At 53.2% G+C, this 87,819-nt stretch carries 92 protein-coding genes and 1 tRNA gene; 50 read left to right on the top strand and 43 right to left on the bottom strand.

Annotation, left to right across the window (positions count from 1 at the left end):
- Positions 1-169: 169 nt before the first annotated feature.
- Positions 170-508 carry a P-II family nitrogen regulator gene (locus ACRBCU_RS08480; RefSeq protein WP_431364937.1) on the bottom strand — a complete coding sequence of 113 codons (339 nt, stop codon included), beginning with the start codon at positions 506-508 and terminating at the stop codon, positions 170-172.
- Between the two features lie 170 nt (positions 509-678).
- Here ACRBCU_RS08480 and ACRBCU_RS08475 point away from each other — a divergent pair, with 170 nt between their 5' ends.
- Positions 679-2,277 carry an NAD(P)H-hydrate dehydratase gene (locus ACRBCU_RS08475; protein ID WP_431364936.1) on the top strand — a complete coding sequence of 533 codons (1,599 nt, stop codon included), beginning with the start codon at positions 679-681 and terminating at the stop codon, positions 2,275-2,277.
- Here the strand turns inward: ACRBCU_RS08475 and ACRBCU_RS08470 are convergent.
- Complete coding sequence (locus ACRBCU_RS08470) at positions 2,274-2,753, bottom strand: Hint domain-containing protein (RefSeq protein ID WP_431364935.1); 480 nt, start codon at positions 2,751-2,753, stop codon at positions 2,274-2,276. The two genes, ACRBCU_RS08475 and ACRBCU_RS08470, sit on opposite strands and share 4 nt — an antisense overlap.
- A 197-nt stretch (positions 2,754-2,950) precedes the next feature.
- On the opposite strand from ACRBCU_RS08470, the gene ACRBCU_RS08465 reads away from it, so the two are divergent.
- Positions 2,951-3,004: transfer RNA gene (locus ACRBCU_RS08465), tRNA-OTHER, on the top strand.
- Between the two features lie 39 nt (positions 3,005-3,043).
- Here the strand turns inward: ACRBCU_RS08465 and ACRBCU_RS08460 are convergent.
- From ACRBCU_RS08460 to ACRBCU_RS08445, 4 genes are read right to left on the bottom strand one after another with little or no spacing between them, the layout of a single operon-like run.
- Positions 3,044-3,868 carry an HvfC/BufC family peptide modification chaperone gene (locus ACRBCU_RS08460; protein ID WP_431364934.1) on the bottom strand — a complete coding sequence of 275 codons (825 nt, stop codon included), beginning with the start codon at positions 3,866-3,868 and terminating at the stop codon, positions 3,044-3,046.
- The gene (bufB, locus tag ACRBCU_RS08455; RefSeq protein ID WP_431364933.1) at positions 3,865-4,824 is read right to left on the bottom strand and encodes an MNIO family bufferin maturase; all 960 of its coding nucleotides are present in this window, start codon (positions 4,822-4,824) and stop codon (positions 3,865-3,867) included. The genes ACRBCU_RS08460 and bufB overlap by 4 nt, the downstream gene beginning before the upstream one ends.
- Positions 4,824-7,097, bottom strand: coding sequence for a ferritin-like domain-containing protein (locus tag ACRBCU_RS08450; RefSeq protein WP_431364932.1), 2,274 nt, complete (start codon positions 7,095-7,097; stop codon positions 4,824-4,826). Before ACRBCU_RS08450 ends, bufB begins: the two co-directional genes overlap by 1 nt.
- Before the next feature lie 33 nt (positions 7,098-7,130).
- The gene (locus ACRBCU_RS08445) at positions 7,131-8,177 is read right to left on the bottom strand and encodes a heme-binding protein (protein ID WP_431364931.1); all 1,047 of its coding nucleotides are present in this window, start codon (positions 8,175-8,177) and stop codon (positions 7,131-7,133) included.
- Between the two features lie 698 nt (positions 8,178-8,875).
- Here ACRBCU_RS08445 and ACRBCU_RS08440 point away from each other — a divergent pair.
- Positions 8,876-9,637 (top strand): hypothetical protein, encoded by a 762-nt coding sequence (locus ACRBCU_RS08440; protein WP_431364930.1) that lies wholly within the window; start codon positions 8,876-8,878, stop codon positions 9,635-9,637.
- 315 nt (positions 9,638-9,952) lie between these two features.
- On the top strand, positions 9,953-11,287 hold the full coding sequence (gene tig / locus ACRBCU_RS08435) for a trigger factor (protein WP_431364947.1): 1,335 nt from the start codon (positions 9,953-9,955) through the stop codon (positions 11,285-11,287).
- A gap of 60 nt (positions 11,288-11,347) precedes the next feature.
- Here the strand turns inward: tig and ACRBCU_RS08430 are convergent, their stop codons facing one another.
- Both ACRBCU_RS08430 and ACRBCU_RS08425 read right to left on the bottom strand, forming a co-directional pair.
- A complete protein-coding gene (locus ACRBCU_RS08430; RefSeq protein WP_431364929.1) occupies positions 11,348-11,926 on the bottom strand; it encodes a hypothetical protein in 579 nt (192 codons plus the stop codon).
- 6 nt (positions 11,927-11,932) lie between these two features.
- Positions 11,933-12,541, bottom strand: a complete 609-nt coding sequence (locus tag ACRBCU_RS08425) for a porin family protein (protein ID WP_431364928.1) — start codon at positions 12,539-12,541, stop codon at positions 11,933-11,935.
- Positions 12,542-12,659: 118 nt separating this feature from the next.
- Here ACRBCU_RS08425 and ACRBCU_RS08420 point away from each other — a divergent pair, with 118 nt between their 5' ends.
- Both ACRBCU_RS08420 and ACRBCU_RS08415 read left to right on the top strand, forming a co-directional pair.
- On the top strand, positions 12,660-13,217 hold the full coding sequence (locus tag ACRBCU_RS08420; RefSeq protein ID WP_431364927.1) for a DUF2975 domain-containing protein: 558 nt from the start codon (positions 12,660-12,662) through the stop codon (positions 13,215-13,217).
- Positions 13,218-13,235: 18 nt separating this feature from the next.
- A complete protein-coding gene (locus ACRBCU_RS08415; RefSeq protein ID WP_431364926.1) occupies positions 13,236-13,451 on the top strand; it encodes a helix-turn-helix domain-containing protein in 216 nt (71 codons plus the stop codon).
- A gap of 68 nt (positions 13,452-13,519) precedes the next feature.
- Here ACRBCU_RS08415 and ACRBCU_RS08410 read toward each other — a convergent pair whose 3' ends face one another.
- From ACRBCU_RS08410 to rpsF, 6 genes are all read right to left on the bottom strand, one after another.
- Positions 13,520-14,344 (bottom strand): acyl-homoserine-lactone synthase, encoded by an 825-nt coding sequence (locus ACRBCU_RS08410; RefSeq protein ID WP_431364925.1) that lies wholly within the window; start codon positions 14,342-14,344, stop codon positions 13,520-13,522.
- A 144-nt stretch (positions 14,345-14,488) separates the two neighbouring features.
- Positions 14,489-15,190 (bottom strand): autoinducer binding domain-containing protein, encoded by a 702-nt coding sequence (locus ACRBCU_RS08405; RefSeq protein WP_431364946.1) that lies wholly within the window; start codon positions 15,188-15,190, stop codon positions 14,489-14,491.
- Between the two features lie 102 nt (positions 15,191-15,292).
- Positions 15,293-15,691: a helix-turn-helix domain-containing protein gene (locus tag ACRBCU_RS08400; RefSeq protein ID WP_431364924.1), complete on the bottom strand. Its 399-nt coding sequence runs from the start codon at positions 15,689-15,691 to the stop codon at positions 15,293-15,295.
- A 267-nt stretch (positions 15,692-15,958) separates the two neighbouring features.
- On the bottom strand, positions 15,959-16,573 hold the full coding sequence (gene rplI, locus ACRBCU_RS08395) for a 50S ribosomal protein L9 (RefSeq protein ID WP_431364923.1): 615 nt from the start codon (positions 16,571-16,573) through the stop codon (positions 15,959-15,961).
- 11 nt (positions 16,574-16,584) lie between these two features.
- A complete protein-coding gene (rpsR, locus tag ACRBCU_RS08390) occupies positions 16,585-16,812 on the bottom strand; it encodes a 30S ribosomal protein S18 (protein ID WP_005608650.1) in 228 nt (75 codons plus the stop codon).
- Positions 16,813-16,839: 27 nt separating this feature from the next.
- Positions 16,840-17,193: a 30S ribosomal protein S6 gene (gene rpsF, locus ACRBCU_RS08385; RefSeq protein ID WP_072632257.1), complete on the bottom strand. Its 354-nt coding sequence runs from the start codon at positions 17,191-17,193 to the stop codon at positions 16,840-16,842.
- A gap of 617 nt (positions 17,194-17,810) precedes the next feature.
- On the opposite strand from rpsF, the gene ACRBCU_RS08380 reads away from it, so the two are divergent.
- Positions 17,811-18,383, top strand: a complete 573-nt coding sequence (locus tag ACRBCU_RS08380; RefSeq protein ID WP_431364922.1) for a YceI family protein — start codon at positions 17,811-17,813, stop codon at positions 18,381-18,383.
- 66 nt (positions 18,384-18,449) lie between these two features.
- On the opposite strand, the gene ACRBCU_RS08375 is transcribed toward ACRBCU_RS08380, so the two are convergent.
- A complete protein-coding gene (locus tag ACRBCU_RS08375) occupies positions 18,450-19,649 on the bottom strand; it encodes a cytochrome b/b6 domain-containing protein (RefSeq protein WP_431364921.1) in 1,200 nt (399 codons plus the stop codon).
- 189 nt (positions 19,650-19,838) lie between these two features.
- Here ACRBCU_RS08375 and fabD point away from each other — a divergent pair, with 189 nt between their 5' ends.
- Positions 19,839-20,768, top strand: a complete 930-nt coding sequence (fabD, locus tag ACRBCU_RS08370; RefSeq protein ID WP_431364920.1) for an ACP S-malonyltransferase — start codon at positions 19,839-19,841, stop codon at positions 20,766-20,768.
- A 15-nt stretch (positions 20,769-20,783) separates the two neighbouring features.
- Here fabD and ACRBCU_RS08365 read toward each other — a convergent pair whose 3' ends face one another.
- Positions 20,784-21,773, bottom strand: coding sequence for a DUF2726 domain-containing protein (locus ACRBCU_RS08365; RefSeq protein ID WP_431364919.1), 990 nt, complete (start codon positions 21,771-21,773; stop codon positions 20,784-20,786).
- A 246-nt stretch (positions 21,774-22,019) separates the two neighbouring features.
- Between ACRBCU_RS08365 and ACRBCU_RS08360 the strand changes: the two genes are divergently transcribed.
- The 27 genes from ACRBCU_RS08360 to cysE all read left to right on the top strand — a co-directional run bounded on the left by ACRBCU_RS08360 (position 22,020) and on the right by cysE (position 47,626).
- A complete protein-coding gene (locus ACRBCU_RS08360; protein WP_431364918.1) occupies positions 22,020-22,631 on the top strand; it encodes a hypothetical protein in 612 nt (203 codons plus the stop codon).
- A 44-nt stretch (positions 22,632-22,675) separates the two neighbouring features.
- Complete coding sequence (fabG, locus tag ACRBCU_RS08355; RefSeq protein ID WP_431364917.1) at positions 22,676-23,413, top strand: 3-oxoacyl-[acyl-carrier-protein] reductase; 738 nt, start codon at positions 22,676-22,678, stop codon at positions 23,411-23,413.
- A 193-nt stretch (positions 23,414-23,606) separates the two neighbouring features.
- Positions 23,607-23,840 carry an acyl carrier protein gene (locus ACRBCU_RS08350; RefSeq protein WP_293447849.1) on the top strand — a complete coding sequence of 78 codons (234 nt, stop codon included), beginning with the start codon at positions 23,607-23,609 and terminating at the stop codon, positions 23,838-23,840.
- Between the two features lie 362 nt (positions 23,841-24,202).
- Positions 24,203-25,789 (top strand): calcium-binding protein, encoded by a 1,587-nt coding sequence (locus tag ACRBCU_RS08345; protein WP_431364916.1) that lies wholly within the window; start codon positions 24,203-24,205, stop codon positions 25,787-25,789.
- 403 nt (positions 25,790-26,192) lie between these two features.
- Positions 26,193-27,161 (top strand): ABC transporter substrate-binding protein, encoded by a 969-nt coding sequence (locus tag ACRBCU_RS08340; protein ID WP_431364915.1) that lies wholly within the window; start codon positions 26,193-26,195, stop codon positions 27,159-27,161.
- 95 nt (positions 27,162-27,256) lie between these two features.
- Entirely contained in the window at positions 27,257-28,285 is a 1,029-nt protein-coding gene (locus ACRBCU_RS08335) for an ABC transporter permease (RefSeq protein ID WP_431364914.1), read from the top strand.
- An 11-nt stretch (positions 28,286-28,296) separates the two neighbouring features.
- Positions 28,297-29,337 carry a quaternary amine ABC transporter ATP-binding protein gene (locus ACRBCU_RS08330; RefSeq protein WP_431364913.1) on the top strand — a complete coding sequence of 347 codons (1,041 nt, stop codon included), beginning with the start codon at positions 28,297-28,299 and terminating at the stop codon, positions 29,335-29,337.
- Between the two features lie 249 nt (positions 29,338-29,586).
- Positions 29,587-30,846, top strand: coding sequence for a beta-ketoacyl-ACP synthase II (gene fabF, locus ACRBCU_RS08325; protein WP_431364912.1), 1,260 nt, complete (start codon positions 29,587-29,589; stop codon positions 30,844-30,846).
- A gap of 1 nt (position 30,847) precedes the next feature.
- Positions 30,848-32,002, top strand: coding sequence for an endolytic transglycosylase MltG (gene mltG, locus ACRBCU_RS08320; RefSeq protein WP_431364911.1), 1,155 nt, complete (start codon positions 30,848-30,850; stop codon positions 32,000-32,002).
- A gap of 279 nt (positions 32,003-32,281) precedes the next feature.
- On the top strand, positions 32,282-32,623 hold the full coding sequence (locus tag ACRBCU_RS08315) for a hypothetical protein (protein ID WP_431364910.1): 342 nt from the start codon (positions 32,282-32,284) through the stop codon (positions 32,621-32,623).
- Positions 32,526-33,902 (top strand): DNA-packaging protein, encoded by a 1,377-nt coding sequence (locus ACRBCU_RS08310; RefSeq protein ID WP_431364909.1) that lies wholly within the window; start codon positions 32,526-32,528, stop codon positions 33,900-33,902. Before ACRBCU_RS08315 ends, ACRBCU_RS08310 begins: the two co-directional genes overlap by 98 nt.
- A gap of 78 nt (positions 33,903-33,980) precedes the next feature.
- Positions 33,981-35,171: a phage portal protein gene (locus ACRBCU_RS08305; protein WP_431364908.1), complete on the top strand. Its 1,191-nt coding sequence runs from the start codon at positions 33,981-33,983 to the stop codon at positions 35,169-35,171.
- A complete protein-coding gene (locus ACRBCU_RS08300) occupies positions 35,113-35,385 on the top strand; it encodes a GTA head formation protein, RCAP_rcc01685 family (RefSeq protein ID WP_431364907.1) in 273 nt (90 codons plus the stop codon). The genes ACRBCU_RS08305 and ACRBCU_RS08300 overlap by 59 nt, the downstream gene beginning before the upstream one ends.
- 100 nt (positions 35,386-35,485) lie before the next feature.
- The gene (locus ACRBCU_RS08295) at positions 35,486-36,043 is read left to right on the top strand and encodes an HK97 family phage prohead protease (protein ID WP_431364906.1); all 558 of its coding nucleotides are present in this window, start codon (positions 35,486-35,488) and stop codon (positions 36,041-36,043) included.
- A 23-nt stretch (positions 36,044-36,066) separates the two neighbouring features.
- Positions 36,067-37,260 carry a phage major capsid protein gene (locus ACRBCU_RS08290; protein WP_431364905.1) on the top strand — a complete coding sequence of 398 codons (1,194 nt, stop codon included), beginning with the start codon at positions 36,067-36,069 and terminating at the stop codon, positions 37,258-37,260.
- 165 nt (positions 37,261-37,425) lie between these two features.
- On the top strand, positions 37,426-38,025 hold the full coding sequence (locus ACRBCU_RS08285) for a head-tail connector protein (RefSeq protein ID WP_431364904.1): 600 nt from the start codon (positions 37,426-37,428) through the stop codon (positions 38,023-38,025).
- Positions 38,022-38,360, top strand: a complete 339-nt coding sequence (locus ACRBCU_RS08280; RefSeq protein ID WP_431364903.1) for a head-tail adaptor protein — start codon at positions 38,022-38,024, stop codon at positions 38,358-38,360. Before ACRBCU_RS08285 ends, ACRBCU_RS08280 begins: the two co-directional genes overlap by 4 nt.
- Positions 38,357-38,761, top strand: a complete 405-nt coding sequence (locus tag ACRBCU_RS08275; protein ID WP_431364902.1) for a DUF3168 domain-containing protein — start codon at positions 38,357-38,359, stop codon at positions 38,759-38,761. The genes ACRBCU_RS08280 and ACRBCU_RS08275 overlap by 4 nt, the downstream gene beginning before the upstream one ends.
- Before the next feature lie 39 nt (positions 38,762-38,800).
- Positions 38,801-39,217, top strand: a complete 417-nt coding sequence (locus tag ACRBCU_RS08270) for a phage major tail protein, TP901-1 family (RefSeq protein WP_431364901.1) — start codon at positions 38,801-38,803, stop codon at positions 39,215-39,217.
- On the top strand, positions 39,217-39,543 hold the full coding sequence (locus ACRBCU_RS08265) for a gene transfer agent family protein (RefSeq protein ID WP_431364900.1): 327 nt from the start codon (positions 39,217-39,219) through the stop codon (positions 39,541-39,543). The genes ACRBCU_RS08270 and ACRBCU_RS08265 overlap by 1 nt, the downstream gene beginning before the upstream one ends.
- Positions 39,540-39,752, top strand: a complete 213-nt coding sequence (locus ACRBCU_RS08260) for a rcc01693 family protein (protein WP_431364899.1) — start codon at positions 39,540-39,542, stop codon at positions 39,750-39,752. The genes ACRBCU_RS08265 and ACRBCU_RS08260 overlap by 4 nt, the downstream gene beginning before the upstream one ends.
- Complete coding sequence (locus ACRBCU_RS08255; RefSeq protein ID WP_431364898.1) at positions 39,745-40,410, top strand: phage tail tape measure protein; 666 nt, start codon at positions 39,745-39,747, stop codon at positions 40,408-40,410. Before ACRBCU_RS08260 ends, ACRBCU_RS08255 begins: the two co-directional genes overlap by 8 nt.
- Positions 40,411-40,440: 30 nt before the next feature.
- The gene (locus tag ACRBCU_RS08250; protein ID WP_431364897.1) at positions 40,441-41,073 is read left to right on the top strand and encodes a phage distal tail protein, Rcc01695 family; all 633 of its coding nucleotides are present in this window, start codon (positions 40,441-40,443) and stop codon (positions 41,071-41,073) included.
- A complete protein-coding gene (locus tag ACRBCU_RS08245) occupies positions 41,070-41,957 on the top strand; it encodes a DUF2163 domain-containing protein (protein WP_431364896.1) in 888 nt (295 codons plus the stop codon). The genes ACRBCU_RS08250 and ACRBCU_RS08245 overlap by 4 nt, the downstream gene beginning before the upstream one ends.
- On the top strand, positions 41,954-42,403 hold the full coding sequence (locus ACRBCU_RS08240) for an NlpC/P60 family protein (RefSeq protein WP_431364895.1): 450 nt from the start codon (positions 41,954-41,956) through the stop codon (positions 42,401-42,403). Before ACRBCU_RS08245 ends, ACRBCU_RS08240 begins: the two co-directional genes overlap by 4 nt.
- Positions 42,404-42,406: 3 nt before the next feature.
- Entirely contained in the window at positions 42,407-46,432 is a 4,026-nt protein-coding gene (locus ACRBCU_RS08235) for a baseplate multidomain protein megatron (protein WP_431364894.1), read from the top strand.
- A 381-nt stretch (positions 46,433-46,813) separates the two neighbouring features.
- Positions 46,814-47,626 (top strand): serine O-acetyltransferase, encoded by an 813-nt coding sequence (gene cysE, locus ACRBCU_RS08230; RefSeq protein WP_431364893.1) that lies wholly within the window; start codon positions 46,814-46,816, stop codon positions 47,624-47,626.
- 101 nt (positions 47,627-47,727) lie between these two features.
- Here the strand turns inward: cysE and ACRBCU_RS08225 are convergent, their stop codons facing one another.
- The 7 genes from ACRBCU_RS08225 to mnmA form a co-directional block, all read right to left on the bottom strand.
- Positions 47,728-48,954 carry a 2-oxo acid dehydrogenase subunit E2 gene (locus ACRBCU_RS08225; RefSeq protein WP_431364892.1) on the bottom strand — a complete coding sequence of 409 codons (1,227 nt, stop codon included), beginning with the start codon at positions 48,952-48,954 and terminating at the stop codon, positions 47,728-47,730.
- A gap of 13 nt (positions 48,955-48,967) precedes the next feature.
- Entirely contained in the window at positions 48,968-50,326 is a 1,359-nt protein-coding gene (locus tag ACRBCU_RS08220) for a pyruvate dehydrogenase complex E1 component subunit beta (RefSeq protein ID WP_431364891.1), read from the bottom strand.
- Between the two features lies 1 nt (position 50,327).
- Positions 50,328-50,714: a VOC family protein gene (locus tag ACRBCU_RS08215; protein ID WP_431364890.1), complete on the bottom strand. Its 387-nt coding sequence runs from the start codon at positions 50,712-50,714 to the stop codon at positions 50,328-50,330.
- Complete coding sequence (gene pdhA, locus ACRBCU_RS08210) at positions 50,714-51,718, bottom strand: pyruvate dehydrogenase (acetyl-transferring) E1 component subunit alpha (protein WP_431364889.1); 1,005 nt, start codon at positions 51,716-51,718, stop codon at positions 50,714-50,716. The genes ACRBCU_RS08215 and pdhA overlap by 1 nt, the downstream gene beginning before the upstream one ends.
- A 119-nt stretch (positions 51,719-51,837) precedes the next feature.
- Positions 51,838-52,140: an FtsB family cell division protein gene (locus tag ACRBCU_RS08205; protein ID WP_431364888.1), complete on the bottom strand. Its 303-nt coding sequence runs from the start codon at positions 52,138-52,140 to the stop codon at positions 51,838-51,840.
- Positions 52,141-52,311: 171 nt separating this feature from the next.
- Positions 52,312-53,304 carry an LLM class flavin-dependent oxidoreductase gene (locus ACRBCU_RS08200; RefSeq protein WP_431364887.1) on the bottom strand — a complete coding sequence of 331 codons (993 nt, stop codon included), beginning with the start codon at positions 53,302-53,304 and terminating at the stop codon, positions 52,312-52,314.
- A 3-nt stretch (positions 53,305-53,307) separates the two neighbouring features.
- The gene (mnmA, locus tag ACRBCU_RS08195) at positions 53,308-54,453 is read right to left on the bottom strand and encodes a tRNA 2-thiouridine(34) synthase MnmA (protein ID WP_431364886.1); all 1,146 of its coding nucleotides are present in this window, start codon (positions 54,451-54,453) and stop codon (positions 53,308-53,310) included.
- Between the two features lie 125 nt (positions 54,454-54,578).
- On the opposite strand from mnmA, the gene ACRBCU_RS08190 reads away from it, so the two are divergent.
- From ACRBCU_RS08190 to ACRBCU_RS08170, 5 genes are all read left to right on the top strand, one after another.
- Positions 54,579-54,857: a DUF1153 domain-containing protein gene (locus ACRBCU_RS08190; protein WP_431364885.1), complete on the top strand. Its 279-nt coding sequence runs from the start codon at positions 54,579-54,581 to the stop codon at positions 54,855-54,857.
- A 92-nt stretch (positions 54,858-54,949) separates the two neighbouring features.
- The gene (gene ctrA / locus ACRBCU_RS08185) at positions 54,950-55,666 is read left to right on the top strand and encodes a response regulator transcription factor CtrA (RefSeq protein ID WP_431364884.1); all 717 of its coding nucleotides are present in this window, start codon (positions 54,950-54,952) and stop codon (positions 55,664-55,666) included.
- An 89-nt stretch (positions 55,667-55,755) separates the two neighbouring features.
- Positions 55,756-57,879, top strand: coding sequence for an NAD-dependent DNA ligase LigA (gene ligA, locus ACRBCU_RS08180; protein WP_431364883.1), 2,124 nt, complete (start codon positions 55,756-55,758; stop codon positions 57,877-57,879).
- Positions 57,876-59,966, top strand: coding sequence for an ATP-dependent DNA helicase RecG (gene recG / locus ACRBCU_RS08175; RefSeq protein ID WP_431364882.1), 2,091 nt, complete (start codon positions 57,876-57,878; stop codon positions 59,964-59,966). The genes ligA and recG overlap by 4 nt, the downstream gene beginning before the upstream one ends.
- Positions 59,967-60,074: 108 nt before the next feature.
- Complete coding sequence (locus ACRBCU_RS08170; protein WP_431364881.1) at positions 60,075-60,197, top strand: hypothetical protein; 123 nt, start codon at positions 60,075-60,077, stop codon at positions 60,195-60,197.
- A gap of 198 nt (positions 60,198-60,395) precedes the next feature.
- Here ACRBCU_RS08170 and ACRBCU_RS08165 read toward each other — a convergent pair whose 3' ends face one another.
- On the bottom strand, positions 60,396-60,839 hold the full coding sequence (locus ACRBCU_RS08165) for an iron-sulfur cluster assembly scaffold protein (protein WP_431364880.1): 444 nt from the start codon (positions 60,837-60,839) through the stop codon (positions 60,396-60,398).
- Between the two features lie 72 nt (positions 60,840-60,911).
- Between ACRBCU_RS08165 and hisI the strand changes: the two genes are divergently transcribed.
- Positions 60,912-61,268 (top strand): phosphoribosyl-AMP cyclohydrolase, encoded by a 357-nt coding sequence (gene hisI / locus ACRBCU_RS08160; RefSeq protein ID WP_431364879.1) that lies wholly within the window; start codon positions 60,912-60,914, stop codon positions 61,266-61,268.
- 2 nt (positions 61,269-61,270) lie between these two features.
- Here the strand turns inward: hisI and gluQRS are convergent, their stop codons facing one another.
- From gluQRS to ACRBCU_RS08135, 5 genes are all read right to left on the bottom strand, one after another.
- On the bottom strand, positions 61,271-62,110 hold the full coding sequence (gene gluQRS / locus ACRBCU_RS08155; protein WP_431364878.1) for a tRNA glutamyl-Q(34) synthetase GluQRS: 840 nt from the start codon (positions 62,108-62,110) through the stop codon (positions 61,271-61,273).
- Positions 62,107-62,721, bottom strand: coding sequence for a class I SAM-dependent DNA methyltransferase (locus ACRBCU_RS08150; protein ID WP_431364877.1), 615 nt, complete (start codon positions 62,719-62,721; stop codon positions 62,107-62,109). The genes gluQRS and ACRBCU_RS08150 overlap by 4 nt, the downstream gene beginning before the upstream one ends.
- A gap of 32 nt (positions 62,722-62,753) precedes the next feature.
- Positions 62,754-64,097, bottom strand: coding sequence for a methylenetetrahydrofolate--tRNA-(uracil(54)-C(5))-methyltransferase (FADH(2)-oxidizing) TrmFO (trmFO, locus tag ACRBCU_RS08145; RefSeq protein WP_431364876.1), 1,344 nt, complete (start codon positions 64,095-64,097; stop codon positions 62,754-62,756).
- A 39-nt stretch (positions 64,098-64,136) separates the two neighbouring features.
- A complete protein-coding gene (locus ACRBCU_RS08140) occupies positions 64,137-65,459 on the bottom strand; it encodes a cytochrome-c peroxidase (protein WP_431364875.1) in 1,323 nt (440 codons plus the stop codon).
- Positions 65,460-65,746: 287 nt separating this feature from the next.
- Positions 65,747-66,535, bottom strand: a complete 789-nt coding sequence (locus ACRBCU_RS08135; protein ID WP_431364874.1) for an enoyl-CoA hydratase — start codon at positions 66,533-66,535, stop codon at positions 65,747-65,749.
- A gap of 58 nt (positions 66,536-66,593) precedes the next feature.
- Between ACRBCU_RS08135 and ACRBCU_RS08130 the strand changes: the two genes are divergently transcribed.
- On the top strand, positions 66,594-67,013 hold the full coding sequence (locus tag ACRBCU_RS08130; protein WP_431364873.1) for a PaaI family thioesterase: 420 nt from the start codon (positions 66,594-66,596) through the stop codon (positions 67,011-67,013).
- 106 nt (positions 67,014-67,119) lie between these two features.
- Here the strand turns inward: ACRBCU_RS08130 and ACRBCU_RS08125 are convergent, their stop codons facing one another.
- Positions 67,120-67,353 carry a DUF1127 domain-containing protein gene (locus ACRBCU_RS08125; protein WP_431364872.1) on the bottom strand — a complete coding sequence of 78 codons (234 nt, stop codon included), beginning with the start codon at positions 67,351-67,353 and terminating at the stop codon, positions 67,120-67,122.
- Between the two features lie 92 nt (positions 67,354-67,445).
- Between ACRBCU_RS08125 and ACRBCU_RS08120 the strand changes: the two genes are divergently transcribed.
- The 3 genes from ACRBCU_RS08120 (at position 67,446) to rpsI (ending at position 69,977) form a co-directional block, all read left to right on the top strand.
- Complete coding sequence (locus ACRBCU_RS08120; RefSeq protein ID WP_431364871.1) at positions 67,446-68,867, top strand: PLP-dependent aminotransferase family protein; 1,422 nt, start codon at positions 67,446-67,448, stop codon at positions 68,865-68,867.
- 157 nt (positions 68,868-69,024) lie between these two features.
- Positions 69,025-69,486 (top strand): 50S ribosomal protein L13, encoded by a 462-nt coding sequence (gene rplM / locus ACRBCU_RS08115; RefSeq protein WP_431364870.1) that lies wholly within the window; start codon positions 69,025-69,027, stop codon positions 69,484-69,486.
- A gap of 2 nt (positions 69,487-69,488) precedes the next feature.
- Entirely contained in the window at positions 69,489-69,977 is a 489-nt protein-coding gene (rpsI, locus tag ACRBCU_RS08110) for a 30S ribosomal protein S9 (protein ID WP_431364869.1), read from the top strand.
- Between the two features lie 313 nt (positions 69,978-70,290).
- On the opposite strand, the gene ACRBCU_RS08105 is transcribed toward rpsI, so the two are convergent.
- From ACRBCU_RS08105 to guaA, 8 genes are read right to left on the bottom strand one after another with little or no spacing between them, the layout of a single operon-like run.
- Positions 70,291-70,914 (bottom strand): TetR/AcrR family transcriptional regulator, encoded by a 624-nt coding sequence (locus tag ACRBCU_RS08105; RefSeq protein ID WP_431364868.1) that lies wholly within the window; start codon positions 70,912-70,914, stop codon positions 70,291-70,293.
- Positions 70,907-71,776, bottom strand: coding sequence for a polyphosphate kinase 2 (gene ppk2 / locus ACRBCU_RS08100; protein WP_431364867.1), 870 nt, complete (start codon positions 71,774-71,776; stop codon positions 70,907-70,909). The genes ACRBCU_RS08105 and ppk2 overlap by 8 nt, the downstream gene beginning before the upstream one ends.
- A gap of 49 nt (positions 71,777-71,825) precedes the next feature.
- Positions 71,826-72,776: an alpha/beta fold hydrolase gene (locus ACRBCU_RS08095; protein ID WP_431364866.1), complete on the bottom strand. Its 951-nt coding sequence runs from the start codon at positions 72,774-72,776 to the stop codon at positions 71,826-71,828.
- Positions 72,769-73,686 carry a homoserine O-acetyltransferase MetA gene (gene metA / locus ACRBCU_RS08090; protein WP_431364865.1) on the bottom strand — a complete coding sequence of 306 codons (918 nt, stop codon included), beginning with the start codon at positions 73,684-73,686 and terminating at the stop codon, positions 72,769-72,771. The genes ACRBCU_RS08095 and metA overlap by 8 nt, the downstream gene beginning before the upstream one ends.
- A gap of 39 nt (positions 73,687-73,725) precedes the next feature.
- Positions 73,726-74,592: an ATPase gene (locus ACRBCU_RS08085; protein ID WP_431364864.1), complete on the bottom strand. Its 867-nt coding sequence runs from the start codon at positions 74,590-74,592 to the stop codon at positions 73,726-73,728.
- Positions 74,593-74,625: 33 nt separating this feature from the next.
- On the bottom strand, positions 74,626-75,537 hold the full coding sequence (locus tag ACRBCU_RS08080) for a DMT family transporter (protein WP_431364863.1): 912 nt from the start codon (positions 75,535-75,537) through the stop codon (positions 74,626-74,628).
- A gap of 31 nt (positions 75,538-75,568) precedes the next feature.
- On the bottom strand, positions 75,569-76,450 hold the full coding sequence (locus ACRBCU_RS08075) for a DMT family transporter (RefSeq protein ID WP_431364862.1): 882 nt from the start codon (positions 76,448-76,450) through the stop codon (positions 75,569-75,571).
- A 49-nt stretch (positions 76,451-76,499) separates the two neighbouring features.
- Positions 76,500-78,074: a glutamine-hydrolyzing GMP synthase gene (gene guaA / locus ACRBCU_RS08070; RefSeq protein WP_431364861.1), complete on the bottom strand. Its 1,575-nt coding sequence runs from the start codon at positions 78,072-78,074 to the stop codon at positions 76,500-76,502.
- 199 nt (positions 78,075-78,273) lie between these two features.
- Here guaA and ACRBCU_RS08065 point away from each other — a divergent pair, with 199 nt between their 5' ends.
- A complete protein-coding gene (locus tag ACRBCU_RS08065; RefSeq protein WP_431364860.1) occupies positions 78,274-79,821 on the top strand; it encodes a trimethylamine methyltransferase family protein in 1,548 nt (515 codons plus the stop codon).
- 7 nt (positions 79,822-79,828) lie between these two features.
- Here ACRBCU_RS08065 and ACRBCU_RS08060 read toward each other — a convergent pair whose 3' ends face one another.
- Positions 79,829-80,116, bottom strand: coding sequence for a DUF6477 family protein (locus ACRBCU_RS08060; RefSeq protein ID WP_431364859.1), 288 nt, complete (start codon positions 80,114-80,116; stop codon positions 79,829-79,831).
- Between the two features lie 507 nt (positions 80,117-80,623).
- Between ACRBCU_RS08060 and ACRBCU_RS08055 the strand changes: the two genes are divergently transcribed.
- The 4 genes from ACRBCU_RS08055 to tsf all read left to right on the top strand — a co-directional run bounded on the left by ACRBCU_RS08055 (position 80,624) and on the right by tsf (position 84,536).
- Complete coding sequence (locus ACRBCU_RS08055) at positions 80,624-81,412, top strand: DUF6456 domain-containing protein (protein ID WP_431364858.1); 789 nt, start codon at positions 80,624-80,626, stop codon at positions 81,410-81,412.
- 189 nt (positions 81,413-81,601) lie between these two features.
- Entirely contained in the window at positions 81,602-82,546 is a 945-nt protein-coding gene (gene lipA, locus ACRBCU_RS08050; RefSeq protein ID WP_431364857.1) for a lipoyl synthase, read from the top strand.
- Between the two features lie 273 nt (positions 82,547-82,819).
- Positions 82,820-83,593, top strand: a complete 774-nt coding sequence (gene rpsB / locus ACRBCU_RS08045) for a 30S ribosomal protein S2 (RefSeq protein ID WP_431364856.1) — start codon at positions 82,820-82,822, stop codon at positions 83,591-83,593.
- Between the two features lie 67 nt (positions 83,594-83,660).
- A complete protein-coding gene (gene tsf, locus ACRBCU_RS08040; protein WP_431364855.1) occupies positions 83,661-84,536 on the top strand; it encodes a translation elongation factor Ts in 876 nt (291 codons plus the stop codon).
- 81 nt (positions 84,537-84,617) lie between these two features.
- On the opposite strand, the gene ACRBCU_RS08035 is transcribed toward tsf, so the two are convergent.
- From ACRBCU_RS08035 to ACRBCU_RS08020, 4 genes are all read right to left on the bottom strand, one after another.
- The gene (locus ACRBCU_RS08035) at positions 84,618-85,571 is read right to left on the bottom strand and encodes a hypothetical protein (RefSeq protein WP_431364854.1); all 954 of its coding nucleotides are present in this window, start codon (positions 85,569-85,571) and stop codon (positions 84,618-84,620) included.
- Positions 85,572-86,038: 467 nt separating this feature from the next.
- A complete protein-coding gene (locus tag ACRBCU_RS08030; RefSeq protein WP_431364853.1) occupies positions 86,039-86,806 on the bottom strand; it encodes a helix-turn-helix transcriptional regulator in 768 nt (255 codons plus the stop codon).
- Entirely contained in the window at positions 86,803-87,240 is a 438-nt protein-coding gene (gene aroQ, locus ACRBCU_RS08025; RefSeq protein ID WP_431364852.1) for a type II 3-dehydroquinate dehydratase, read from the bottom strand. The genes ACRBCU_RS08030 and aroQ overlap by 4 nt, the downstream gene beginning before the upstream one ends.
- Before the next feature lie 430 nt (positions 87,241-87,670).
- On the bottom strand, positions 87,671-87,819 hold a 149-nt coding region (locus ACRBCU_RS08020), incomplete at its 5' end, for an acyl-CoA dehydrogenase family protein (RefSeq protein ID WP_431364945.1).

Below are 87,819 nucleotides of genomic sequence, written 5' to 3'. Positions count from 1 at the left end.
GGAAGTCTTCGTCAACCAGATCGCAATCCACTGTGACGTGCTGAACTTTACCGCGTGTGTCGGTGAAGCGGATGTCGACATATGCGATGTCTTCATCTTTGATTTGTTTTAGAACGGCTTCGATACTCATGCCTTATGTCCTCTTAAGAGTTGATAGAGTTGGAATAGGTTACAGCGCGTCCGAGCCGGCTTCGCCGGTGCGGATACGAATGGCTTGCTCGACTGGGCTCACGAAGATTTTGCCGTCGCCGATTTTGTCTGTCTTGGCAGCGTTTACAATCGCTTCGATTGCGCTGTCGACTTGGTCATCGTCCAGAACGACGTCGATTTTCACTTTTGGAAGGAAATCGACAACATATTCTGCTCCGCGATAAAGTTCGGTGTGACCCTTTTGGCGACCAAAGCCCTTAACTTCGATAACACTAAGACCTTGAACACCGACGTCTTGCAGCGCTTCTTTCACTTCATCAAGCTTGAACGGTTTGATGATTGCTTCGATCTTTTTCATGCTGGGTCCCTCCGCTAATCTGCTTGCTGTCTGAGATCACTTTCCTTTGGCAGCCACAATTAGATAGACTGGCTTGGCGGGGGGAGTCACTGCTTTGAGCAACCTTAATGTTCATTTTTTAGCCCGATTGATTAAAAAATAGGCGATATGAAAACTTGCGAAAGATAACGATGAACGAACTCCTTACGTGTGCGCAGATAAGACAGATAGAACAAGAGTGTATTGCGTCCGGGTCTGCCTCTGGGGTTGAGTTGATGGAGCGCGCGGGGCGCGGTGTTGTTGATGCCATTTTCGAGGCGTGGCCAGAGCTGCGCATGGCTCAGCATCGCGCGCTTGTTTTGTGCGGTCCGGGCAACAATGGCGGCGACGGATTTGTCGTGGCGCGCCTGTTGCATCAATCGGGGTGGGAGGTGGATGTTCGCCTTTTGGGTGATCCAAAGTCCCTGCCACGTGATGCCCGATCTCACTATAAGCGCTGGATTGCGCTCGGCAATGTGGTGCCTTTGAGCGATGATGCGCTGGATAGCTATGTCGAAAAACACCCCGACACGACATTGGTGATTGATGCTCTGTTTGGGGCAGGGCTTAGTCGTCCGTTCACGGACTTAGCTCGGGTGCAGAACGTTTTGAGCAACTGGCACGCTACATCCAAATCTAGCGGCGCACCGCGTATTGTCAGTGTCGATGTTCCCAGCGGGTTATGTGCGGACAGCGGGCGGTATCTTGGTCGATCGCTTGAAACTTCAACTGATTTGGTGATTAAGGCCGATATGACGGTGACTTTTCATCGCCTCAAGATCGGTCATGTGCTTGCGGAGGGCACAATTGGTTGCGGAACGGTTGTGGTAAAGGACATTGGCTGCATACAGCCACGAACTATGGAGGCGCTGGTTCGTCACATCCACTGTGATCAAGATATGAAAGACCAGTTGGATAAGGCCCAAACGGGTCACAAGTATTCTAATGGTGCAGCGCTGGTTCTAAGTGGCGGGTTCGGTAAAACGGGGGCCGCGCGGCTTGCGGCGCGCGCAGCGCTCAGAATTGGCGCTGGTGTTGTTACGCTGGGTGTGCCGCGCGATGGGCAAAGCGAAGTCGCGGCTAATATCACCGCGTTGATGATGACGCAGATAGAAGACAGCAATGCGTTGCGCGCCGCGTTAGAAGATCAACGTCTCAGCGCGCTGTGTCTCGGTCCCGGCCTTGGCGCCGAGCGCGCGCGCGAAATGATGAAAGGCGCGCTATCGCCGCGATCGCATTTGGGCGTGGTTCTCGACGCAGATGCGCTGAGCGCCTTTCGCGCGGCCCCGGAAGACTTGTTCGAGCTGCTGCATGACTCCTGCGTTTTGACTCCGCATCTGGGCGAGTTCAAAGCGCTGTTTCCTGATATTGCAGATAGGCTGACAGCGCGCGCACTTGTTGGCCCAGCATATTCAAAAGTTGATGCGGTGCGCGATGCGGCGATGAGGGCAGGGTGCACCGTGCTTTTGAAGGGCACCGATACAGTGATCGCAAATCAAAACGGTATATGCCGTGTTCATAGCGCCCATGGCGCACGCTCAGCTGCATGGCTGGCCACGGCGGGATCGGGTGATGTGCTGGCCGGGTTCATCACAGGGCTGCGCGCGCGCGGCATAGCCCCCATTGATGCGGCCAGTTTCGCGGCGTATTTGCACGTTGAATGCGCGCGCGACATCGGTGCGGGCTTGATTGCTGAAGATCTGCCTGAGGCGCTTCCAATGGTGCTAAATCGCATCATAAAAGGCGCTTAACCGTTGGTTTGGCACCCAACTTCCAGACCGCCCGCATAAATTATATGCGGTGCATCGAAGACAAATTCGATCACATCCATGTCTTGTTCCTGCACGAGCGTTACATATTCGCCATCTTGCAACTCGTCGGCAGAAACCAGTTTTTGCACCGAAGAATAAAGCGCCTTGGCACGCCAATCTCGGATCAGAATTTCTGTGCCACTGGGCAGGATGACATCATCTGGTGGACGTTTATGCCCAAGCGAGCCCGCTTTTATGCAGATCGCATCACACGTGACACGTTTGCGCCGCACCCCAAGCAAAACCGCCATTCCCGCGTCGCGTGTGATGATCCGATCCCCGGGCGCAATGTCGCGCGCAGGTAATTCACCGTCCATAGTCAGTATGATTGTATCTGCGCAAAGACCTTTTTGTTTCGCGTGTCGCGCAACAAGATGATCTTCCGAGGCCTGCACCTCGTCTTCGCGCCGGGCCATTTTTGGCTCCATCTGCGATATCCTATTTCTGCTCTCATGGTCATTTTGACCTTATTGAAGCGAGCGTAGACGCAATTCATGCGGGAATCTAGTCTCTTCTTCAGATGGCAAATCTCGCAAGAATTTGTTGATTATTCGTAAAGCTGCATTTTTGCTCTCGCCAACCCCGAATTGCTTTGCTAAGAGGCGCATGAGTAGCGGGTGTGGCGGAATTGGTNNGTGTGGGAGTTCGAGTCTCCCCACCCGCACCACTCTTTCAAATAGTCTTGGATATTCAATCGGTTAACCGATCATTTTGCGTCGAGCGCATGTCGGCTTACGAAAAAATGATTGGCCAACCATTGCTCTCTGATCTGATCTTTCCATGAGGCATGAACCACCTTTGGCGATGTGCCCAAAGCCAAGGCAACATGATCCAATGCTGCGGCAACATTTTGGCTATTTTGAAGGGCTTTTAAGAACACATAATGCGGATATGTGATCGGAAAGGACGATGTGAGATAGTCAAACCGCGATATGGCAACGTAACTGTTTTCAAGCGGCGGAAGCTGAACCTCTGAGTTATCCGAGACATTGTGATAGTAATTCGCAACGGGAAAGCGATAGCTGCCAAGTGCAAAACAGGGTTGCAGGACCAAGTCTTCGTCGGGCGTGTCGACGTTAGGCCATTCCTTGCCTTCATGGCCCGGCGCATCAAAAAGCACAAAAAGCGAGCGCTCATAAGTGGCCAGATCAATCATGAAGTTGATCCACGTTTCGCGGTTCTCTTCGGGCTGCGCTGCGTCAGGGCGGGTTTCTTCCAAGAACGCGGGGAAGCGTCGCCCCAGTTCATATAGGGTGTAGCTATCTGACGGATCGCGCGCCAAATAAACTCGGGCAAAATTGTCAAACAGCGCGGGGCCTAAGGCATGGCGAGACGCTGGGAATTGCTCTGCAAGGCACACACATAGTCGGGTTATGTAGCTGCGTTGATAGATTGCCAATCGCTCGGAGGCCGAAAGGCGGTTTGAGGGCACAAGCCGCGCGTTGACCTCTTGGGTTTGCACTTTGTGTGGATGAACCAAAGCATTTTGCATCCATTCCTGCATACCTTGCAGGGAGCTGGAATCGCTCATGAGCCGAGACGCGAATGCTCGCGCACGCCAGGCACAATGAAATCAACAGGATTAGAAACGCTCGGTTGTGGGCTTGGCGCCTGCTCTTGATAAAGCCGCAGAGCATCGACTTCGCCTTGCATGAAGGCGCGTGCCTTTAGCACTTCTTGGTGCAGATCGGCAAAAGCGGGGACGTCGCCATCCCATTCCAGCAAGGTAGATGCGCCATTCGTGCGTTGCCATGCGAGGCGAAACAGCTCCCAAACGCCATGCGTGACAGGCTGATCATGGGTGTCCAGCAGATAAGAGCCGCAATGGGTGTGGCCTGCGAGATGCATTTGCACAACGCGCTCAAACGGAAAGGCGTTGAGGTAGTCTAAAGGATCGCTGCCATCGTTGAAGCAAGAGACATAAACGTTGTTCACATCCAGAAGCAAACCGCAGCCCGTTGCATCGGACATCGCGCGCAGAAAATCGGGTTCTGAAATGTCCGAGTTCTGGAAACTGGCGTAGGTCGAAGGGTTCTCTAGGATCAAGGGGCGCGCAAGGGTTTCTTGGACATGGTGAACGCGCGCGATCACGTGGTTTAGCGTTTCTTGGTTAAGGGGCAGGGGCAGAAGGTCGTGACTGTTCACGCTAAGCACACCTGTCCAACACAAATGATCGCTGACCCATTTCGCTTGCACATCATCTGCGAGCGTTTTTAGCTTTTTCAAATAGTCTTCGTTTAGCGGATCGGTGCTGCCGATGGACATGGAAACTCCGTGCAAAACAACTGGATAGTGCTTTGCGATTTGGCGGATCACCCAGCCCGGGCGCCCGCCAGAATCCATGAAGTTTTCCGAAATCGCTTCGAACCAATCCACATCCGGTCGCTCCGACAGGATGTGGTTGAAGTGTTCATTGCGCAAACCAACGCCCAAACCCAGTTTGGGCAGGGCGCTGACGTGACTCGCAAACGCGGTGGGATCTTGCATCAAGCGCAGCTTCCTGCGCCGCTCATGCCACTCGCGCCGCACGCGGTCATGCCCTGACCGCTGTCTTCAATCCATTCGATCGTTGGACCATGGGCAAAAAGTTCTGGCTTTTCCGGGAAGTTCGAACCCGCTTCGGGAAGGGGACGTTTCCCGCCCTCTGAAGCGTCCAGCGTTTTCCAAACTGTGTTTTCGAAATGGTTGCGCGCTTGTTGCCAAACGCTTTTCCCGCGCTCATCGCCATCAGTGATAAAGCGCTCTGCGTTGATCGGTGTCGCGCATGACCCTTGAGCCTGACAGGAATTGCCGCCCGGTTCATTCAGCTCTTCTTCGGTTCCATAAAGCCCACATCCGCCTTGCCCTGCGCAGTCGTTTTGGACATGACACGTGTGATCTGACAGTTTCGGACTCGTTGGATCGCCAGCGTTATAGCTGAGCGCCGTTGAGCACCAACCTTGACCTGCGCAATTGTTTTCCAGCGTGCGGCCTTGGTTCTTGCAGGAGTTCAGCCCCATGCAGGCATGGCGCACCCAGTTGCCATCGCCTGCCGCCGTGGACAGGGCCGTATCACTTGGCGGCGCGGATGGGAAGGCTTGCGTTCCAACGTAGGGGGACAAGATTTTCTGTGCGGACGCCGCTGCGCCAGCCTTGTCGGGGCTGGGTTTAACCGCTTTTTGCGATGGTGGCTTGAGGTAGCTTGGCAAAATGTCAGGTGTTTGCCCGCGATCGCCATCCCAAAACGGAGTAACGTCAGGAAGGTTTTCAATTGCATCCATGTAGAATGTCGCGTCCGATTTAAACTCTGTCCAATCGGCGCAAAGGATTTTGCAAGAGTCCACAAGGTTTTGCAGCTCACCAAAGGCTTGCTCGCGTGTGGTGCCAACAGGGAAGGGGTTTTCAAACGTTGGCGCAACGATTTTCCCTTCGGAATCCTTGGTATACCGCATCGCTTGATAGAGCTTATCCATGACCCAAATCATCGATTGGTGCATGGTTTTGTTGAAATAGAGCTTTTGATGTTTTTCTGGCACCAAAAGCGTCGTTTCGGTCATGATCAGCATGTATTGGAACAATCCATTGGCGACCTTCGCCAGCGATTGTGAGCGTGCATCGCTATATCCGGCAACCTTTGGGTTGGTCGGAAAGTCATACACAAAGCGCTCGCCCAAATCCAAAATCTGGTTGGCGGTTGGTTTGGGCGCAGGAATGCCTTCCACCTGAGGCGGCGTCGCCATGTTCGCAGGATAGCCGTCAAGCTCTGCGCAGAGGGACCAGAACTTGTAGTAGTGTGAATCCTCGGCTTCATCTTTTTCAACAAATTGCGAGTAATCGGCTCCTTCGCCTTGCTCGCAGATCGTGTTTATCGCGCGTACCGCTTCCTTTGCGCTGCTGATACGGAACAGCGCATCTTCGCCTTCATGATCGTGATGATCGTCGTTTTCATAAACTGCGACGGTTGAGGCTGAAATGGCGCCATCTTCGTTCGTTCCAACAACGGGCGGATCGACAAAGGTAAAGGTCTTGTCACCAGATGACACCGTGTCAATGCTGCTGGCAGAATAGTTCTCGGTGCCGATTTGCACGCCTCTGGCATGTTGGAACACGCTATCAGGCATGTGCTTGCCAGAGCCGCCACCATGTTTGATCAAGGCTTTGGCGAAATCATAAACTTCACCGATTGTTGCCCAATCAGGTGACTTCAGATCGATTGTCTCGGCAACGGAATCTTCCTGACCCGGATATTCAATGCGCATGAAATGCTGAAGTTGATCCAAGCTATATTTGGCCAAAGGAATTTCTAGCGGTCTATCCGAGATATGTTCCACCGGTCGTCCAGCGGTCGTTGCGGCGAGCGGCGAGAGCATGTGAAGCGCGGGCAGAACGATGCCGCCACCAGAGCCAAACATCAAACCATTGAAAATTTGGGGCAGATCTTCGTCTTCGCTTAGCATTGATGTCAGCAGGTTCATAGCCAGCGACATGTGCAACATTTCTTCTACTGCGACGCTCATCACTGTGGCGCCAGCAAGGTTGCCATAAAGCGAAGACTTGGCAGGGAACTCTTCAATTTCGGCCGAGCTGGTCGCGGGTGCATCGCTGCCCGGCTTTCGGCAGATTGAGTAATAGGAATAAAGATAGATCGGAATCGTCGCCATTTCGAGCTTAACAGCAGCACGCAGAACGATCTTTAACTCGGCTACGGCTTCATCCAGAGACATGGCTTTGATTGCTTCGAGCGTTTCGTGAGGAACGGAAGAATGATGTTCGTGGGTCATGTTTTGTCTTTCAAAATGTAGAAGATTAGCAACTTAGACAGCAGGAACTTTGGTCAATGTATTTGCTGTGATGTGGTAGAAGGTTTCTGCCGTGCCATCGTTCCCTTTTCCGCCTGGGGTTGGCGTTTGGGTGATGAAAAAGGTCATGGGGATTTTTTGTAAGTATTGCAGCACGGTGCTGCTCGGCGCGGTATCGCTCGGATCATCAAAGACTTCGATGATCCAGACGTCCATTTCGTAGCCACTTACATCGGCATTTCCGACCTCGAAGGGGATGTTTGTAACGCTGCCGCCAGATGCCGCATCGGTGCTAACGGACAAAAGCGTGGTTTTGAACGTCTTGCCCGCCTGCTGGGCAAGGCCGTCAACAGCGGCCTTCAGAACTGCAGAGGGATTTGGGATCGTTGCATCTAGTGTAAAGGGTTTTTCGGCAATAGCACTGACGTCGTGTTGCGGAAGGCCGTCGATTTGTGTCACGCCTCCGAGCGCCAGAATGGAATTTCCATGCGGCACCGAGACTTGTTTGACGATAGGATTTGCAGGCGGCGTCGGTGTCGCAATCGGGTTGCCCGTGCTTGGATCAACAGGCGGGTAGGGCAGGTTCGCTCCGTAAGCCCCCTCTGGCTGGGCTTCGAACTGCGAATGGAGCCACAGACCGTTTTCATAATGGACCAGCCCATTTTCAGCGCTCGCCGCGACGGGCGGTTGATAGATCAATGCGCCGATCCCCGCCGTGTTGGGCGCGAAATACACCCGCTGCTCGTAGGCCATTCCATAGCAACCCTGCTGGAACAACTGTCCCCGATTTGGCGCTTCGCCCGGCGCGGTGAAGGTCATCTCTTCGTAGTAATAAAAGTTCTTGCTGAGCCAATCATCCGACGTCGTTGGAGATTGCATCTGCTTGTTGCCAGCGGGGACGGGCATAACATTGTACCCAGTCGGTGTATCTGCAGGGCTTTGCCATGTTCCAAGCAGTTTGTTTATCGGCAGATAGGCACCGCTTGTCGCATCCGCCGTGGTCGCGTTTTTTGGAATTTCAGCGATAATTGGCGTGGTTGTTGGACTTATCGGATTTGTCATTGTGTTCCCTATTGGTGGAGCAATTGCCGCTATGATGGCATTTGCTGAGACTGCCTAAAGGCGAGGATCTAAATGCCCTCTCAATTCAAACGATTTTGGGATAAAACGGTTACTCAATAAACGCGGGCGGGCGCACAAGTGATGTTCTGGGCGTGTGACGCACTACCAAAAGATGCCCTCCTGATTCACGTTACGTTAACCGCATCCAAGTCACTTGAATACCCCTTATGGTTGTTTTGATGCGCGTGAGGGAAGATATCATGATAAGGGGATCGAAGAGTGTTTGATCAATCCTGCATTGAACAGTTCCAATTTTGATCGCAGTATCAGAGGGAAATTTGCAGTTTTTCTGTAATAATTACATTAGCTTAATGCAAGATCACCTATCCTATAAGTGCGTTGCCACAGATTGCAGAAAAGCGCCCTGCAACTTTAGGCTTGATGCGCGCGTATTGTCATTTTTTGCTGTTGTTCTCGAGTGTACTCGCCCTAAGCGATACTTGCGTTCGATTGGGATGAGGCGCTTTTGCTTGGCACCTGCAAAGCCTTGTCGCTCGGCTGCTCAACGGGTGTGAAAAGCTTTATACTCAGAAATTAATTTCGAATCTGTGTCGCGAAGATTGCATTTGGCTCTCTATTGAATGAACGACTTTGTTGAGTTAAACTTTCTTAACTTTGGGTAATTATCGAGAAATTTAATGTTAAAGTTTTTGTTAAAATCTGGCGGTTTTATTGCTATCGCACTTACGGTTTCTGCTTGTAACTCTGGTGGCGGCGGCAGTGCTATGTCTTTGGTTGATACCCCTGAGACGTCTGTCGGGACAGTCTATTCGGATGCGAGTAGCACGAGCGGCTTTAGCGAACTAGGCCCAGGGAGTGTTGAATTTCGGTATCCAACAAGAATAGGGGATGAACCACCTAAAGTCCTGAAAATGGTGACCGGAGAGATGGATAGCTACCTTGGCAAGGCTAGCTTCAAAGCAAGGTCTTACTCCAACGGAGATCTTCGAACCTCTGCGAACCTACACGCACAATTGTTTGTTACTCCTTTTGGGACGCGCACGGACAATATTGCTCAGGTGCCAACCTCGGGATCAGCGTCATTGAGCGGGCGTGTGGAGGTCATAAGTGGAGAATGGACCAAAGCTGATAGCGAGGGCATTTCGCAATACAAACTCGCTCGGCATAGAGATGACATCACTCTAAAGGCGGACTTTAAAGAAGGAACGCTAGTTGGCAAATCGAGCATACTAACAGTCGATGGAACGTTTTCTGGTAAGACGCTAAAGGGAACAGTTTCGCACGACAGCATTGAGGGTGAATTGCATGGCCGCATTGGAACGGTAAAACGATCAACTTCGGCCCACCACGAAGCGGCTGGGGTCTTTCATGGTAAGGATGCGGTCCAAGGCAAGGGCTATTCAGGAGCATTTGTCGTAAAAAGCGATAACTTGCCCTAAAATCACTACGGTTTTCGACGCGGCGCAGGCTAAAGCCACGGCAAACTGGATTGCCGTGTTCACGAAACCATTGAGCAAACGCCCGCGCGAAGAAAGTCGAGCGGCAGTGCAACTTTGCGCGGTTATGGACCCGTATTATTGGGACAATTGAGGGAACCTCCCTTGGCATCTGTCGCAACAGATGCTGCCGCAATGGATTTACCTTCGAGCGCACTGATAATGCCTCTTGATCCTCGCCCGAACCACCACTACTAAGTCCCAGATTTTGACCGCCGCGAACGCCTTTGCGGCCCCTATGCTATGGATAAGGACGACATGCAGGTCACCGAAACTCTGAACGAAGGTCTCAAGCGAGGCTACTCCATCACAATCACAGCCGCAGAACTCGATGCGAAAGTGAATGAAAAGCTGGTTGAAGCGCAGCCAGAAGTCGAAATGAAGGGCTTCCGTAAGGGTAAAGTTCCGATGCCATTGCTGAAAAAGCAATTCGGCCAGCGTATTCTTGGCGAAGCCATGCAGGAAGCTGTCGACGGCGCGATGTCCGATCACTTCGAATCCACAGGCGATCGCCCAGCGATGCAGCCTGAGGTCGTTATGGTTGACGGCGAGACGTGGAAAGAGGGCGACGATGTAAACGTCACAATGTCCTACGAAGCGCTTCCAGCGATCCCTGATGTTGATCTTTCCAAGATCGAGCTAGAGCGCCTTGTTGCAAAAGCGGATGATGAGTCCGTTGATGAAGCTTTGGCGAACCTTGCTGAAACAGCGCAGGACTTCAAAGATCGCAAGAAAGGCTCCAAAGCCAAAGACGGCGATCAGGTCACAATGGATTTCCTCGGCAAGGTTGACGACGTTGCATTTGACGGCGGCGCTGGCGAAGATCACCCGCTGGTTCTGGGCTCTAACCAGTTCATCCCGGGTTTCGAAGAGCAGCTTGTTGGCGTGAAAGTTGATGAAGTCAAAGACGTCACAGTGACCTTCCCTGACCCATATCAGGCCGAGCACCTTGCTGGCAAAGAAGCTGTTTTCACCTGCACGATCAAAGCAGTGAAAGAGCCAATCGCGGCGGAAGTGAACGACGAGCTGGCTGTTAAGTTCGGTGCTGAAGACCTGAACGCGCTCAAAGATCAGATCAAAGAGCGCCTTGAAGCGGAATATGTCGGCGCGGCGCGCGCTGTCATGAAGCGTGGTCTGCTCGACAAGCTTGATGACGTTGTGTCCTTCGATCTGCCACCCTCCTTGGTGACAGCAGAAGCGGATCAGATCGCGCATCAGCTATGGCACGAAGAAAACCCTGACGTTCAGGGCCATGACCACGATAAGGTTGAGCCAACAGAAGAGCACACTTCGTTGGCCGAGCGCCGTGTTCGTTTGGGTCTGCTTTTGGCTGAATTGGGTCAAAAGGCAGAGGTTACAGTAACCGACGCCGAAATGACGCAAGCGATGATGAACCAAGCGCGTCAGTACCCTGGTCAAGAGCGTGAGTTCTTTGAATTCGTTCAGCAGAACCAGCAGATGCAGCAGCAGATGCGCGCACCGATCTTCGAAGATAAGGTTGTTGATTACATTGTTGAGTTGGCGCAGGTCACTGACAAAGACATCAGCAAAGACGATCTGCAAAAGGCCGTTGAAGCACTTGAAGACGAATAAGCCGTCTTAACTTTGACTAAGAAGAAGCCCCGCCTTACAGAGCGGGGCTTTTTTTGTTGCTTAGAGACACAGAGGAACGGTTTCTGCGATTTCCTCCTCCGTTGCGTGTTCGGTTAGGTCTTGATCCTCGAAAAGAGGAACAAACTGCTCGGTCTCTACGGTTTTGATGAAAACACTCACCAAAACGCTGTCTGGAATTTCATCGCTCAAGCGACAAACTTCGGTTCCAACCGATATGCTTCCATCGCGATTACTGGCTTTCGCGAGTGCTGCTTTGTGTTGGTATTTACGAAATCGGTCGAGATCGGACTCCGAGATCTTGTAGCTGTAAAGTGGCGCGCCCGGACGTTGCATCCAAGCGGGTAGCGCGCCCCCCTCGGACCGCTGAATCGCAAAGGTCACGGATTCTTCAGGCGCGCTTGCAGTTTCTTTCAGGGTTCCGATCAAAGTGATGCCCTTTGGACTGGGGCGAAAGCCTTGCGGAACCCGTACCGCAAGGCGAATGCCTTCGGGCGCGGTCGTAAGGGGATCAACATTGCGCAGCGCCCAAAGGGTGCGGGCAGAGGTTATATCGCAGGCGGTTAACCCGCCCGCGATACAGAGCGCGATAAGCGCATGTGTGAGTGGTGGTCTAATCATCGTGCTTTAGAAGTTTTTGGTCAGGCCGAAGGTGATCTTGTCGATCTTCACCTTCGTGTCGCGTTTTTGTGCGCCAAAACTCTGATCGGGGATACCCAGATCCGTGCGGGTTATATCGAGACGTGTAGACCAGTTATTGCCAAGCTTCATCTCCGCGCCAAGACCGTAATTTACGCCAATGACCACATCTGTACTTGTGGCGCCTGCTCGACGCACTACAGCATCGCTGATACCGAGGCCGGCAATTCCGTAGAAAAAGACCTTATCGGTGGCAAATCCAGCGCGCAGGCGGGGCGTGATGAGATATTTCCCTTTGAATTCAGAGGTGCCGAGACCACCGCCGCTGGCATTTGCGCCGGACGGGAGGCCAGAAATACCGATTTCACCACCCCAGATCAATCCTCGCTGCGTGGTTCTATTGAAACCACCATAAGCGCCAAGGGTGGCGAAGGTGTCGTTGCGATCATGGGCCGCGGTGCCTGAAATGCCTGCCTTTGAGCGCGTCGCATCAAGGCTTAGTCCGGCATAAAAGCCATCCCATGACCCATCCGCAGACATAGGGGTTGCGAGCGCCGCAACGCTAAGCGTCACGGCGAGAATTTTACTGTGCTGCATGTTTTTCCTCATTGATGTAAGATCGCACAAAATACGCGATCTACTTGCTTTAATTATCGTAAAACGATAATTTTGACAATGTAGATTTTAATCACTGTTGATAAAGGTTGGTAAGACTATGACGCAAAACAACAAAATTCAGCGCTTTGCCTTCTTTGGAATGATTGCCAGTGGTTTTGGCATCGCGGTTTTGCTGAGTTTATTTACTGCGATGGCGATTTATCTTGTCGGAGGGTTGCAGGGATTCGACCTTGCACAAGAAATTGGCGTCAGCGCTGTCACTGGAGAGTTGAGCTTTGCTGCGCGCGCGGTTGGTCTGTTCTTTTGGTTGATGACCGATTTGCTGGGGCTTTGGTTCTGCTGCGTTGCCTTTGCGCTGTTTCGCGGGTTTCGCAGTGGCGGGGTCTTTACCTTAAGCGCGGCGCTACATCTGCGCAAAATCGGCTGGCTGATTTTTGCACTCGCGCCTGTGAGCTTGATTAGTGAAGCACTTGGCACATTGGCCGTGACTTGTCTAAGCAACTGCGGCAATGAAATCGCCAATGACGTGCAAATCTCGGTTTCTTTCGACGATACAGATGTTTACGCCTTGGTCATCGGGGTATTGATCGTTGCGGTTGGCCATATTTTCGTCGAGGCCGTGCGCATATCGGATGAAAACAATGCGTTTGTTTAAGCGGGCAGGGAGGGGATCATGGCAATCATTGTTACGCTTGACGTGATGCTCGCCCGTCGCAAGATGCGCAGCAAAGAACTGGCTGAACGGGTTGGAATCACCGTGCAGAACGTGTCGTTGCTAAAATCCGGGAAAGTGAAAGGTGTGCGCTTTGAAACCCTAGAGGCGATGTGCGAGGCGCTGGAATGCCAGCCCGGCGATATTCTAAGGTATGAGCCAGATACAGAGGCCTAATACAAATGCGCGGACCTCGGGCTGTCAACCGAGGTCCGCGTAACTGACCGTGATGCTCTTAAAGGGGGTTAGTTGTGAGTGGCGGCATCGGTGGTCAGGAAAAGTTGTGTTCCTTTTTCCAATTCATTGAGCATACGCAACGCAGCGCGTAGCTCTTTTGGGTTATTCGCGCTTTCCAGCTGCTCGCTCATATAGGAGCGGATCGCAGCAAGGGCTTTGGGGGTTTTGCTTAGAGTTTTGTCGCCAAATCGCGCTATGGCATCCTCCTCATTCAGAAAAACGTCGCCATTGATATTGGAACGGGTGCGCAGGCGTGAAACACGCTCTTCAGAGCAATCAAGTAAGCCAGCCATTGCTGTAACCTTACCCATCGCGGTTGGCGCACCAAGATAGTCGTAAGGCGCATTGCCAGAGCGTTTCAACACGCGATTCATCAGTGGGTCGATAACGGCAACAGCGTCTGTGACACCTGCATCCATTGCATATTCACACGCCGCAATCATGATTTCGGAGGTGACATAGCTGATAGAGTTTTTGGCGCGTGGGCTACCTGTCGCGCTTAAAAGATCGGTATCTACACAAAGTCGTGTCGCTTCCCAGATCTGAGGGCTGCGAGGGGCAGGCTCGCCTTGCAAAATCGCATAAAAGACATCGGCCAACATATTCGGACCTGTCGTTTGCAAAATACGCATTGAGCCGACAACAGTTCCTGAGTCATCCACGCTCACGAGTGTTGTTGGATTCAAAGTATCAAAATGATCGGTTTCCAAACCATTCGTTACGTCGACCTCCCAGCCTAACCGGTCGCAAAAGACCCGTGCCCGAAGTGCGTATGTTTGCTCGAGTAGTCCTTGGAAATGATGGGCGTTTATCCCATCAATAGAAATAATCATTTCGGTGTGCTCCCCTTCTTCACGATTCATCCTTAACAAAGACCAAAGCGAGCGCTATTGGGGGAATCCCGTAGACACACTTTTAGGTTGATTTGCTGAAAAATGTAAACTTCTTTAGATTGCAACGCTACGACTTGGCGTTGTCTATTTGGGGTGAATGAACCCCATGGCGATGGCGCGACCGATCGCTTGTGGCGTCGTCAACGCGCAGAGTTTTGAACGCGCGGATCTCAAGTGCACCTCGACCGTGCGAAAGGAAATACTCAGGATATCGCCGATATCGACCTGGGTTTTTCCAGCAGCCGTCCATTGCAACACTTCGCATTCACGCGCCGAAAGCTGCGGGCGGCGCAGGGCATAGCCGAGCGTATCCGATTGCATAACTGTATCGTGCAAAGACACAGCAGCTGTTTGGAGCTCTGTAATGACATGCCTGCGCAGTTGCTCCCAAGTTTCGCGTTTGCAATCTCGGGTCACACTGATTAGCCCAACTTCACCGAAGGGGCCATGAATTGGAATGCTAAGACCCTGATCCGCAATCTGGAAGTCGCGGGCATGTTCAAAGACTTTCTGGAAATCCTTGTGGGTTCTAAGGCGTTGCCAATCCACTGGCGCGATTGAGCGCATAGGCATATGCAAGGTCGGATCAACGTTCTGGAAACGCTGGGCTCCGTAGTGTTCTTTCCATTCATCTTTGTAGGTGGAAAATCCGATAACTTGATCAGAAACCGTGTTCACCGCGCAGTACGTCGCATAGTCGAGCTCAAGCTTATCGCAAAGTTCACCCAAAAAAGAAGTGAACCCTGCTTCAGTCTTTTCCAATGCTCCGAGATCGACAATGTCCATCAACAACCCCTTAAGTGTGCCGACACGTGGCACCATTGGCATGATCACACGTCTGCGTCTTTAACGCAATTCTTGTCAGCCGCTACTTTTGGATTGGTTGATTTACGCTTCTTCGGTGACTTTAGTTTTTGAAAGAGTTCTTAGAAAGGCCAGTACAGCCATTTGCTGCTCTGTCGGGAGAGTTTCTACCAGCGCGAGAATTTCTCCAACTCGAGCATCCGTAAGTGCGTTAATCGGGGCTTTCGCACGGGGAGCTGCGACATCGATCTCATCTTCGGAGACTGCGCTGTCCAAGCCTTGGAAAAAGTATGAAATTGGCACACCCAGTGTTTCTGCGATCATAAGCAAGCGAGAAGCGCTTACCCGGTTCGCACCAGATTCATATTTTTGCACCTGTTGGAAGCGCACTCCAATAGATTCCGCCAATGTGGTTTGCGAAACCTTTAGGGCGATACGACGCCCCTTTATACGTGCGCCGATCAAAACATCGATATTCGTCATATTCACTACCCTGTTCTTGAATTGCGCCGATCCCCTGTGTTGACGCAATCTCTAGTAACGTCATTTACTCTGAAACGGACCTCTGTTGCAAGTCATTGTAAACATTACCGTTAAGGTTGACCGTTGTGATTTGCCTTAAATTACGGCGTTTCGGCGGTAAGTCGCTGATAAGGCAATGGGAAACTTCACAAAAAAGGGCCGCATGAAGTCATGCAGCCCTTCTTAAAAACTGAATTAGGTTTGCGTTATAAACGAAAACCCTTCGCCTTATTCAGACTCTGCGTCTGAATCAGATGCGGCAGGTGCCTGATCATCTTCGTCAGTTGCAGCAGAACCGATGTCGTCAAACAATTCTGCGATCTCGAAGTCAGCTGCAGCTTCTTCTTCTGCGGCCAGATCCTGAATGGATTTACCAGACGCTTGAAGCTCTGCTTCTTCCGTTGAGCGTGCGACGTTCAGAACGATTTCGGCATCAACCTCAGGGTGCAGGCGCACTGTGACAGCATGCAGGCCCAACTCTTTGATTGGCGCTTGAAGAACAACTTGTTTGCGATCGACGGAGAAACCACCGTCTGTCGCCGCTTCAGCAGCATCGCGCGTTGTAACAGAGCCATAGAGGTAGCCAGCGTCGGACGCTTGGCGAATCACGATGAACTGCTGTCCGTCCAAACGAGATGCCATTTCTTCGGCTTCTTTTTTGGTTTCCAGATTGTTCGCTTCGAGCTGCGCTTTACGCGCTTCAAAGCTTGCAATGTTAGCAGCAGAGGCTGTGAGACCTTTGTTCTGTGGCAGCAGGAAGTTACGTGCGTAACCAGCTTTCACGTCAACAACATCGCCCATTTGGCCGAGCTTTGCGACGCGCTCAAGAAGGATAACTTTCATGTTCGTTCTCCTTATTTCACAGCGTAAGGCAGAAGCGCGAGGAAGCGGGCGCGTTTGATGGCACGGGCCAGTTCACGCTGCTTTTTCGCAGATACTGCAGTGATACGGGACGGCACGATTTTGCCGCGCTCAGAGATGTAGCGCTGAAGCAAACGTGTGTCTTTATAGTCGATCTTTGGTGCGTTCTCGCCTGAGAATGGGCACACTTTGCGACGGCGGAAAAATGGTTTTGCAGCCATGGTTTAGAGTCCTTTCTTCAGGTAAGATTAGCGACGCTCACGGCGTTCGCCGCGCTCTTCGCGTTTTTGCATTTGAACAGATGGCAGCTCTGCGTGCTCATCCATTTTGATCGTCAGAACGCGCATCACGTCTTCGTGCAGGCGCATCAAACGCTCCATTTCTTGCACGGCTGGCGCAGGTGCGTCAGAGCGCAAAAAGGCGTAGTGACCCTTGCGGTTCTTGTTGATTTTGTAAGCCATCGTTTTGACGCCCCAATACTCGCTATCCACGAGTTTGCCGCCGTTGTCGGCGAGGACGGTGCCAAAATGTTCGATAAGGCCTTCAGCTTGCGTGTTGGACAAGTCCTGACGCGCAATCATAACATGCTCGTATAAAGGCATGTGTGCTCCATTCATGTATCGGCGCATTTCAAAGACCAGTGCATTTACTGCTTTCCGCGCCCCGGTCACGAGAGACTGCGCAGTGAAAACTTCCTGCGGAAAGCTTGGACCGTTTAGCGGGGAAGGGGACGCGGCGCAAGTGCGCAAAACTTGGCTCTCGAAAGTGGCGCCGGGCTGTCTCAATTCTGGCAAACTTTATTGAAATCTTTGCTGTGCGTCGAGCGTGTTTTGCGGCGTAGGTAAAGAGGGATTTTTTAATATGTCAGATCGAATTGCACCGCGGATGCCAATATCATTAAACAGAGGATTGATACCGCCAAATGATGGGCATCTATTTCGTTTATTTCTTGGAATGGTTTTTGGATTGTCGGCAATAGGTTTGTGGCTCGTACCAGACAGCAACGCTGAAGCGTATGTTCTTCTATTAAAGACTGGTTTGACTGGTATTTTGACATTCTGCACCATCGCAACAGTGGTTTCTGCGCGTTAGCGTGGTGCTATAATTTTATTCGAATGTTTTGTGTTCATAGGCGCACACGGTGTGTTGATCGACTTTGGATTGCCTTAGCTGTGGTTTCATTTGCATAGTTAGGCATGTTCAAAATGGAGTCCTCGATATGAAATCTATCCTCTTCGCTGCCGCAGTGGCACTTGCTGGCACGTCTGCATTCGCCGCACCAGAAAAATACATGCTCGATGCGAGCCACAGCCAAATCGTGTTTTCATATAACCACATCGGTTTCTCGACCACCTATGGCATGTTCTCAGGCTTTGAGGGCGAGATCATGTTCGATGAGGCCGATCCGGCGGCGTCAAGCGTGTCCGTTTCAATGCCAGCGTCATCAATGATCACGGGCTGGGAAAAGCGCTTTGGCCACTTTATGTCACCGGACTTTTTTGGCAGCGCCGAGAACGATATGGTGTCCTTCACGTCAACTAGCATTGAGGTCACGGGCGAAAAAACCGCAAAGATCACAGGCGATCTGACACTGAACGATGTGACAAAGTCTGTTGTTCTTGATGCGGTTTTGAACAAATCAGGCCAGCACCCCAGAGCAGGCAAAGCATGGGCCGGCTTTGACGCCACCGCAACCTTGCTTCGTTCGGATTTCGGCCTTGGCGCATTTGCACCTGCGGTAAGCGATGAAGTAGATGTGATGATCTCAATTGAAGCGGCAAAAGCCGACTAAATCTGTTTCATCCTAATTTGAGATAGGCCGCTGAGGGTATCAGCGGCCTGTTTCGTTTGCTTGCACCTATTGTCCAACTCGCTGTGCTGTGAGGGCCACGTCAACGTTGACGGCAAAGGAAAGTGAGCTTTCATCAGGCATGTTATCGCCAATTTTGAACGCTCGGCGATCCAGTAAGAGCCGACCTGTCATATCCGCCACTTCACCCTCTAGCGTAAGTTCAAATGGCATGACGACAGGGACTTCAACACCTCGGATATTGAGCGTACCCTCCGCCGTATATCCATCCGCTTGATACATCAGGTCAGCTTGGAATATGGCCGTAGGGTGCGTGCTTACATCAAAGAAATCAGGCCCCAAGGCTTGCTCTGTGACGGAGCCAAGGGTGAGCGAGCCAATAGACACCACGACGCGCACCGATCCGTGTGAGCCGGGACCGTCTTTGGGCGCAAAGGCAATCTCTGCGGTCCAATCTTCAAAGCTGCCATTCACTTCGCCGCCAAACTGAACGGTTGAAAGGCTCAGAGTGCCGCTTTGAACTTGCCAGTCACTTTGTACCTCCTCAAGGCTGGCGCGCGGGCTTGTAGTGTCATGAGCGTGATAGACACCAAGTGCAGAGCCAATGCCGATGGCGGCAATCCAAACACCAATTGCAGCGCTCATTGGTGCGAATTTATTGGCATTATCAGGTGTGCCAGCGGACACATGACCGGGCAACATGCGGCGCAGGGTGTCGTCTTTGTCGATGACATGGTGCTTGAGCGCGCCAGCGATATGCAAAATGATCGACACGATCAGCACACGTTCAAAAACGATATGCAGCCCCGCTGTAAGGGCTGCCAGTGGCTCACTTTTCGGAACAAGTGGCAAGTTTTGGCCCAATGGCCACCAAATCGGCGCAAACCCTGACGTCGAGGCGTGGTGTATCCATCCAGTGAGCGGCACAAGCACGAGCGAGCCGTAAAGCAGCCAGTGGACAAGCTCAGCCAAAAAGCTTTCAGCGCGGCGCTCGGGGTGTAGCCCTGCTGGTTTAGGCTGTTTCAACGCCCAAGCGATACGCGCAAGGGCTACAAAGAATGCCGTGACGCCGACGGTTTTGTGCATCGAAAACAGGAAGGCCTTCATCGCCAGCGCTTCGCTCGTGTCATAAGCCATTTTGTTGGCGATTATGCCCAGAGGGATCGCGGTAAATATGAGAAGGACGGTCAACCAATGAAATGTCTTTGTGACCGAGCCATAGCTGGTGGCGGTATTTGCGGCTGGCATATGCGGCTCTCCAAGTTAATACATGTAGACGGGTAACGTCTCGGCGTTGAGAATTATTCGAACGCTAACGATTTGCTTGAGGTCGCGCAGCTATTTTCTAAGAACAATGCATGTGCGCATTTGCAGGTGGACTTGCGATAGGGGCGGCGCGCCGCTAGACCATCGCAAAATGAGTTGAGGAGATCTGACATGACCAAAGCCTTTGTTTTCCCTGGTCAGGGTGCGCAATCGATCGGAATGGGCAAAGCCTTGGCAGAGGCCTATCCAGCTGCGCAAGCGGTTTTTGATGAGGTTGATGAGGCTTTGGGCGAAAAGTTGAGCACGCTTATATGGGAAGGCGAGCAAGACGCTTTGACATTGACGCAAAACGCTCAGCCCGCGCTTATGGCGACGTCACTCGCGGCGATGCGCGCATTAGAGGCGGAGGGTGTGTCGATCACCGATGCCAGCTTTGTCGCCGGTCACTCGCTCGGAGAATACTCTGCCTTGGCTGCGGCTGGAGCCTTGTCCATTGCGGATACGGCGCGTTTGCTGCGCACGCGCGGCAAAGCTATGCAGGACGCGGTTCCTGTCGGCGTTGGCGCGATGGCGGCTTTGCTCGGTCTTGATTTTGAGACAGCTAAGGCCGTTGCCGATGAAGCTGCGCAGGGCGAAGTGTGTCAGGCAGCCAATGACAATGATCCATCTCAAGTTGTTGTGTCGGGTCATCTTGGAGCGATTGAGCGCGCATTGGTCATTGCAAAAGAAAAAGGCGCAAAACGTGCGATGCTTTTGCCTGTTAGCGCGCCTTTCCATTGCGCGTTGATGGAACCGGCAGCGCGGGTTATGGCGGATGCCTTGGGCGCGGTTGAAATCAACACACCTGCTGTTCCGGTCGTTGCCAATGTGCGCGCCGAAGCGGTGAGCGATCCTGCTTTGATCCGCTCGCTTTTGGTAGAGCAGGTGACCGGCTCTGTGCGTTGGCGTGAAAGTGTTGCGTATATGGGCGCGCAGGGTGTGGATACAGTTTGGGAAGTCGGCGCAGGAAAAGCATTGTCCGGTATGATCCGCCGCATCGAGAAGACGATTGCGTGCAGCGCGGTTGGTACGCCCGATGATATTGCCAAGTTAGAGCTTTAAGCACTCCAGCTCGGATTACTCTGCGGCGATTGCAGCCGCATGTGCAGGCCGCATTGGTCGCACAGGGCGTCCCGGACGGGGCGCCTTTTTCGTAGGGGCCGTCTGCAATTTGGACTGCGCCAAAGGCTGAACACGGCCCGTCGCTTTCAAATAAGGTGCGATGTGCGCGCGCACTTCTGCCGGGCTTTCCCCGAGTGTGAGTTTGGCCAGCGGCAGGCCCGTTTGGGCGAGCGCCTTTTGAACAATGGACTTGTCCATTGCTTTGCTGGCGATCTGCGGCTCGGAGCTATTTACCTCAAGTGCAAGCACGCAGCGGCCCGCGCGATCGAAAATACCGAAATCAACGTAGCGCGACTGGATTGCCGACAAAGCCTTTGCACGCTCGGCGCCAACGCTTTCGCGGCCCGGCTCGATCAAAGCTGACAAAGCGGTGCGCGCCATAATCATATAACCTGCGCCAAATTCATTCAGGACCGATTGCACAACAACGCGCATACGCGCTTCATCAGGTGTCAAAGCAGGGCGTGCGGTGAAGCCGATTGCGCCGACGTCCTCGAGCTGCTGTGCAGGTGTGCGCGCGCTCGGCTCTGCCACTTTGCGCGGTGCTGGCTCTGGAATTTCGTAGGTTGGGGCGGTCGCTGCCTTGGATTTGTTTTTTGACTTTGGAATGCGAAGTGGCTCAGCGCCATTTTCCTGAACACGCGCATGCAGGTCATCTTTGTCAAAACCGTCCACTTCCATTTCCTCTGCCGCGCCCTTGTAGGGCTTTGGCATCACCATCGCGATATTGTTCACTTTGGCTTTGCGGCGTTTGAAGATGATCTTTTTCAGAACGAACAAGCCGACAATGCCGCCAAGGCCATAGCCAAGGTACTCAGGATTTTGCTGCAACATCGGAAAATCTTTGAGTACAGGCATATGCTGAAGGATAACCGTAGGGTCAGAATACTCTGTCGCTATGTTTTGCAAAGAGTTGGTAAATTGCGCGATCTGTTGCTGAATCATTTTACGTCTCTATCGGTCTAAATCTGTGGAAATGGGGCGTCTTGCAAAACACTCTAAAGTTGAATCGTGCCGAAAGCGGGGCAGGTCTGTGAAAACACTGCGCAGGTTTGCAAGCGCTCGATTTGCGCAAGACTTTGCCGACACGGCCCCCGCGAAACACTCTGTCCATGTATTAATCGTTGAGATTTATGCGCTCTAGGGCCACGCTGACAGCGAGGCAAAAAAATATAGAAAAAGGATTTAGAAATGAAGAGACGAGCATTCATAATTTCAATGGCTGTTGTCGGCGTTGCTGGATGTAGCAAGCTTCGCAAATCCCCAAGCGTTCCTGTCGTGCGAGAGGGATTCATCGTTAAGCCAGCACCGGTCGCACAAAACAATATGACATCCTTCTTACCAGAAGGAGATACGATCTATTTGTCCGGCTCGATCAACGAAGACACTGCAACAGGGTTTGCCGCTGTCCGTGAGGCCAACCCAAAAGCCACGCGTCTGGTTCTGCTCGAAGCAGACGGGCCTGCGGGAAGTGCAGGGGCGATGGCGTTTGGGCGCGCGGTGCGAGAGGCAGGATTTAGCACGCACTTGCGCAACGATTCTGTCATCAGCGGTGCGGCAGTAGATGCCTTCGTTGGCGGAACCCAGCGCACGATGGAAGAAGGGGCTGTCATCGCGGTGTCGCGTAGCGAGGATGCCGACGCGCATAAGGCATTTGCGACGGATATGACGGGCGGTGAAGGCTATGCACGCTTTGCGCAGCAATTTGGTAGACGCAAACGCCCTCGACCCATGACAATCGCAGAAATTGGCGCTATGGGGATTGTGAGTGCCAATGTTGGCAATGTGTTAGCGACAAATTAGATGCCTATCTCTGCAATGAGATCGGCAGGGGAAGGAAGATATAGATGTTCGATTTGACAGGGAAATGCGCGCTTGTGACTGGCGCGTCTGGTGGCATCGGAGCAGATATCGCGCGTGCGTTACATAGTGCCGGCGCGACGGTCGGCCTGTCCGGCACGCGGACCGAGCCTTTGGAAGCTTTGGCGGCAGAACTTGGCGAGCGCGCTCATGTTTTGCCTTGCAACCTGTCTGATTTCGACGCTGTTGCGGCCCTGCCCAAGCAAGCGATTGAAGCGATGGGATCAGTCGATATCTTGGTAAATAATGCAGGTATCACACGTGATAACCTGTTTATGCGCATGTCTGACGAAGAATGGCAGTCGGTTTTGGATGTGAATCTGACCTCCACGATGAAGCTGTGCAAAGGCGTTATGCGCGGCATGATGAAAGCACGTTGGGGCCGCATTGTGAACATTTCCTCAATTGTCGGCGCGACGGGAAATCCGGGCCAAGCAAACTATTCCGCGTCCAAAGCTGGCATGATCGCTATGGGTAAATCGCTGGCTTATGAAGTTGCTTCGCGCGGCATTACTGTGAATGCGATTGCACCGGGCTTTATCGAAACGGCGATGACCGACAAGCTGAACGACGATCAAAAGGCTGGTATTTTGGGGCAAGTGCCTGCGGGCCGCATGGGGACACCAAACGAGATCGCAGCTGCAGTTGTTTATCTTGCCAGTTCCGAAGCGTCATATGTGACAGGTGCAACCTTGCATGTGAATGGCGGCATGGCCATGTTATAGGCCACGAGCGGACGGGATGTGATTCCGTTTGCCTTGCGCGCTGCCTGTGATATAGGCGGCGCATCATTGACCTTGAATGGATTCATTTAGGGGGCTCTTTCGGGGGCAAAACTGCCCAGCTTGGGCAATATCAAGTGCCCCGCTGGGGACAGGCACCAACGGGCCGCTGGCCCAAAGATATAAGGATTTCGAGATGAGCGACGTTTCAGATCGTGTTAAGAAGATCGTAGTTGAGCACCTTGGTGTGGAAGAAGACAAAGTTGTTGAAGGCGCGTCCTTCATTGACGATCTGGGCGCAGACAGCCTCGACACAGTTGAGTTGGTTATGGCGTTCGAAGAAGAGTTCGGCATCGAGATTCCTGATGACGCAGCTGAGAACATCCAGTCCTTCGGCGACGCGGTAAAGTTCATCTCTGAAGCGGCGTAAGCTACTTTAAAGCGACTAGAATTTAGAACGCCCCTTGCGAGTAGATCGCGAGGGGCGTTTTTGTTGGTAGATATATGGTCCGTTTTGTTGGCCAAAGGGCAGGGACGGCTGCGTTGCATCACGGCCAGTGTTGCGCGACACAAATTGGCGCTGCCGCCACTCATTCCTCACAATGTCAAAATCTCTACGTAAGTGCGCTCGCTTTTTGCGCGATTTGTATGGGGTTCCGTCCCACCGTCAGATTTTTTTTCGGGAAGGTGCTGAATAAAACCTAAACGCCAAACGTTACTTTGACACAAACCAGATTCAACAGTCAGAGAACGTGCTGCGCGCCAGCAAAATGTTCGTATTAGGAGAACACTATGCCACTTGATCTAACGGAAAACGATGATTTCTTCACCGATGATAACTTGCCCAACGAAATTAATGGCCTTGCAGGCAATGACACGATAAGCGGCTTGAATGGAGATGACACCATTCTTGGCGGCAAGGGTGAGGATTCTCTGAGCGGCGGCGATGACGAAGACTTTCTTGATGGTGGTAAGGGGAATGATTTTCTAAGCGGCGGAGACAATGACGACCAACTCTTTGGTCGAAACGGTGACGATACGCTGGATGGGGGCGCGCGCCATGACTTTCTCGTTGGTGGCAAAGGAGATGATTCACTCATCGGTGGCATCAACAATGATACTTTGCTCGGTGGAGCAGGAAATGACACGCTGGATGGTGGCTCAAACAATGATGTTTTGATCGGCGGCGCTGGCGCTGATGTTCTGATTGGTGGCGGCAACCAAGATACGGCCGATTATAGCGATTCTGACGCTGGAGTCAGTGTCTCGGTAGATTTTGTAGGCGACGGCACAGGGTCAGGGGGGCATGCAGAGGGCGACCTGTTGGATGGTATCATCAACTTTATTGGATCCGACTTTGATGATGTGATTTCTTCGGGCGGCAACAAAGTTGTTCTCAACGGTGGCGGTGGCAACGATGTGCTTACCGGCTCGTCTGCAAATAGCGACGTGCTTACAGGTGGGACGGGCGACGACATTCTCATTGGCGGCGTGAGAGCCAGATTTGATAGCGCTGTTTATTCAGGGGTTAGCGCGGACTATCTTGTTGGGGTTTCTGAAACAGGTGAAACGCGGATAATCGATCTACGCGGCGGCAACGCGAATGAAGGGATTGATACGCTCATAAATATAGCCAACCTTAGGTTTGCCGACGGCGATATCGTTGTGTCTGAAAAACGGGATACTACGCTGACCATCGGATCGAACGATGCCGACAGCATAAGCGCGAGCGAAGATATCGTTCAAATTTTTGCTGCTGCTGGGGCGGATGTCATCAACGGGAACGATTTAGCCAATACGATTTACGCAGGTAACGGCAGTGACACCGTCTTGGCGGGCCGCGGCAACGATGATATTTTTGGTGGCGCTGGCGATGACACGCTTAGTGGTGGCAAGGGCCGCGATCAGATCGAAGGGGGCAGCGGCGACGATGCAATAGACGGCGGCAACGGGGCTGATGTCTTGAATGGTGGCCGTGGCAGCGATGTATTGAGCGGTGGCGGCGACGGCGATGTTCTAAGCGGCGAAAAGGGTGACGATAGTCTGAGCGGTAACGATGGCAGTGACGAACTGAGCGGTGGCAAAGGTGCGGATACACTGGACGGAGGGCTTGGCGCCGATATTCTGAGAGGCGACGGTGGCGGCGATGTTTTTGTTTTTCGGGATGATTTCGGGACTGACACCATCACCGATTTTGGAGACGGGGCAGACAGCATTGATTTATCGGCGCTTGCTTTAATCTCTGACTTTAACGATCTTACGACAAATCACTTATCCCAGACAGGCGGCGATGCGGTTATCGACGACGGAGCAGGAAATTCCATAACGCTGCTGGGGTACGATTCTGCCGATCTAACGCAATCGGATTTCCTCTTTTAAGCACGTGAACTTGACGCGATTTGTAAACGTTCCTTGCCGAAGCGGAGTAAGTCGTAACTAGAGACATGAAATTGAATGTCTCTCGCAGCAATGCGAGAGGCGTTTTCAGCTGAACTGTGGTAATTTTCCTGTTCCTAAGCCCGGGCCGCATTTGCCCAGAGACACTGACAACACGTGCATTTTGCACACCTATGGCGCGAGCAAAGAACATCACTTTGCTCTTCTAGTGATCTCAATTCATTAAATTTATGCGACTTCAGTCAAAATGCCGCTTTTGAACCGCTTTCGTCGTTTAGATGTCGCAAATGGACGTTTTTCGCTCGCTGCTCTCTTTGATTCATGATTGATTGTCGCACAGTTTCTGTTCGAGCTTCTCTCGAGCGAAAACCATAGGGAGACTACAATGAAGAAAATCGTAACCGGTGCAGCATCTGCTGTCGCCCTCACTTTTGGCGCGAACGCTGCTTTTGCAGATTGCGGTGAAGTATCTATCACTCAAATGGACTGGGCCTCTTCCGCAGTTGTGACTGCTGTTTCCAAGTTCTTGATGGAGCAAGGATATGGCTGCGACGTGCAAGTTGTGCCAAGTTCAACGGTTCCCGCGCTTACATCTTTGGCGGAAACAGGCGAGCCTGACATTTTGACAGAGGTTTGGGCGAACTCAACGCCATCTTATGAGCCACTTCTTGCCGAGGGCAAGTTGGTCGAGCTTGGCAATGTTCTGTCTGACGGCGGCGTCGAAGCATGGTGGATTCCTGCGTATCTCGCGGAGAGCAATCCTGAACTGACAACATGGGAAGGCATCATGGCCAACCCGGCTGCAGTTGGCGGCAAGTTCCACGACTGCCCATCAGGCTGGGCTTGCGACATCATCAATAACAACAACCTGAAAGCAGCGAATATCGAAGGATCGGGCCTCGAGCGCTTCCAGCACGGTTCCGGCGAAACGCTTCAGACCTCTATCGCGGCGGCCTATGACGAAAAGGCGCCTTGGTTTGGTTACTACTGGGCACCGACGGCTGTTTTGGGCAAGTACCCAATGGTTCAGGTTAAGGTTCCTGAGTACAATGCCGAAGCGCACGCATGTAACGGCGACGTTGATTGCGCGACACCAGGATTTTCCGCCTATCCGGCGTCCAAAGTTGTAACCGCTGCATCCAAGTCTTTTGTCGAAGAGAATGCGGAAATCGCTGACTTGATGAGCAAAGTGTCTTTCACAAACGCTCAGATGGGTGAAGTGCTTGCATGGCGCCTCGACAACAATGCGTCCTACGACGAAGCTGCTGTTTACTTCCTGACAAACAACCCAGACGTATGGTCCGGTTGGTTGAATGATGAAGCTAAGGGCAAATTGTCTGCGTTGATCAAGTAAACTCAACCTTTTCAAAAACGAGCCTTCCCGTGGACCTCTGCGGGAAGGCTTGCCTTACAACAAAGGCCTCATAGAAGGCTGAGGGAGACACATAGATGGCCTTTTATGATGGTGTATTCAAAGCACTTGGCCTGTCAGATTGGTGCGATGCCGATGCATCCAGTGCGCCAATGTCGATGGCAGATTTGCTTGCTCAAAGCAGTGGCGAAGAAACGAAGGGCGAGTTTTTCCCGTTTCCGTCATTAGACAATCTCAATGAGAGCTGTTCTGGCGTTATTCAGTCACGCGATGTCACAAAGGGCATTGAAGACGGCTTTCTTGCTGCGAAACCCGTTCTCAAATCCATCCTTGACCCGATCACCCAGCCGCTAAGCTGGTTGTTGGACGGCGCTCTGTGGATGTTTGCGGCGACACCTTGGTTCATTATGGTACCTATTCTGGTCGCGATTTCATGGTATGCCTCTCGCTCGAAGGGCGTGACGCTTTTTGTTCTTTTTTCAATATTGTTGCTAGGGCTCGTTGATCACTACGACGTTGCGATGCAGACGCTTTCGATTATCTTTGTCTGTACTGGCATTTCGGTGTTGCTGGGTGTGCCAATTGGCATCGCCATGTCCAAATCGGACCGATTGCAACGCATGTTAGTGCCCGTATTGGACCTGCTGCAAACGTTGCCGACGTTTGTTTACCTGATCCCGCTGATCTTCTTGTTCTCTGTTACCGAATCCAAGCTCTACGGAATTGCGATCATTCTTTACGCGATTGTGCCTGTGGTGCGTCTAACGGACCTTGGTATTCGCTTGGTCGATCAAGATGTTATCGAAGCAGCGAATGCGTTCGGAATGAATTCGCGTCAAAAGCTGCTCGGCGTTGAGCTTCCCTTGGCGCTTCCCAATATCATGGCTGGTATCAACCAAACGATTATGATGTCGCTCGCCATGGTGGTTATTGCATCGCTCGTATCCGCGCCTGGCCTTGGTGTGAACGTTCTACGCGGCATTCGAAACCTTGAACTTGGCGTCGGTATCGTCGCTGGTATTGGTATCGTTCTTCTCGCAGTGATCTTGGATCGCGTTTCTAAAGCAGCACTGTCTCGGGTTGATATGACCCGCGTGAAACACTGAGGACTTAAGCAATGACAAAAGATCCAAAAGTACGTCTGCGCGGTCTATACAAGATCTTCGGCACTCGCGATCAAGTGGCCTTGCAGCATGTGAAAAACGGTCTGGGCAAGGAAGAATTGCTCGTCCAGCATAAGCATGTTCTTGGTCTGCAAGACATCAATGTTGATATGCAAGCTGGTGAAATAACTGTTGTTATGGGCCTGTCAGGCTCTGGAAAATCGACGCTTATTCGCCATCTCAATCGCTTGATCGAACCCACAGCGGGCGAAATTCTGATTGACGGCATTGACGTGATGAACCTGTCTGAGAGCGAGCTGCGTGAGACGCGTCAGACGAAGTTGTCTATGGTTTTCCAGAAGTTCGCGCTTTTGCCCCATCGTACGGTTTTGCAAAACGCGGCGATGTCGCTTGCGGTGCGCGGCGCAGATGAGGCAACGCAAAAGTCAGAAGCGCTCAAGTGGCTCGAACGCGTTGGCTTGCAAGGGTACGAAAACCACTATCCTGCGCAGCTTTCTGGCGGCATGCAGCAGCGCGTGGGCATTGCGCGTGCGTTAACCGCGAATACCGATATCATGTTGATGGATGAAGCCTTTTCGGCGCTTGATCCTTTGATCCGCACGGATATGCAGAACCTTCTGCTTGAGCTGCAAGACGAGCTGCATAAAACCATCGTCTTCATTACCCATGATCTTGATGAAGCCTTGAAGCTTGCCGACCACTTAGTGATCTTGAAAGATGGCGCGGTGGTGCAACAGGGCGAGCCGCAGGGCATTTTGATGAACCCTTGCGATCCCTACATCGAGGATTTTGTCAGCGATATTAACCGCGCCCGTGTTTTGCGCGTCAAAACTGTGATGGAACCTTTGGTCGGTGATACATTTGCTGGCGATGTCAATGTAGGTGACAATCTGGAGTCGCTGATTGCCTTGTCAGAAGGGGACACCACATTGCACTACCGCGTGATGGATGGCGACAAAGCTGTTGGTGAGTTGCACATGCGTGATCTGGTCAAAGCCTTGGTTCCAAGATTGTCTTCGGACGCCGAGAGTTAAAGCAACGCGCAGCGCTTTGTTCTTGAAACAGTGCGCTGCGAAGGCTGCGCCGCGGCGCAGCGCGGCATTGTATCGTTGCGCCATCGCAAACGCTGGAAATCTTGATGGCAGACCTCGCATATGGCCGCATTCATGACTAAGATATGAGTAATGCGCGCCTTTATGCTAGATGTGCGGCACCTCTTGCCCCCATCTAGTCATCCAAGGTAAGTGTGCAGCAACGAACACACTATATAGAGGGCAGTCTTTATGCGCCGAGTAGTCGTCACAGGTCTTGGATTGGTTACACCGCTTGCCAGCGGTGTCGAGGAAACGTGGAGCCGCATTCTGGATGGTAAATCTGGTGCTGGCCCGATTACGCGGTTTGATGCGTCCCGCGTCACAACGAAATATGCCTGTGAAGTTCCTTTGGGTGATGGCACTGATGGAACATTCAATGCAGATGACTGGATGGCCCCGAAAGAGCGCCGCAAGGTTGATGATTTTATTCTCTATGGCATTGCTGCTGCTGCGCAGGCCGTTGAGGATGCGGGTTGGACACCTGAGGATGAAGAGAGCCGCTTGCGCACGGGCGTTATGATTGGCTCTGGCATCGGTGGTTTGAACTCGATCGCTGAAACCGCGATCCTGATCCATGAGCGTGGCCCACGCCGTGTGTCGCCTTTCTTTATTCCCGGTGCTTTGATCAACTTGATTTCGGGTCAGGTTGGCATCCGTTATGGCTTTAAAGGGCCGAACCACGCGGTTGTGACGGCCTGTTCTACCGGTGCCCATGCGATTGGCGATGCGGCGCGTCTTATCATGACGTCTGATGCTGATGTGATGATCGCAGGCGGCGCTGAGGCGTCGATTTCCGAGATTGGCATTGCGGGTTTCAACGCCTGTAAGGCTTTGAGCACGAAATGCGAAGATGATCCCACCAAGGCGAGCCGTCCTTACGACAATGACCGTGATGGTTTTGTTATGGGTGAGGGTGCGGGCGTTGTTGTTCTGGAAGAATACGAGCACGCCAAAGCACGCGGCGCAAAGATTTATGCCGAAGTGATCGGCTACGGTCTGTCTGGTGATGCCTATCACATCACAGCGCCAAGCGAGAGCGGCGAGGGCGGTGAGCGTTCTATGCGTGCGGCGCTTGGTAAGGCGGGGCTTGAGCCTAAGGACATTGATTACATTAATGCCCACGGCACTTCGACAATGGCGGATACCATCGAGCTTGGCGCTGTTGAGCGGATGATGGGCGAGCATGCGGGCAAGGTCACGATGTCTTCGACGAAATCGATGACAGGTCACTTGCTTGGCGCGGCTGGCGCGATTGAAGCGATCTTCTCGATCCTTGCGATCCGCGATCAGGTGGCGCCGCCGACGATCAACCTTGATAATCCTGCGGTTGAAACGGCTGTTGATCTGGCACCGAATGCGCCTGTGAAGCGTGAAATCAACGTGGCTTTGAGCAACTCTTTCGGATTTGGTGGCACCAACGCGAGCGTGTTGTTCGGAAAGGTCGACTAAGATGTGGCGGCACATTGCGTCGAACGCGGTGACGTTTCTCATCATCGCGCTTTTCTTGATGGGCGGGATGATCCTGTGGGGCCAAGGGCAATACCGCAATGCAGGGCCCTTGGAGCAAGCGATTTGTCTTAAGGTCGAATCCGGCTCGAATATGAGCCGTGTGAGTGATGATCTAGAAGCCCAAGGGGCTATTTCTCATCCATCCATTTTCCGGATCGGTGTGGATTATGAGGAAAAAGCTGGCGCGCTCAAAGCGGGTAGTTTTCTTGTTCCTGAAAACGCTTCAATGGAAGAGATTGTCAGCATCATCACGCGTGGCGGCGCGAGCACTTGCGGGACAGAAGTGGTTTATCGGATCGGCGTGACACGCGCGACAGTTCAGGTGCGCCAGCTTGATCCTGCGACCAACAGATTTGTTGTAAAAGCCAGCTTTAACCCTGCCGAGGACGATACGCCCGCCGAGTTCACTGCGGTTCGCAGCGAAACCGATACGCGGTATCGGATTGCTTTGGCCGAAGGCGTGACCAGTTGGCAGGTAATAGAAGAACTGAAGCGTGTAGACGTTTTGAGCGGTGATGCAGGCGAGGTGCCTGACGAGGGAATGTTGGCCCCCGACAGCTATGAGGTTCGCGAAGGCGATCCACGTGCTGGCGTCGTTGCGCGTATGCAGACTGCTCAGGAACGACGCATAGCCGAGGTTTGGGCAGAGCGACGCAGTGATGTTCCACTGAACTCTCCGGAGGAGATGTTAACGCTCGCTTCGATTATCGAAAAGGAAACCGGGATTGCAGAAGAGCGGCGTCAGGTTGCATCGGTCTTTACCAACCGTTTGAACAAGGGCATTCGTTTGCAAACGGACCCGACGGTGATCTATGGCGTTACGCGCGGCAAGGGCGTGTTGGGTCGCGGTTTGCGTCAAAGTGAGCTTCGCAAAGAAACGCCTTGGAACACTTATGTCATAGACGGATTGCCGCCGACACCTATTGCAAACCCCGGCTTGGCGAGTTTGAGAGCTGCGGTTAATCCTGACAACACTGATTTCATTTTCTTTGTTGCGGATGGAACGGGCGGCCATGCTTTTGCCGAAACACTGGCAGAGCATAACGCCAACGTTGCGAAATGGCGCAAGATCGAAGCCGAACGCGCGAACAACTAAGCGCAGAGCGGGGGCGCTGCCCCCGTCTTAGCTATGCTGAGCCTCTCTCGAGATATATTAGACCAAAGACGTTGGTTTCTCAGGTGGATTATTAGGATTTTGTTAATGATACCGTGCGGTTAGCGGGGTGTCTTTGAGCGGGCTGACTTGACACAGCGAACGGTTTCGCGTATAAGTTGTGACATGCTAGGAAAAGTGACGAAACGGCCTTGGGTATAATCCCGAGGCCGTTTTTCATTTTGCTCGTGCGGAGAAAACACGCATGAGGAGAAGAACTGCATGACACAAATTCAAACAGGTGTGTCTGTTCAGGAGTTATCCGAACTACAACAATCAGCCAAGTCGCAACTGGTGCGCGCTATTGCGGCGCTTAATCAGCTGCGAGAGCAGATTGATGCGGGAAAAGTGGGGCCGAAATCCGAAGCGAACAAGATTCTTGGGGACATTCGGGACTGGTTAAAAATCGCTCATGAAGTGGAGTTGAGACTTGAAAAATACGATCAAGACAGAGGTGGTGGCCAACATGGGAGTGCGTTGGACCTTGATGAGGCCCGATTTACGATCGGGAGCCGATTGGATCGCTTGCGCCGCGCAGGATGTCCAAGACTCGTTTCTAAATGAGTTGGAGGAGGGAGAGCTATTAGCTCTCCCTTTTTTGTTTGAGTTTTGGGCGATGGAGCACCAGTTGCCCCCAGAGGGCGACTGGCGTGCCTGGGTTGTGATGGGCGGGCGCGGCGCGGGTAAGACGCGTGCTGGCGCCGAATGGGTGCGCGCACAAGTGGAGGGGGCTGGGCCAAAGGATGCTGGTAAGTGTTCGCGTCTTGCGTTGATTGGCGAGACTGTGGATCAGACGCGCGATGTGATGATTTTTGGTGAGAGCGGAATTATGGCCTGTTCGCCGCCAGATCGACGGCCCGAATGGCAAGCCACGCGCAAGCGATTGGTTTGGCCCAATGGCGCTGTCGCGCAGGTGTTTTCGGCCCATGACCCAGAAGGCTTGCGCGGGCCGCAGTTTGACGGGGCATGGGTGGATGAATTGGCCAAGTGGAAACGCGCAGGAGAGGCGTGGGACATGTTGCAATTTGCTTTGAGGCTGGGTGAACATCCACAGGTTTGCGTGACGACAACTCCGCGCACGGTGGGTGTCTTGAAAGATTTGATTGCGGCACCAAGCACGGTTGTGACCCATGCGCCAACGGAGGCGAACCGCGCCAATCTGGCGAGCAGTTTTCTGGAAGAGGTTGAGCGGCGTTATGCGGGGACGCGGCTGGGGCGGCAGGAATTAGAGGGGGTGTTGCTTGAAGATAGTGAGGGCGCACTGTGGGGTAGCGCGTTGTTAGAGAGTTTAAGGGTAGAGTGTATCCCAGACGTTGATCGCATTGTTGTTGCGATTGACCCGCCTGCTGGATCAAAGAGCGGCGCGGATGAATGTGGGATTGTGGTTGTTGGTGTGCAGAGCAACGGCGCGCCAAGTGATTGGAAAGCAGTGGTGTTGGAAGATGCCAGTATTCAGGGCGCCACTCCCAATGGGTGGGCAAGTGCGGCGGTGGATGCGGTGGAGCGATGGAAGGCAGAGCGATTGGTGGTTGAAGTTAATCAAGGCGGCGACATGGTGAGCAGCGTTATACGTTCGGTTGATCCTTTGGCTGCGATTACAGCGGTTCATGCCTCACGCGGGAAGGTCGCCCGGGCAGAGCCTGTTGCCGCCTTGTATGAGCAGGGGCGCGTTTCGCATTTGCGCGGCCTTGGGGAGTTGGAAGATCAAATGTGCCGCATGACGGCGCGCGGTTATGACGGCAAAGGATCGCCAGATCGCGTGGATGCGTTGGTTTGGGCACTGCATGAGCTGATGATCGTGCCTGCGCAAAGCTATCGCAAGCCGCAGATACGGGCGCTGTAGAAAGACGACATTTTGGTTGGAATTGGTGCGCACCGACGCGGTGCGCAGGCAGATAAGTTGCGCAAGCAGGAGTGAAAAATGGCATTTGATTTTCTCAAACGACGCGGCGCGCAAGATGTCGCGCCAGAGGCGAAAGCGAGCGCGACAGGGCCGGTGATATCCTATCACGGCGCAGCGCGCGTGGCCTGGTCGGCGCGCGATACAGTGTCTTTGACGCGCACTGGTTTTGCTGGAAATCCCGTGGGGTTTCGCGCGGTAAAACTGATTGCAGAGGCGGCGGCGGCGGTGCCATTGGTCTTGCAAGATGCCTCTCGGCGTTTTGATACGCACCCAATTCTTGCGCTTTTGGCTGCGCCGAACAGCGCGCAAGGTGGTCCCGAGTTTTTGGAGAGCTTGTTTGGGCAATTGTTGTTGTCTGGCGATGCTTATGTAGAGGCGGTGTCGGGCGAAATAGGTGCGCCGCATGAACTGCATGTGCTGCGTTCGGATCGCATGCGTGTTGTTCCGGGAAATGATGGTTGGCCTATCGCATATGAATATGCGGTTGGTGCGCGAAAGGCGCGCTTTGAGGTTGGTGCCTCGATCACGCCAATCTGCCATATCAAATCCTTCCATCCGCAAGATGATCACTATGGTCTATCCCCTATGCAAGCTGCGGCGACTGCGCTGGATGTGCACAATAGCGCATCGCGCTGGTCAAAGGCGCTGCTTGACAATGCAGCACGTCCGTCAGGCGCTATGGTTTATAGGGGCACAGATGGTCAGGGGGCATTGAGCGAAGAGCAATACCGCCGTTTGCAAGATGAGATGGAAGCCTATCATCAAGGTGCCAAGAACGCAGGACGTCCTATGTTGCTTGAGGGCGGCTTGGATTGGAAACCGATGGGGTTTTCCCCCTCTGACATGGAGTTTCAGAAGACCAAGGAGGCGGCTGCGCGAGAGATTGCGATTGCCTTTGGAGTGCCGCCGATGCTTTTGGGAATTCCTGGGGATGCGACTTACGCCAATTACCAAGAAGCCAACCGTGCGTTCTATCGACAGGTGGTGGTGCCCCTTGCAGGTAAAGTTGCAGGAAAACTTGGGGCTTGGCTGGCTGGATACACAGGTGAGTCCGTTGAGGTGAAGCCTGATCTTGATCAGGTGGCCGCATTGGCTGTGGAGCGGGACGCGCAGTGGAGCCGTGTGGCCGGCGCGGACTTCCTGAGCGTAGATGAAAAGCGCGCGCTGCTGGGTTTGCCGCCATTATCAGACGAGGTGCGCGGTGGCTGAGCGGTATGGATTTGAAGCCTTCGATTGCGCGCCAGCTTTGCGGCTAGAGGCACATGAGCGCGTTGCCAGTTTGCAATTTGAGGCATTGGGCAACCGTTTGGATCGCATTGAAGCGTTGATGGAACGGCTGGAGCGGCGTCTTTGGCTCACCGTTTATGGCGTGGTTGCGGTGATCCTCGCGCAAGCTGTGCAGCCATTGTTGCTTGGCGGTTGATGGGATTTGGGGCGCTGCCCCGTCTGCGCGATGCGCAGACTCCCCGGGATATTTTTGGAGAGAGGAACGGGGTTTGGTTTCTCTTTGGGAAAGGATGAACATGCAGTTTGAGAGCGGTTTAGAGCGTAAGTTTTGTCGGTTTGGAGACGAATTGACAGTGAAGGATGGCGTCGAAATCGAGGGCTATGCGTCGCTGTTTGGGCAAGCAGATCAGGGCGGAGATGTTGTAGCCAAGGGGGCCTATGGCGCCTCTCTAAAGACCCTTAATGCGCAGGGGCGGCGTGTCAAAATGCTCTGGCAGCATGATCCAAGTGCGCCAATTGGGGTTTGGGATGACGTGCGCGAAGATGAGCGTGGCCTTTATGTAAAGGGGCGTTTGCTGGAGTCGGTGGCGCGTGGACGCGAAGCAGCTGCGTTGATCCAAGCGGAAGCGCTGGACGGTTTGTCGATCGGGTATCGCACCAAGAAAGCAACGCGCGGCGAAGCTGGAACGCGCTGTTTGCAAGAATTAGAGCTTTGGGAGGTGTCCCTCGTGACGTTCCCAATGCTGCCCAGCGCGCGCGTAGGTGCAAAGCATGACCGTGCCCTGCACGAAAGCCGCGAATTTCGCGCCTTGGCCGATGTGCTGCGCGATGCGGCGTTGGAAATGAAGACCTAAACTTAACCAAGAAGGACAAAGCGATGAGCGATCCTGAGATGAATTCTCGGGCCGGGGAAGATCTGTCTCCTGCCCAAGAACTGAAATCTGCACTGGCGGATTTCGTGGCCGGCTTTCAGAGCCATCGGGCTGCAACAGACCAACGATTTCAACAGCAAGAAGAGCGATTGACTATGTATGAACGTAAATCACTAAGCCGTGCAGCCCGTCCTGCTTTGTCTTCAGCAGTGCTTGAGAGCGCGCCACATGAGAAAGCATTTGGTGCCTATTTGCGCAGCGGCGATGAAGATGCGCTGCGCGGGATCGAGATGGAAGGCAAGGCGATGTCCACTGCGGTGGCGGCCGATGGCGGCTATTTGGTTGATCCGCAAACCTCTGAAGCGGTGCAAAGCGTTTTGCGCGGCGCGGCGTCATTGCGTGCGATTGCTGCGGTGGTGAATGTCGAAGCGACGTCCTATGACGTATTGGTGGATCACTCTGATGCAGGCGCTGGCTGGGCGGATGAAACCGCTGCAAGTGCAGAGACGGGTACGCCGCAGGTGGATCGCATTTCGATTGCGTTGCATGAGCTTAGTGCGCTGCCGAAGGTGTCACAGCGGTTGCTAGATGACAGTGCATTTGACATTGAAAGCTGGCTTGCTGGAAAGATTGCAGACAAATTCGCGCGCGCTGAAAGCGATGCGTTCATCAACGGCGATGGCATTGACAAGCCGACGGGTGTTTTAACCTACACGTCTACGCCTAACGGGAGCGAGACCTGGGGTGAGATTGGCTATATAGCGACCGGTGTTGATGGAGACTTCGCAGCGGCAGATCCCGGTGATGCAATTGTCGATCTGGTTTATGCGCTGCCTGCGCGCTATCGCGCCAATGGGGCATTTGTGATGAACTCCAAAACCGCTGGGCGAGTTCGCAAAATGAAGGACGGCGATGGTCGTTTCTTGTGGTCCGACGGCTTTGCTGCGGGGGAGCCTTCGCTGCTTTTGGGATACAAAGTCGTGATTTGCGAAGACATGCCCGATGTAGCGAGCGATGCGAGTGCGATTGCCTTCGGTGATTTCGGCGCCGGGTATACTGTAGCGGAACGTCCTGATCTGCGTGTTTTACGCGATCCATTCTCTGCCAAGCCGAATGTTTTGTTCTACGCGACCAAACGAGTGGGCGGCGCTGTGACGGATTTCCACGCCATTAAACTGCTGAAGTTCGCAATCAGCTAAGAGCTGAGCTGCGATCGCGAAAGGCTGGCCCTTTGGTTTGGCCTTTCGCCCTATGGACGCGTGCAGAGAGAGACCCTGTGTTGTCTAGCTGCTCCCCTCCGTCCGAGCAATGCAGCTGTGCGCGTCCACCTTTGCCCTGGGGAAGCAAGTCATTTGGAGAGAGAGATGATGTTGATTGAAGAGGCTATTGTGCCCGACGAGGTATTGCCCCTCGCTGCTTTCAAAGCGCATTTACGACTTGGCACGGGGTTTGCTGAGGATGATGTGCAAGAGCCGGTGCTTGTCAGTTTTCTGCGAGCAGCATTGGCCGCAATCGAAGCGCGTATTGGTAAGGCTCTGATTGCGCGCGAGTTTTCCTGGTCGGTGACGCATTGGCGCGACGCGGCTTGCGAAACGCTTCCGTTGGCGCCCGTTTCTCAGGTTTCAGCGGTCGAGCTGGTTGACGCAAGCAAAGCTAGCGCAGCGCTAGATCCAGCGCAGTATGGCTTGGAGCAAGACGGGCAGCGTCCCAAGCTTATTTCATTGGGGGCAGGTTTTGAAAGCATTCCACGCGGGGGCAAAGCGGTCATTCGTTTTGTGGCCGGTTATGGCGAAGCTTGGGATGATGTGCCGAACGATCTTGCGCAGGCGGTCTTTTTACTTGCAGCGCACTACTACGAATATCGTGATGAAACTGCTTTGGCGCGCGGATGTATGCCCTTCGGTGTTCAGTCTTTGCTAGAGCGTTATCGCCCAATGCGGTTGTTTACGGGAGCAACGGTATGAGCGTGCCGAACTTAAACCGCGCATTGGTGCTGGAAGAACGTAGCGAGATTGCTGATGGCGCGGGCGGGTTGCGCAGCACCTGGAGCACGCTTGGAACGCTTTGGGCAGAGGTTCGCAGTTTCTCAGGTCGAGAGAGCGGCGGGCTCGGCGTTTCGCGCTCCAAGCTTTCATTGAAGATTACGCTGCGCGCAGCGCCGCAAGGTTCGAGCATGCGCCCGAGGCCAGATCAGAGGCTTCGCGAAGGGACACGGATCTATCGGATCACCGCTGTTGCGGAAGCGCAGCCTGTTGGTCGGTATCTGACCTGTTTTGCAACAGAAGAGGTCGCAGTATGAGCGTTTTATTATCTGATGTTTTGCAGAGTGCAGTCTACGATCGTCTTGTTGCGAACGTCGAGTTGGGTGCGATCGTTAATGCACATATCTACGATGCAATGCCTGCCGGCCCTGTGCCAGATCTTTATGTGCTGATTGGCGAAGAAGTCGTCAAAGATTCGTCCGACGTCAGTGGTGCGGGCAGCCAGCATGATGTGCTGATTTCATTGATCAGCACGGCAGATAGTTTTCTGACACTGAAACAAGCGGCCAGCGCGGTTTGGACTGCATTGGACAGTTCCGACCTCGTCTTGAGCGAGGGGCGCGTGGTTGGCTTTTGGTTCAGAGCCAGCACTGCAAAGCGCAGTTCATCTGGTCAACGCAAGATTGATCTGAAGTTCCGAGCACGCCTTGAGGCGTGAGGTGGATCTGTAATTTTTCTTAGAAATGGAGTGAGCATCATGGGTGCGCAGAATGGAAAAGACCTGCTGATCAAAGTGGATACCAATGGCAGCGGCACATTTGAAACTTTGGCTGGATTGAGAGCAACGCGCGTGAGTTTTAACGCGGAAACTGTCGACGTCACTAACCTAAGTAGCGCAGGCGGTTGGCGCGAGCTGCTGGCGGGTGCCGGTGTAAAGACAGCTGCATTGTCTGGTTCGGGTGTATTTCGCGACGAAGCGACGGATGAGCGCGCGCGGCAGATCTTTTTTGATGGGGAAATTCCGAACTTTCAGGTGATCATTCCTGATTTCGGCGTTGTGCAAGGGCCATTCCAGATCAGCTCGATTGAATATGCTGGATCGCACAATGGTGAGGCGACATATGAGATGTCGATGGCCTCCGCTGGCGAGCTCGTCTTTACGGCGGATAGCTAATGGAAAACCCGTGGAGCGGTGTCGTCCAGATTGAGATTGATGGCGTAAAACGCCCGATGTCTTTGACGCTTGGGGCTCTTGCTGAGTTAGAGGTTGATTTGGGCGAGGATACACTCGTTGCTTTGGTTGAACGCTTTGAGAGCGGCGGGTTTTCGAGCAGTGACGTGCTGGGCCTAATTGTTGCGGGATTGCGCGGGGGCGGCTGGGAAGTGGAGCGCGCGGATTTGCTTGCGGCCGAAGTTAGCGGCGGCCCCATGGGAGCGGCAAAGGTGGCAGCGCGATTGTTGGCGCGCGCCTTTCTGTTACCGGAGGAGCGCCGCGCATGAAGCTCGTAAATTGGCCTCAATTGATGCGCGCCGGGCTCGTTCAACTGCGGCTGGGCCCAGGGGAGTTCTGGGCGCTTACGCCAGCCGAACTGATGGTGATGCTCGGACATGGCGCAGGAAATGCGCCAATGGGACGAGCCCGTCTAAGCGATTTGCTGCGTGCATATCCAGATGGGCCAATCGAAGAAAGGAAAGTTCAAGATGAGTGAATTTGACAGCTCTGACCCGATGGAAGCGCAGCTTGATGCATTGGAAGACAGTTTTGCCAATGCTGCTGGAATGGCGTCGACGTTTGATGCGGAAATGAAGCGTATTCAAGGCACGTTCGAGACCGCTGGCAAGGGCGTACAAGGCCTTGATGCTTCTTTAAGCCGCTCGCTTCGCGGCGCATTCGAAAGCGTTGTCTTTGACGGTCAAAAGCTAAGCGATGCGTTAAAAGATGTTGGGCAATCCATGGCCAATACTGCGCTTAATGCCGCTGTTAAACCCGTTACGAACCATGTTTCGGGAATGATTACGGGTGGCATGGATGCTTTGTTCAAGGGGCTCTTACCCTTTGCGGATGGCGGCAGCTTTGCGCAGGGGCGCGTAACCGCATTTGCAAATGGCGGCGTTGTAGATGGGCCGACCACCTTTCCGATGCGTGGCGGCATAGGCCTAATGGGCGAAGCTGGTCCTGAGGCAATCATGCCGCTGACACGAGGCGCGGATGGGCGCCTTGGGGTTCGCGCACAAGGGCAGGGCGGTAGCGCGTCGCAAATCGTTGTGAATATCTCAACACCCGATGTTGAAGGTTTTAAGCGCTCGCAAAGTCAGATCGCCGCTCAAATGAGCCGCGCGCTAGGCCGTTCGCAGCGCTCGCGTTGATCAAAATTTCCTAAGTTGGAGGGGTAGCAGATGCAATTTCATGAAGTCAGGTTTCCGGCGGCGCTTAGCTTTGGATCAACAGGTGGGCCCGAGCGGCGCACCGATATTGTAACGCTGAGTAACGGGTTTGAAGAACGCAACACACCTTGGGCGCATTCGCGTCGTCGCTATGATGCAGGTGTTGGGCTGCGCGCGATGGATGATGTGGATGACGTACTCAATTTCTTCGAGGCGCGGCGCGGTCAAATGTATGCGTTCCGCTGGAAAGATTGGTCTGATTTCAAGTCATGTAAGCCCTCACAGTCGGTTGCGCTTGGCGATCAAACGATTGGTTTTGGCGACGGCCAAACGCGAGAATTTCAACTGAGCAAAACCTATTTATCGGGTGAAGCCAGCTATACGCGCATCATCTCAAAACCGGTGAGCGGAACTGTATTCGTGAGCCTTGCGGGGGATGAGCAAAACGAGGGCGTTCATTTTGAGGTGGATCTTGAGCGCGGGCTTATCGCGTTTGAACGGGCGCCAGATGAGGGGCGCGAAGTGACCGCGGGCTTTGAATTTGATGTGCCAGTTCGGTTTGACACAGATCGCATTCATACCTCGGCTGCCAGTTTTCAAGCTGGTGAAGTGCCAAGCATCCCAGTTGTTGAGGTGCGGTTATGAGTGCGTTCCCCGAAACGCTTCAAGCGCATCTTGATACAGGCGTAACAACGCTTTGCCGAGCGTGGAAAATCGAGCGCAGTGACGGGATCGTTTACGGCTTTACAGATCACGATTTGGCACTCGATTTCGAGGGCATGACGTTCAAGCCAGACACTGGTTTATCCGCGCTCGCCTTGCAGCAAAGCACCGGACTCTCGGTTGACAACACCGAAGCCATTGGCGCCATTAGCGATGCCGCGATTACCGACAGTGATATTGATGCCGGGCGCTTTGACGGGGCCGAGGTGACATCCTGGTTGCTCAATTGGGCTGATACGCGTCAGAGAATTGTTCAATTTCGCGGAAACATCGGAGAAATTCGCCGCACTGGCGGTGCATTTCAAGCTGAGCTACGTGGTTTGACGGATATGCTGAACCGTCCAGTAGGGCGGGTTTATCAAAGGCCGTGCGTTGCGGTTCTTGGCGACAGTGCCTGCGGCGTTGCGGTCCAAAGCGCGATCTATCGAGCCGAACGTAGCGTGGTGCAGGTCGAAAATGCGCGCGTCTTTCGATTTAGCGATTTAAGCGGATTCGATAGCGCGTGGTTCGAGCGCGGTGTGCTGACCGTCTTAAGCGGCGGCGCAGCGAACCTAACCGCTGCGATAAAGGTTGATCGCACGCGCAATGGCCTGCGTGAGATTACGCTTTGGGAGCCTTTGCGCGCAAACATTGTGGCAGGCGATATCGTGGCTTTGACCGCTGGGTGCGACAAACGGTTTGAAACCTGTCGTCTCAAGTTTTCGAACGCTCTGAATTATCGCGGATTTCCTGACATTCCAGAGGAAGAATGGATGATGGTGCACCCCTCCAAAGCACCAGCGCTTGATGGGGGGAGTAGACGATGAGCCTTGCTCTTATGCCGCCCGAGCGTGTTGTTGCCATTGCACGTTCTTGGATTGGAACGCCCTATCGTCATCAAGCGTCGCTTCAACATGCCGGAACCGATTGTTTGGGGTTGCTGCGTGGGATTTGGCGTACTCTTTACGGCAGCGAACCTGAGGTAGTGCCGCCATATTCTCAAGACTGGGCTGAGCCTCAAGGCGATGAAGTTCTGCTACGTGCCGCGCTTAGGTATTTAGAACCGCAAGAGCGGGCTTTGAGCGCTGGCGATGTTCTGCTGTTTCGTATGCGCGCGGGATCAATTGCTAAACATTTGGGGGTTTGCTCGCGCGCTGGCGAAGAGAGCATGTTCATCCACGCCTATAGCGGACATGCCGTTACAGAAAGCCCGCTTAGCCCACCTTGGCAGCGAAAAATTGCTGCACGTTTCTGTTTTCCTTTAGGAGTATAAGACATGGCTACGATCCTTTTGTCCGCGGCGGGTGCTTCTTTGGGGGCTTCTGTCGGAGGTTCTGTTCTTGGGCTATCAATGTCGGCGATCGGGCGCTTTGCAGGCGCTATGGTTGGCGCGTCAATAGATCGCCGCTCTGTCCGCACAGATCAGCATATAATCGGCGGTGGATCGGAAACCGTGCAAACAGGCCAAATGAACCGGTTTCGTTTAACCGGCGCGGGGGAAGGGCGCCCGATCGGACAAATCTTTGGCCGCATGCGCGTGGCGGGGCAGGTCATCTGGTCTAGCGAGTTTGAAGAGCGCGTTTACACTTCGACTGCGACGCAGGTTAGCACTCAAACACAAAGCGCGCAGAGCAGCGGCGGCAAAGGGGCGCGGCGCGAGGTTGCGGGATCGACAACGATCACCAACTCAGACACGACAATTACGCAGAACTACGCCTATACGATCAGTATCGCGGTTGCGCTGTGCGAGGGCGAGATTACCTCGGTTGGTCGTGTTTGGGCGGATGGCACCGAAGTCAGTGCGGTCGATTTGAATATGCGTGTTTATAGGGGATCGCGCACCCAAGCTGCCGATCCCAAGATTGAAGCGGTTGAAGGGGCAGGCATGGCACCTGCGTATCGTGGCACGGCTTATGTCGTGTTCGAAAACCTGCAACTTGCAGACTTTGGCAATCGCGTGCCGCAGTTCTCGTTTGAAGTCATTCGCGGCGCTACAGATGAAACGCCTGACATCGCAAAAGATCTAACGCAGTCGATTCAAGCCGTTGCATTGATGCCCGGTTCTGGTGAATTTGCCTTGGCCACGACGCCTGTTCATTACGATCACGGGTTAGGTGTAAAGCAGAGCGTTAACGTAAATTCACCAAGCTATCGAAGCGATATTGCGACGTCCTTAAAGGCCCTTAAGGAAGAGCTGCCAAATTGCGTCGCCGCGTCATTGATTGTCAGCTGGTTTGGCAACGATTTGCGATGTGGTGAATGTCAGATCAAACCAAAAGTGGAACAGCAAGCATTTGAAGGCGACAAGCTGCAATGGTCCGTCGCCGGGGTGGATCGTGCTTCTGCTGATGTGATCGCCCAGCAATCAGGCAGGCCGGTCTATGGCGGCACGCCGTCAGATAATTCGGTCTTGGAAGCGATTGCTGAGCTGAAAGACGCCGGTCAAAAGGTCATGTTTTATCCCTTTATTCTCATGGACCAGCTGAGCGGAAACGGTCTTCCTGATCCCTGGAGCGCGTCGAGCAGTCAACCGAAATTGCCTTGGCGCGGACGCATTACTTGCTCGGTTGCCCCATTGCGCGATGGATCAACAGATGAAAGCGCGGCTGCCGCTGCCGAGGTGGCTGACTTCTTTGGTTCGGCTTCAGCTTCGGATTTTTCGCTTTCCTCAGATTCTGTTTCCTATGATGGGCCAAACGAGTGGAGCTTTCGACGGTTCATTTTGCACAACGCTTCGCTTTGCGCCTTGGCTGGCGGCGTGGATTCTTTTTGTATCGGGTCCGAAATGCGCGGACTGACGCAAATCCGCGGCGCAGCACATAGCTTTCCGGCTGTGAGCCAGCTTATTGCGTTGGCGGCAGAAGTTCGTTTGCTTTTGGGGCCTTCGTGCAAAATAGGATATGCCGCTGATTGGTCAGAATACTTTGGGTATTCGCCCCAAGACGGAAAAGGTCATCACTATTTCCATCTCGATCCGTTGTGGGCCGATGACAACATCGATTTCATCGGAATTGACAACTACATGCCGCTTTCCGACTGGCGCGATGGGGAAGAGCACCGCGATGTAGAGGCGGGATCGATCTATTCGCTCGACTATCTCAAAGCCAACATCGAAGGCGGCGAGGGGTATGATTGGTATTACCATTCTGATGAGGCACGCGCGGCGCAAATTCGCACGGACATTGAAGACGGCGCTTACGACGAGCCGTGGATCTTCCGCTACAAAGATATTCGCAACTGGTGGAGCAAGCCACACCACAATCGTATCGGAGGGCAACGTCAAAGCGAAGCAACGCCTTGGGATCCGAAATCCAAGCCAATTTGGTTTACCGAATTTGGCTGCGCCGCGATTGATAAAGGGAGCAATCAACCAAACAAGTTTCTTGACCCCAAATCCTCTGAATCAAGTCAGCCACGCTATTCGAATGGTCAGCGCGACGAGCTGATGCAAATGCAATATCTGCAGGCGATGACTGAATACTGGAGCGAGGGGGCGAATAACCCGGTCTCCGAGAGTTATGGTGGCCGTATGCTTGATATGAGCCGCGCCTTCGCTTGGGCGTGGGACACGCGCCCGTTTCCTCAGTTTCCTAATCGCGTTGATATTTGGTCTGATGGGGAAAACTATTGGCGTGGACATTGGTTGAACGGACGGACGACGTCACGATCTCTTGCATCGGTTGTTGCAGAAATTTGTATGCTTGCAGGGGAAACCAGGTTTGATGTGAGCCAGCTTTATGGCGTCGTCCGCGGCTATCAAATTGCCGATGTGTTGGAAGCGCGCAGTGCACTGCAGCCTTTGATGCTGCGTTTTGGGTTTGATGCGATTGAACGCGAAGGTGTTTTGCATTTTGCAATGCGCGATGGTCAAAGCGATATTGAGATTGAAGCTGAACATCTTGCCGAGCATAGCGAAATTGAGGGCGCACTGGAGGTTATCCGCGGATCGGACGCGGATCTCGCTGGACGTTTGCGTGCGAGCTTTGTCGAAGCGGACGCTGACTTTGATGTCATTGTAGAAGAAACCGTTTTACCGCAAGACGGTAGCCACGCAGTGTCTTCGTCCGACCTTCCGATGGCGTTGACGCGCGCAGAGGCGCGTCAAACGTTGGAACGTTGGCTAAGCGAAGCAAGGGTGTCGCGCGAGGCAATAAAATTTGCGCTGCCTCCATCAAAACTGTTTGTGAAAGCTGGCGACATTGTTCGAATAAAAGGGACTGCGCAAAGCGATACGCAGTTTCGCGTTGATCGAATAGAGCAGGGCGCAAGCCAATTGTTGGAAGCCGTGCGGATCGAGCCAAACGTCTATCGCCCTGCGCCTTATGACGGCGAAACCGGCACGTCCCGGCCCTTCATTCCAGCGACGCCTGTGCTACCGTACTTTCTTGATCTGCCTTTGATGACAGGCAATGAGGTTCCTTATGCACCTCATATCGCGGTGACAGCGACGCCTTGGCCAACGGCCGTATCGCTCTATGATGCACCGATAGATGCAGATTATGGGTTTAATACCTATGTTATGGGTCGATCGATTATCGGGGAGACAGAAACGCCGCTGTTTGCCAGTGGTGCAGGGCTGATTGATCGCGGGGCGCCGTTACGCGTGCGTTTGGCAAGTGATCAACTCGAGAGCATTGCGCGTGAAACCTTGTTAAGCGGAGGCAATCTCGCCGCGATTGGCGATGGATCTTCGCAAAACTGGGAAGTGTTTCAATTCCAGAACGCGGACTTGGTCGCGCCAGATACCTATGAGCTAAGTGTCAGACTGCGAGGGCAGTTTGGAACTGACGGATTGATGCCGTATGCCTGGCCCATTGGATCAACATTTGTGTTGCTCAACGGCGTTGCTAATCAAGTCAGGCTTCGCAGTTCTGATCGAGGTGTCGAGCGTCACTATAGGGTTGGACCAGCGCTTCGCGGATATGATGATCCATCTTATGAAGTTCGCGTTGAAAGTTTTGAAGGCGCGGGGCTGCGGCCCTATCCACCTGCGCATTTGCGCGCTGATTTGGAAAACGCAGATGTTACCTTCAGCTGGCTACGCAGAACACGTATCGAGGGCGATGAATGGGGCTGGGGCGATGTTCCGCTAGGTGAAGAGCAGGAACAATACTTGGTTCGGGTCGTAGTTGGGGGTCAAATCGTTCGCGAGGAAATGACCGCTTCTGCGCACTACACGTATCCTTTGAGCGCGCGTGTCGAGGATGGCGCTATGGGCGTTTATGAGTTTCGCGTAGCGCAGATTTCTGATCGCTTTGGACCTGGGCTCTTTGCGCGGCTCACCCAAGGGACGTCACTTTGATGCAAGTTAGCTTGTTTGATTGCATCCTTGCGATGCGCTATCTGTTGCGATTTTCGCCGGGCCAGCGACGCGAAAAATGTGCGTCGCTCCTCAGGCGCGCGAACTTTGCACAAACTTATGTCGACATAACCGGCAGGGTTCATCCCCTCTATGGGGATGGATCACTGAGCGCCTTGTCTTTGCGCATTGGAATAGCGGCGATGCCAACACAGCTGTCCCGAGACACGATCGAAACGCTTGCACTGGTTTTGCACGGTGTTGAGGGTCATTTAAACAAAACAGAAAATCAATCACGCGCGTAGATGTGATCTATCAGTGCTTTGCATTTGTCCTAAAATGCTTATCTGGGTAAGGTGAGGGACCAGCATGAAGGAAAATGCAATGGAACAAGCAACGAAGCCACTACATCGGGTTGATCCTGTTTGGGATCGTATCACCCGCGAAGCACAGCAGGCAGTTCAAGATGAACCGCTTATGGGTGGCTTGTTGCATGCATGCATTTTGCATCACAGCAATCTCGAAAAGGCATTGTCGTATCGCTTTTCGGCCAAATTGCATTCGAATGAGATGAGTCAAATTATCCTGCGCGATATTGCAGATGAAGCCTATGCGGAAGACCCCTCCATTGTAGAGAGCGCGCGGGCGGATTTGATGGCCATCTTAGAGCGTGATCCTGCTTGCCATCGCTTACTGCAGCCTATTGTTTTCTTTAAAGGATTTCAGGCAATCCAAGCTTATCGCGTTGCGCATTGGCTATGGTCTAAGGGACAGTTTGATCTTTCGTTCTTTGTTCAAATGCGGGTGTCAGAAATTTTCGGCGTTGATATTCACCCTGCGGCAAAGATCGGCAAAGGCATCATGATTGATCATGCCCATTCCATCGTAATTGGTGAAACCGCCGTCGTGGGTGACAACGTGTCGATGCTGCATTCTGTAACCCTTGGCGGTACGGGCAAAGAAGAAGAAGAGCGCCACCCGAAAATCGGGGATGGAGTGCTGATCGGGGCAGGTGCCAAGGTTCTTGGCAACATCAAAGTTGGGCATTGCAGCCGCATCGCTGCCGGTTCAGTTGTTTTGGCGGAAGTGCCACCTTGCAAAACTGTTGCGGGTGTTCCAGCCAAAATCGTGGGAGAGGCGGGATGCGATCAACCCTCGGTCTCAATGGACCAACTGATCAACTCAGCGCCTAAGTAACTTTTGTTGAAAGGCCTGCGGCAAAAGCCGCAGATTTGATTGAGCCTGCCCCAATGGGGCAGGCGGTGCCTTCGGCGAGAGTTTAATTTGGAAAATGAAGCTTAGGCCAGCATTGCCGCAGGGTTTTCTAGATTGTCTTTTATTTCAGCCAAAAGCTGTGCACCCAACGCCCCATCAATGACCCGGTGATCAACCGAAAGCGTAAGCGACATTATCGTTGCAACACCAAGGTTGCCATCGTCTTGAACGATAGGCTTTTTGACGCCTGCGCCGACCGCCAATATCGCGCCATGGGGCGGGTTGATTACTGCATCAAAATTTTCGATGCCCATCATTCCCAAATTCGAGATTGCGAAACTGCCGCCTTGATATTCATGCGGGGCGAGTTTTCTTTCTTTTGCACGCGATGCGAGGTCTTTCATTTCAGTCGATAGCGCGGACATCGACTTCGAGTCCGCATCTAGCAAAACTGGTGTGAACAATCCTCCGTCTACCGCGACGGCGACCGCCACATCGGACGCCGACATTTGCAAAACTCTATCGCCAGCCCAAACTGCATTCGCAGCAGGCACATCTTGCAAAGCAAGAGCGCAGGCTTTGATGATGAAATCATTGACCGAGAGCTTAATGTCTCGTTTAGCCAGCTTTTTTTTGATCTGAGCACGAAACGCGAGGAGTTCGTCAAGCAACACATCGCGGCGTAAATAGAAATGCGGGATGGTTTGCTTGGCCTCTGTCAAACGCGCGGCGATGGTTTTTCGCATCCCATCAAGCGGGATCTCTTCAAAGACACGTCCCTCGTAGAGCGCCGCAACAGCGTCAGAACTTGCTAAAGGGCTTGGTGGCGGGGCAAGTGGCGCAGGTGCTTTGATTGCAGATGTTTGCTTGGGCTCACCAAGCACATCCGCTTTGACGATACGCCCTTTTGGTCCACTCCCTTTGAGCGATCCAAGATCGAGGCCGCGATCCGCAGCAATGCGCCGCGCGAGCGGTGAGGCAAAAACGCGATTAGGCGACAGAGAGGGCGCTATTACAGAAGTTTCGGCGATTGGTGTTTTTGCGACCTCTGTTTCTTCTTGCGCGGCACCGTCTTCGAGCAAAAGCGCGATTGGCGCGTTCACTTTTACACCCGCAGTGCCCGCTTCAACTAAAAGCTTGCTAATGACACCGTCATCAACAGCTTCAAATTCCATCGTTGCTTTGTCTGTTTCGATTTCAGCCAGCAGGTCACCCGAAGCAACGCTATCGCCCTCTTTGACCAGCCATTTAGCGAGCGTGCCTTCTTCCATCGTGGGTGACAGGGCGGGCATGAGAATTTCAAGAGCCATCTAACTGTCTTCCTTAACGGTATGTTACTTTGCGCACAGCGTCGATCACCTCTTCAGTGGTCGTGAGCGCAAGTTTTTCAAGGTTCGCCGCATAGGGCATGGGCACGTCTTTGCCAGTGCAATTGATCACTGGCGCATCAAGGTAGTCAAATGCCTCCTGCATCAAAACCGAAGAAATATGACTGCCAATAGAACCGACCGGCCAACCTTCTTCGACGGTTACGCAGCGATTGGTTTTCTTGACGCTTTCGATGACCGTCTCGGTATCGAGGGGGCGAAGGGATCGCAGGTCAATGACCTCAACCTCAACTCCGGCTTCTGACAGTTTATCAGCAGCTTCCAAGGCGTAGCTCATCCCGATACCAAAGCTAACGATTGTCACATCAGCACCCGAGCGCGCAATCTTTGCTTTGCCAATCGGGATGGTCAAATCCTCAATCTCAGGAACGTCGAAAGAGCGACCGTACAAAATTTCATTCTCCAAAAAGATCACTGGATTTGGATCGCGAATGGCCGATTTCAAAAGTCCTTTTGCATCTGCGGCGGTATAAGGCATCACAACTTTGAGACCCGGAATATGCGCATACCATGCGGCGTAGTCTTGGGAGTGCTGTGCACCAACGCGCGCCGCTGCGCCGTTCGCGCCGCGAAACACCATCGGAGCGCCCATTTGACCACCTGACATATATAGCGTCTTTGCGGCAGAATTGATAATTTGATCAATGGCTTGCATGGCGAAGTTAAACGTCATGAACTCAACAATCGGCTTCAACCCGCCAAACGCCGCGCCAACCGCAATACCGGTAAATCCATGTTCTGTGATTGGCGTATCCATGACCCGCTTGGCACCGAATTCGTCCAGCAACCCTTGGGAAATCTTGTAGGCGCCTTGGTATTCACCAACTTCTTCGCCCATCAAAAACACGTTCTCATCGCGCAGCATTTCTTCGCGCATCGCATCGCGCAAAGCTTCGCGAACGGTTTGCTGCTTCATCGGAGTGCCGTCTGGCCAATCAGGCTTTAGATCTTGCGGCGCAGCAACTGGCGGGGGCGCAACCGCGGCGGCGGGGGCAACGTGCGCAGGTGCGATTGGGGCAGGCGGCGCGACACGTGCATCCGATGCGCTTTCACCGTCTTCCAGCAGCAACGCAATCGCCGTGTTCACAGCCACCCCAGCGCTTCCTTCGGGCACGAGGATCGAGCCAATGACACCATCATCAACCGCTTCGAACTCCATCGTTGCCTTGTCGGTCTCGATCTCCGCGATGATGTCGCCAGAAGCGACTGTGTCGCCCTCCGCAACCAACCATTTGGCGAGCGTGCCTTCTTCCATCGTAGGTGAAAGGGCGGGCATAAGGATTTGAATTGCCAAATTACGAAGCCCCCAATGATGTAATCATACCAACGATATTGCCTTGCCCGTCTTCAACATAGGCGCAGCGGCCAACGCCTGGAAAATCAGTCGGTGGCAATGCTTCCGCGCCGCCATTGGCGAGCGCCCAAGCATAGCGATCATCGCAATTATCAACGTCAAATGTCATGGTGCCGCCGCGCACAGCGCTGCCCGCAGGGTGGGCGGTGTCAGGGCGCGTCAACATGCCAATGGTGCAGCCCGTGTCACCGCCAATCCCAGCGCCAGAGGCCAAGTGATAAGAAACCGCTTCGCCGCCCGGCATTGCGTCAAACGTCCAGCCAAACAAGCCGCCATAGTAGGCTTTGCCAGCCTCAACATCTGCAACATAGATTTCGAAATGTGGCATTACACGGCCTCCGATTCTGCGTAGATATCTGTCCAAAGCTGCGAAACATCGGGCAATGGGCTTTCCTTGGCGAACTCCGCCGAGGCATTCACAACTTTCTTGATCTCTTTATCAATCGCCTTCAGGTCATCCTCGCTGGCGTGTTTTCCTGTCAGCAAGGTCTCGCGCACTTGTTCAATGGGATCACGTTCATCGCGCATTTTCTGGACTTCTTCACGGGTGCGATATTTCGCTGGATCGGACATGGAATGACCGCGATAGCGATAGGTTTTTATCTCCAAAATGTAGGGGCCTTTGCCAGAACGGCAGTGCTGAACGGCGCGCTGGCCCGCATCTTTGACCGCCAGAACATCCATGCCATCTACGGCTTCCCCCGGAATGCCAAAGGCGGCGCCGCGCGTGTATAGATCAGGCGTCGATGTTGAACGTCCCTGCGCTGTGCCCATCGCGTATTGATTGTTTTCAATGACAAAAATGCACGGTAGCTCCCAAAGCGCAGCCATATTAAAAGTCTCATAGACCTGTCCTTGGTTCGCAGCGCCATCACCGAAATAGGTAAACGTCACGCGCCCGTTGCCTTTGTATTTGTCAGCAAAGGCAAGACCCGCGCCAAGCGGCACTTGCGCCGCGACGATGCCATGACCACCGTAGAAATGCTTTTCCTTAGAGAACATATGCATCGAGCCGCCTTTGCCCTTGGAATAACCATCAGCGCGCCCCGTAAGCTCGGCCATGACACCATTCGGGTCCATGCCGCAGGCCAGCATATGGCCATGATCACGATAAGAGGTGATCCGCTTGTCGCCGTCCTCTGCTGCGGCTTCGAGGCCGACAACAACGGCTTCTTGGCCGATATAGAGGTGACAAAATCCACCAATCAGCCCCATGCCATAAAGCTGGCCCGCCTTTTCTTCAAAGCGGCGAATGAGAAGCATGTCTTTATAGTGCTTGAGCAGCGCGTCAGCAGAAATATTCGACGATTTGGTTGTTTTCTTCGCTGGCATTAGCCGAACACCCTCCCAAAGATGAAAACTAGTTTAGCGTTAAACTATACTCTACCGCAGCGGATCGCGTCTGACCAGTGATTCAATTTGATTGTAAGGAAAGGCACAAATGCCGAAAGTTATCGAACGACAATCTCATCTGCGCGGATCAAGCCAAGCACATCGCGCGCTTGCTGATCAAGTAAGTCAAGATCGAGATAGGTGTCGGACAACCGTTTGGTCAGGTTTTCCATTTCAGCAACTTCGCCTTTGAGCATGGTAAGCTGAACATCCAGATCTCGCGCGGCTACGTTGATCTCTGCGCGGCGAAAGACACCGTAATCGCCCTGAACCGCCGCAAATGTGAAATACGTCGCAAGGCTGAATGCCACTGCGAAATAGATCAATGCGCCAAACGCTGGTTTTGCGGTTTTAGTTGCCATGCTGCCCTCGAAAGCACCTCTTAACGGATGCCGTGCGCCCTATGTGGCATGAAGGGTTGACGCGGGTCAGCCTTTTTTCCCCGCCGCATCAATTCTGAGCGCCAAGGTGTGTGTTTGAAGGCACAGCTACCAACGCCAGAGTGAGAGAAAGGGCCGTTTGGGCGGCGCAGTTTACTCTGAGATCAATGATTTCAACACGTTCGCCGCCAACTCAAACGATCGAACCCGCGAATCGTGATCATGGATCATGCCTGTGACCATCAATTCGTCAGGCTGATAACGCGAAATGAGGCCCTCTAACCCGCGATAGACCGTGTCAGGCGCGCCAGTTGCAGAACACGACAGGGCATGTTCAACCTGCCTTAGAACTTGCGTCGGCACCTGCGCGCCTATCTCGTCCGTCGGATAGGGTAAAAGACCCGGCTTGCCAGTGCGAAGCCGTGCAAAGGCCAAGATTTGAGACGAGCGCAGGAACACTGCCTCCTCGTCACTTGGCGCAACGCAAACGCCAGCCGCCATCATCGCGTAGGGCTTATCAAGCGCCCGAGAGGCTTTGAATGTTGATCGATAGATATGTAGCGCTTGCTCTAACATATCCGGCGCAAAGTGGGAGGCGAAGGCGTAAGGCAGCCCCAAATGCGCGGCAAGCTGCGCTCCGAACAAGCTGGACCCCAAGATCCAAACAGGCACCTGCGTGCCATATCCGGGAACGGCGCGCACCGTTGCTTCGGGGTTTTCATCGAAATACCCGATCAATTCCTGCACATCCTGCGGAAAGCTATCCTCTGGCGCCATATGACGGCGCAGCGCGCGGGCGGTTGCCATATCAGTTCCGGGTGCTCGGCCAAGCCCCAGATCAATGCGATCGGGATAAAGCGTTGCAAGCGTGCCGAATTGCTCGGCCACAACCAAAGGCGCATGATTGGGCAGCATGATGCCACCGGCGCCGACACGCATTGTCTTTGTCGCCGCTGCGACCTGCGCAATCATGATCGAGGTGGCCGCGCTGGCGATCCCCGGCATGTTGTGATGCTCAGCAAGCCAATAGCGATGATTGCCCGCCACTTCTGCCGCTTGTGCGAGGTGAACCGTATTGCGGATCGCATCGCCAGTGCGTTGCCCCTCTGGCACAGGTGATAAGTCTAGAAGGGAAAAACGCTGCATTGCCTAGTATCCCCGCCAAATCCAACCACCACCGAAAATACGTGTGCTGTCGGTATCATAAAAAACACAAGCTTGCCCCGGTGACACGCCGTCTTCGGGCGTCAGCAGCTCAACACTCGCTTCGGTTTCTGAGATCGGGCGAATAATCGCAGGGCGCGGCGGACGGGTAGAGCGCACGCGCACCAACACATGCCATTCGTCTTTTGACATCAGCGGATCATCACCCAGCCAGTTGATTTCGCGCACGGGAATGGTCCGCGTGCTGAGCATCTCTTTCGGGCCAACGATGACCTGTTTTTTGTCCACATCGAGCCGCACAACATAGAGAGGATCGGCCAGACCACCAATCCCAAGGCCGCGACGCTGGCCAATCGTATAATGAATAACGCCCTCATGATGCCCCAGCACAGTGCCATCCACATCAACAATATCGCCAGCTTCTGCCGCGCCGGGGCGCAGCTTTTCGATCACCGCTGCGTAATTGCCGTTTGGCACAAAACAAATGTCCTGACTGTCAGGCTTGTCCGCAACGCTTAGCCCGAACTTTGCCGCAAGTTCACGCGTCGCATCCTTGGAGGGCAGGTGGCCCAAAGGGAAGCGCAAGAAATCGAGCTGCTCTTGTTTGGTGGAAAATAGAAAATAACTCTGATCACGCGCGCCATCAGCCGCCGCATGTAACTCTGCCTTTTCAGGGCCCATCATGCGCTGGATATAATGCCCCGTCGCCATGCAATCCGCATCAAGATCCTTGGCTGTCTCTAGCAAGTCTTTGAACTTTACCCGCTCGTTGCACCGAATACAGGGCACAGGCGTTGCACCAGCAAGATAACTGTCTGCGAATTCGTCAATCACCGCATCTTTGAACACGTTTTCATAATCGAGAACATAATGAGGAAACCCCATTTCTTCGGCGACGCGGCGCGCATCGTGAATATCAATGCCAGCGCAGCACGCACCTTTTTTGGCCAAGGCAGCGCCATGATCATATAGCTGCAAGGTCACGCCAACCACATCATAGCCCTCGGACGCCAATTGCGCCGCGACAACCGAGCTGTCCACGCCGCCAGACATCGCAACAACGACGCGGGTTTCGGAAGGGGGTTTTGCGAACCCAAGGCTATTGAGTTTGTCAGGTTGATCTAGCGCCATGACGGCAACTCCTTACCAGAACCAAAGAAAATATAGGAAAATCCTAAACACTCTCAAGGGGGCGTTTCACTTCGCTTTAAGAGATTGCACGCAGAAAGGCCAGCAAGCAGACAAGAGGCGTAATAATGTATCTCAAGAAAGTAGATGGACCAAGGGCCGTGACCCTACCCAACGGCCAAGTCATGAGCAGGGCAGACCTGCCAACACCTCAAACACGGCGCTGGGTCGCATCGCGCAAAGCCGCGGTTGTCAAAGGCGTAACGCACGGTTTGATTTCAAAAGACGAAGCGCTCGAGCGGTATTCGCTTAGCGAAGAAGAGTTCACGCAATGGGTGCATGCAGTTGCAACTCACGGAGAGAAAGCCCTGAAAACCACGCGCATTCAGCACTATAGACAACCTTAAGTTGAGTGTGTTACTTTTTTATTGCGAACGGTAACGTTGGGTTAACTATTTTCCCTCAGCTTGCCCTTGAAGCAAATGAACGGAGTGACCCTATGCGCGTACTCTTGGTTGAGGACGATCCCACAACATCGAAAAGCATCGATATGATGCTGACTCACGCCAATCTTAATGTCTATTCGACCTCATACGGGGAAGAGGGCATCGATCTGGCGAAACTATATGATTACGATTTGATCCTTCTTGATCTAAATCTGCCAGACATGAACGGACATGAGGTTCTGCGCCAGCTGCGCCTTGCACGGATTGATACGCCGATTTTGATCTTGTCAGGCTCGGACGATACAGAAAACAAGATCAAAGGTTTCGGTTTTGGCGCGGACGACTATCTCACTAAACCGTTCCATCGTGACGAGCTGATTGCGCGTATTCACGCGATCATTCGCCGCTCCAAAGGGCATTCTCAGTCGATCATCTATACTGGCAAGATCGCGGTGAACCTTGATGCCAAAACCGTCGAGGTCGAAGGCGAGACTGTTCACCTCACGGGCAAAGAATACCAGATGTTAGAGCTACTTTCGCTGCGCAAGGGCACGACGCTCACGAAAGAGATGTTCTTGAACCATCTCTACGGCGGTATGGATGAGCCCGAACTCAAGATCATTGACGTCTTTATTTGTAAACTGCGCAAGAAGCTGTGCGAAGCGACACACGAAGACAGTTATATCGAAACGGTCTGGGGGCGCGGCTATGTATTACGTGATCCTGTCGAAAATGCTCAAAGCAAAACGCCAATGGCCGCAGCGGGATAACAAATCACCCCGGCTTTGGCATTGCGCCGCCCCTCTAGACGCGCGCGCGCCGTCCCCCTATCACTAATGCGACTCTGGGGAAGGCGCGCATGACGACGATCAATATCAGTGACCTGAATGAAGTGGACGCACGCTTTGAATTGGCGCGCCTGGCCAAACAACTTCGCCGCGCAAACGACGATTACTATGGCAAGGATGCGCCCACGCTAACTGATGCGGAATACGACGCGCTAAAGCAGCGCAATGCCGCGATTGAGGCGCGATTTCCAGACCTGAAACGTGCCGATAGCCCGAGCGAGCAAGTCGGCGCGCCCGCGCAGGATGGGTTTGGCAAAATTACCCATGCGCAGCGCATGATGTCGCTGGGCAATGCCTTTACTGATGAAGATGTAAGCGACTTCGTCCAAGGCATTCGCAAATATCTGGGACTAACCATTGATGCACCGCTTGCCTTTACAGCAGAGCCAAAAATCGACGGGCTTTCTTTATCGCTACGGTATGAAAGCGGTGTTTTAGTTCAAGCCGCGACCCGAGGCGACGGAGCAACCGGTGAGGACGTGCTCGCCAACGCCCGCACGATTGCTGACATACCGCAACAGATTGAAAACGCACCAGAATTGCTTGAAGTTCGGGGCGAAGTTTATATGAGCCATGCGGACTTCGAAACACTGAACACACGCCAGGCCGAGCGCGGGGGCAAAACCTTTGCCAATCCGCGCAACGCCGCCGCCGGATCACTTCGACAATTAGACGCCGAGATTACCAAATCACGTCCACTGAAGTTTTTCGCTTATGCGTGGGGTGCATTGTCTGATCCGCTTGCGGATACTCAAGAAGGATCAATAAAGCGGCTAAAGGCGCTTGGATTTAAGACAAATGATCTTACAAAGCGTTTTGAAACGGCCCACAAACTGATCGAACATTACCACAACATCGAACAAGAGCGCGCAGATCTGGGGTATGATATCGACGGTGTTGTTTACAAGGTCGATGATCTTGCTTTTCAATCCCGCCTCGGTTTTCGCTCGACAACGCCGCGTTGGGCGATTGCGCATAAATTCCCTGCCGAACTTGCTTGGACCAGACTTGAGGCAATCGACATACAAGTTGGCCGAACGGGTGCGCTTAGTCCCGTCGCGCGGCTGACGCCAGTTACCGTCGGCGGCGTCGTTGTTTCAAACGCGACCCTTCATAATGAAGATTACATTAAGGGGCGCGATGGCAATGGCGCGCCGATACGCGAGGGGCGCGACATACGTGTGGGCGATTGGGTTCAAATCTTTCGCGCGGGCGATGTCATTCCAAAGATCAAAGATGTCGATCTGTCAAAACGCCCGGAAAATAGCAAACCGTTTGAGTTCCCAAAAACCTGCCCAGAATGCCAAAGCCGCGCCATTCGTGAAGAGGGCGACGCGATCCGCCGCTGTACAGGTGGGCTTATCTGTCCTGCGCAAGCGGTTGAAAAATTAAAGCATTTCGTTGCGCGCGGCGCTTTTGACATTGAGGGGCTTGGCGCAAAACAGGTGGAGATGTTCTACCATGACCCCGCGCTGCCAATTCGTGAACCAGCCGATATCTTCACCCTTAGAAAACGCGATGCACAGCAGCCGTTAACCAAGCTTAAAAACCGCGAAGGGTGGGGTGCCAAAAGCGCTGACAAGCTTTTCGATGCAATTGACGAGCGCAGAAACATCGGCTTTGCGCGCGTTTTGTTCGCCCTTGGTCTGCGCCATGTCGGCGCGCAAAACGCAGCTTTGATCGCGCGGCACTATGGATCATGGACCCGTTTCGTCAACGCGATGGACAGCGCAAATGATCGCGAGAGCGCGGCTTGGGAGGATCTAATTTCGATAGATGGCGTTGGCGCGGTTATGGCGACCTCGCTTGTCACCAGCTTCAATCAAGAGGCAGAGCGCGCCTCTATCACGAGATTGACGGACGAATTAACCATAGAGGACGCAGAGCAACCAAGTTCTGACAGCCCCGTTGCAGGCAAAACTGTTGTCTTTACAGGCACCTTGGAAAAGATGACCCGCGCAGAAGCAAAGGCACGCGCGGAATCGTTAGGCGCCAAGGTGTCTGGCTCGGTTTCTGCCAAGACAGACATTCTCATCGCCGGCCCCGGAGCGGGTTCAAAGGCCAAAAAAGCGGCAGACCTAGGCGTGCAAAAGATTGATGAAGATGGCTGGTTGGCCTTGATTGAATCCCTATGAGCGGGCGCCCAGAGGTTCTTTACCCGCTCTTTTCCGAGCTTACCAAGCTTGACGGAATTGGCCCGAAAACCGCGCAGAACATGGCGGGGCTTGGCGTAGAAAAGCCTCGTGATCTTTTGTTTTTATTACCATTTTCTGGTATTGACCGCACGATCAAAGCCACCGTCCAAGGGGCCGATCTGCCAAACACCTTGACCGTGGAAGTCGAAATTGGCCAACACCGCCCACCGCGCAACAAAGGCGGCGCATATCGCATTGATGTGATTGACGCGCAGATTGCATTCCAATTGGTGTTCTTCCATGCGCGAGGCGATTATTTGGGCAAACTGCTACCCACGGGACAACGCCGTGTTGTTTCAGGAAAAGTCGAACTATTTGATGGGCTGGCGCAAATGGTGCATCCGGACCACGTGGTGCGCACAGAGGACGCAGCCCAAATTCCCACATACGAACCCGTTTACCCCTTAACCGCGGGCGTGACGCAAAAGCCCTTGAGCAAAGCTATCGCGAACGCGTTAACACTGGTCCCTGAACTGGATGAGTGGGTTGATCCCACTCAAAAGAATGAAAACAACTGGCCTGATTGGAACCATGCAATTGCAGCGGTTCATGCACCCACGTCAAGCGCGGATCTTGCCGCGACTGCGCCAGCGCGAGAGCGATTAGCCTACGATGAATTCATGGCGCACCAGCTCACATTGGCGCTTGCCCGCGCAAACCGACGGCGCGCCCCTGGCATTGAAAGCAGGGGAACAGGCAAACTGCGTAACCAAGTGTTAAAGGCGCTGCCCTATAAACCGACGGGCGCGCAGAATCGCGCTATTGATGAAATTTCGACGGATATGGCAAACGGGCAGCGGATGAACCGGCTGCTTCAAGGGGACGTTGGCTCTGGTAAAACCTTAGTCGCTTTTATGGCGCTGCTCACGGCCGTGGAATCAGGCGGGCAGGGCGTGATGATGGCGCCCACCGAGATACTCGCGCGTCAGCACCTTGAGGGGCTTCAGCCGTTAGCAGAATCCGCTGGCGTTGTTCTGGAATTGCTCACAGGCCGCGACAAAGGCCGCGAAAGAGAGGCAAAATTAACCGCGTTAAACGAAGGCAAAATTCAAATCCTCGTCGGGACACACGCGGTGTTCCAAAAGGACGTTCAATTTCTTGATTTGAGATTGGCGATTGTAGACGAGCAGCACCGTTTTGGCGTGCGTCAACGCTTGGAACTTGGCCAGAAGGGCGAAAACGCCGATGTGCTTGTCATGACAGCGACACCGATTCCACGCTCGCTCGCGCTTGCGCAGTATGGGGATATGGATGTGTCGGTGCTGGATGAAAAACCAGCGGGTCGCCAACCGATCAAGACCGCGCTCATTTCGGACGAACGTGTCAGCGAGGTGGTTGAGCATCTCAAGAGTGCGATATCGAATGGGCGGCAAGCCTATTGGGTCTGTCCTCTGGTTGGCGAGAGCGAGGTGTCTGACCTGATCGCTGCTGAGGAGCGTTTCAAAACTTTGCGCGCGATCTTGGGTGACGACACCGTGCGTTTGGTTCATGGCCAGATGCCCGCAGCTGAAAAAGACGCAGCAATGGCCGACTTCGTGGCAGGGCGCGCTCAGGTTCTTGTCGCAACAACAGTGATTGAAGTGGGCGTAAACGTTCCAAACGCGACGATCATGGTGATTGAACGGGCCGAAAGCTTTGGCCTTGCGCAATTGCATCAGTTGCGCGGCAGGGTTGGTCGTGGTTCGGCAGCGTCAACCTGTCTTTTGATGTATAAAGCGCCGCTGTCAGAAAACGGGCAAAAACGGCTAACTGTATTGCGCGAGACCGAAGACGGATTCCAGATTTCAGAGACAGATTTGCAAATGCGAGGCGCGGGGGACCTGATCGGAACCGCGCAATCGGGCCTTCCACGGTTCCGCGTTGCAGACATGGAAAACCAAACGGCTCTAATGGATATCGCGCAAAGTGATGCTCGAAAACTTCTTCACGATGACCCCAAGCTCACCAGCGCGCGCGGCAAAGCGGCGCGTGTTCTCCTTTGGCTGATGGAACAAGATCAAGCTATTCGTTTAATTTCAGTAGGTTAGAAAATTAGTTAACAAAATGTTCTCAAATGTTCCATTTTGTTCTTTACATAACGTTCCGCAAATGAGAACAAAGGTGCAACAAAAACGAGATTGAGCAGGAGCCACCCCATGATGGATCAAGTCAAAGCCGTAATCGCCCGCGCGGATCGCACATTGCTGCAGGATGCCATCGGTGCCGTTTCTTTGATGACCATCTTTATGGCCGCCCTGCACATTCCCGGATTTGTCTGATTTTTACTATTTGCCTCGTGATTTCGTGCCGACGCCCCCCGCATCCTGTCCCAACTTCGATGCAGCATAACACGTCCTGTCCCAACTAGAGTGTTATTTACAAGAGCTTTGCCTGGCTCATTACGGCGATCCATCGGGTCCCACACGAAAGCACTAACCTTGCGCCGCCATCCAAATCATTGGATGTGCGGCGTTTTTTTATGCGTTTTGCAGCGCATCAATCGCTTCGCATGTCGCCTCGATCGAAAGAAGAATAGAGGCATGGCGGTTTTTGTAAGCCGAGGCAGGCAGAAACACCTCAAAACCCTCAAAAGGCGCGTCTGGGACAACGCCACTGCCTTTGAGCAAGGCGCGCAGTTGATCGCGCGCTTTGATCGCTTGCTCCGCGGAACATCCAACAATCGCACCTCCGACAACAGAGGCGGCGGCCTGACCCAAAGCGCAGGCTTTTACATCTTGCCCAAAGTCACTGATCTTGCTGTTTTCACAACGCAAATCCACTGTCACCGTTGATCCACACAGAGGCGAGCGTTTTTTGACGCTGCTATGTGGCTCGCTTAGACGCTCTGCGCGCGGTATGTCGGCTGCAAGTTCAAGAATGCGGCCTGAGTAGAGTTTTATGAGATCAGTTTCACCAGACATATGATTGCGCTTTCGCATGAGTGTGCATTTGCTTAAGTAGGCGGCATGCCTCAGTTTTCAAAGGAGTACCTGATGGATTTTGATCCCGCAACGCTGGCCTACAACGAGGCAGGTCTTATTCCTGTGATTGCTCAAGCTGAAGGATCTGGCGAAGTGTTGATGATGGCTTGGATGAATGAACAAGCAGTATCGCGTACAATCGAGAGCCGTAAAGTAACCTATTGGTCGCGTTCGCGTCAGTCCTTTTGGGTAAAGGGCGAGACGTCAGGCAATGTTCAAGAGCTTGTCGAGCTTAGAATGGATTGTGACAAAGACTGTTTGCTCGCCATTGTTCGTCAAACCGGACCTGCCTGCCACACCAATCGGAGAAGCTGTTTTTACACATCAATTTCAGAAGGTTACGAGAAGATATTAATGTCACCCATGTAGTTTCATAGACCGACGAGCATGCGAATATCCTTTGGGCTCGCCCCGTCTTCACGAAATTTCGCAATTGCACGCGCGTCATCCCGTTTGGCAAGCCGTTTACCATTTTCATCCCGAATAAGTTTATGGTGCGTGTATTCTGGCGTTGGGTAGCCCAGCAGACGTTGCAAGAGCACATGGATAAATGTGGCGTCGCGCAAATCTTCGCCCCGGATGACATGGGTGATATTTTGATCCTTATCATCCACAACAATTGAGAGATGGTAAGACGCGGCCATATCTTTGCGCGCGAGAACCACATCGCCAATTTCATTGATCATTTGATCGCGATTTTTTCCGATTTTTTCTCGGCCTTCAATGAATGATATTTCATCACAATCAAGGTGTTGCATGGCGTTTTTCATGTTAATACGCACCGCTGCACGCGAGTCTAGATTGCTGATCTCTCTATGACGGCAAGTACCCGGGTAAATGATCCCGTCTGGACCCATCAATGGCGCACCTTCTTGCGGAGCATTTGCGGCCGCCTTGACGTCTGCGCGGGTACAGGTGCAAGCGTAGAGCAAGCCCATATCCCAAAGCCTTTGCAAAGCTTCGCGATACTCTTTGCTACGCTGGTGTTGTGACCAAATGGGGCCGTCCCAAGAAATTCCCAACCAACTCAGATCATCTTGAATTTGCTCAGCCCAGTGCACGCGCGCACGGCTTTGATCAATATCATCCATTCGCAAATAAAACTGCCCATTCGCTGCGCGCGCGCGATCATGGGCAAGCAGCGCCGAATACGCGTGACCAAGATGCAAAGGTCCCGTTGGGCTGGGGGCAAATCTAGTGTTAAATATCACGTCTTTTCAAGCACGTATACTTTGGACTTCATGTTCAAACCAGGCAAATGATCGCCATAGGATTGAGATAAGATGACCGCGCTGCCGCGTTCAACGCATTGAACAACCTTTGCTTCATAGGCAGGGTCTTCAAGTGTGTGATCATTAAAGGAGAATACGAACTTTCCTCCTCGATCCAGCGCATTAAGCAACATATCAAACACGTCCAGCGGCGCAGCGCCTGCGCCAATGACACCAATCGCAGAAATCACTGAATAATTGCCCTTTTGAACCGGGAAAGGCGCGTCAGGGTCCGCTTGCGTCAACGTGCGATAAAGCCGTTTTTCAGCAGCTTGATCCAACATATCTTGGGTCAGATCAGTTCCGTCAATAATTTGGAAACCTGCGAGTGATAGAGCAAGCCCAGAAAGCCCTGTACCGCAGCCAAAATCTAGAATTGGAGCCGAAAAATCAGTCGTAACCGCACGCAAAGCTTCGGCGCAACGTCCGGGCGTTGCATAGCCGTTTTCACCCACTTCCGCTTCGTAGGTCTTGGCCCAACTCGTGTATAGCTCACGTGTCGCTTCGGTGCCTGTGGTATCGTAGGCTTTGTCGAGGAATGTCTCTGTCATCCTTCAACGCTAACTGGCAAAAACGCTTATGTCTAGGTTTGGCCGCTAAGCCACTCTGTCCAAGCGGTTTTCGCGCGATCAGTATAGGCCTTGTAGCGGTCGGCGCGTCCACGACGACCACCTTTTAATCCTTCAACAGGACGGAAAAGGCCGAAGTTGACGTTCATCGGTTGAAATGTCTTAGCCTCTGCGCCGCCTGTTATGTGGTGCACCAACGCGCCTGTTGCCGTGTCTTGAGGAAGATCGGGAAGAGCTGTGCCATTTATCTCTGACGCGGCAAGGCGACCTGCCAAAAGGCCCATCGCTGCACTTTCAACGTAGCCCTCTACACCGGTAATCTGGCCGGCGAAGCGGATATGGGGCTGAGATTTCAAGCGCATCTGGCTGTCGAGCAAGGTAGGAGAGTTCAAAAATGTGTTACGGTGAATTCCCCCGAGGCGCGCAAAACTGGCATCCTCCAAACCCGGAATTGTTTTGAAAACAGTGGCTTGCGCACCGTATTTCATCTTTGTTTGAAAGCCGACTATATTATACAGCGTTCCCAAGGCGTTGTCGCGGCGCAGTTGCACGACCGCATAGGCTTTCACATCTGGCTGATGCGGATTGGTCAGGCCAACGGGCTTCATCGGGCCAAAACGAAGAGTTTCGCGACCACGCTCTGCCATCACTTCGATTGGCAGGCAGCCATCAAAATACTTAGCTGTTTCGCCCTCGTGAAACTCGGTTTTTTCGGCTTCCAAAAGCGCATCAATGAAGGCCTCGTACTGCGCTTTGTCCATCGGGCAGTTAAGATATGCCGTGCGTTCTTCCTCGGTTTCGCCCTTATCGTAACGCGACTGCATCCACGCTTTGCTCATGTCGATGCTATCCGCATAGATGATAGGAGCGATTGCATCAAAGAAGGCGAGCGCATCTTGGCCCGTCTCGGCGGCAATCGCTTCACCGAGAGACGATGACGTTAGCGGGCCCGTTGCGATGATCCAATGACCCGTGGTCGGAAGCGAAGTAATCTCTTCATAATCAACGGAAATATTGGGGTGCGAGGTGATTTTCTCGGTCACGCCAGCAGCAAAGGCTTCGCGATCAACAGCCAAAGCGCCACCCGCGGGCAAGCGATGTTTGCCCGCCATCTCCATGATCAATCCACTCGCCTGACGCATTTCCCAATGCAACAAGCCAACGGCGTTTTGCTCGTGATCATCAGAGCGGAACGAATTGGAGCAGACCATTTCGGCCAAATCACCAGATTTATGCGCGAAGGTTTCAACTTTCGGGCGCATCTCGTGAATGACGACTTTGACGCCTTGGTTAGCGGCCTGCCAAGCGGCTTCGGATCCGGCGAGCCCGCCACCGATGATATGTAGAGTGTTTTCCATGGCGCGCATTTAGGTCACTGCGCGCCAATTAGCAAACTCTTAACTTGGGTCTGATATCGGATCGAGAGGCAGATCAGATGGCACACGGTCTGGTACACCCAAACGGCCATTGCGGCTAATCGGGTCTTCAAGCGCGGAAAGGAAGGCCATGAGTTGATCAATTTCGCCTTCGGTTAAGGCAACGGGTTCGATTTCAGCGGCCATAGCGATGCGCAAGACTTCGGCCAAATTATCCATTGGCTCCCAATCTTTTGCGCCTTCGCCCAGTTCGTGCAGCGCGGCTTGTCGACGGTCGTAGTTTCCAAGCCCTTCAAACGGGTCAAGGTGATGGCGTACCATCGCCCGAAGATCCGTATAGGCTCCGTTATGCCCGTAGGGGGCGCTTAATGTTACGTTGCGCAAAGACGGCGTGCGGAAACGGTATTTGTCAGCATCGATACCGCTAATCATACCGCGCCCCGCGTCGGCATAGGCATCGTCTTTACCAGGCCCGAACTGTGGCAGGCCAATCGCGTGGAAACCATGATCGGTTTGGAACTTGCCCGAATGGCAGCTCGAGCAATTGCCTTTTCCGTAGAAAATCTCCATGCCTGCCAACTGCTCTGGCGTCATCGCAGTTTCTTTGCCGTTGAGATACTGATCAAACGGGCTATCAGTGGCGCGAAATTCATAGGTGATGAATTGGGACAACGCGTTGCCAATGTCAGTAATGTGCAGCGGCGTGTCTTGGCCAATAATCCAATCAAATGCCATGCGGTATTCTTCGATGGCCTCTACTTTTGCGGTGATTTGCTGCCATGCACCGTTGGGGCCGTGAATTTCCTCGGCATCAATTGCATCGGCAATGGAATTTTCACCCGGGTGACCGGCCATTTCATCATGGCTTAGAATTGGAAGAATGTTCTGGGCGGCAAGTGCGGATGTCAGCGGGCGCTCTAGCGTGCGTCCTTCTGGCATGGCGATCCCATACATTGCCTCACGATTTAGCTGAACGCGTCCGTCATGGAACATCGTGGAAAATTCGCGCGCGCCAAGGTTAAACAAGGCTGGCGCATTGCGCGGAATACGCGCTTTTGGCGCGTTACCGTTAACCACTTCGCGCATACGGCCAAGGCCAAGACCGCCTTCGCCGATGGACAATGACATCGCATCGCCTGTGCCTAGAGCTGGGTGATGACAGGTCGCGCAGGCGATGTTGTCGTTGCCTGACAACACTGGATCAAAGAAAAGTTGTCGCCCCAACGCCACGGTTTCCGTGTCGAGCGTCGGGAAGTCAGACGGCAAAATGGGGTTGGGTAAATCCGCCGCCGAGCTGACGCTCGCGAGAGAAGTCAAAATTGCAGTCGTTATTAAAAAACGCATCGGGCACACCTTATGATCAGCAAAACCATTCGCGCTGGAATACTCACGCGGATGTGATCAGGATGCGTAGCGCGGTATTTCACTGCAAATGCGCAGTTTGAAACAGACTTGCGCCAATTTGGAAACGATCGCGTAAAAGTCGGCGTTAACCTCAATCTACGTTAAGGTTAACGTGGTTTCGAACATGTCGACGTTGGCAACAGAGCGCATATCAGCGCGTCACATTCTTGAGCCGATTGTTTCTGCTCTAGAAACGATAGCTAAGCCTATGCGGGATTGTTTTCCCGTCAATCCTGCGACCAATCTGGCGCGCGCTTTTCAAGAAATGCTGAAATGCCTTCTTCGGTATCACGGTATAACATGTTTTCCACCATTGCTGCGCCAGTGAAGGCGTATGCATCGGCCAAATTCATATCAAGTTGATCATAAAACGCCGACTTTCCGATTTTAACCGCAGCGCCAAGCTTTGCGGCAATTGTCTCCGCAAGTTCCAGGGTTTCGCTTTCAAGCACGTCTTCACCGACGACGCGGTTAATCAAACCTAACGTCTCTGCGCGCTCTGCATCGATAAAACCGCCTGTCGTGAGCATCTCAAAGGCCTGTTTGCGCGGGATATTGCGGGTCAGCGCGACCATTGGAGTGGAGCAAAACAAGCCAATATTAACGCCGTTCACACCAAAGCGCGTTCCTTTTGCCGCAACAGCCAGATCGCAGCTCGCAACCAACTGACAACCAGCAGCCGTGGCGATGCCATGAACCTGCGCGATAACGGGCTGGGGCAGGGCGCGAATACTCTGCATCATATGCGCGCAGCGATCGAACAAATCTTTGAAATAGGCTTTTCCACCGTCTTCGCTTTGCCGACCTGCGGTCATTTGCTTGAGATCATGCCCCGCACAGAACGCTTTTCCGGCGCCTGACAACACAATTGCACGCACGCTTGCGGTTTCGCGCAATTCATCCAACTCGCTTTGAAGCGCTGCGAGCATTTCGTCCGACAGCGCATTTAGCCGCTCTGGCGCGTTCATATGTAGGTGGGCGATTGCGCCTGTGCCGCGACGTTCCAGAATTGCCATCTTGCTCTCCATGCTTCGTTACGTAAACCCTACTGCATGACCTAAGGGGAGGAAAGACATGGACCTGAAAATGGACGCAGCGGCGCTAAACGCGTTAATGATCAAAGAATTCCCGCAAGTGGCCGAAGATTTCATCGTCGAAAAAGTCGCGCCAATGCAGGTCACCGTGCGCTTGCCCGTCGCAGATCGCCATTTGCGCCCCGGCGGTACAATTAGTGGACCTACAATGTTTGGGTTAGCGGATGTATCAATTTATCTTGCTACAATGGCAATGATTGGGCCTGTTACCTTAGCCGTAACCACAAATTGCTCCATCGACTTCATGCGCAAACCGCAATCAGGCGTCGATTTGATCGCCTATGCGCGTCTTCACAAATTGGGACGCTCGCTCGCTGTTGGCGATGTATTGATACATTCAGAAGGGCTTGAAGCGCCTGTTGCTCGCGCATCCCTTACTTACGCCATTCCACCTAAATAACGCAGGTCGACCCCTCGCTGCATCAACAAAAAGCGGCGACCCATGTCGAAACATGAAAGTCGCCGAAGTAAGAGGTTCGAGAAACTTGGGAACAGTCCGAGACGCGTTAAGCGCGCCAGAACCTCTTGTTCGCCTCAATTTCTGCGGCATCTGGCGTCAAACCGATGTCACGCAAAAGATGAGCGTCAAGATCGCACAAGGCTTTACGCGTTCGATAGCGCATCGCCCATTTGGAGCTGGTCACAGCTACGAACACGGCAACCGTTGCCAAAAGCGGCAATGGGCGTTGCTGGTCGAGAAAGGCAAGATCTGCTGAGATCAGAGCGCGAGTATGTGACATGGTACACTCCTATAATTGTATTGACACAATGATATTTTTCCGTACTTATGGAGATACAAAATGAAACATTGTACGTCTATAGAAAGATTGTAATGGATACAATTTGGTTGCCCAGCATAGAGTTTCGTGATGGCCCTAAGTACAAAGCGCTGGCCGACGCGATACGAGAAGCCATCTCGGATGCGACACTCAAGGTCGGGCGCAAGTTGCCTCCTGTGCGAGATCTTGCATGGGATCTCAAGATTACCCCCGGCACAGTTGCGCGCGCTTATTCGCTCTTAACCGACGAGGGCACGCTGGAAGCAGCGGTTGGACGCGGCACTTTTGTTGCGCCTCCCAAACCTGAAAAGGTCACTCTGAATAAAAGCGACTACCTCGTAGATGTCGTTGCGCAGGCCCCTAATATTGAACGCCGCCCAGACGTCGTGCGTTTGACCTCGCCTCAACTACCCGATGTTGGACAAGCCGCGTTGATACAGTCCTTAATGGGGCAGGTGGCTGCGGCCCCTCAGTCGGGGGTCATGCACTACCCAAATCGCGAAACCTTTAAGCCCGCGCGCACGGCCGTGATGAATTGGTTGCAAGGCACGCCTTTGGGGGCGTTGGATCAGGGCGACATAGTGCTGTCACATGGCGGGCAAAACGGGGTCAGCCTCGCGCTTCAATCTGTTCTGCACGGTCCTGCTCCTGTGGTTCTTGTGGAAGAATTATCATATCCGGGCTTTAGACGCGCCGCTGCTTTGTTGCGCGCCGAAGTGATTGCCGTGCCGATGGATGAAAACGGCATGATTCCCGAAGCGATTGCTGCCATTGCAAAAACCAGCAACGTTCAGGCGATTTGCACCTCTCCCGAAGTGCACAATCCGACGGGTTTGTTTACCCCCGAATCCAGACGCGAAGAAATCATCGAGGTTGCGCGCGCCCATGACATCCAAATTATCGAAGATGATTGTTATCGCATGGGCGCATCACGCGCTCCAAGCTATCGAATGTTGGCACCGGAGCGCGGCTGGTATGTATCTTCCATTTCCAAAACACTGACACCTGCGCTGCGTATCGGCTTTGTGATTGCGCCAAAACCAATGGTGCCCGCACTGCGCCGCTCTGCAGAGCATGGGTTCTTTGGGCTTGCCACGCCGCTTGCCGATCTCACAGAACGCTTGCTGAACGATCCACGTGCCGTTGAATGTGCCGCCAAGGTGAATTCTGTCTTTGGGCAGTATATTCAAACATGCGTTAACCTCTTGGGACGATATGAGCTTACTTGGAATGTCGATGTGCCCTTTATATGGTTGAAATTACCAGAAGGGTGGCGCGCCTCAGCCTTTTGCCAAGCGGCAGAAGCCGCAAAGGTGCAAATCCGTCCCGCAGAAGAATTTGCAGGCCGCGAAGCGCGCGCGCTCCATGCTGTACGCATCGCCATTAATGCCCAGATAGATCACGACCACTTTGAAGCCGCCATGGCGCGTTTGCGCGACTTGCTCGACGAACCACCCGAAAGAATAGGTGTTTAAGTGGGGTATTATTATACCTAATTTATAAGCATATGTTTTTATTGAATTAAACGTGACTTACTGCTGTTGACGAGAAAATCAGAGCACGTATAAGCCTCGTATTCAGCGCGGGATCTCCCGCGCTTACAGATTCTAAAGACCTATAAGGGTAAAATCGATGAAAACCTTCTCTGCAAAGCCAGCAGACATCGAAAAGAAATGGATCATTATCGACGCTGAAGGCGTTGTTTTGGGCCGTCTCGCTTCGATCGTTGCTATGCGCCTGCGCGGCAAGCACAAAGCGTCCTTCACGCCGCACATGGATATGGGCGACAATGTCATCATCATCAACGCTGAAAAAGTGCAGATGACGGGCAAGAAGCGCACCGACAAGAAATATTACTGGCACACAGGCCACCCGGGCGGCATCAAGTTCCGCACAGCGGGTCAGCTGCTCGAGGGTGATTACCCAGAGCGCGTGATGACCAAAGCGGTTCAGCGCATGCTGCCAGGCGGCCCTTTGAGCCGTCAGCAGATGACGAACCTGCGTGTATATGCTGGCGCTGAGCACCCGCATGAAGCACAAAACCCAGAAGTTTTGGACGTGAAGTCCATGAACTCCAAGAACTCACGGGTATAATCATGGCTGATCAAGTAAATTCTCTCGAAGAACTCGGCGCAGTAGCCGAAGGCGTAGAAGCTGTTGTTGAAACAGCAATCGTACGTGAGCCAGTCCGTGACGAGCTCGGTCGCTCCTATGCGACAGGCAAGCGTAAAGACGCGGTTGCACGCGTTTGGATCAAGCCTGGCTCCGGCAAGGTTGTGGTAAACGGCAAAGCCATGGACGCATATTTTGCGCGCCCAGTTTTGCAGATGATCCTGCGTCAGCCGTTCACGGTTGCAGGCGTTGAAGATCAGTTCGACGTGATGGCGACTGTAAAGGGCGGTGGTCTTTCTGGTCAGGCCGGCGCGGTTAAGCACGGTATTTCTAAAGCACTTCAGCTTTATGATCCCTCGCTACGCGGTGCTTTGAAAGCTGCTGGCTTCATCACGCGCGATAGCCGCGTTGTTGAACGTAAGAAGCCTGGTAAGCGCAAAGCGCGTCGTAGCTTCCAGTTCTCCAAGCGTTAATCACTGGTTTCAAATTCTATTGCAAAGGGCCGCTCATTCGAGCGGCCCTTTTCTTATTTGAGCATGCCTTTCGGCATGCAGGTGCCTCCGGCGGGGATATTTATAAGAGAGAGGAAACACATATTTAACCAAATGAGTGTTTTGTAAGGGGACGGTACAGGCGGGGACGCCGATGGCCGTGAGAGGGGAAGCATGGCTTCTCGTGGGGCAGTCGAAATTGGCTGCCCCTTCCTCTCTCACTAAATATCCTCGCCGAAGGCATTATCTGCATGGGCATCGCCCATGCCAAACCTGTGACGCGCATTGCGCGTCTCTATTTGATATCGGGATCAATCAGACCCAATCCTCGCAAATAGATTCCAATAGCGCTTTCAAGCAAATCTTCTGGTGGAAACGGGCTTTGGGTTCCAGGGCTGTTCCGCGCAAAAAGCTCTACAACACCATGGCTTAGCGCCCAAATATGGGCACTAAACATCGTGGCGGGAGGGCGTTTTCCTTCAGGTATATGCTGGTTCAGGTCTTCTGCCGCGCGTTCCAGCACGCCGCGCGCGCGTGTCGAAACAGCGGCAAGTTCGGGCGTTCGATTAACCGAAATACCGCTTTCAAACATCGCAATATAGTGCCCGGGATACTTGCGTGCAAAGGCAAGATAGGCGCGTCCCGTTGCCTCGAAAGCCGCAAGGGCAGAAGGCTGGCCCGTTTCATAGGCATATTGCATCACATCTGCGAAAATCTCATAGCCTTGACGTGCGGCTTCTGCGATCAGATCCTCGCGCCCTTCGAAGTGACGGTAAACGGCAGCTGGGGTTACGCCCGCTTGTTTGGCCGCTTCAGACAGCGTGAAACCTGTTGGGCCTTTTTCGCGGATCAGCTCAAGCGCGGCTTCCACCAGCGCTTGGCGTAGATTTCCGTGATGATATCCCCGTTTTTTAGGCATCCCAGATATCCGGTCCTGAACAGATAGATTTGTCTATTTTCCCCAGTGCCTTGGCATCTTTGTGAAAATACTCGAACTGGGCCAGAACGTGACGTATTGCGGACAGGCGTGCGCGGCGTTTGTCGTCAGAGCGGATCACTGTCCAGGGCGCATTTTCGGTGTGACTGCGCTCAAGCGTTTCTTTGATTGCATCCGTGTATCCATCCCAGCGGTTCAAGCCTTCGACGTCAATCCAGCTGAGTTTCCATTGCTTCAACGGATCGCTTTCACGTGCCATGATGCGGCGTAGCTGCTCGGCTTGGCTCACGTTTAACCAAAATTTCACCAGCGTAATGCCTTCATTCACCAACATATCCTCGAAATGAGTGACTTGCTCAAAGAAGGCTTCGCGCTGCGTTGGTGTGCAAAATTCAAACACATGCTCGACAACGCCGCGATTGTACCAACTGCGATCAAAAAACACGATTTCGCCGCCTGCGGGCAAGTGGTCTATGTAGCGCTGGAAATACCACTGCGTGGACTCGCGCTCTGTTGGTTTGGAAAGCGCGACGACATTGGCCGAACGTGGGTTAAGGTTTTCACGAAACCGTTTGATCGTGCCACCTTTACCAGCAGCGTCGCGCCCCTCAAAAACAACAGCCACGCGCTGACCCGTTTCGCGGACCCAGTGTTGAAAACGCACCAATTCGATTTGCAAATCGGCCATTTCTTTCTCGTAGGTTTTGCGCTTCATGCGTTCGGAGTGCGGATAATCCGGATTGAGAATATCGTCTTTCTCTGCGCGTTTGATTGCATCGCGCACGTTTTGCGGCGCTTTTTCTTTGAAGAACGTGCTGATTGCGCCGTCAAAAGGTAGGTCCATTTTGCTCATCCTTTGATCCTGTTCATGTGACTATGAAGAGCCTACGCCGTTACCGCAATCCAGCACGCGATGCTGCGCGGTGAATTGCGTCAATTACTTCGCGCTCTGCGCTATGCAATGGGCCATGCCCAATGCCGTTCAGCACTGTCAGCTCGGCATCATCGAGTTGATCGACCAGCAATTCAGAATGAATGCTCAAACCGACAATTTTGTCCTGATCACCGTGCAAAATCTCGGTGGGCGTTTTGATTTCGCCATACCTTGGGATCATTTCGCGAATGTCGGGCATCAGGCGGATGCGCTGACGTGCATTTGCCACCATGGTTTTGCGGCGCAAAGTTATGCTTGCACCGAAATAGTCGGAAAACCCCTCTGGGGCAGCCTGCGGTGTATAGACTTGATCAAAGGCGTTCTCGACATAGGTTTGGGGCGTCCAAGCAGTCATAACTGGGACGAGAAACGTCGCGCCAAACCAAGACGCATTCACGCGATACAAAAGATCGACGGGGCCTTGCCAATCGTTTGATGGAGCGGAAACCAAAACCAACGCTGAGATGTTCTCGGGGTGGTGCAGAGCCCACGCAAGCGCAACCGCGCCGCCAAAAGAATGTCCCAACACGATCGGTTTCTTGGCACCCAGCTTGGCAGCGGCTTGCGATAAAAGCGCTGCTTGCTCTGGCAGGCTTTCGCCATCGCGCGTCATGGGCTCTGAATAGCCAAGGCCCGGTCGATCCAGCACAATAACACGGTAGTGCTTTTCTAGTTGAGCCAGCAGCGAAAACGTATAATCGCGCGTAGAGCTGGACGCGCCGTGGATCAGGACCAAGTCGGGGCCAGAGCCACGCACAACGCCGTGAACGCGATGGCCGTTGACGTCAACAAACTGGCCTTCGGGCGGATAGCTGTCTTCTGCCATCGTTTCGCGTTGCTGTGCGCGCCATGCCGTCAGCGCCGCAAATATTGCGAATAGGATCACAACGCTGAGCAGAATTCTAAGCACCTATCAAATCGCTATCAAACGGCGTTGATTGATATATTTCATTGATCCAATTTCCATAAAGCAGATGTGCGTGGCTGCGCCAACGGTTCTGCGGTGGCTGGCTTGGATCATCATTCGGATAATAGTTCATCGGAACATTGATCGGTGTGCCTTCGGCGACATCGCGATCATACTCTTGCTTTAGGGTGCCGCTATCGTATTCAAAATGATTGAAAATATAAAGCGCGCGATGTTTGGCGTCTTCAACAAGGCAGGGGCCAGCGTCATCACTTGAGAGCAATGTCGTTAACCCTTCGCTTTGGGAAATCTCGCTTTGGCGCATCTCGGTCCAGCGGCTGACCGGAATGACACAGTCGTCTGAAAAGCCACGCAGATAGGGCGAGGCAGGTGCGAGATTTTTGTGCCGGAAGCAGCCAAAGGCCTTTTCATTCAGCATGTGTTTTTGAACGCCGTGAAAATGATTGATCATCGCCATTCCGCCCCAACACACACCAAAGGTTGAATGCACATTGGTTTGGGTCCAAGCGAAGACCTCGCAAAGCTCATCCCAATAGGTGACATCCGGGAAGGGCAGGTGCTCGATGGGCGCGCCAGTTATGATCAAGCCGTCAAACTTTTGATCCTTCACCTCGGAAAACGGGCGATAGAAACTTTCCATATGCTCGGCAGCGGTGTTTTTGGTTTGATGCTCGCTCATGCGGATCAGCGAAAACTCGATCTGCAGGGGCGTTGCACCGATGAGACGGGCGAATTGGTTCTCCGTCTGAATTTTCTTCGGCATCAGATTGAGCAGAGCAATGCGTAGCGGGCGAATGTCTTGCCGCGCGGCCTGATCATCTGACACGACCATAACACCTTCGCGCGATAACACGTCAAAGGCAGGTAGGTCGGCAGGGAGCTTTATCGGCATGTCAGGCGTCTTTCACAAATGAGAGTAGTAGAGATAGGATCAAGGCGTTTGCGCAGCAAGAGCATCTGCGATCACATCAACAAAAGCGGCTTCGGACTTGATGGTTTCCCAGTCCGAGGCTTGTACTGTTATGCCAAAATTTGCAGCCATATTTTCATAGCGGGGTTGGCGATGCGCAAGCGCTTGTGCGTAGGTCCAGCGAATGAAGGTATCTGGATCAACATCACCTTCTTGCATGTTGTTATCGCTCAAGTATTCCGCCCAAACACGCGCCAGAAACTCAGGTTGATAGGACATCGGCTTGGGCTCTTTATCAAAGCGTTGAACCAATTCATCTGTGTGGCTGTCGCTGCCTTTGATCCAAACCATCAAACAGTCTTTCGCCAAGGCGCTGAGCAAAGGATCGTTTGCATCACTAGGATCAACCCATTCACAAATCGACCCACCTGTATCGCAGATGAAGTTGTCATATCCATAGATTGATTGCGCCCGCGCGATGAATGGCGCGGTGTCTTCAAGCGCAGCAATCTCGGCGGTGCGAAACTGATCTTGGCGGCGTTGATATTCTGCGATGGGCAGCCCGCCTTTGTCGGGATTACCGGGCTTGCCAAGGTAGGCCGCGACAGGACGCAGGTCATGATCATGCACATTCACACCGAAGTGGATCAGGTCTTGCATAAACATTTCGCGCAGAAAGCTATTCTTCATCGCCTCGCGCTTGAGGTTGTCGATGATATGCTCGCTCATATAGCGCGTACCGATGCGGTAATCGACGGTGTAGTGAAACCAGCTGCCTTGCTCGGCCAGCATTTCAGAGACATGGGTTTTGCCCAGCCCCGACATCGCGAAGATTAGCACACGTTTTTGCGGCGCATCGCGCCACGCTTGCGCGGATGAGTAAAGCATGATGACGTCCTTGGCCTTGATCGTGATGCCTTGCTACTTGCCCCGTCGCAGGGCGTCAACGGCGCGACCATCCAAGATGATCAGTCCAAGCGCCAACAAGCCAAAACCAACATAGGCACGCGGGTGCAGTGCTTCGCCAAGAAAAATTGCCCCAAGCACAATCGCGACAGGCGGAACCAGCAGGGTCACAAGCATCAGATTGCCACTGCCTGCAAGGTCGAGAATTTTGTAATAAAGCAGATAAGCCAGCGCGGTCGCGATGATCACGTAATAGCCGATGGCAGCCCACGTGATCGGCTTTAGCGCCAATGTCATCGGGCCTTCAATGATCCAAGCCGCCGGCAGCATGATGATCGTAGAGCCTGTGAGCATCCCCGCAGCGGCCACTTCGGGCGCAAGCCCCGCCAGACGTTTGCGCGCCCAAATGCTCGCAAGCGCATAAGAAATCGTGCCGCCAATCACCGCGATTTGTGCAAGCGATTGCAGATTGAAGGCAAGCAAATGTTGAATACCAATTGCCGTGGCAACCCCCAAGAAACCGAGCCCCACACCGATTGCTTTGCGCAGTGTTAGGCGTTCATCCACAAAGAATACCGCTGCGAGCAACACGCCGAAGATCGCTGTTGCCGCGTTTAAGATCGAGGTCAAGCCGCTCTCGATCGTCAATTGCCCCCAAGCCATGAGCGAAAACGGAATCACATTATTGAGCAAACCCATGCCCAGAAAGCCGATCCAGATTCGGCTTTCTTTTGGAAAGGGTAGACCCTTTAGCCAAACATAACCCCAAAGCAAACACATGGCCCACCCGACGCGATGTGCAACAGAGGTCAGAAAACCGACTTCATCCAATGCGATACGAATTGAAAGAAACGAGCCGCCCCAAGCCAGTGCCAGCAGTGCGAGCAATCCCCAAGCGAGGGGTGAAATGTCTTTGTTGGTTTTCATGGGGTTGGTTTGCCCAAGTGCGCGGGTACTCTCAATCCGAAACCTGCGCTTTGCGGGTTTCAGACCAAATATTGTAGTAGTTGCCAGCAAAAATCAGCGCCGCTCCAACAAAAACCCACAGATCTAGAGCTTCTCCAAAGACCATTACCCCCACGACCGCGATCAAGGGGAGGCGGGTAAAATCAATTGGCATCACAACGGTTGCGGGCGCGATGGAAAGTGCTTTTGTCAGGCACAAATGCGCGATCAGCCCGGCAAGGCCGACCAGCGCCAGAAGCGGTGCGCTCTGGGCCGTAGGAAGCGCGATATCACCATCGTATCCTGCGCAAATCAGCCCGAAAACCGCTTGCGTCACAGTCAGATAAGCCAAAATGCAGGTCAGGCTTTCAGTGCGCGTTAGACGCTTGGTCAAAAGCCCTGTCAGCGCAAAACAAATCGCGGCAAGTGCGGCTGTGATGACCCCGATGTTTATCGGCGTAGCGCCTGGTCGGGTCACGATCAAAATCCCGATAAAACCAAGCACTGCGGCAATGATCCGAGGCTGGGTAAGCCGCTCGCCCAGAAAAATAGGCGAGAGCACAAGAACCCAAATCGGGGATGTGAATTCTAACGCAAACACCTGCGCCAAAGGAATGACGGTAATGGCAAAGAACCAAAGGTTTTGCCCTGCAAAATGGAACAGGTTTCGCACGATTTGAATTGGCGCGGAGCGGCGTGTGATTTGCCCCAATGTCCCCAACGCGCTGGCCACGCCAAGAACGACTATAACGCCCGTAATGGAGCGATAGAGCATGATTTCAAAGGTATCATACCCCTCAGCAAGCCAACGCCCCGCGACGGCCATGAATGAAAACGACACGATCGAGCCGATCATCCAGATTGCCGCGCGAAGCTCTGGGGCAAGCTCACGCATCACTTTGTCTCTACGCTTGGTGAGCAAGGCCACTTAGCAGCAGAGAAGATCACTCCCATTCAATCGTTCCGGGAGGTTTGGAGGTGATATCGTAGGTTACACGGTTGATGCCCGGCACTTCATTGATGATCCGCGTAGCCGTTTCGCCAAGAAATTCGTGGCTGAACGGATAATAGTCCGCTGTCATCCCGTCGACGGATGTCACCGCACGCAGAGCGCAGGCAAAATCGTAAGTGCGCCCATCGCCCATCACGCCCACTGTGCGCACAGGAAGGATTGCGACAAAGGCTTGCCAGATTTCGTCATAAAGGCCGTGCTTGCGGATTTGATCAATGTAGACCGCATCTGCTTCACGCAGGATGTCGAGCTTTTGGATGGTGATTTCACTGGGGCAACGGATCGCAAGGCCCGGACCAGGGAAGGGATGGCGACCGATGAAGGAGGCGGGCAGGCCAAGCTCACGGCCAAGGGCGCGTACTTCGTCTTTGAACAACTCGCGCAGTGGCTCAACCAGTTTGAGACCCATTTTCTCAGGCAAGCCGCCCACGTTATGATGCGATTTGATCGTCACTGATGGACCGCCAGAAAAGCTCACGCTTTCAATGACATCGGGGTAAAGCGTGCCTTGCGCGAGGAATTCAGCGCCTTCAATTTCGCCCGCGTATTTTTGAAAGACGTCAATAAACAGCTTGCCGATAATCTTGCGCTTGGTCTCAGGATCGCTTTGACCGTCTAGCTCACCAAGGAACAAGTCCTGCTCCTGCGCATGGATGAACTGCATGTTGTAATTGTCGCGGAACATGGCGACGACTTCGTCGGCTTCACCTTTGCGCAGCAATCCATGATCGACAAAAACACAGGTCAGTTGATCGCCAATCGCTTCGTGGATCAGAACCGCAGCTACAGAGCTATCAACACCGCCAGAGAGGCCGCAGATGACTTTCTTATCGCCAACCTGCGCGCGGATCGCCTCGATCGCTTGCTCGCGGTAGGCCCCCATTGTCCAATCGCCGGTGAATCCAGCCAATTTGACAAAGTTCTCAAAGAACTTGGCACCGTTTGGTGTGTGATGCACTTCTGGATGGAACTGCACAGCATAAAAATGGCGCGACGCATCTGCGGTAATCGCATAAGGCGCGTTGGGCGAGGTGCCAAAGACCTCAAACCCTGGTGCAAGGGCGGAAACATGATCGCCGTGGCTCATCCAGACTTGCTCGTTTTCTTTAGCAAACCAGCCATCAAGCAGATCAAGTGTGTTTTCGGCCGTTACAAAGGCACGACCAAATTCCGCTGTGCCGCCGCCACCTGAAATCTTGCCGCCTTCAACTTTGCCGCCAAGTTGCTCCATCATCACTTGCTGACCGTAGCAAATGCCGAGCACAGGAACGCCATAAGAAAACAGGCTTTCAGGCGCGCGCGGTGAGCCTTCGCGGGTCACGCTATCTGGACCGCCTGACAAGATCACTGCCTTGGGCGCGAAATCGGCCAAAAACGCGTCAGTGACGTTCTGATAGGGGTGAATTTCGCAATAGACACTTAGCTCGCGCAAGCGGCGCGCAATAAGCTGCGTCACTTGGCTGCCAAAGTCGATAATCAGGAGGCGGTCGTGGGATATATCTGTCATGGCAACCCTCTATGTCAGGGCGGCGCAGAGGTCAATTCAGATGGATGATCCAAATGCGATGCGCGCGCGTGTTGGGGCCGCAATTGTCGCGAAGGTCGCTTTTACACCGCAATCGCCGCTATTACACCGCACGCATATCGAACAGCCGCTTAGAAAGAGATCAAATTGAACAACGCACTTGATTGGGTGAGGATACGTCATGGCAGAAGCAGCAGCGCGCACACGAAGAACACGCGGTGGAGGCGGCGCAGCACGCCGCGCAGAGCGCAGCGCCGTCAGCTTTGAAACGGCCAAGTATATCGAACGCAATATCCCGAACTACGAAGTGCTTAGCGATTCTGCGCTCGACATCATCGAAGCCAACGCAGAGCAGGTTCTAGAAGAAATCGGGGTAAACTTCGTCAATAATCCGGCCGCGCTTGAACGTTGGCGCGCAGCTGGCGCCATTATTGAAGGCGAGCGCGTGCGTATTCCTAAAGGGCTGGCGCGAGAGCTTTGCAAAACCGCGCCTGCCAGCTTTACCCAACACGCACGAAACCCTAAGCGCAACGTTGTGATCGGCGGCAACACCATGGTGTGCGCGCCTGTTTATGGCCCTCCCTTCGTGCGCGATGTTGAAGGTGGGCGGCGGTACGCCACGATGGATGACTTCCAGAAATTCGTAAAGCTTGGCTATATGTCCAAATGGCTTCACCATTCGGGCGGGACAGTGTGCGAACCGACAGATGTCGCCGTTAACAAACGCCATCTTGATATGTTGCTCGCGCATATGACCTTGAGCGACAAACCTTTTATGGGCTCTGTAACCGAGCCTAGCCGTGCGCAAGATAGCGTTGAGATGTGCGAAATTTTGTTCGGCAAAGAGTTCGTTCAAGAAAACACCGTGATGACGTCGCTGATCAACATCAACTCACCTATGACGTTTGACGATGTGATGATGGGCGCGCTGGAAGTTTACGCGAGCAACAACCAAGCCTGCATCATTTCTCCGTTTATCGTAGGTGGCGCGATGGCGCCTGTTTCTATTGCTGGAACTTTAACGCAGGTGATGGCTGAGCTGCTTGCCGGAATTGCATATAGTCAATTGGTGCGCCCCGGTGCCCCAGTGATTGCAGGTGCATTTGTAACCTCGATCGACATGAATTCTGGTGCGCCGACATTTGGCACGCCCGAAGCAAGTCATATTCTATATGGTGCGGGCCAACTTGCGCGTCGTCTTGGTTTACCGTTCCGCTCGGGCGGTGGGTTATGCGGATCAAAATTGCCAGATGCGCAATCTGCTTATGAAACAGCCCATACCCATAACGCGGCTTTGCTTGGTGGTGTGAACTTTATGCTCCATTCCTGTGGCTGGCTCGAAGGTGGCCTTGTGTCCTCGTTCGAAAAATTTGTCATCGACGCAGATCAGCTGGGCATTTTGCACCACATGGCCAAGGGTGTTGAGATAGATGAAAACGCACAAGCGATGGATGCCATTCGCGAAGTTGGCCCAGGCGGGCATTTCTTAGGGTGCGCGCATACCCAAGCCAACTTTAAGTCTGCATTTTGGCGCTCTGAGACCTTTGACTATAAGCCATTCGAAACTTGGGCAGATGAAGGCGCGCGCGACACGCAAACGCTTGCTCAAGAGCGCGTCGCACAAATGCTTGCTACATATCAGCAGCCAGAGATTGATCCCGAGACATTGCTCGCCTTACAAACCTATGTTGCTGATAAGAAAGCCTCGATGCCAGACGCCTTTATTTAGGGCGAGCTTAAGCGTCGCGCTGGTTGTAGCGTTGGGCTTCAAACATCAGGGCAACAAGAACTTCTACATGACGCGCGACGCTATAAGCAGCATCGCGCGTTTTTCTTAAGTTGTTTGACTGGTTTTCCAAATCGCTCAGCAACATCAAAACGGCACCCGCTTTGGACGGGACAGGGCCACGAAGAATACGCGACAGGTGCGATTTTCGGCGATAGTCATTCATTCCGAGTCGGGCGGCATTTACCAAGAGCTTTGGGCGTTTGAGTTTAGAAAGTTGTGTTGAAATATCTTGCATGCGTGTGTCCCTCGTTGGATCGGTTACAAGTAGCACTTTATGCAACCTATAAGTGTGTTGCGCATCGCTCGCTTCAAGCGCACGGCGACTTCAGAATTGTTTATCTTTTGGAAACAATACTTAACGAACCGACAGATCGTTAACCGTTAGGTAACGATTACCTCTCAGGTTGTGGAAAAACCTATGGGTAACTTTTGCATAATAAGGTCAGTAGATGTGACGCAGCTAAGTTCGAACCAATCAACACACGGGGGAATGCCCTCGGCTTCATTAACCATTCCTGCATGGGTGCCAGAGGCCGTTCACAGGTATTTGACCCACACAGAGGAGGGGCTAACAATCCGCGAAGTCGCTCGTCGTTCAGGCTGTCATGCGTCAACTGTTTTACGCCAGATCCGCAAGATCGAGATACGCCGCGATGATCCTCTCGTGGACCGCGCTCTACATGCTCTAAGTTCCCGTTTTTTCCATGGCACTGCTCGTTTTTGCGCCAAGGAGACAGATGATATGTGTAACATTTCACATCCCGAAACCCCCGATATAGACCGCCAAGCCCAACGAATATTGCGCCGATTAAGCGAGACAGGCGCAGTTCTTGCGGTGGCCGAAGGGATGGAAACCGCAGTTGTGGTGCGAGAAGGTCAAAATGGCGCGACAAGCAAAACAGCCTCGATCAGCGCCGAATTTGTATCCGTACTTGCACTGAATGCTTGGGTCGAGTGCCGCAAGCCCGGGCGCATTTCGCGATATCGCATCACGCCTGCAGGCCGTGCAAAGCTTGCAGATATCTGCGATGATTTCAGGGGTGGGAACCTTGATGACAGCGCTTTAGACCCGAGCAAAACCAGAAGACGCGTTCGGTATTCGATAACTGAAAGCCCGGTTACTGCTTTGTCACGTCGCAAAGATAAGGATGGCACGCATTTTCTAAGCGAGGCTTTGGTGAACGCTGCCGAGCGTTTGCGCGAAGACTTTGAGCTCGCGCAGATGGGACAGAGCGTAACGCAGAACTGGGACAGTTTTCTAACGGCTGGGGTTGAGGGTAGCGCACGCGTTGGATCGAATGGCAAAGAGGCGCCAAGCGACGCGCGCGCGCGGGTCGCTCAGGCGCTGCGATACCTCGGGCCAGGACTTGGCGATGTTGCCTTGCGCTGTTGTTGCTACCTTGAAGGCCTTGAAAGCGCCGAAAAACGAATGGGCTGGTCAGCGCGATCTGGAAAAATTGTTCTGCGAATAGCCTTGCAGCGTCTCCATCAGTTTTATGAAACCGAGCTTGGTGATGTTTTGATTGGTTGAAATGGCCTGCGACACTCTCTTTGCATGTCCTCCCAAATGCAAAGACACAGCCGGCGCAGGATTGGTTTCTTGCGCCGTGCCCCCTTGGGCGTTGTGACGCGCACAAAGCTGCTATGCGTCTACTGCTCTGGCTGTTACAAGAATGTATGTTAAATGACACATATTCCGTTTCCAGCTGAGGGCTGATCCATGCGCGACCTGAAAATTCCTGACCAACGCCATCCGGAAAAGGCGCATCGCCCAGACAATGCTCAGCCTAAAAAGCCAGACTGGATTCGCGTAAAAGCTCCGAGCGGGGCAGGGTACAAAGAGACTCGCAATATCCTACGTGAAAACAAGCTGGTGACGGTTTGCGAAGAAGCCAGTTGCCCTAATGTGGGGGAGTGCTGGAATCAAGGCCACGCGACCATGATGATCATGGGTGAAATTTGCACGCGTGGCTGCACGTTCTGTAATATCGCTACGGGCAAGCCCGAGGCTTTGGACGCATTCGAGCCGGGCCGCGTTGCGCATGCCGTCGAAACCTTGGGACTGAACCACGTCGTTATCACATCTGTAGATCGTGATGACCTGAAAGATGGTGGCGCAGAGCACATCGCGCAAACGATCCGCGCGGTACGCCACCGCGCTCCCGAAACAACGATCGAAGTTCTGACACCTGATTTTCTCAAATGTGATGTAAGCGCGGTTGAAGCTGTCGTTGAAGCGCGCCCAGACGTGTTCAATCACAATCTTGAGACAGTGCCAGGTCTTTATCCGACAGTGCGCCCTGGAGCGCGGTATTTCCATTCCCTTCGTTTGCTGCAGCAAGTGAAAGAGATGGATGCAAGCATTTTTACAAAGTCGGGAATAATGGTCGGCCTTGGTGAAGAAAAGCAAGGCGTGCAACAAGTTATGGACGATATGCGCGCCGCAGACGTGGATTTCCTGACAATCGGACAGTATTTGCAGCCAACGCCAAAGCACCACCGGGTTGCCCGTTTCGTTGATCCTGAAGAGTTCAAGTCCTATGAAAAAGCCGCGTGGGGAAAAGGGTTCCTGATGGTGTCTGCAACACCTTTGACGCGTTCATCTTACCATGCAGGTGATGATTTTGCCCAGCTTCGTGCGGCTCGAGAAGCAAAGCTCGGGTAGGCAGAGTATTCTGCGAATACTCTGAAAAACAAAACCTTCTGCGAAGGTTTTTAAGGCTATTATGATCCAATTGTTGATCTTCGCAGAAGATCATCTGGTCAAAATTCTTCGCAGAAGAATTTGTTAGTTGCGCTTTGCGATTACCCGCCCTATACGCGCGCTATTAAATCCCGCAGGTGGGGTTGGGCCTTTGAGGGAGAAATCCTCAAACGTCCGCCGGTTTGAACATCCGTTCATACCCCCACCGAGGCGAAACCGGAAAAGGAAAACGACATGGCTCTTCCAGAGTTCACCATGCGCCAACTGCTTGAAGCAGGCGTACACTTCGGCCACCAAACACAGCGTTGGAACCCACGCATGGGCCCCTTCATCTATGGCGCGCGTAACGGCATCCACATCATGGACCTTACACAAACCGTTCCAATGCTCGACGCGGCGCTCAATGCGATCCGTGACACTGTAGCAAAAGGCGGCCGTGTTTTGTTCGTCGGTACAAAGCGTCAAGCGGCGACACCAATCGCGAACGCAGCTGAGCAGTGTGCACAGTATTACATGAACCACCGTTGGCTCGGCGGCACTCTGACAAACTGGAAAACTGTTTCTCAGTCTATCAACCGCTTGAAATCCATCGACGAAAAGATGGAAACAGGCTTTGAAGGTCTAACAAAGAAAGAGCGCCTCGGCATGGAGCGCGATCAGGCGAAATTGCAGGCCTCCCTTGGCGGTATTCGCGAGATGGGTGGAACACCAGACCTAATCTTCGTCATCGACGTGCGTAAAGAAGCCCTCGCAATCGCAGAAGCGAACAAGCTGGGTATTCCTGTTGTCGCAATCGTTGACACGAACTGCTCCCCTGACGGCATCGATTACATCATCCCAGGTAACGACGACGCAGCGCGCGCAATCGCTCTTTACTGTGACCTCGCGGCCCGCGCAGCGCTTGACGGCATGTCCGCTCAGCTTGGCGCAGCCGGTGTTGACCTTGGCGCGATGGAAGAAGCAATGGTTGAAGAAGTTGTTGCTGAAGAAGCACCTGCTGCCAGCTAAGCGTCACGCATCTTTTACGAGGGCAGGGTAGGCCCGCCCTCGTTTTCCCATTCTAGGAGATATGAAAATGGCAATTACAGCAGCCATGGTTAAAGAACTGCGCGATTCATCCGGCGCAGGCATGATGGACGCAAAAAAAGCGCTCACAGAAACAGACGGCGACATGGAAGCAGCAATCGATTGGCTGCGTACCAAGGGCCTTGCAAAAGCGGCTAAGAAATCCGGCCGTACAGCAGCAGAAGGCCTTGTGGCCGTTGCAGTTGAAGGCGGCAAAGGCGTTGCGGTTGAAGTGAACTCTGAAACCGACTTCGTTGGCAAAAACGCGGAATTCCAAGAGATGGTTGGCGGTATCGCGACTGTTGCAATGGGCGTATCCGATGTTGAAGGTCTTGCAGCTGCGGATATGGGCGGCAAGCCTGTGTCTGAAGTTCTGACAGACAAAATCGCGACAATCGGTGAGAACATGTCTTTGCGCCGCATGGCGTCCGCAGAAGGTGCGTCTGTTGTGTCTTATGTTCACAACGCAGCAGCGCCTGGCATGGGCAAGATCGGCGTTCTGGTTGCTTTGTCAGCTGAGAACGAGGCATTCGGTAAGCAGGTTGCAATGCACATTGCAGCGGCAAACCCAGCAGCTCTGTCCGAAGCGGACCTCGACGCGGATGTTGTCGAAAAAGAAAAGCAAGTTCAGATGGATATCGCACGCGAGTCCGGCAAGCCTGAGCAAGTGATCGAAAAAATGATCGTTGGCCGCATGAAAAAGTGGCTCGCTGAGAGCACGCTTTTGGGCCAAGCCTTCGTTGTGAACCCTGATCTGACAGTTGCGGAAGCGGCGAAAGAAGCAGGCGTTGAGATCACATCTTATGTCCGCCTTGAAGTTGGCGAAGGCATTGAGAAGAAAGAAGAAGATTTCGCAGCAGAAGTTGCGAAAACAATGAAGGGCTAAAGCTCTTTCATCTCTTCTAAGTTACAAAGCGCCGCGCGATTCATTTCGCGCGGCGCTTTTGCATTTTGCTACCTAGTTTTGTCACTCTTGATCGGGGCAGGCGTCAACAGGCGTGTTTTGCCAACCCGAGGTGCCCGCAATAAAGGCATCCGCAACATATTGCAGGTTTGGGCGGTCGATATCGTCTTCTTCAGCAGTGTTCAGTCTTTCGCGCGCATCGGCACCTTTTTCTCGTGCATCAACCAAAAACTCATTGATCGGTGTACTGTCTTGGGTCGGGCTATAAACAACCGAATAATGTTGGCTTCGTGAAAAGGCGACAATCAGCGGTTCATCGAAGATTTTAGACTCGGTAAATGCCTTTTGCGCCGCTTTCGCAATGCTGCAATTGTTGGACCTATAGGATGCGAGAACCACAACATTCTCGGCAATTTTGTTATTAGTTTCAGGAGCTTCAAAACTGTCTGGCACTCGATCCGGTGCCACGACACTCAATGCCTGACTTTCTGGAGCGCTAATTAGCTCTAAAACTTTGTTTTTACACATGTCTTGAGCGCTGTCTTGTTCGGAACCCTGCGTAGAACGCTCCAAGTACTGCCTATGCAAAGACAGAATATGGCGAGATTTCTCAAAATCGTTATCTTCGACAATTGCGAATTGGGCGGCAATAAAGCAATTTCTTGCACGCTCTTTTGCAGATAAATCTTTGTCGATCATTTTTTCAAGATGGTTCACTCCGATGCGGAGCAATTCAATTTTTGCTCGCCCTTGCTGCGTATTGGCGTTGATCACATTTATTTTTGCATTAAATGCTGCGATATCTTTTTGGGCCATAGCGCTTGCGGTACTTGCTTCTTCAGCGGCGCGTTGTGCGAAGATTGAGAACAACAGGGAACCCAATCCAACAAACGCCGCGAGCAAGCTTGCGAAGATTGCATAACGATTTGAGCGCTCCGCTCGCGCGTTGACCAATTTGTTGTGTTCAAATTTCTTGACTTCAAGATCAAGCTTGCGGGTTTCAATTTCTGTATCCACAATGATCCCTCCTACTCGAAATGGTGAAATTTATAACAACTTTAAACAAGAATTACCGCTCAGAAACATGTTTACGCTAGAGCGCGATTCAAATCGCTAAAATAAAAAGCGGCGCCCCCGAAAATTGAGAGCGCCGCCAAAATAAGATCACCGGCCCGAACATTGGGGATGAGGCAGGCCAGCGATACAAGCCGGTCAGACGGCGGACTATACGCCGCCTGAACCGACACCAGATCTCTCTGGCAAAGAAAGGTAGAGCCTTGTAATCACAAGGTTAACTTTCTGTAAGTTCCTAGGCTAAAGCCACCACTCACGGAACACGTTGACTATGCGTCATCAAGCGGCTGACCAAAAGTAAAGGATTCCATACCTTTGCTACTTTAACGCTAAATTGACGTTCTTGGGTAAAACTGGAAAAGCATGTATTTCGCTGTGAAAAGCGATTTCTAGCCTGTTTTGACGGGATTTTAGCCCTGAATGCCATCCACGATGAACATTTGGTTTTGAAACGCAGCTTTCAGTACGGCCTGTGCTGTTGTTTCAACACTCAGCGATTCACGCGCGAGGCGAAGGTGTTTTTCGACCGTCGCCGACGTCAGCCCCATAAGCATAGCAATGTCCTGGGTCGTTTTGCCGTCGCCGACCCATTCAAGCGCTTCGCGCTGACGTTTTGTCAAAGAACGACCCGTTGATTGATGGGGCAGGGTGACGATTTTGAGGTGCGCGACATTGTTCATCAACACAATATCGCTCCCATGCTCGGCCCAAATCTCATCTGCTTCAGCCTGCGTCATGCCTTCGCGCGCAGTCAGTGCAATCGCCCCCTTAGAGCGCGATGTAATCGCCTTGAAACTAATCGAATAGCCCGCAGTCACATTGTGGCGCTGATTGATCGCAATGATCTGCTTCTCACGTTCAGTCAGCGCACCGCGCGCCATTTCATCCCACAAGAACCGCCAACTACAGGCACCAACGTTGTGCAAGGCCCAACGCACCATCGGCGCATCCCGATACAAACCATTACCGATGAAAAGCTCCATGTAGCTTGGATCGTGATTGGTTAGTAAAATGAAATCCTCGGGATCTCCCATCGAGGTTTCCGACATATAGTGTGAAAACCCGTAGATGATCCGATCAAAACCATATTCCGCCATTTTGGAGCAATGCAGATCCCACAAAGCCTCGGCAGACGGCGCCGCTGTTAATTGCTCCAGAAACCTGCGCAGCTCGCTCATACACGTGCCTCAAGATGTGCGCCAAGCGCGTCAAGCGCGAGCAAGTAGCTCTGAGCGCCAAAACCCGCTATCTGCCCAAGAGCGACAGGTGCAATGTAGGAATGATGGCGAAACGCCTCACGGGCATGAATATTGCTCAGATGCACTTCAACGCATGGCAGCTCGACCGAGGCCAACGCGTCATGCAGCGCAACTGATGTATGTGTATATGCGCCGGCGTTAATGATAATGCCGTCCTGCGTAGATTTCGCTGCATGAATTGCATCAATCATAGCGCCTTCGTGATTGGACTGCATGAAAGTGATTTCTGCGCCATCACTATGCGCACGGCACATGTCTTCGATATCGCTTAGGGTGGTGGTTCCGTAAACCTCTGGCTGGCGCGTGCCGAGCAAGTTCAGGTTCGGGCCATTCAATATCAAAACGCGAGTCATATAGGTTCCATCTTCGTGGATGCATACTTTGACGCATCACGTAGCGATGTGTCTAGAGGATGCAGCGTATTTTAGCGCCAAACTCGCAGGAAATTGACAAGAAAACAGGGGTTTGGAACAAGAACAGCAAGGTTACGTCGCGACAAGCCCAAGCAAGGACTCGTCTGGTTGAGCAATCCAGCCTCAATAAGGTGCTGCCCAAAGCAGCCAAATCGATGGCGACCTAAGTGCAATCATCTTGGCGTCGCGCACAGCAGGGTTTCACAAACCTATATTTTTAAGGGTTTTGCGCATCTAAATAAATTACATAATACTGATTATGCGAAATACAGATACCAAAATGGGAAGTCGCGCAAGTCAGCCCTTTCGCCCTCAGATACATTGAGCGCTACATTAACAGCAGCGCTCAATACGTTGATAACAAAAGTCTTTAGAAGAACGCCTGCAAGCCAGTCTGCGCCCGCCCCAAAATGAGCGCATGAACGTCGTGTGTGCCCTCATAGGTGTTCACTGTCTCGAGGTTTACCATATGACGGATCACACCGAACTCGGCAGAAATGCCGTTGCCGCCGTGCATGT

This window comes from Planktotalea sp., assembly GCF_050633725.1.
Taxonomy (GTDB): Bacteria; Pseudomonadota; Alphaproteobacteria; order Rhodobacterales; family Rhodobacteraceae; genus Planktotalea.
This window is presented reverse-complemented; position numbering and strand designations above follow the sequence as displayed.

Bases quoted from the DNA above. Each gene is read 5' to 3' on its own strand.
- ACRBCU_RS08480 (WP_431364937.1), bottom strand. From the start codon at position 508: ATGAAAAAGATCGAAGCAATCATCAAACCGTTCAAGCTTGATGAAGTG.
- ACRBCU_RS08475 (WP_431364936.1), top strand. From the start codon at position 679: ATGAACGAACTCCTTACGTGTGCGCAGATAAGACAGATAGAACAAGAG.
- ACRBCU_RS08470 (WP_431364935.1), bottom strand. From the start codon at position 2,753: ATGGCCCGGCGCGAAGACGAGGTGCAGGCCTCGGAAGATCATCTTGTT.
- ACRBCU_RS08460 (WP_431364934.1), bottom strand. From the start codon at position 3,868: ATGAGCGATTCCAGCTCCCTGCAAGGTATGCAGGAATGGATGCAAAAT.
- bufB (WP_431364933.1), bottom strand. From the start codon at position 4,824: ATGCAAGATCCCACCGCGTTTGCGAGTCACGTCAGCGCCCTGCCCAAA.
- ACRBCU_RS08450 (WP_431364932.1), bottom strand. From the start codon at position 7,097: ATGACCCACGAACATCATTCTTCCGTTCCTCACGAAACGCTCGAAGCA.
- ACRBCU_RS08445 (WP_431364931.1), bottom strand. From the start codon at position 8,177: ATGACAAATCCGATAAGTCCAACAACCACGCCAATTATCGCTGAAATT.
- ACRBCU_RS08440 (WP_431364930.1), top strand. From the start codon at position 8,876: ATGTTAAAGTTTTTGTTAAAATCTGGCGGTTTTATTGCTATCGCACTT.
- tig (WP_431364947.1), top strand. From the start codon at position 9,953: ATGCAGGTCACCGAAACTCTGAACGAAGGTCTCAAGCGAGGCTACTCC.
- ACRBCU_RS08430 (WP_431364929.1), bottom strand. From the start codon at position 11,926: ATGATTAGACCACCACTCACACATGCGCTTATCGCGCTCTGTATCGCG.
- ACRBCU_RS08425 (WP_431364928.1), bottom strand. From the start codon at position 12,541: ATGCAGCACAGTAAAATTCTCGCCGTGACGCTTAGCGTTGCGGCGCTC.
- ACRBCU_RS08420 (WP_431364927.1), top strand. From the start codon at position 12,660: ATGACGCAAAACAACAAAATTCAGCGCTTTGCCTTCTTTGGAATGATT.
- ACRBCU_RS08415 (WP_431364926.1), top strand. From the start codon at position 13,236: ATGGCAATCATTGTTACGCTTGACGTGATGCTCGCCCGTCGCAAGATG.
- ACRBCU_RS08410 (WP_431364925.1), bottom strand. From the start codon at position 14,344: ATGATTATTTCTATTGATGGGATAAACGCCCATCATTTCCAAGGACTA.
- ACRBCU_RS08405 (WP_431364946.1), bottom strand. From the start codon at position 15,190: ATGGACATTGTCGATCTCGGAGCATTGGAAAAGACTGAAGCAGGGTTC.
- ACRBCU_RS08400 (WP_431364924.1), bottom strand. From the start codon at position 15,691: ATGACGAATATCGATGTTTTGATCGGCGCACGTATAAAGGGGCGTCGT.
- rplI (WP_431364923.1), bottom strand. From the start codon at position 16,573: ATGAAAGTTATCCTTCTTGAGCGCGTCGCAAAGCTCGGCCAAATGGGC.
- rpsR (WP_005608650.1), bottom strand. From the start codon at position 16,812: ATGGCTGCAAAACCATTTTTCCGCCGTCGCAAAGTGTGCCCATTCTCA.
- rpsF (WP_072632257.1), bottom strand. From the start codon at position 17,193: ATGCCTTTATACGAGCATGTTATGATTGCGCGTCAGGACTTGTCCAAC.
- ACRBCU_RS08380 (WP_431364922.1), top strand. From the start codon at position 17,811: ATGAAATCTATCCTCTTCGCTGCCGCAGTGGCACTTGCTGGCACGTCT.
- ACRBCU_RS08375 (WP_431364921.1), bottom strand. From the start codon at position 19,649: ATGCCAGCCGCAAATACCGCCACCAGCTATGGCTCGGTCACAAAGACA.
- fabD (WP_431364920.1), top strand. From the start codon at position 19,839: ATGACCAAAGCCTTTGTTTTCCCTGGTCAGGGTGCGCAATCGATCGGA.
- ACRBCU_RS08365 (WP_431364919.1), bottom strand. From the start codon at position 21,773: ATGATTCAGCAACAGATCGCGCAATTTACCAACTCTTTGCAAAACATA.
- ACRBCU_RS08360 (WP_431364918.1), top strand. From the start codon at position 22,020: ATGAAGAGACGAGCATTCATAATTTCAATGGCTGTTGTCGGCGTTGCT.
- fabG (WP_431364917.1), top strand. From the start codon at position 22,676: ATGTTCGATTTGACAGGGAAATGCGCGCTTGTGACTGGCGCGTCTGGT.
- ACRBCU_RS08350 (WP_293447849.1), top strand. From the start codon at position 23,607: ATGAGCGACGTTTCAGATCGTGTTAAGAAGATCGTAGTTGAGCACCTT.
- ACRBCU_RS08345 (WP_431364916.1), top strand. From the start codon at position 24,203: ATGCCACTTGATCTAACGGAAAACGATGATTTCTTCACCGATGATAAC.
- ACRBCU_RS08340 (WP_431364915.1), top strand. From the start codon at position 26,193: ATGAAGAAAATCGTAACCGGTGCAGCATCTGCTGTCGCCCTCACTTTT.
- ACRBCU_RS08335 (WP_431364914.1), top strand. From the start codon at position 27,257: ATGGCCTTTTATGATGGTGTATTCAAAGCACTTGGCCTGTCAGATTGG.
- ACRBCU_RS08330 (WP_431364913.1), top strand. From the start codon at position 28,297: ATGACAAAAGATCCAAAAGTACGTCTGCGCGGTCTATACAAGATCTTC.
- fabF (WP_431364912.1), top strand. From the start codon at position 29,587: ATGCGCCGAGTAGTCGTCACAGGTCTTGGATTGGTTACACCGCTTGCC.
- mltG (WP_431364911.1), top strand. From the start codon at position 30,848: ATGTGGCGGCACATTGCGTCGAACGCGGTGACGTTTCTCATCATCGCG.
- ACRBCU_RS08315 (WP_431364910.1), top strand. From the start codon at position 32,282: ATGACACAAATTCAAACAGGTGTGTCTGTTCAGGAGTTATCCGAACTA.
- ACRBCU_RS08310 (WP_431364909.1), top strand. From the start codon at position 32,526: ATGGGAGTGCGTTGGACCTTGATGAGGCCCGATTTACGATCGGGAGCC.
- ACRBCU_RS08305 (WP_431364908.1), top strand. From the start codon at position 33,981: ATGGCATTTGATTTTCTCAAACGACGCGGCGCGCAAGATGTCGCGCCA.
- ACRBCU_RS08300 (WP_431364907.1), top strand. From the start codon at position 35,113: ATGAAAAGCGCGCGCTGCTGGGTTTGCCGCCATTATCAGACGAGGTGC.
- ACRBCU_RS08295 (WP_431364906.1), top strand. From the start codon at position 35,486: ATGCAGTTTGAGAGCGGTTTAGAGCGTAAGTTTTGTCGGTTTGGAGAC.
- ACRBCU_RS08290 (WP_431364905.1), top strand. From the start codon at position 36,067: ATGAGCGATCCTGAGATGAATTCTCGGGCCGGGGAAGATCTGTCTCCT.
- ACRBCU_RS08285 (WP_431364904.1), top strand. From the start codon at position 37,426: ATGATGTTGATTGAAGAGGCTATTGTGCCCGACGAGGTATTGCCCCTC.
- ACRBCU_RS08280 (WP_431364903.1), top strand. From the start codon at position 38,022: ATGAGCGTGCCGAACTTAAACCGCGCATTGGTGCTGGAAGAACGTAGC.
- ACRBCU_RS08275 (WP_431364902.1), top strand. From the start codon at position 38,357: ATGAGCGTTTTATTATCTGATGTTTTGCAGAGTGCAGTCTACGATCGT.
- ACRBCU_RS08270 (WP_431364901.1), top strand. From the start codon at position 38,801: ATGGGTGCGCAGAATGGAAAAGACCTGCTGATCAAAGTGGATACCAAT.
- ACRBCU_RS08265 (WP_431364900.1), top strand. From the start codon at position 39,217: ATGGAAAACCCGTGGAGCGGTGTCGTCCAGATTGAGATTGATGGCGTA.
- ACRBCU_RS08260 (WP_431364899.1), top strand. From the start codon at position 39,540: ATGAAGCTCGTAAATTGGCCTCAATTGATGCGCGCCGGGCTCGTTCAA.
- ACRBCU_RS08255 (WP_431364898.1), top strand. From the start codon at position 39,745: ATGAGTGAATTTGACAGCTCTGACCCGATGGAAGCGCAGCTTGATGCA.
- ACRBCU_RS08250 (WP_431364897.1), top strand. From the start codon at position 40,441: ATGCAATTTCATGAAGTCAGGTTTCCGGCGGCGCTTAGCTTTGGATCA.
- ACRBCU_RS08245 (WP_431364896.1), top strand. From the start codon at position 41,070: ATGAGTGCGTTCCCCGAAACGCTTCAAGCGCATCTTGATACAGGCGTA.
- ACRBCU_RS08240 (WP_431364895.1), top strand. From the start codon at position 41,954: ATGAGCCTTGCTCTTATGCCGCCCGAGCGTGTTGTTGCCATTGCACGT.
- ACRBCU_RS08235 (WP_431364894.1), top strand. From the start codon at position 42,407: ATGGCTACGATCCTTTTGTCCGCGGCGGGTGCTTCTTTGGGGGCTTCT.
- cysE (WP_431364893.1), top strand. From the start codon at position 46,814: ATGGAACAAGCAACGAAGCCACTACATCGGGTTGATCCTGTTTGGGAT.
- ACRBCU_RS08225 (WP_431364892.1), bottom strand. From the start codon at position 48,954: ATGGCTCTTGAAATTCTCATGCCCGCCCTGTCACCCACGATGGAAGAA.
- ACRBCU_RS08215 (WP_431364890.1), bottom strand. From the start codon at position 50,714: ATGCCACATTTCGAAATCTATGTTGCAGATGTTGAGGCTGGCAAAGCC.
- pdhA (WP_431364889.1), bottom strand. From the start codon at position 51,718: ATGCCAGCGAAGAAAACAACCAAATCGTCGAATATTTCTGCTGACGCG.
- ACRBCU_RS08205 (WP_431364888.1), bottom strand. From the start codon at position 52,140: ATGGCAACTAAAACCGCAAAACCAGCGTTTGGCGCATTGATCTATTTC.
- ACRBCU_RS08200 (WP_431364887.1), bottom strand. From the start codon at position 53,304: ATGCAGCGTTTTTCCCTTCTAGACTTATCACCTGTGCCAGAGGGGCAA.
- mnmA (WP_431364886.1), bottom strand. From the start codon at position 54,453: ATGGCGCTAGATCAACCTGACAAACTCAATAGCCTTGGGTTCGCAAAA.
- ACRBCU_RS08190 (WP_431364885.1), top strand. From the start codon at position 54,579: ATGTATCTCAAGAAAGTAGATGGACCAAGGGCCGTGACCCTACCCAAC.
- ctrA (WP_431364884.1), top strand. From the start codon at position 54,950: ATGCGCGTACTCTTGGTTGAGGACGATCCCACAACATCGAAAAGCATC.
- ligA (WP_431364883.1), top strand. From the start codon at position 55,756: ATGACGACGATCAATATCAGTGACCTGAATGAAGTGGACGCACGCTTT.
- recG (WP_431364882.1), top strand. From the start codon at position 57,876: ATGAGCGGGCGCCCAGAGGTTCTTTACCCGCTCTTTTCCGAGCTTACC.
- ACRBCU_RS08170 (WP_431364881.1), top strand. From the start codon at position 60,075: ATGATGGATCAAGTCAAAGCCGTAATCGCCCGCGCGGATCGCACATTG.
- ACRBCU_RS08165 (WP_431364880.1), bottom strand. From the start codon at position 60,839: ATGTCTGGTGAAACTGATCTCATAAAACTCTACTCAGGCCGCATTCTT.
- hisI (WP_431364879.1), top strand. From the start codon at position 60,912: ATGGATTTTGATCCCGCAACGCTGGCCTACAACGAGGCAGGTCTTATT.
- ACRBCU_RS08150 (WP_431364877.1), bottom strand. From the start codon at position 62,721: ATGACAGAGACATTCCTCGACAAAGCCTACGATACCACAGGCACCGAA.
- trmFO (WP_431364876.1), bottom strand. From the start codon at position 64,097: ATGGAAAACACTCTACATATCATCGGTGGCGGGCTCGCCGGATCCGAA.
- ACRBCU_RS08140 (WP_431364875.1), bottom strand. From the start codon at position 65,459: ATGCGTTTTTTAATAACGACTGCAATTTTGACTTCTCTCGCGAGCGTC.
- ACRBCU_RS08135 (WP_431364874.1), bottom strand. From the start codon at position 66,535: ATGGCAATTCTGGAACGTCGCGGCACAGGCGCAATCGCCCACCTACAT.
- ACRBCU_RS08130 (WP_431364873.1), top strand. From the start codon at position 66,594: ATGGACCTGAAAATGGACGCAGCGGCGCTAAACGCGTTAATGATCAAA.
- ACRBCU_RS08125 (WP_431364872.1), bottom strand. From the start codon at position 67,353: ATGTCACATACTCGCGCTCTGATCTCAGCAGATCTTGCCTTTCTCGAC.
- ACRBCU_RS08120 (WP_431364871.1), top strand. From the start codon at position 67,446: ATGGATACAATTTGGTTGCCCAGCATAGAGTTTCGTGATGGCCCTAAG.
- rplM (WP_431364870.1), top strand. From the start codon at position 69,025: ATGAAAACCTTCTCTGCAAAGCCAGCAGACATCGAAAAGAAATGGATC.
- rpsI (WP_431364869.1), top strand. From the start codon at position 69,489: ATGGCTGATCAAGTAAATTCTCTCGAAGAACTCGGCGCAGTAGCCGAA.
- ACRBCU_RS08105 (WP_431364868.1), bottom strand. From the start codon at position 70,914: ATGCCTAAAAAACGGGGATATCATCACGGAAATCTACGCCAAGCGCTG.
- ppk2 (WP_431364867.1), bottom strand. From the start codon at position 71,776: ATGGACCTACCTTTTGACGGCGCAATCAGCACGTTCTTCAAAGAAAAA.
- metA (WP_431364865.1), bottom strand. From the start codon at position 73,686: ATGCCGATAAAGCTCCCTGCCGACCTACCTGCCTTTGACGTGTTATCG.
- ACRBCU_RS08085 (WP_431364864.1), bottom strand. From the start codon at position 74,592: ATGCTTTACTCATCCGCGCAAGCGTGGCGCGATGCGCCGCAAAAACGT.
- ACRBCU_RS08080 (WP_431364863.1), bottom strand. From the start codon at position 75,537: ATGAAAACCAACAAAGACATTTCACCCCTCGCTTGGGGATTGCTCGCA.
- ACRBCU_RS08075 (WP_431364862.1), bottom strand. From the start codon at position 76,450: ATGCGTGAGCTTGCCCCAGAGCTTCGCGCGGCAATCTGGATGATCGGC.
- guaA (WP_431364861.1), bottom strand. From the start codon at position 78,074: ATGACAGATATATCCCACGACCGCCTCCTGATTATCGACTTTGGCAGC.
- ACRBCU_RS08065 (WP_431364860.1), top strand. From the start codon at position 78,274: ATGGCAGAAGCAGCAGCGCGCACACGAAGAACACGCGGTGGAGGCGGC.
- ACRBCU_RS08060 (WP_431364859.1), bottom strand. From the start codon at position 80,116: ATGCAAGATATTTCAACACAACTTTCTAAACTCAAACGCCCAAAGCTC.
- ACRBCU_RS08055 (WP_431364858.1), top strand. From the start codon at position 80,624: ATGTGTAACATTTCACATCCCGAAACCCCCGATATAGACCGCCAAGCC.
- lipA (WP_431364857.1), top strand. From the start codon at position 81,602: ATGCGCGACCTGAAAATTCCTGACCAACGCCATCCGGAAAAGGCGCAT.
- rpsB (WP_431364856.1), top strand. From the start codon at position 82,820: ATGGCTCTTCCAGAGTTCACCATGCGCCAACTGCTTGAAGCAGGCGTA.
- tsf (WP_431364855.1), top strand. From the start codon at position 83,661: ATGGCAATTACAGCAGCCATGGTTAAAGAACTGCGCGATTCATCCGGC.
- ACRBCU_RS08030 (WP_431364853.1), bottom strand. From the start codon at position 86,806: ATGAGCGAGCTGCGCAGGTTTCTGGAGCAATTAACAGCGGCGCCGTCT.
- aroQ (WP_431364852.1), bottom strand. From the start codon at position 87,240: ATGACTCGCGTTTTGATATTGAATGGCCCGAACCTGAACTTGCTCGGC.